This is a genomic window from Dyella ginsengisoli (assembly GCF_044904665.1).
In the GTDB taxonomy this organism is placed as follows: Bacteria; Pseudomonadota; Gammaproteobacteria; order Xanthomonadales; family Rhodanobacteraceae; genus Dyella_A; species Dyella_A ginsengisoli.
In genome coordinates this window covers 394,881-508,231 of sequence record NZ_JADIKM010000002.1, presented here as the reverse complement: position 1 = coordinate 508,231, position 113,351 = coordinate 394,881, and the positions used below count along the sequence as shown (strand labels likewise).

Sequence of the window (113,351 nt, the reverse complement as noted above, 5' to 3'; positions counted from 1 at the left end):
GGCGCGCCGGCCTGCTGCTGATGGAGGCGGAGATGCTGGGCACCTTCGCCGCCGACCTGGCGAACACCGCGCATCCGGTCTCGCCGCGCTTTCGCCAGATGCTCGACTACGCCGCGCGCAAATCCGCTGGCGATTACGCCAACGCCGATCGCGTGCTGGATGCCGCCACGCTGAAGATGCGTCGCCTGTTTTCGCAGGTGGACGTGCTGGTGCTGCCGACCACGCCGCAGGGCGCGTTCCCGCTCGACGGCCCGGCTCCCGACTCCATCGCCGATCTCACCAGCTTTGCCAGCCTCGCCGGCTGTCCGGCGGTGAGCATTCCGATGGGCACGTTGCCGAACGGCTTGCCGATAGGGATGCAGCTGGTGGGCGCGCGCGGTTCGGACCTGCGCCTGCTGGAGCTGGCCAGCGTGGTTGCCGCCACGCTCGATGCAGAGCCGGCGTATCCGGCGATCGCCTGAGCCGGTCATGATGTGTGAGGCCGCGTGGCAGCAGCTGCCGCTACCCGGCGCGCAGCTGGCGATCATCGAGCGCTGGCTCGCGCCGGCCGAGGCCGATGCGCTGCTGGATCGCCTGCTTGCTTCCATCCCGTGGGAGAACCACCGCATCCGCATGTTCGGTCGCGAAGTCGCATCGCCGCGGCTGAGTTGCTGGATCGGCGATCCGGGCGCCAGCTATGTCTACTCGCGCACGCGCTTCGAGCCGCACCCGTGGCCGGATGCGCTGCTCGACCTGCGTGCCCGGGTGGAGCAGGCCTGCGGCGCGCGCTTCAACAGCGTGCTGGCCAATCTCTACCGCGATGGCCGCGACGCGATGGGCTGGCACAGCGACGACGAACCGGAGCTGGGTGCGCGTCCGGTGATCGCCTCGGTGAGCCTGGGGGCGGAGCGGCGATTCCTTTTCCGTCCCCGGCAGCGCGATGACGGCGGCAATCGCGCGGCATCGGAACTGTGCCTGATGCACGGGAGCCTGCTGCGCATGGCCGGCGACACCCAGCAGCTTTATCAGCACGCGCTGCCGCGCACGACGCGGGTGGCGGCGCCGCGCATCAACCTCACCTTCCGGCACATTTCATAGAGCCGTCCGGCGGTTCGCGCCGCGAGCAGCATCGCTGGCAATGCAGGCCCAGCATGTCGGGGCTGAAGCCCCTCCCACAGGCGCGCGAAATCCCGTGTCTCCGTGGCAGCGTCTTCAGCTGTGCGTTGGTTTGAGGCTGGCCGGTCGTAGGAGCCATGGTGCCAAGGAAGCTCGGGTCTCCTGTGGGAGGGGCTTCAGCCCCGACGCGCGGGCCGGCATCGGACGCCGGCAGCGCCGTTGCCCCGATCACGGGCGGGCGGCGATAATCCACTCTTTCCCCAGGCCACCACCCATGACTGCGAAGACCGTACTCAACGACACCCATCGCGCGCTCGGCGCCCGCATGGTCGACTTCGGTGGCTGGGACATGCCGATCAGCTACGGCTCGCAGATCGAGGAGCATCACGCCGTGCGCCGCGACGCCGGCATGTTCGACGTCTCCCACATGACGGTGATCGACCTGCACGGCCCGCGCACGCGCGACTTCCTGCGCCACCTGCTGGCCAACAGCGTGGACAAGCTCAAGGTGAGCGGCAAGGCGCTGTACTCGTGCATGCTCAACGAGCGCGGCGGCGTGATCGACGACCTGATCGTCTATTTCTTCGACGACGCGCATTACCGCCTGGTGGTGAATGCCGCCACCCGCGCCAAGGATCTGGCGTGGATCGAGGCGCAGGCCAAGGCCTTCGACGTCGCGGTGAAGGAGCGCCCCGAGTTTGCGATGATCGCGGTGCAGGGACCGAACGCGCGCGCCAAGGTCATCGCGCTGCTGCATGAGGGCGATCGTCCGCGCATCGAGAAGCTGGGCAAGTTCGCCGCGGCAGCGGCGCAGGGGCCGCACGGCATGCCGCTGTTCGTCGCCCGCACCGGCTACACGGGCGAGGACGGCTTCGAGATCCTCGTGCCGGAGGAGCACGCGGCGGCGCTGTGGAACGCGCTGGCCGAGGCGGGCGTGAAGCCCTGCGGGCTCGGTGCCCGCGACACGCTGCGACTGGAGGCCGGCATGAACCTCTACGGCCAGGACATGGACGAGGACGTCTCGCCATGGGAAGCGAACCTGGGCTGGACCATCGCGCTGGACGAGGGCCGCGATTTCATCGGTCGCGCCGCGCTGGAGCAGCAGAAGGCCGAGGGCGTGAAGCGCGTGATGGTCGGTCTGGTGCTCGACGAGAAGGGCGTGCTGCGCCACGGCCAGAAGGTGCTCACCGCGCAGGGCGAGGGCGAGATCCTGTCGGGCAGTTTCTCGCCGACGCTGGAGAAGGCGATCGCCTTCGCCCGCATCCCGGCCGGCGATCCGGGCGCGATCCGCGTCGACATCCGCGGCCGCGAGCTGCCGGTGCGGCAGGTGAAGTATCCGTTCGTGCGCGACGGCAAGCCCTGCGAGGGCATCTGATGGCGTGCCGCCGGCGCATCGTCGGCAGCATCGGTGGACGCGCTAGAATCCGCGACGCCACCTCTTTCTCCCACTTCAACGACTGGACCCGATCATGAGCGAGATTCCCGGCGATCTGAAATTTCTCAAGTCCCACGAGTGGGCACGCGTCGAAGACGACGGCCTGATCCGCGTGGGCATCTCCGACCACGCACAGGCCGCACTCGGCGACCTGGTGTACGTGGAGCTGCCGGAAGTCGGCGCCAGCGTGCAGGCCGGTCACGGCGTGGCGGTGGTGGAGTCGGTGAAGGCCGCGTCCGACATCTATTCGCCGGTGTCCGGCGAGATCGTCGCGGTCAACGAAGCGCTCGCCGACAAGCCCGAGACGATCAACGAGGATGCGTTCGGCGACGGCTGGATCTTCGTGGTCCGTGCCAGCGATCGCGCCGAGCTGGACGAACTGCTCGATGCCGATGCCTACGCCGAACAGATCGAAAACGAAGATCACTGAGCGTCTTCGCTGCAGGTGATTTGCGACGGCCGCGCGAGCGGCCGTCGTCGTTTTTGTCCGGCTCGCGATGATGCGTCGGTGGCGTGCCGGTCACCCTCGATCGAGTCGGTCGCGCCCGTCGGGGTGCTCGCCGGGAAAAATATTTTTGTTCCCGGGTGTCTCCCGGTCGTCTCCCATTCATGCATTTTTTCAGCGGCTTGCGCGCCAATGGCGCGGACTTTCTGCGACGCAGGATCAGGTCTGCATGTCCATCTGTTTTTCGCGATGAATGGCGCAAACCCTTGTGTGGCGCGGCTTTCAGGGTCATGGGTGTTTTCGACGCGTTTTTCGTACGGACGTCTGGACGTCCATTTGATCAAATGCCACACCCCTCGAATCCCTTGCGTGGCGAGGCTTCCGGGCCGCCGGCGTGGTGGAAATGAGGGTGTTGGAGAAGGTCGAAAATCAATTGACAGTTGAAATCTTCAGGAATAGCTTTCGCATCAGATTCCGGGGAACGGGTGTTATGGCAGCAGTGAAGTTCGTCAAGCCTTATGTCGACCACGGTGAGAAGGCCGGCGCGGTACGCAAGATCACCGTCTCGATTCCACTGCACGTACTGAGGCATCTGTCTGATCTGCGCACCCACCGCCAGGTAAACAATCTTCGGCACGCCACCAACAGCGATTTGCTGGTCGAGGCGTTCCTTCACGCTTTTACTGGGCAACCACTGCCAACTGATGAGGAGCTGAGACGAACCATGGCCACTGCCAAGAAAACCGCTGCAAAGAAACCGGCCGCCAAGAAGGCCGCCCCCAAGAAAGCCGCTGTGAAGAAGGTCGCTGCCAAGAAGCCGGTAGCGAAGAAGCCGGCCGCCAAGAAGGCTGCCGTGAAGAAGGTTGCCAAGAAGGCTGTCGCCAAGAAGCCGGCCGCTGCCAAGAAGGCTGCGGTCAAGAAGGTCGCTGTGAAGAAGGCTGCGCCGAAGAAGGCTGCTGCCAAGAAGGCTGCGCCGGCCAAGGTGGTCAAGGCCACCAAGACCGCCAAGGCCAAGAAGTAAGCACACCCCATAACAAGAAAGTTCTGCCGAATTTGTTTCCCCGCGGTGCCCAGCGCGGGGAAGCCCTTCGAAAGCGATTCGTCCCGGCCCTCGTGCCGGGACGCTTCGTTTCAGGGGGGCGAAAAGTCGCGCCACGCTCGCCACGGCACGCCGGCCTGCAACGTGTTTGCCGTCACACCGCAATGCAGTTACCTTCTGCACATCCGCGCCGCGACTGACCTGGGGAAGGCGTCGCTCCTGGATTTACGGGGGGAAAAAGCGCGGGTATCTGATGCCACTCAGCGAGAGATCATGGATACCCGAATCACACTCGAGGCGCGCCACGGCGCGCGCGGAGCCGTCCGGCCCGTCACGCTTGTCGCCATCGCGGTCATTGTCATGCTGGCCATTGCGTCATGGTTTCTGATTATCCAGCCGCATGAGGAGATGGTGCTGTCGGACGCCGGCGGTCACCCCTCGACCCCGGTGACGCCCGGCACGGTCGCCGCGCCGCCGCCGGCCAACGTGGAGGCCATGGGCACCGACCAGCTGCTGTCCGAAGCGCGCAAGGCGATGAACGACCAGCGCTACCTGGCGCCGGCCGGCAACAATGCCTTCGAGTTCTACCTCAAGGCGCTTGAGCGCGAGCCCGGCAATGCGGTGGCGACCGACGCCCTGCGCGAGACGTTCCCGTTCGCGGCCAGCTCGGCCGAACAGGCGATCAACGCGCGCAATTTCAACGAGGCACAGCGCGAGATCGACCTGCTGGCGAAAGCCGATCCGGCCAACTTCACGCTGACCATCCTGCGCTCCAAGCTCGACGCGCAGCGCAAGCTGCAGGACAAGGAGCAGCAGCAGGCGTCGGACCAGGAGCGGCAGCAGCAGCTCGCGGCGCAGAAGGCCGCTGAAGAGAAGGCGGCGGCGGACAAGGCGGCGGAGGCACAGCAGGCATCGACCACGGCGCCCAAGGGCACCACCGCCGGCTCGACGCGCAATGCGGCATCCAGCCAGGCAGCGGAGACCGCGGCCGCACCGGCCCCGGTGCAGGCGGCGCCGACCTCCACACCGGCCGTGCTGATCCGTAGCGTCAACCCGCGCTATCCCACGCAGGCGCAGCGCGCGCGCACCGAAGGCTATGTGGTGCTGAGTTTCACCGTGACGTCGGAGGGGCGTACCTCCAACATCAAGGTGACCGAGGCGCAACCGCGGCGGGTGTTCGATCGCGCCGCCATCGACGCCGTCGAGCGCTGGGAATTCAAGCCCGCCACCCGCAACGGCGAGCCGGTGGACAGCACGCTCACCAACCGGATCAACTTCACCCTCGGCCAGCCCTGACGCAGGTAGATCCGAAAACAAGAACGGCCAGCGGGATCGCTGGCCGTTTTTTTCACCTGGGAACCGCATGCCCACCCAGGCCGCGCATCCTGCCGGATCAGCGGTGGCGGCGATGCCTTGCGCGAATCTTCCGCGTCTTGCGCGCCGGCTTGACGATGCGCGGCGGCGGGCTCTCCAGCCCGGCCCAGTCCACGTGCGGCAGCGCCAGCAGGCGGTCGAACATCATCGGCATCAGGCCGGATGGCGTGGCGCCAGCCGAGTTCCACATGGTCACGATGCCGGTGTGGTACTTGGGCAGGAAGCCGATCATGGTGCGGTAACCCTCCACCGCGCCGGCGTGGAAGATCATCGTCTCGCCGCCGTAAGTGAACACGCGCCAGCCCAGACCGTAGTGGGCCGCGGTGATGCGCGCGCGGCGCCAGGGGGTGGAGTGCATTTCGATCGGCGTGGAGACGCCGGGCGCGTGCAGCACGGCGAGCAGTTCGGCGGGCAGCACGTCCGGTCGTCCGCCCATCTGGGCGATCAGCCACTGCTCCATGTCGCGCAGGCTGGCGTTGACGCCGGCCGCCGGCGCAACGCGGTAGTAGGCCTCGTTGGGTTCGAACGGTCGCCATTCGCCGTGGCCGATGGCCCGATGGGGGTGTGCCCAGCTCGGGCTTGCCTCCAGCGCGGCGCGGCCGTAGCTGGCCGTCTTCATGCCCAGCGGATAGAAGATGCGCTTGTCGACCAGGCGGTAGAAGAAGTCGCCGGTCTTGGCGTAGATCACGTCGCCGATCAGGCTGAAGGCGACGTTCTGGTAGCCGTAGCACTGCCCGGGAACACAGGACATGTCCACCTCGTCGAGCTTGCGCACCAGCTCCTCGTAGGGGACGTCGTCCTCGAGCATGTTGTCGTAGGTATTGCGCGGCAGGCCCACGCGCTGGCCGAGGATGTCGCCGACGGTCACCTTCTCCGCCGCCTGCATGTCCTTGAGCTTGAAGAACGGCAACACGTCGACCAGCCGCGTGTCCCAGCTCAGCTTGCCGTCGCGCACCAGCAGCGAGGTGAGGCCGGTGGCGAACGCCTTGGACAGCGATGCCAGCCGAAACACGGTCTCCGGCTTGATCGGCTCCTTGGTCGTCGCATTGGCGTAGCCAAGCGTGTACTCGAACGTCACCTTGTCGTTCACCACTACCGCGGTGGCCAGGCCGGCCACCGAGCGGCGGCGCGCGAGTTCGTCCAGCCAGTGGCGGTAGTCGGCCAGGGCCTCTTTCACCCGCGCGGGCGGCAACTGCGCCGAGGGTGTGTTCGACACCACCGTGGTCGGGGTGGCCTGGTGGGGCGAGGCCTGGCCGGGTGCGGCCGCGAAGACGAGGGCGCTGGCAAGCGCGAGGGACAGTGGACGGAACGGCATGCTGCTCTGGAATGCGCTCGGCGTGACGCGGCCGAAGAATGGGGGAGTACCGGCAGGCCGGTCATGCTTCTGATCAGCCGATTGTGGTCGACTTCGCCCGCGGCGACAACGAGGCGGACATGCTGTGGCACCGCAACGGCAGTCGCGCTCAGACCGCGTGCGGCGCCGCCGGTTCCGCCGGTGACGGGTCAGCCCGGCAGGCCCTGCAGCAGCGCGCTGGCCCGCTCGGCGATCATGATCGTGGGCGCATTGGTGTTGCCGGTGGGCAGGCTGGGCATCACCGAGGCATCGATCACCCGCAACCCCTCGACGCCGCGCACGCGCAGTTCGCTGTCCACCACCGCGCCGGCGTCCTGACCCATGCGGCAGGTGCCGACCGGGTGATAGATCGACTCGGCCTTGCGCCGGATGAAGGCCTCGAACTCGGCATCGCTGCGCAGTTCGCTCTCCGGAAACACCGGCTTGCCGCGATAGGCGTCGAACGCGCCCTGCGCCAGGATTTCGCGCGACAGCTTCGCCGCCTCGATCATCCGTGCCAGGTCGTGCCCTTCGCCATCGCCCAGGTAGTTGGCGTGGATGGCGATCGGTCGCGCCGGGTCGGGCGACTGCAACCGCAGGTGTCCGCGGCTGCGCGGATGCAGGTAGCACGCGTGCAGGGTGTAGCCGTCGCCGGGCAGGCGGTGCCGGCCGTGGTCGTCGAGCAGGGCGGGCACGAAGTGGAACTGCAGGTCGCAGCGCTCGTCCGTGGCCAGCCGGCTGCGCACGAAGCCGCCGGCCTCGGCGATGTTCGACGTGCCCGGTCCCTGCCGCCGGGTCACATAGCGCAGGCCTGCGCTGATTTCGTTGAGGTGGTCGTAGGTGATCTTCTGCGTGCTGCCGACCAGGGTGCAGATGTCCAGATGGTCCTGCAGGTTGGCGCCGACGCCAGGATGGTCCAGCGCGACGGCGATGCCCTGGGCGCGCAGCTGGTCGGCCGGGCCGATGCCCGAAAGCATCAGCAGCTGCGGCGAATTGATTGCGCCGGCGGCCAGCAGCACCTGGCCCGCGTCGATGCGCTCGCCGCCATGCCCGCGACGCAGTTGCACGCCGACCGCGCGGTGGCCCTCGATCAGCACGCGCTCGACCAGCACCCCGGTACGCACGTGCAGATTGGGTCGATCGCGTACCGGTCGCAGGAAGCCCGCCGCGGTGGAGCAGCGCGCGCCGTCGCGCTGGGTCACCTGGTACAGGCCGAAGCCCTGCTGCACGGCGCCGTTGAAATCCTCGTTGTGCGGGTAGCCGGCACTGGCCGCTGCGTCGATCAGCGTGTCCGACAGCACGTTGTGGTAACGCAGGTCGGAGACGCCCAGCGGGCCGCTCGCACCGTGGAAGGCGCTGGCGCCGCGGCTGTTGTCCTCGCTGCGCACGAACCAGGGCAGCACGTGATTCCAGCGCCAGCGCTCGTCGCCGCACACCTCCGCCCAGCGGTCGTAGTCGCCCGCCACGCCGCGGATGTAGCACATCGCGTTGATCGAGCTGGAGCCGCCCAGCGTCTTGCCGCGCGGCCACCACAGACGCCGGCCGAGCAGGTGCGGTTCCGGCTCGGTGTCGTAGTTCCAGTTCACGCTGCGCACCTTCACCAGCCGGGCCAGCCCGGCCGGCATGTGGATCAGCGGATTCCAGTCGCGCGGGCCGGCCTCCAGCAGCAGCACGCGCGTGTTCGGATTCGCGCTCAGCCGGTTGGCCAGCACGCAGCCGGCCGAACCGGCACCCACGATGACGTAGTCATAGTTCATCCCGATCCCCCGGGCACCGAAAGGCGCCTCCACACTGCATGCTAGTCTTTGCCGGACCCACGCTGGAACACCCCCGGTGACTTCATCCCCCAAGGCCGCCGCGAGCGAGCGGCGAGCCACCGCCCTGTCCGCCGCGGCGTTTTTTTTCGTGCTGACCTCGTACTACATCATGCGGCCGGTGCGTGATCAGTTGAGCGGAGCCGTCGGCTCGTCGCAGTTGCCGCTGTTCTACCTCGGCACGTTCGTCGCGATGGTGGTGCTGACCCCCGTGTTCGGCGCCATGGTGGCGAGGTTTCCCCGCCGCCGACTGCTCGGCTGGAGCTACTGCTTCTTCATCGCCTGCCTGATCGCCTTCGTGCCGGCCTTCCTGGCGCAGGCGCGGATCGGTGCGCGCGAGCTGGGCGTGGTGTTCTTCATCTGGGTCAGCGTGTTCAACCTTTTCGTGGTGTCGCTGTTCTGGAGCTTCATGGCCGACATCTTCGATAGCGTGCAGGCGCGTCGCTCGTTTCCGTTGATCGCACTGGGCGGCATGGCCGGCGCGGTGTTCGGTCCCGTGGTCACCAGCCTGCTGGTGGTATGGCTGGGCGTGGCGCCCTTGCTGGTGGTGTCGGCGCTGATGCTGGCGCTTGCGCTGGCCCTGTTGCTGCGCCTGTCTACCCACGATGCCGCGGGGCGTGCCTCGCGTGCCGAGGAGGCCATCGGCGGATCGCTGTGGGCGGGTGTGCGCGAGCTGTGGTCGCGGCCGTTCCTGCGCTACATGGCGATCCTGATGCTGCTGGGCGACGGCATCGGCACGCTGGCCTACGCGCTGGTGGCCGACTACGCGAAGTCGCATTTCGTGGACAGCGCGGCGCGCACGGCGTTCTACGCGCATCTGGATCTGGCGGTAAACGGGCTCGGTGCCCTGCTGCAGCTGACCGCGACGCGCTGGCTGCTAACGCGTTGGGGCGCCGGCTGGGGTCTGGTGCTGCCGGCGCTGGTGAACTTGGGGCTGCTGGTGGTGGTGATGATCGGCGGCCAGGGCAGCGTGGCGGTGCTCGGCGCGTCGCTGCCGCTGGTGGCGATGATGCTGGCGGTGACCCGCGGATTTGCCTACGGCATGACCAAGCCGGCGACGGACGCGCTATACACCCGGGTGCCGCGCGAGACGCGCTACAAGGGCAAGAACTTCGTCGAGACCACGGTGTGGCGCTTTGGGGATCTCGTGGTTACCAGCGGCGTTAGCGTGCTGGGCACCGCGGGGATCGGGGTCGGCGGCATGGCCTTCGTTGGGGTGCTGGTGTCGGCCGCCGCCACCTGGGTGGCGCGTCGCGCCGGCCTTTCGCCGGATCTGCTGCCGGAGTCGCCGGCTGTCGTGCCGGAAGAGCCGGCCGATTCGCAAGCGACGTGAGACCGCGCGGTCGCCTCAGCTGGTGATGTAGCGCTGCAGCTGCTCGATCTGCTCGGCCTGCTCGTCGATCACCGCCTTCACCAGGTCGCCGATCGAGATCACCCCCACCACGCTGTTGCCCTCGACCACGGGCAGGTGGCGGATGCGGCTGTGCGTGCACAGGCGCATGCATTCGAGCACCTCGGTGTCCGGCCCCACGGTGACCGGCGGCGCGCTCATGATCTCGCTGACCGTGGTGCCCGCCGAGGATCGCCCCTGCAGGATCACTTTGCGCGCGTAGTCGCGCTCCGAAACGATGCCCACCAGCTGTTCGCCGCGCATCACCAGCAGCGCGCCGACACGGCGTTCGGCCATCAGGCGGATGGCGTCCAGCACGGCGGCGTCGGGCGCCACCGCGTGCACCGTCCTGCCCTTGATCTCCAGCAGATGCTTGACCTGATTCATGAGCGGCCTCCGGCACGTGGACTTCGCGCGAGTCTAGCGCCGCGGCTCGCCAGGGAGTGTTTTCGCGCCGTGAATCGGTCGCGGCTCAGGAATCGCCGCGATGGCGCTCGGCGATGAAGTACAGCGGTCGCTGCTTGCTCTCGGCGTAGTTGCGTCCCAGGTACTCGCCGATCACGCCCAGCGCCAGCAGCTGCACGCCGCCGAGGAACAGGATCACCACCATCAGCGTGGGATAGCCGCGCACCGGGTCGCCCCACAGCAGCGCCTTGGCCAACACCCACAGGCCGTACGCGAACGCGAACATCGCCGCGCCCAGGCCCACCCACGTGGCCAGCCGCAGCGGCGCGTTGGAGAACGAGGTGATGCCCTCGATCGCCAGCTGGGTCAGTCGCCAGTAGTTCCATTTGGTGTCGCCGGCGAGGCGCGGGTCGCGCTGGTAGCTGATCGAGGTCTGCCGGTAGCCGATCCAGGCGAACAGTCCCTTCATGAAGCGCTGGCGCTCGCGCAGCTGGCCGAGGGCGTCGAGTGCGCGGCGCGAGAGTAGGCGGAAGTCGCCGGTGTCGCGCGGCAGCGGCGTGTCGGACAGCCGCTCCATCACGCGGTAGAACGCGGCCGCGGTGAGGCGCTTGAGCGCGCTTTCGCCGGCGCGTGCGCTGCGTGTGGCGTAGACCACGTCGTAGCCGGCCTGCCACGGCTCGATCAGCGCGGGGATCAGCTCGGGTGGATCCTGCAGGTCGGCGTCGATCACCACGGCCGCGCCCTTGCTGACCGCGTCGAGCCCCGCGGTGAGCGCCGCCTCCTTGCCGAAGTTGCGCGACAGCCGCAGGCCGCCCACGCGCGCGTCGCTGCAGTAACCGCTGATCCGTGCCCAGGTGTCGTCCTGGCTGCCGTCGTCCACGTACAGCACGTGGGTGTCCACGGTCAGGCCATCGACCACGGCCATCAGCCGAGCATGGAAGGCATCGAGTACGCGCGACTCGTTGTAGGCGGGAACGACGATGGTCAGCTGGGGCATGGCGTGTGATCGCACAGTGGACGGGGAGCTGCTGCAGAGGATGCCGGGCGTGGCTGACGGTGCGCTTTCAGCGACGTCCGGTGTTGGCCGGCGGGGTGTCGCTGTCGAGGTAGGGCGGCCCGCCGAGCCGCGCCATCTGGCGCTGGATCCAGTCGGCGCGGCGCATCACGTAGGCGCTGGGCCGGTCGGCGTGCAGCCGCCGCGGGCTGGGCAGCACGGCGGCCAGTCGCGCCGCCTGCGCGGGGCCGAGGCGGGCCGGTGCCACGTGGAAGTAGGCATCGCTGGCCGCGCCCACGCCGTAGATGCCGTCGCCGAGCTCGGCGATGTTCATGTACACCTCGAGGATGCGCCGCTTCGGCCAGGTGATTTCCAGCAGCACGGTGAAATACGCTTCCAGCCCCTTGCGCACGAAGCTGCGCCCGTTCCACAGGAACAGGTTCTTCGCCGTCTGCTGGCTGATCGTGCTGGCGCCACGCAGGCGCTTGCCCTCGTCGGCGGCATCGAGCGCGTCCTGGATCTGGTCGAAGTCAAAGCCGTGGTGGAACGGGAATTTCTGGTCTTCGCCGGCCACCATGGCCAGCGGCACCCACGGCGACACCTGCGACCACGGCACCCAGCGATGCCGCAGCTCGAAGTCCTTCTCGCCGTGCACCCAGGCGCCAAGCTGGCGCTCCATCATCACCGCCGAAGTCCACGGCGGCACGAAGCGCAGCACCAGCACGAACAGCCAGCTCAGTGCGATCCAGCTCAGGGCGAGCAGGCCGGTCCAGCGCAGCAGGCGGCGGGCGAGTTGGGGGCGTAGGTGCATGGCCAGACGGCGGGCGGCAGAATCTCAAGTATAGGGATGCGCGGCGCCACCGTTGTGCGGCGTGCTCGTCGCCCCCACATCGCGGGGCTGCCCTGATCGCGAGGTTGTCCGTGGAAACCACCCTGGTCGAAGATGTGTTGCATCGCTTCCTGCTCGAACGCGCCGGCGTGCGCGGCGTACTGGTGCGCCTGGGCGCGGCGTGGCGCGAGGTGGCCGGTCGCGCCGACTACCCGCCGCCGCTGCGTGACCTGCTCGGCCAGTCGCTGGCGGCCAGCGCACTGCTGACCGGCAACATCAAGCTCGACGGGGCGCTGTCGATCGAACTCAAGAGCGCCGGCGCGCTGCGCCTGCTGTTCACCGAATGCACCGACCGCGGCCGCCTGCGCGGGCTGGCGCGCTGGAGCGATCCGCTGCCCGCGCCGCTGGCGCTGTCCGAGCTGCCCGGCGCGGTGATGGCCATCACCATCGGCCAGGCCGAACGCGGCCAACGCTACCAGGGCCTGGTCGACCTGCAGCATGCGGAGCTGGCGCCGTCGCTGGAAAACTATTTCGCGCAGTCCGAGCAGTTGCCGGCGCGCATCCTGCTGGCGGCCGACGGCGAGCACGTGGTCGGCCTCATGCTGCAGCAGCTGCCCGGCGAAGGCGGCCACGATGCGGTGAAGGACGACGATGCGTGGACGCGCATCGAGCATCTCACCGCCACGCTCGGCGCGGCGGAAATGCTGGCCACCGCACCGGAGCAACTGCTGTTCCGGCTGTACCACGAGGAAGAGGTGCGGCTGTTCGAGCCCCGCCCGCTGGCGTTCGGCTGCAGCTGCACGCGCGAGCGCGTGTCGACGATGCTGCGCGCGCTGGGGCGCGAGGAAGTGGAGGCCGCGCTGGCCGCCCGTGACGGCGAGATCGAGGTAATCTGCGAGTTCTGCGCGCAGCGCTACACCTTCGATCCGATCGATGCCGAGCACCTGCTGCGCGACACCGGCAGCCCCGACGCGCCCACCACGGCGCAGTAACCGCTCGGCCCGGCGCGGCCCGCGTCGCCCGCCGCTCAGCCGATCGCCGGCAGCAGGTGGGTGGGAGCGTTCTGCCCCAGCCATTCGGCTGCCGGCCGCGCGGTGGAGAACAGGAAGCCCTGCGCGTAGCGAGTGCCGATGCGCAGCAGCGCCTGGCGCTGGTATTCCTCTTCGATGCCTTCGGCGATCACCTGCATGCGCAGCGAGTCGGCCAGCACCTGGATGCCGCGCACCACCGCCAGCCCCTGGTTGTTGTCCAGTTCGGCCAGGTCCGACGGCAGCTCGGTGATGAAGGAGCGGTCGATCTTCAGCGTCTGGATCGGGTACTGGTGCAGGTAGCTGAGCGAGGAGTAGCCGGTGCCGAAGTCGTCCAGCGAGATCAGGATGCCGCGCTGGCGCAGGTTCTCCAGCATGCGCTTCACCTGCGGCGGATTCTCCAGCAGGGCGCGCTCGGTCACCTCGATGCGGATGCCGTGCGCCGCCACGCCGTGGCGTTCCATCGCCGCCAGCAGGCGTTCGTCGAGGTCGGGCAGGCGGAAGTGGCGACCGGACACGTTGATGCTGATGAAGCCCTCGCCTCGGGTCAGCGCGGTGGTCTGTGCGAAGACCTGCTCGAAGATCTGCCAGTCGATGCTTTCCGAGCAGCCGCTTTCCTCGGCCACGATCAGGAAATCGCCCGGCGTCAGCACGCCGCGCTCGGGATGGTTCCAGCGCAGCAGCGCCTCGAAGCCGACGATGCGGCCGTCCTCGATCGCCACCACCGGCTGGTAGTACGGCACGAATTCGCTGCGCGACAGTGCGCGGCGCAGGTCGCCCTCCATCTCCAGCAGGGACAGCGCCTCGTGGCGCAGCCGGTCGTCGAACAGCGCGGCGCGATGGCGGCCGTCGTCCTTGGCGCTATACATCGCCGCGTCGGCGTCACGCAGCAGTTCTTCGGGCTGCTGGTAGTGCATGGAGGGCAGCGCGATGCCGATCGAGGCGGAGGTGAAGATCTCCTTGATGCCAAGCCGGAACGGCACCTGCAGCTCGGCAATGATGCGCTCGGCGATCTGCAGCGGCATGTCCGCGTCGTTGATGCCGTCGAGCAGCACGGCGAACTCGTCGCCGCCCAGACGCGCCACCAGGTCGCGCGTCTTCAGGCACGCGCGGATGCGCCCACCGACCTGGAACAGCAGATCGTCGCCGACCAGATGACCGACCGAGTCATTGATCACCTTGAAGCGGTCAAGGTCGATGAACAGCACTGCGAACAGCCGCTGCGGGTCCGCCTTGTACTGGTTCAGCGCATGGTCGAGGCGCTGCAGCAGCAGCGTGCGATTGGGCAGGCCGGTGAGCGAGTCGTGCAGGGTTTCGTACTTGAGCCGGCGCTCCACGCGCTCGCGTTCGGCGATCTGCTCGCGCAGGTCGCGGTTGGCCAGCGCCAGCGCGCGGGTGCGCTCGTCCACCCGGCGTTCAAGGCTGGCATAGGCCTGCTTTAGAGACTCGTTGGTGTGCTTGCGCTGCAGCGCGTTGGCGATGTGATAGCTGACGAAAGTGAGCAGCTCCTGGTCGCGCGCGGTATAGGTGTGCTCGGGCGTGTAGCTCTGCACGGCCAGCACGCCCATCACCCGCTCGTTCCACACCAGCGGCACGCCCAGCCAGCACACCGAGCGCGCCCCGAACTGGTGGATCTCGCCCAGCGCCACCAGCCGGTCCACCTCGGCCGGATCGGCCAGCAGCGGCTTGCCGTGACGCAGGACATATTCGGTGGCCCCACGGCCATGGCTGCGCGGCGGACGCACGCTGTCCACCTCGTCCACCGAGTAGGGGAAGGTGATCTGCTTGCCGTCGTCGTCGAGCAGCGCGATGTAGAAATTGCGGGCGTAGATCAGGCCGCTGATGATGCGGTGCACCGCGGCGTAGAAACCTTCGAGGCTCTCCGGCGCGCTGGCCATCTCGGCAATGCGGAACAGTGCTGCCTGGAGGCGTTCGCCGCGCTGGCGCTGCAGCACCTGCTGACGCAGCACGCGGTTGGCCTCGCGCAGCGCTGCCGTGCGGTCGGTGACGCGTCGCTCCAGTTCGGCGTGGGCGGCACGCCGCTCGAGCGCGGTCTGCACGTGCTGGGCGACGTAGCTCAGAAGTTCGCGATCGTTCTGGGTGTAGCGGGTGTCGTCGCGATAGCTCTGCATTACGATGCCGCCGACCACGCGTCCTTCGCGCAGCAGCGGCACCCCAAGCCAGTGCTCGCAGTTCGGGCCGATCGGCACCAGCCGTCCCTGCAGCAGCTGCGAGACTTCCTCGATCGAGCCCATGATCGGTTGGCCGGCCTTGAGCAGGTTCCAGGTCAGGCTGTACTCGATCTCCTTCAGCGGCACGCTCTCGTCGGGCGAGGGCGGCTCCGGGTCCATCGTGTCCACGTAGTAGGGGAAGCGCACGCTGTCGGAGGCTTCGTCGTAGAGCACGATGTAGAAGTTCTCGGCATACATCAGACTGCCGACGATGCCGTGCAGCGCGCGCATCATGTCGGGCATGTTGTGGTCGGCGCCGGCCTGTTCGGCAATGGCGTATAGCGCCCGCTGCAGACGCTCGGCGAGCGCTAGGCGCGAGATCGCCTCGTACAGCCGCGACGTCTCGGCGAGCTGGCGCAGGCGCGAGCTGACGATCCGCCCCAGCCACGCCAGCTCGGCCTCCACCGTGGCCGGCATCGGCGGGATCGGGCACTCCAGCGTGAGCGTACGCAAGCCCTGCGGATCGTCGGCCAGGTCGAGCTGGCGCAGGCCGGGATCGGGCGTCCAGACGTCCCCGTGCAGCCGCCAGCGCAGCCGCCCCGGGATGCCCAGGCTGGACAGCAGGCGCTCGCAGATATCCATCATGCTCGCCGCGTCCGCGGCGGCGAACAGCTGCTCGATGGCACCGCGCAGCGCGATGGGCCGGTTACCGCTTCGATCGGCTCCGGACGCGCTCTGGGTGGACGCAAAGCTCATCGAGGTGGGTGAACCCGGCATGAAGAAACAACGAGCGGCCTTTATAGCTTGCCCGCAGCGCTTTGTCGCCGGTTCGCGGCCCCGGGAACCGGCGCCGGGCGCGGGAGTCCAAGCAGATCGGCCGCCCGCAGGTTTTGTGCGCCAGAGCGGCTTTGCGGGCTGTTAGTAAATCGTAAAACGGGCTACAATTGCGCCACGTTCACTCCTTCGGATCGCCTCCTCGCCGCCATGCGCCGTCTGCTCGCCCTTGCCATCACCGCCCTTCTGCCGCTTTCCGCGGCGGCACAGGCGTGGACGGGCGATTCGCACGACATGGCTGCGCGCTTGCTGGCGCAGAAGCCCGACCAGATGGCCGAGGTGCAACCCGGCGTCGCCGTGCCGCTCTGGCGCGGTGCCGACGGTCGCATGCTGATGCTGCGGGCGGACGAGCGCCCCGCCGGCAGCTTGTCGGCCGATGCCCCGCTCACGTTCAGCGTGGTCGACGCGGGCAGCGTGCTGTCCAGCAAGGTGCAGTACCAGCTCGGCCCTTCGTTGCAGGCGCATGCGGGCGTGGTGGAGCACTCCTGGAGCAACGCCCCGTATCGCGTGCTCGGCAGCGAGGTGGGAGCCACCTACAACGCCGGGCGCTACAGCCTCGGCCTCAGCGTCGGTGCGGATACCGCCAACGGTGCGGCGCGACTGCCGCGCGTGCTCCCCGGCGCGTTGCCGGGCGTGAACGGGCTGTCCGCCTTCGGCAGCAGCACGCAGCTCAACGCGCGTGGTCGAGTGGCGCTGGACAGCCGCAGCGGGATCGATCTCGGAGCCAGCGTGGGGCGCATCCATCTGCTGCCGGGCAATCTGCTGGGCGTGGACATGCTCGACCAGAAAGCGCTGAGCTTCGGCGTGGACCGCGGTCCGTTGAGCGGCAGCCTGGTGGGGCGGGTGATGCAGCCGTCGGCCGGCCTTCCCGGCGCCTACAGTCCGGATCGCCGCTGGAGCAGCATCGATTTCGGCGTCACCTGGAAGCTGCCGTGGCAGGGTCAGCTGAGCGTTGGCGCGCAGAACCTGTGGTCGTCGGGTACACCGGCCAATACGCCTGCCGGTCCGGAACCGGACCAGTCGCGCACGCCGTACGTGCAGTACCACCAGGATCTTTGATTTCCCGCGTCGCGGCGCAAAGCATGCGACCCAACAAAAAAACGCCGTCGCCATCGCGACGGCGTTTTCGTTTGTGGCAGGGTCGGACTCAGTCGCCCTGGCGGCGGATCCGCACGTCGCCGCTGAAGCTCTCGATGCCGACGCGGGCGCTGCCGCTGCCCTGCTGCACGCTGAGCTCGCTGCCCGGACCGTGTTCCTTGCGCTCGGCCTTGCCGAAGGCGCTGCGCAGGTCGCCGCTGAAGCTGCTGGCGTGGATGGCGGCCGATACATCGGCGGGCAACGTCAGCTGCACGTCGCCGCTCATGCTGTTGATGTCCATGCGACCGTTGGAAACGAGGCCGCCGGCGACGTCCACGTCGCCGGACACCGTGCTCAGCGTGAAAGTGCGCCACGGTCCGCCGTTGGCCTGCACCTGGCCGGACACCGTTTCGAGCTTGGCCTGATCGCCCAGCGCGGGAGCGAGGATGTCGCCGCTGACGGTCTGCAGTTCCGCACGGTCGGCTCGTCCGGACTGTTCGATGCCTCCGCTCACGCTGTCCACCTGCAGCGAGGGCGTGCGGGCGTGGATGCGTATCTTGCCGCTGACCGAGTTGACCTCGATCGCGCCGCCGTCGGTGCCGTCGATGCTCAGCGGCGCGCTGACCACGTGCACTTCCAGCGACGCGCCGCGCGGCACCTGCACGTTGAGCATGGTGGAGCCCATGGCATTGTCGCTGCCCCAGTTGAACATGCCGCTCTTGCCCTGGGCCTGCACTTTGATCTCCAGGTCGCTGTCCGACCCGCTGATCGCCAGCGGGCGGGCTCCATCGCCCAGGCTGCCGCCAACGTGTACCTCGTTGCGGTCCCATGCGGTGACGGTGACCTCGCCCTTGATGTTGCTGATGCTCACATGGGCCTTCGGCGTGGCGGGATGCGAGAGATCCAGGGGCGTGTCGGCGCAGGCGACGCCGGCGTACAGAAGCGTGGCGAGCGGAAGGTAGCGCAGTGCGGTTTGCATGGTGTTCTCCATTGCGTCAGCCGGCGTCGTGGCCGAGCTGGCGCAGTCGTGATTCTTGCTGTTCGGTGCGGTCGAGCAGGCGTTGCAGCGCCGCCGAATTCGGGGATTGCTGGAGTGCCTGGCGCAGCTCGTACTGGGCGGCGGTGAGTTCGATCGCCGCGCCGGCCAGACGCGGATCGTCCGGCTTCCATGCCGGTACGGTGGCCAGATCGGCCGAGGCGGGCGCAGTCGCCGGAGCCAGCCGCGTCAGACCGACGGCAAGCACTGTGACGGCGGCCAGGCCCACGGCGAACAGCCAGGCCGTGCGCGACGATGCGGCCATGCGCGCGTGCGGGCCGGATGCCGGCACGGTGTTCTCAAGCGAGCGCTCGATGTCCGCCCACAGGTCTCGGCGCGGCGCGTGCGGTTGGCGCAGGTCGCGCAGCTGGCGGCGCCATTCGAAGTCGTTCATGCGGTTTCTCCCAGCAGCTTGCGCAGCAGCGCGCGGGCGCGGTGCAGTTGCGCCTTGGATGTACCGACGGCCATGTCCAGTTCCCGGCTGATGTCCTCGTGTTTCCAGCCTTCGATGTCGTGCAGTACCAGCACCGCCCGCGCGCGCGGCGGCAGCGTGGCGACGGCGCGTTCCAGCTCGTCGCGCTCGGCGGCGCAGAACGGCGTGTCGCCGGGTTCGGGCAGCGATTCGTCGTCGACGAAGCCGACCGGATCGGCGTGGCGCGAGCGGATGTCCATCAGTGCCACGTTCACCGCCAGCCGGTACAGCCAGGTGCCGAAGGCGCTCTCGTGGCGGAACTCGGCGAGCTTCTGCCAGGCCCGCACGAAGGCATCCTGGGTGAGGTCCTCGGCCCGCGCGTGGTCGTAGCCCGCCAGCCGCAGCACGGCTCCGTGGATGCGATCGACGTGGCGGCGATACAGCCGCTGGAACGCGGCGCGGTCACCCCTGGCGGCGGCGCGCACGTCCTCCGTGTCGGGAGCCGGTGCGGTCGACGCAGGCGTCATCGGGTATCCGGTGGCGAGGCAGGCGGTAGGCATCTTGCCAGCTCAGATGCGCCGCCGCGCGAAAAGGTTTGGAGCGGGCGTGCCGGCGGCGCCGCCGGCACGCCGAGGCGTCAGGCCGAGGCGACGTTGCGGGTCGGAGCGCCACGTGCGGCCAGCATCTCCACCACGCGCTGCTGCTCGCCGGCCAGCGCCGCGGGGAGGCGCGGCGAGAATTCTTCGAGGTAGGCGCCGATGGCGTCCAGCTCGTCCTGCCAGGCGGCCTCGTCGACGCGCAGCAGTTCGTCGAGATGGGCGGCCGGCAGGCTCAGGCCCTCCAGCCGCAGTTCTGCAGGCTGCGGCAGGATGCCCACCGGCGTGGTCGTGCCGCGGGCACGACCTTCGACGCGCTCGATCATCCATTCCAGCACGCGCAGGTTGTCGCCGAAGCCCGGCCACAGGAAGCGGCCGTCGGCACCCTTGCGGAACCAGTTGACGTGGAAGATCGCCGGCAGCTTCGCACCCGGCTGGTCAAACGACAGCCAGTGCGCGAAGTAGTCGCCGTAGTGGTAGCCGCAGAAGGGCTTCATCGCCATCGAGTCGCGGCGCAGCACGCCGACCGCGCCGGTGGCCGCGGCGGTGGTTTCCGAGCCCATCGCCGCGCCCATCAGTACGCCGTGGGTCCAGTCGCGCGCCTGCATTACCAGCGGCAGCAGCGACGGCCGGCGGCCACCGAACACGATGGCGCTGATCGGCACGCCCCGCGCATCTTCGGCTTTCTCCGACCAGGTGGGGCACTGCCGCGCGCTGACGGTGAAGCGCGCATTCGGATGCGCGGCCGGGCCGTTGCTCGGGTCGTACGAGCGCCCCTGCCAGTCGGTGACCGGTTCGCCGGGCAGGCCTTCCCACCATGGCTGGTTGTCGGCGGTGACGGCGACATTGGTGAAGATGGTGTCGCGGGCGATGCTGGCCAGCGCATTCGGGTTGCTGTTCGCGCTGGTGCCGGGGGCGACGCCGAAGAAGCCGGCTTCCGGGTTGATGGCGTAGAGGCGGCCGTCCTCGCCCGGACGCATCCAGCAGATGTCGTCGCCCACCGTCCACACCTTCCAGCCCTCACGGCGATAGCCTTCGGGCGGGATCAGCATGGCGAGGTTGGTCTTGCCGCAGGCGGACGGGAAGGCTGCGGCGATGTAGTGCGTGTCGCCGGCCGGGTTCTCGATGCCGACGATCAGCATGTGCTCGGCCAGCCAGCCCTCGCGACGCGCCTGGTGGCTGGCGATGCGCAGCGCGTGGCACTTCTTGCCGAGCAGGGCGTTGCCGCCGTAGCCCGAGCCGTACGACTTGATCGCCAGCTCGTCGGGGAAATGCATGATGAAGCGGCGCTCCGGATCCAGCTCGCCGGTGGAGTGCAGGCCCTTCACGAAGTGGCCTTCGCGCTCGATGCGCGCCTGCGCTGCGGCGCCCATGCGGGTCATCGTGCGCATGTTAATCACCACGTAGGGGCTGTCGGTGATCTCCACGCCGCAGCGCGACAGCGGCGAGTCGATCGGACCCATGCAGTAGGGCACCACGTACATGGTGCGACCTTCCATGCAGCCGTCGAACAGCGCATCCATCTTCGCGTGCGCCTCGGCCGGGTCCATCCAGTGATTGTTCGGGCCGGCATCGGCGGCATCGGGCGTGCAGACGAAGGTCAGATGTTCCACGCGCGCCACGTCGGAGGGGTTGGAACGGTGCAGGTAGCAGCCCGGATGGGTCTGCTGGTTCAGCTCGATCAGGTCGCCGCTGGCCAGCATCTGCTCGACGAGGGCGGCATATTCGGCATCGGAGCCATCACACCACTGAACCCGAGCCGGGCGCGTGCGCGCCGCCGTGTCGTCGACCCAGCTCTCCAATGCCTGCAGCGAACTTGCCATGTGCTCCTCACCGTGGTCTTGCCAGAAAAAGAAGCGCGCACGGTAGTTTGCGTGCACTGGCATTGCAAGGAAGGGTGCAGCAAAAACGGCGCCCGGAGGCGCCGTTTCGGCTGCGCGGAGCGCCTATCAGGCCGGAATCAATGTCGCGATCATGTGTTCGACGTAGGCGTCGAACTCCTCATGGCTGATCCGCGGCAGGCCCAGCGTGAAGTTCAGCTGCAGGAAGCCGACGTAGGCGGCGTAGGTGAGGCGGGCGCGGTTGATCGCCTCGGTCGGCGCCATGCCGGCCTCGCGATAGGCGGTGTGCAGGAACTCCATCCGGCGCTGCGACACGCGCGCCATCACCGGCACCACCTGCGGGTGATCCAGCGCCTTGAGCAGGGCGGCGTAGACGCGGTGCGGCTGCAGCTCGTGCGCCACCCGGCGGAACAGCTCGGGCAGGCGCACGCGCGGATCCGGAATCGCCTCGATCTGGCTGATAATCTCGCGCTCGGCGTAAAGCTCCCAGCGCTCCAGCGCTGCCTGCACCAGCGCCTCGCGCGTGCGGAAGTGCCAGTAGAAGCTGCCCTTGGTCACGCCGAGCTGGCGGGCCAGCGCCTCGACGGCGACCGCGTTGACGCCCTGTTCGGCGATCAGCTGCAGCGCAGCTTCTTCCCAGTCCTCGGCGCTGAGGCGGGTCCGTTCGGGTTTGGCGTTTGCATTCATCGGCGTATGGTAGCCGGCGGTCCCCTCATTGCAATGTGCAGCGCGCCACGCGCCACTTGGTGCGGCGCGAGTTGACGCCAGCTGCCGGGTCAACCCATACTCATGCGTATGGTCAATCGCCCACTCGACATCTCGCGTCTGCCTACCGCTGACGGCCTTGCGCTGTCGGTGGAGACGCGCCATGCGGCGGGAGACCCGGTGCTGCTGTTCGCGCACGGCTTCGGCCAGACGCGTGGCGCCTGGGCCGGCAGCGCGCAGGCGCTCGCGGAGATCGGCTGCCGCTGTGTCAGTTTCGACAGCCGCGGCCATGGCGAAAGCGACCGTCTGGCGAATGGCGACTACCACATGGATCAGTTCGCCACCGATCTGGCGCTCGTGGCGCGATCGCAGCCGCGGCTGCCGATACTCGTGGGCGCGTCGATGGGCGGCCTGCTCGGCCTGGTGGTGGCTGGCGAGATGCGTCCGTCGCCGTTTCGCGCGCTGGTGCTGGTCGACATCACGCCGCGCTGGGAGACGGCCGGAGTGGAGCGCATCCTCGCCTTCATGCAGGCGCATCCGGACGGCTTCGCTGATTACGCGCACGCCGCCGAGGCGATTGCGGCCTACCTGCCGCAGCGCCGCGAGCGCAAGACCGAGGACCAGCTGCGCCCGCTGCTGCGCGAGGGCGCCGATGGCCGCCTGCGCTGGCACTGGGATCCGGCCCTGCTGGCCGGCGTGGTCAGCGAAAGCGAGCGCTACCAGCCGCGCCTGATGGCGGCGGCGGCGAAGGTCGACGTACCAGTGCTGCTGCTGTCCGGTGGACGCAGCGATGTGGTGTCGCGCGACACGGTGAACGAATTCCTGCAGCTGGTGCCGCATGCGCGGCACGTCGAGCTGCCGGCGGCCACGCACATGCTGGCGGGCGATGCGAACGACGCGTTCACGCGCGAGATCGCAGCGTTTGTCGGCGAACTGGATCGCCATGACGCCCCCACCGGCGCCGTGGCGAATTGAACCCCAACTTAAACCTGCAACGAGGGTGTCGAGATGTCCGTGATACTGACCCTGCTGGCGGCGCTGATCGCCTCCGGCGCCTGCGCCTACCATCGCACCGGCCTGCGCACGTGGGCGATCGCCACCGGTGTCACCACCCTGGTAGTCGGCCTGCTGGCCGGCGCGCCCGTCACCATGGTGATCCTGCTGATCATCGAGGCGGCGATCGCCGTGCCGCTGCTGATGCCGGCGTTCCGGCGCCGCCAGATCAGCGCGCCGCTCCTGAAGATCTTCGCCAAGGTCACGCCCAAGCTTTCGGATACCGAACAGACTGCGCTGGAAGCGGGCACGGTCGGTTTCGAGGGTGAGCTGTTTTCCGGCAAGCCGGACTGGCACCAGTTGCTCAGCCAGCCCAAGCCCGAGCTGAGCGTGGAGGAGCAGGCCTTCCTCGACGGCCCGGTCGAGGAGCTGTGCAGCATGATCGACGACTGGCAGATCACCCACGAGCTGGCCGACCTGCCGCCGCCGGTGTGGGAGTTCATCAAGAAGAACAAATTCTTCGGCATGATCATTCCCAAGCAGTACGGCGGCCTGCAGTTCTCCGCGCTGGCGCATTCGGCGGTGCTGCAGAAGCTGGCGACGATGTCGGCCACGGTAGCCTCCACCGTGGCGGTGCCCAACTCGCTCGGCCCGGCCGAGCTGCTGCTGCATTACGGCAGCGAGGAGCAGAAGAACCACTACCTGCCGCGCTTGGCCGTCGGCGAGGAGATTCCGTGCTTCGCGCTGACCGGTCCGTATGCCGGCTCGGACGCCACCTCGCTCACCGACTACGGCATCGTCTGCAAGCAGGTGGTCGACGGGGTCGAGACGCTGGGCGTGAAGCTCACCTTCGACAAGCGCTACATCACGCTGGCGCCCGTCGCCACGGTCGTCGGCCTAGCCTTCCGCATGTACGACCCGGAGCACCTGCTCGGCGACAAGGAGGATCTCGGCATCACGCTCGCGCTGCTGCCGCGCTCCACGCCGGGGCTGGAAATCGGTCGTCGCCACTTCCCGCTGAACATCCCGTTCCAGAACGGCCCGGTGCACGGCAAGAACGTGTTCGCGCCGCTCACCACGCTGATCGGCGGCCCGCACATGGCCGGCCACGGCTGGCGCATGCTGGTGGAATGCCTGTCGGTCGGTCGCGCGATCTCGCTGCCGTCCAACGCCACCGGCGGCGTGCGCATGGCGGTGGCCGCCACTGGTGCCTACGCCCGCATGCGCAAGCAGTTCGGCCTGTCGATCGCCCGCTTCGAGGGTGTCGAGGAAGCGCTGGCGCGTATCGGTGGCCTGACCTACGCGACTGCCGCGCTGTCGCGTGCCACGGCTGCGGCGGTGGATCGTGGCGAGAAGCCGGCAGTGCCCTCGGCGATCGCCAAGTACCACGCCACCGAGTGGGGTCGCATCATTGCCGGCGACTGCATGGACGTGCACGGCGGCAAGGGCGTGCAGCTGGGTCCGAAGAACTACGCCGGTCGCGCCTGGCAGGGCGTGCCGATCGCGATCACGGTGGAAGGCGCGAACATCATGACGCGCAGCCTGATGATCTTCGGCCAGGGCGCGATCCGCTGCCACCCGTACGTGCTGAAGGAAATGCAGTCGCTGTCGATTCCCGACTACGGCGATCGCCTCAAGGCGTTCGACCGCGCGCTGTTCGGCCACATCGGCTTCGGCTTCTCCAATGCGGTGCGCGCCTTCACGCTGGGCATCACCGGTTCGGCCATCGGCGACGCCGCGGGCGATGCCTACACGCGCCGCTACTACCGCAAGCTCAACCGCTACTCGGCGGCGCTGGCGCTGTGCGCGGACGTGTTCATGGGCGTGCTTGGCGGCAAGCTGAAGTTCAAGGAAAAGCTCTCCGCGCGACTGGGCGACGTGCTCAGCTACCTCTACATCGCCAGCGCCATGCTCAAGCGCTACGAGGACACCGGCCGCCCCGAGGCGGATCGTCCGCTGCTGGCCTGGGCCTTCCACGAGTGCGTGTGGCGCATGCAGATGGCGCTGGACGGCGCGATCCGCAACTTCCCGGTGCGCCCGGTGGGCTGGCTGCTGCGCGTGCTGGTGTTTCCGTTCGGCCGTCGCGAAGTGCCGCCGTCCGATCGACTGGGCCGTCGCGTCGCGGCGCTGATCACGGCGCCGGGCGAGGCGCGCGATCGCCTCACCGAGTGGACGTATCTCACTCCCACGGCCAACAACACGGTGGGCCGCATGTGCGCGCTGCTGCCGGAGGTGATCGCGGCCGAGCCGGTGGAGCGCAAGTTCCAGAAGGCGCAGAAGTCCGGCCAGTTCGTCTCGCACGGGTACGACGCGCAGCTGCTGGAAGCGGTGAAGGCCGGCGCCATCACCGAGAGCGAGGCGGCGTTGCTCAAGCGCGTGCGCGATGCCAGCTTCGAGTTCATCTCGGTCGACGACTTCGATCCGAAGGAACTGCGCGCCGCCGTGGTGCGCGGCGAACCGGTCGCCAAGGGTCTGGCCGACGCGGCCTGAGCGTTGCCATCGCAGTGATCGAACAGCGGCCATCCGGCCGCTGTTCGTTTATCCGGAGATCGTCATGTCCTCCAACGTGCTTGCGCTGTACCGCCGGATCACCCGCTGGCCGCTCGGCCACTGGTTGTTTTCGCGGGCGGTGTGCCTGAAGGCGCCATATTTCGCCACCATCGCGCCGCGCTTCGTGGCGCTGGAGCCCGGCCGCTGCGAACTGCGCATCCGCGACCATCGGCGCGTGCACAATCACCTTGGCACCGTGCACGCGATCGCGCTGTGCAACATGGCCGAGCTGAGCGCAGGCGTGATGACAGACGTCACCGTGGCGCCCGGCATGCGCTGGATTCCCAAGGGCATGCAGGTGTCTTACCTGAAGAAGGCCGTGGGTACCCTGCATGCCGTGGCCAGCAGCATCGCACCGGCGCCGCAGGCTGCAAGCGGTTACGAGTGGCCGGTGGCCGTGCGCATCGTCGATGCGGGCGGCGAAGCGGTGTTCGAGGCCACCGTACAGATGTGGGTATCGCCGCGTACGCGCCCCTGAGGCTTCAGTGCGGCGCGTGCCCCAGCACGCAACGGTTCTTGCCGGCCGCCTTGGCCTGGTAGAGCGCGCGGTCGGCCACCTGGATCAGCTGCTCGTCGCTCTGGCTGTCGCCGGCACGCAGAGCGATGCCGATGCTCGCGCTCACGTTCGCCACGACATCGCCGTCGCGTCCGCGCAGCGGATAAGGCTGCGCCAGCAGGCTGCCGATCTGGCGGCAGCGGTCGAGCAGCATGCCGTCGTTGCCGATGTCCTCCAGGATCAGCGCGAACTCGTCGCCGCCAAGGCGGGCGACGGTGTCGTTCTGGCGCACCTCGGCGGCGAGGCGCGCAGCGATCGCCTGCAGCAGCGCGTCGCCGGTCGGATGGCCGCAGCTGTCGTTCACCGCCTTGAAGCCGTCGATGTCCAGCAGCGCCAGCGCGAAGCGCCTGTCGCTGGAGCGGGCGCCGCGCATCGCGGCGTTCAGCCGCTCGTGGAACAGCGCCCGGTTGGGCAGTCCGGTGAGCACGTCGTGAGTGGCCTGATGGCGCACCAGCGCCTCGGCGCGCTGGCGCTCGGCCACCTCGACCTGCAGCTGGCGGTTGCGCTCGGACAGCTCGGCCAGCGTCGCCTGCAGCTCCATCCGCGCGTTGTACAGCTCCAGGAACACGCGCACCTTCGACTGCAGGATCACGTCGTTGATCGGCTTGGCGATGTAGTCGACGGCGCCGGAGCGATAGCCTTTGAGCTTGTTGAGGTCGTCGGCATAGGCGGCGGTGACGAAGATGATCGGGGTGTCGCGCATCTCCTCCGTCTCGCCCAGCAGCGCCGCTACCTCGAAGCCGTCCATGTCGGGCATGTTCACGTCGAGCAGGATCAGTGCGAACTCGTGATCCAGGCACAGCGCCAGCGCCTCGTTGCCGTTGTGCGCCTCGTGCAGCTCGGCGCCGCAGTGGGCGAGCAGGCGGCGCATGGCCACCAGGTTGGCGTAGGTGTCGTCGACCACCAGGATTTTCGGCTGCATCGTGTTCACGCAAGGCAAAGGCGGTTGAGCAGCGCGGGGATCGCGTCCAGCGCCAGACAGTGATCGGCTCCGGCGCGATCCAGCGCCGCCTGCGGCATCCGCGCCGCCTCGGCCGTGGCCGGATCCTGCACGACCGCCGTGGCTCCGCGCTCGCGCATCCGGCGCAGTCCCTCGGCACCGTCGGCATTCGCTCCGGTGAGCACCACGCCGATCGCGTGTGGTCCGTAGACCTCGGCGGCGCAGTCGAACAGCACGTCGATCGAAGGGCGGGCGAAGCTCACCGGCGGATCGACGCTGAGCGCGAAATGGCGATCGCGTTCCAGCAGTAGATGATAGCCGCCCGGCGCCACGTGCACCGTACCGCCGAGGATGGGCGCGCGCTCGCGCGCGGCGGTCACCGGCAGGCTGCAGTGCGTGCCCAGCAGCTGGGCGAACAAGGCAGCATCGCTGTCGGCGCCGATGTGGCAGCACACGATCACAGCCGCGGGCAGCCGCGCATCGAGTCCGGCCAGCAGCCGCTGCAGCGCGCTGAAGCCGCCGGCGGAGCCGCCGATCACGATGGCCTGCACGGCGCTCATGCGCCGGTGGTCGACCCGCCGCGCGCGCGGCGATACAGCCGCAGCGCCGGATCCACCGGCATGAAGTCCGCCGCGACGGGCGCGAAGTCCAGGTTCTCGCGCATGCCCAGGCAGAGGAAGCCGTCGCGTACCAGGCTGTCGCGGAACAGGCCCAGCGTGCGGTTCTGCAGCGCATTGGAAAAATAGATCAGCACGTTGCGGCACAGCACCAGGTGCGCCTCGCAGAACACCCCGTCGGCCACCAGGTTGTGCTGGGCGAAGGTGACGTTGCGGCGCAGCCGGTCGTCGAGCTTGATGAACTGGTAGCGCGCGCTGGTGTAGTCGGTGAGCGAGTGCAGGCCGCCGGCGGCCTGGTAGTTGCGCGACCACTGCGGCGCTTCGCTGGCCGCATAGATGCCCTCGCGCGCGTGCTCCAGCGCCTGCTCGTTGAAGTCGGTGGCGTAGATCTGGCAGCGGTCGTACAGGCCGGCTTCCTCCAGCAGGATCGCCAGCGAGTACACCTCCTGCCCGTGCGCGCAGCCGGCCTGCCAGATGTTGATGCGCGGGTAGGAAGCGAGCACCGGCAGTACGCGGTCGCGCAGCGCGCGGAACACCGGCGGGTCGCGGAACATGTCCGACACCGGCACCGACAGGCCCTGCAGCACCTGCGGCAGGAAGTCCGGCTCATGCAGCAGCCGGCCGGTGAGCGCGCTCACCGTGTCGGTACGGTGGTCGCGCACCAGCTGGCGCACGCGGCGCGCCAGCGAGGCCGGCGCGTAGCCGGCGAAGTCGTAGCCGTAGCGCTCGCGCAGGGCCTGCACGAACAGGCTCAGTTCGATGCGTTCGATGTCGTCGGCGGGGGCAGGGGTGTCGGCCATGGGGTCAGTCGTGCAGCCAGACGTGCAGCATCGAGGCGAGTCGGTCGATGTCGATGGGTTTGGAGAGGTAGTCGCTGGCGCCGGCGTCCAGGCATTTCTCGCGATCGCCGCGCATCGCCTTGGCGGTGAGCGCGATGATCGGCAGGTTCGAGAACGCCTGCTGGGCGCGAATCGCGCGCATGGTGTCGTAGCCGTCCATGCCCGGCATCATGATGTCCATCAGCACCAGCTCCAGCGCCGGGTCGTCTTCCAGCGCCTTGAGCGCCTTGTAGCCGTCCTGCGCCATCGTCACCGCCAGGCCCCAGCCGCGCAGCACCTTGGACAGCGCGAACAGGTTGCGCATGTCGTCGTCCACCAGCAGCACCTTGCGGCCCTTCAGTTCGCCACCCCTGTCCGACTCGCGCAGGGTGCGCCTGGGCGCGTGGCGGATCGAGTGCAGGAACAGGCTCACTTCGTCGAGCAGCCGCTCGGGCGAGCGCACACCCTTGACCACGATGGCGTCGGTGTACTGGCGCAGCTTGAGGTTCTCCTCGCGGCTGAGGTCGCGTCCGGAATAGATCACCACCGGCGGCACGCCGCCCTCGGAGCCGGCCAGCTGCTCGAGCAGTTCCAGTCCGGACATGCCGGGCAGGCCCAGGTCCAGCACGATGCAGTCGAAGCGGGTGTCGCGGGTGAGGGCGAATGCCTCCTCCGCCGAGCCGGCTTCGGCGATCTGCACGTTGTCGCCGCGCAGCATGCTGCGCACGGCGGCGCGCGAGGAGGCGTCGTCGTCCACGATCAGCAGCTGGCGCGTGGCGCCTTCGGCAAAGTGCAGCAGGCGGTCGAACGCGGCGGTGATCGCCTCGCGGCTCACCGGCTTGGTGAGAAAGCCCACCGCGCCCAGCTCGCGCCCGCGCGAGGCCTCGTCGGTGGCCGAGATGAAGTGCACCGGGATCTGCCGCGTGGCCTCGTCGGCCTTCAGTCGCTCGATCACGCTCCAGCCGTCCATGCCGGGCAGGCTGACGTCGAGCAGGATGCCGGTGGGGCGATGCTGGCGCGCCAGCTGCAGGCCCGATTCGCCGTCGCCGGCGGCCAGCACGCGGTGGCCCTTGCGTCGGATCATCTCGGCCAGGATGCGCGCGAACGAGGCGTCGTCCTCGATCACCAGGATCACGGTGTCGCCCGCGACGATCGCATCGCGGTCGTCCGGGATGCTTCTGGGCAGCAGCCCGGGGCTGGCCGCCGTCGATGCCTCGCGCGGCGTGGCGACGGGTCGCGCCGAGGCGTCGTGGTCGACCGTCGCTCCGGTGGTCGTCGGTGCATGGATCGCCTCGGGCAGCCACAGCGTGAAGGTGCTGCCGTCGCCGGCCACGCTGGCGAGGGTGAGGTCGCCGCCCAGCAGCTCGGCCATGCGCCGCGAGATCGCCAGGCCCAGGCCGGTGCCGCCGTATTGCCGGCTGGTGCCGGCGTCCACCTGCTCGAACGCGGCGAACACGCGGTGCAGCTTGTCCGCGGGAATGCCGATGCCGCTGTCGCGCACGGCAATGGCGATCGCCGACTGGCCGCGCAGCGCCTCGGGCACCGCGCCCGGATCGGCCGGCCGTCCGATCGCCACGCTCACGCCGCCCCTGGCGGTGAACTTGAACGCATTGCTGAGCAGGTTGTTGATCACCTGTTCCAGCCGCGCGCCGTCGGTGTGGATCGCCGGCGGCAGGTCGGGCGCCAGCGTGATGTCGAACGACAGCCCGCGCTGCTGCGCCACGTGGTTGAAGGTGCGCTTGAGGATCTGCTCCAGCTTGGTCAGCGGCAGCGCGTCGACCATCAGCTCCATCTTGCCGGCCTCGATCTTGGACAGGTCGAGGATGTCGTTGATCAGCCGCAGCAGGTTGGAGCCGGCGTCGTGGATGATGCGTGCCGATTCGACCTGCTCCTCGTCGAGGTTGCCGCTCTCGTTGTCGGCCAGGCTGCGCGACAGGATCAACAGGCTGTTCAGCGGCGTGCGCAGCTCGTGCGACATGTTGGCGAGGAAGTCGCTCTTGTACTGGCTGGCGCGCGCCAGCTCGTCGGCCTTCAGCTCGGTGTCGCGCTGCAGGTCCTCCAGCACTTCGCGCTGGCGGTTGAGGTGTTCGGTTTTCTCGCGCAGCTCCTCGTTGCTGGCCTGCAGCTCCTCGGCCTGCACGCGCAGCTCCTCCTCCGAGGCAGTGAGCCGCTGCGACTGCTCCTCCAGCTCCACGGTCTTGGCCTGCAGCGCCTCGTTGGTATCGCGCAGGGTCTGCTGCTGGCGGCGCAGCGCCTCTTCGGAGGCGCGCAGCTCGTCGGCCTGCTCCTGCGTCTGCTCCAGCAGGTCCTGCGTGCTGATGGCGCGGTTGAGGTTTTCCAGCGTGAGCGCCACCAGCGGCAGCGCCTCGTCCAGCAGCTGGGTCTGCAGCGCATCGAGCGGCGCGAAGCTGGCCAGCTCCAGTACGCCGACCAGGGTGTGGTGCGCCATCACCGGGCGGATCACCACGTGGCGGGGCGATGCCGCGCCGGTGGCCGAATCGATCTGCACGTAGTCGTCCGGCACCTGGTCCACCACGATCGCGCGCCGCTCCAGCGCGCACTGGCCGGCCAGCCCCTCGCCCGGCACGAAGCGGTCGCTGGGCCGCGCGGCCAGGCGCAGGCCGTAGCTGCCGAGCAGGTCGAGCCGCTGGCGGCCCTCGTCGAAGGCGTAGAACATCGCCACGCCCGCGCCCATCAGCGGCGCCAGCTCGCTGGTGACCTGCGCGCCGAAAGCGCGATGGTCATTCACTTCCTGCAGCCGCTGCGACAGCTCGGCCAGCTGCGTCTTGAGCCGGGTCTGCGCGGCGGTGTCGATCGCCATCTGCTTGAACACGTGCAGCGCGTTGGCGATCTGGCCGATCTCGTCGCGACGGTCCACCTGCCGCACTTCGATGGTGTGGTCGTGGTTGGCCAGTCGCGTCATCAGGTCGGTCATGCGGCGCAGCGGGCGGGTCACCATGCGCGCGGTGATGCTGAGCGTGGCCAGGCCCAGCAAGAGGCTCAGCAAAGCCGAGCCGATCTCGATGACCCGGGTGGTCGTCAACACGTTCTGCAGGGCCTGCTCGCGCTGCGCCAGCAGCTGCCGTTCGGTGTCGGCCATCTGGTCGATCAGGTCGGTCAGCTCGTCCATCCGGATCGTGCGGTGGCTCATGTAGTCGTCCTGCGCCTGCACGCGCGCCAGCGCACGCTCGGACGGATCGCGGGACTTCAGCTTGTCGAGCGGATGCAGCACCCAGGTGTCGATCTGGCTCTGCCAGCTCTGCATCAGGGTCTGCAGACGGTCCAGACGGCCCTGCTGCAGCGCGTTGTCGGCGGTCAGCCGGCGCAGGTCGGCGAGGCTTTGGGTGGCATCCCGGTTGCCGTCGAGGTGCATTTGCAGTTCGACGGGCGCGCCGTTGATCAGGTAGCCGCGGGCGCCGATCTGACTCGCCTGCAGGTCCTGCCGGGTTTCGTCGAGCTTGAGCATCACGGCGTAGCTGTGCGCGGCCCACGCCCGCGTGGTCTCCTGCCGGCGCAGCGAATAGAGCCCGGCCAGGTTGGCGATCAAGAACAGGGCCAGCATCAGCGAGATGGCGAGCAGCATCTTGCGCTGGATCGGCTGGTGGGCCAGCCACGAGTAGCGGCGGGTTTGCGCGGGTGCGGTCATGACGGTCCGGGAGGTCGCCGGGCGCCGTGAGGGGAGCCCTGCCGTCGCCCGTCCGGACGATCCGGCGGGTCGGTGGCGATGCCCAGAGTAGCGGTGGCCCGCCTGCCGCGGTAGGCGGGGCGGCCGGCGGCGGCGCGCTGCGCCGCCGCCGGCGATCAGAGCTCGACCGAGGCCGCGTGCTCGCGCGTGGCGGAGAAGCGCACCTGCGGCGAACGCTCCTGCGCCAGCTGCAGGTTGACCCGCGTCGGCGCGATGTAGACCAGCTCGCCGGCGGCATCGAGCGCCAGGTTCATCGCGTTCTTCTCGCGGAACTCGGCCAGCTTCTTCTCATCGTCGCAGTGCACCCAGCGCGCGGTGGCCACGCTCACCGGCTCGAACGTCGCGTCGACGTTGTATTCGTCCTTCAGCCGGTAGGCCACCACGTCGAACTGCAGCACGCCGACCGCGCCCAGGATCAGGTCGTTGGACATCAGCGGGCGGAAGAACTGCGTGGCGCCTTCCTCGGACAGCTGCGCCAGGCCCTTCTGCAGCGCCTTCATCTTCAGCGGATCGCGCAGCCGCGCGCGGCGGAACAGCTCCGGCGCAAAGTTGGGGATGCCGGTGAAGCTCACCGGCTCGCCCTCGGTGAAGGTGTCGCCGATGGTGATGGTGCCGTGGTTGTGCAGCCCGATCACGTCACCGGGGTAGGCGGTTTCCACGATCTCGCGGTCGGAGGCCATGAAGGTCAGCGCGTTGGCGATGCGCACTTCCTTGCCGGTGCGCGTCTGCAGCATCTTCATGCCGGCGGTGTAGGTGCCCGAGCACACGCGCATGAACGCCACGCGGTCGCGATGCGCCGGGTCCATGTTCGCCTGGATCTTGAACACGAAACCGGTGAGCTTCTCTTCCTCCGGGTCGATGGTGCGCGTGAGCGTGCCGCGCGGGCGCGGCGAGGGCGCGTGCTCCACGAAGAAATCCAGCAGCAGCTGCACGCCGAAGTTGTTCACCGCCGAGCCGAAGAACACCGGCGTCAGCTTGCCCGCCAGGTAGTCGCCCAGATCGAACGACGGCGCGGCGCCCTGCACCAGCTCCAGCTCCTCGCGCAGCTCGGCCAGCGCCTCGACGCCCACGGCTGCTTCCAGGCCCGGCGCATCGAGGCCCTTGAAGATGGTCGAGTCCTGCCGGGTGAAGTTCTTGCCCGGCTCGAACACGTGCACTTCGTCCAGCACCAGGTGGTACACGCCCTTCAGGCGCTTGCCCATGCCGATCGGCCAGGTCACCGGGGCGCAGGCGATGCCCAGCACCGACTCCACCTCGTCCATCAGCTCGATCGGCGAGCGGCCTTCGCGGTCGAGCTTGTTGATGAAGGTCATGATCGGCGTGTCGCGCAGGCGGCACACCTCCATCAGCTTGATCGTGCGCTCCTCCACGCCCTTGGCGCAGTCGATCACCATCAGCGCCGAGTCCACCGCGGTGAGCACGCGGTAGGTGTCTTCGGAGAAGTCCGCGTGGCCCGGGGTGTCGAGCAGGTTGACGATCTTGCCCTCGTACGGGAACTGCATCACCGACGAGGTCACCGAGATGCCGCGCTCCTTCTCCAGCGCCATCCAGTCGGAGGTGGCGTGGCGCGCCGCCTTGCGCCCCTTCACCGAGCCGGCCATCTGGATCGCGCCGCCGAACAGCAGCAGCTTCTCGGTCAGCGTGGTCTTGCCCGCGTCAGGGTGGCTGACGATGGCGAAGGTACGGCGGCGGCGGGTTTCGTCGAGGTGCGTGGACATGGGGAGCGGGTCGGCTTGAGCGCGAACCGGTAATTGTAGCTTGGATGGGTAGTTGGGCCCCATGCCGCCACCTCTCCCTCAGCGCGCTGAGCTCCCTCTCCCCTGGCAGCGCCGGGGGAGAGGGCTGGGGTGAGGGGGCGCTCTTATGCAGTTTGCTGTGTGTGCGCAGAGCGAAGAGCGGAAGAGCCTTCGTGCCCCTTCGGCCCCCGAGTCACTTTCTCTTTGCGTGGCCAAAGAGAAAGTAACCAAAGAGAAAGGCCACCCCGCTTGGCGCTTGCCGGGCATCCATGCCCGGCAAGTCCGTGAGCCGGGGCCGGGCTTTTCGACAGCACATCCCTGTGCTTGCGAAAAGGAATCGGCATCCTGCCGATTCCCCCTTCGGGGCCTGTCGACCCCGCCTCACCGCCGCACAGGGGCCCCGGGTAGAGCGGCGCGCTATCCTGGCGCGCACCTGGTGCGCCCGGATGGCGCGCTCGCGGAAAAATCAATTGCCAGAGCTCATGTTGGGACCGCCATTTTTCCGGGTGTGTGAATGGCAGTTCGGTAGGGCCTGTCACTCAGCGACTACGTAATTCACCGGAAACCGGGTCTCGTGCTCGGGGAAAAGATCACAAAGGAAGAAAATGCGTCGGTACTTATCGAAGAATTCCCGGTTTTTGTCGGCCAGAAGTTGGGCGAACTGCTCCGGCCGAACGGGTGGGCCAACGTAATCATCCGGGGGATTTGCCGCCATTTTTCGTCCGCGCTCCAATCGAGCTTCTGGCGTCTCTTGTGTTGCTTGGTATTGATCCCAGACATGCTGGAAAAACCACTGCGCTGGGCGATAGACGAACGTATCTGGCGATGTGGCACGCATGTCGTCCACCGCCAGCCGTGCGCTTCGTGTGCGTAGCAGCGTCTCGTAAAGCGCAAGGTAGGCACTCATCAATTCAGACGGTAAGACAGAGCGAATTGGTCCGATGAGCCCGTGAAGTGGCGCACGATCCGTGGGGCCAAGCGTGTTGGTAATGGCGCTGCCATTACATGCGGCAACAACTACAAGCAGGTTCATGCCCGTTGCGACATTAAGCGCCGTCAGTGGCTCTTTAATGTCGGCCCACGTAGCGAACGATTTATCCGCAAATTCCAAGCCATCGTTGTTTCCGTGGCATTCAATGTGGAGTACCGGAATATCTCCCGCAGCCGATGCCGCGGCAGCCAACTCGGAAAGTAATGCGAGAAGCTGTCCGCGGCTCTCCAGACGGTGGTACAGGACTTCCGGTGCAGGCGCGAACAACCGCGCACGCAGACAAACGTCCTGATGCAGCTCACGTGCAGTGTTTCTTTCGCCCGTGGGAATTGAATCGACAACGAGAATTTGATTGAAACGCATAATGCTTGCCTGTGGCCTCAATCACTCTTTACAGTCGTGCGGTGTCTGTTAGTGTCGCAAATGGCCGATAAAACGATCCCCAAACAGCTTGAAAGGCCAGGAAATCGTTTCCGGGCTGCCGATTAATTTCGACCGATAGTGAACGTGCTACCGCTTATTTCGTCAGCTGCATCAACACCCGGTGCCAGAACTCCAGCCCCGCGCCCACTTCAGAGGCGGGCAGCTTTTCGTTGAGGCCGTGGGCGAAGGTGTCGTCGGGTTTGGTGAAGGCGGCATCGACGCCGTAGCTGGGTACGCCGGCGTTGCGGAAGTACATGCTGTCGGAGGCGCCGGCGGACATGCCGGGGGCGATCTCCACGCCCGGGAAGCGCGCGTGCACGGTGTCGGTGACGGCGGCGATCACGTCCGGGCGCAGCGGTGAGGCGGGGCTTTCCACGGGCGGGGGCGGCAGCACGGTGATGCTGGCGCTGGGGTCGTCGATCACCTTGGTTAGGGTGTCACGCACGCTGGCCACCGAGGTGCCGGGGAAGATGCGGCAGTTGACGTTGACGCTGGCGCTCTGCGGCAGGGCGTTGAGCGCGTGGCCGCCGTCGAGCATGGTCGCCACGCAGGTGGTGCGGATCTGCCCGACGTAGGCCGGATCGGCGGAGATGGTGGCGGCTGCGGCAGCGTCGTCCGGATGGGCGGCGTAACGCGTCATCGCTTCGCCCAGCGGGCCGGGCGTGTGGGCGCCGGTGGCGTGCAGCGAGGCGCGGGTGATGTCGTTGATCATCGGCGGGAAGGCGTAGCCGCCCACGCGGTCGATCACCTTGGCCAGGCGGTAGATGGCGTTGTCCGCGGTCGGTTCGCTGGAGTGGCCGCCGGGCGAGGTGAGGGTGATGCGGAAGTCCGCATAGGTCTTTTCGGCGGCCTGGATCTGGTAGACCACCGGCTTGCCGCTGGCCGGGTCCAGCGTGCCGCCGCCGGCGTCGGCGTTGAGCAGGAATTCGGCGTCGTGGTAGCGCTTGGCCAGCTCGCGGGTGGTGGCCATGTCGGTTTCTTCGTCGCCCGACAGCAGCAGCACGATGTCGCGGCTCGGCGTGAAGCCTTCACGCTTGAGGCGGATCAGGGTCTCCACCAGCACTACCGCGGCGGTCTTCATGTCCGCCGTGCCGCGGCCGTAGAGGTAGCCGTTTTCCTGGATCAGGGTGAACGGATCGCGCGTCCAGTCGGCACGTTTCGCGGCCACCACGTCCATATGGCCGGACAGGTAGATCGGCTTGCCGTGCCCGGTGCCGCGGTAGCGGACGGCCATGGCGGCGGTCTCGCCGACCGGGATGATCTGGATGTCGTCTGCGGCGAAGCCGCCTTCCTTGAACTTGTCGGCGAAGTAGGCCGCCAGGGCAGGCACCTGGTGGTTGCCCTTCACGGTGGGCACGCTGATCGCGTGGCGCAGCATGGCCATCGCCTCGCCCAGTTCACGGGTCTGCATCGGCACGTGCGGCGGCGCGGCCGTCGCGGTGGTGGTCGTCAGGCCGAGCGCGAGCACAGCGGCCAGGGGCCGCAAGGCGAATGCTGCTTTCATCCGGTAGTTCTCCCCGAGGTGCGTGATTGCACATTCCGGAGTATGCGCGGGCGCGCGGGCGCTTGCACCGGATGGCCACGGCCCGGGCGCTGCCCGGGCCGTGGCATGGTTCAGAGCTTGTAGTTCACCCCGAACATCACGGTGCGTCCCCAGGTGTCGTACTCCAGCGGACGCGCCACCTGCACGCCGTCGGGCAGGCCGGCGATCTGCTGGGTGGTATCGGGCGTGTTGGTGAGGTTGTTCACCTGCAGCAGGATCGACAGGCCGTTCCAGCGCCCTTCGTCGAAGGCATAGCCGAGCTGCAGGTCGGTCTGCTTGTTGGCCAGCACCTTGGTGTAGCCGAGCTGGTCGAACAGCGCCACCGCCTCGCCGGTGAACGAGGAGCGATAGCGCTCGGCGATGCGCGCGGAGAAGCCGTGCTTCTCGTAGTACAGCGCCAGGTTCGCCACCTTGTGCGACAGCCCGGGCAGGGTGCGCGGCCCACCGGGGATGGACGAGATCGAGCTCTTGGGAATGTAGCTGTTGGTCAGCGAGTAGTTCGCCTGTATTCCGAAGCCGTCCAGCGCATCCATCAGCAGGCCGCCTTCCAGCGCGCCGGACAGCTCCAGGCCCTGCATCTTGCCGCCGGTGCCGTTCTCGGGCCGGGTGAACGAGCCGATATTGCTGGTGGGCGTGAGCGTGGGGTTGTCGTTGGTGTAGTGGGAGAAGTCGTAGTCGAGCGTGGTTTGCCTGTAGATGTAGTTCAGCAGGTTCTTGTTGAACACGGCCACGGCGACGTAACTGGACGTGCCGAAGTAGTTTTCCCACGAGAGGTCGGTGCCCACCGCGATGTACGGCTTGAGCTTGGGGTTGCCGCCGCTGCCCGACCACAGCACCTGGCCGGCGGCCGGTCCGTTCGTCACTTCGGACACGCCGGCGGAGGTGGCGACCTTCTCGTCGTCGATGCGCCCGCGCGCCATGGTCTTGGCCAGGCCGAAGCGCAGGTACTGGCGATCGGTGAGCTGGGCCACCAGGTTCAGGCTGGGCAGCACCTCGTTGTACTTCGCGCCGTCGGCGATGCGGCCCACCAGGGTGTCGCCGTTGGTCTGCAGCGCCTGCGACGACTGGTCGGTGCGCACGAACTGCACGCCCACGTTGCCGCGCAGTGGCACGTCGCCCAGATGGCTGTCGATGGTGAACTTGGCGTAGGCCACCGGCACCTTCTCGCGCACGGTGTAGTTGCGGTTGTAGTCGGCCAGGCCGTTGCGGGCAGTGAGGTAGAACTGGCTGGAGAGGGCGTCGAGCACGTCGTAATAGACGATGCCGGGAATGCCGCCGTAGCCGAGCGAGGTGGGCGAGCCGAGCAGGCTGGCGCCGATCGGCGTGCCGAAGTCGTGGTTGTAGGTGCCGTTGGCCGAGCCGTTGCCGTTGAGCCAGGCGAAATAGACGTCCGCGGACTTCACCTTGGTGCGCTCGGAGTAGTCCGCGCCGAGCGTGAAGTCGGAGAAGATCCAGCCGGCCGGATGCGTCGCCTCCAGCCGGACCGCCTTGATCGTGTCCTTCTGGCGGTCGAACTCCTCGCGGCCGTTGTAGCCGTAGTTGTCCGGGTCGGTGAACACCACGTTGGCCGGGTTGGACAGATCCACGCCGGGGCGGAAGTCGGGATAGCCGTTGCCCACCGGCGTGTTGAAGTCGACGCTGGTGGTGCCGCCGTTGGGCAGGCCGGTGAACAGGTAGGCGTCGCGCAGCTTCTTCTTCGCGGTGGAGTAGGACAGGTCGGCCGTGCCCTGCCAGCCGTTGCCGAAGTCGTACTGGTTGTTCCAGCCCACCGAGAACAGCTTGTCGTGCTCGCGGTTGAACTCGTTCTGCATGATCGGCTTGATGCCGTCGATGGTGCCGGAGGTGACCAGCGGATACGGCTGGTACGGCGTGACGCCGACGTTGCTGTAGGAGATGCCGTCCCACGGGCTGCTCGACCACTGCAGGCCGTTGGTGAACTGGCGCTGGTTGAAGGTGGAGAAGTACATGTCCAGCGTGGAGTGGTAGTGCTCGCCGGGCGCCCACTCGACCACCGCCATCAGGCCGTTGCGCTTCTGCCGCTCGGACTTGGCGCGCAGCTGCATGCCTTCCTGCGAGATCACGCCGTCGGGCATGCCCGGCGTGTGCGGGGCGCCCCAGTTCTGCTCGGCGCTGCCCGGACCGTTGTCCACGCTCCACCACCACGCCTGGTACTGCTTTTCCTGGATCGGCGAATCGAGCTGGGCGAAGCCCACGGCGACGCCGAGGGTGTGGTTAAAGAACTGGTCGATGTACGAGAAGCTGGCGCGGTGCCCCATGTCGCCCACACCGGAGCCGGGGTTGAGCTTGCCGTTGCTGGTGTGCTCGCCGCGCAGGTTGAGCACGACGGCGCGATGGGGCAGGTCAAGCGGGCGGATCGTGTGCAGGTCGACCGTGCCGGACAGGCCCTGGCCGATCAGGCTGGCGTCCGGCGTCTTGTAGACCGCTGCGCTGCTGATCAGCTCGGAGGGGTACTGGTCGTACTCCACGCCGCGGTTCTCGCCGATGGTGGCCTGCTCGCGCCCGTTGAGCGTGGTGCCGGCAAAGTCCGGCGACAGGCCGCGGATCGAGATCACGTTGGCGCGGCCGTCCAGCCGCTGCGTGGCCAGGCCGGGCAGGCGGGCCAGGCTCTCGGCGATGCTGGCGTCGGGCAACTTGCCGATGTCCTCGGCCGAGATCGCCTCGATGATGTCATCGGAGTTCTGCTTGGCCTTGATCGAACTCTCGATGCTGCCGCGGATGCCGGTGACCACCACCGTCTGCAGCGTGGTGGCGGCGGGCTTGGCGGATTTCTTCGCGGGCGTCGACGGATTCGCGGTGGTGCTCTGGTCGGCCTGTTGTGCGGTGGGCGTCGATGGCGTGTCCTGCGCCTGCACCACGCCGGCCGCGAGCAATCCGAGCAGCGCCGCCTGGCAAGCCTGTGCGAGTCGTCGCCGGCGAGGTTGTGGGCGCATTGCATCTGCGGTGTCGGGTGAGTGGCCGATGTGCATGTGAATCTCCCTGTCAGTCGACGAACGGATGGTTGCGGCGATCCCTGCATCACCGGTGGGCGCGGAGCATCGGCGAGCGCACGCAGCGTTGTCACCATGCGATGCACCAAGTGATGCGCGCGGCCACTTGCGCGCCTCGCATGAAGTTGCGGCAGGCACAAAAAAAGCCCGGGGATCGCTCCCCGGGCTTTCTCGGACACCGGCCGTGAAGCCAGTGTGCTTGCGCAAGCGAAGGCTTACTTCGCTTCCTTCTCCATCAGCTTGTCGACCAGGTTGGCCGGCACTTCCTCGTAGTGATCGAAGATCATCGTGAAGGTGCCGCGGCCGGAGGTGGCCGAACGCAGGAAGTTGATGTAGCCGAACATCTCCGCCAGCGGCACGAAGCCCTGCACGAAGGCCTGCGGACCCTTCTGGCCCTGGTCGCTGACCGAGCCACGACGACGGTTGATGTCGCCGATGATGTCGCCGAGGTAATCGGCCTCGGTCACCACTTCCAGGCTCATGATCGGCTCGAGCAGCTTGGGCTTGGACATGCGCTGCGCTTCGCGGAAGCACTGACGACCGGCGATTTCGAACGCCAGCGCCGACGAGTCGACGTCGTGGTACTTGCCGTCCACCAGGCGCGCCTTGAAGTCGAGCACTTCGTAGCCGGCCACCTGGCCCTGGCGCGACTCGACCTCGATCGCGTGCTGCACCGCCGGGATGTACTCGCGCGGCACGCGGCCGCCGACGATCTCGTCGGAAAACACCACGCCCGAACCCGGCTCGCCCGGCTCGAACACCATCTTCACTTCGGCGAACTGGCCCGAACCGCCGGACTGCTTCTTGTGGGTGTAGGTGTGCTCGACGGTCTGGCCGAAGGCTTCGCGGAAGCTGACCTTGGGCTTGCCCATGTTCGCGTCCACGCCCAGCTCGGTGCGCATGCGGTCGATGGTGATTTCCAGGTGCAGTTCGCCCATGCCCTTGAGCACGGTCTGCCCGGTTTCCTTGTCCACTTCCAGCTTCAGCGACGGGTCGGCCTTCACCATCTTGTAGAGCGCGGTGGACATCTTGTCGATGTCGTTGCGGCTCTTCGGCTCCACCGACACGCTGATCACCGGGTCGGGGAAGCGCATGCGCTCCAGCAGCACCGGATGGGCCGGATCGGTGAGCGAGTCACCGGTCTCGGTTTCCTTCATCGAGACGAAGGCGCAGATGTCGCCGGCGCGGACCTCGTCGATTTCCTTGGTGGCGTTGGCCTGCACTTCCACGATACGGCCCACGCGCTCCTTCTTGCCGCGGGTCACGTTCTGCAGGGTATCGCCCTTCTTGATCACGCCCGAGTAGATGCGGGTGAAGGTGAGCGTGCCGAACTGGTCGTTGATCACCTTGAAGGCCAGCGCGCGCACCGGCGCGTCGTCGGACACTTCCTGCTCGCCGATGATGTGGCCGTCTTCGTCCACCATCGAGATGCCGCCGTTCTCACCCGGGTACGGCATGTAGTCGATCACGCCGTCCAGCAGCTGCTGCACACCCTTGTTGCGGTACGAGGAGCCGCAGAACACCGGCACCAGCTTGCCCGCGACGCAGCCCTTGCGGATGCACTCCTTGAGCTTCTCCAGCGAGGGGATGTCGCCGTTGGACAGGTAGGCGTCCATGGCGTCGTCGTCCATCTCCACCGCCGTCTCGATGCTCTGCTCGCGCAGCGAGGCCAGGTTGGCCACCCACTCGCGGTCACCGGCGGCCTGGAAGGCCTTGACCTTCGGATGATCGGCGATCTGGTCCAGCGGGATGGTTTCCCAGGTGCTGTCCTTGTCGTCGCTGTTCCAGATGTAGCCCACGCCGGCGATCAGGTCGGCCATGCCGATGAACTCGTCGTGGCTGCCCAGCGGAATCTGGCACAGCACGGCGTTGGCGCCCAGGCGGTTGCGGATGCCGTCCACGCAGTGTTTGAAGTTCGCGCCGATGCGGTCCATCTTGTTGACGTAGCACATGCGCGGCACGTTGTACTGGTCGGCCAGGCGCCAGTTGGTCTCGGTCTGCGGCTCCACGCCGGCCACGCCGTCGAACACCACCACGGCGCCGTCCAGCACGCGCAGCGAGCGGTTCACCTCGATGGTGAAGTCCACGTGCCCGGGGGTGTCGATCACGTTGATCTGGTGGCCCTTCCACTCGGTCGACACGGCGGCCGACTGGATGGTGATGCCGCGCTTGCGCTCCTGCTCCAGATAGTCGGTCGTGGTCGAACCCTTGCCGTCCTTGGTGTCATGGACGTCGACGATCTGGTGCTTCTTGCCGGTGTAGTACAGGACGCGCTCGGTGGTCGTCGTCTTGCCGGCGTCGATGTGCGCAATGATGCCGATATTGCGATAGAGCTTGAGGGGTTTCTGTCGGGCCACTGTCGGAGTTCCGTAGGTGCGTTTTAAGGGAAGCGTGAGCAGGACAGCGCTCGTGCTGCCCCATGGAATGTCGTGCGCTTGCGGTTTGCGGTGCCTGCACCGCTCCCGTCTGGTCAGGGCGCAGGTGCGTCAAACCGCCGATTATAGCCGGCTTTCTTGGCAAATCAGAGCCCTGCGTTCAGGCGGGCGGTCCAGGCGGGTGACCGGTCAGGCGCGGAAAGGCCTTCGCCCGGTGGCGGAGCGGCGCTCCGCGGTCCGCCGGCTGCCGATTGTTTGGTGCTTGTGATGGCGCAGCTGCCGTGGTCCGAGCGCGATTGTCCGGCAGGCCGCCTTGGGAAACCCCGTTCAGCCAGCCATCCCGGGACGGCCTTGCCCGCCCAGCAGGTCCTCATAAAAGGCGCCGAACGGCTCGGTGGGATGGGCGATCTGGATTTCCAGGATCCACCGCCCGTCGGCGGGGTGGGCGTCGAATGCATCGAGCGTGCCGCCCTTGTGCACCGCGTGCGGGTAATCGCCGATGCGGTGGCCCCGGGTGGCGTGGTTGAAGCGCCAGCCCATCGCCGCGGCGCGCTCGCCGGCAAAGGCATACAGCGCCTCGCCGTTCAGGCCGCGCTGGCGCCAGGCGTCCGCGACCTCGTGGAACAGCGCGCGGGCAGCCTCGGCACAGGCCTGCCGCTCGGGCGAGTGGCCGACCACGAAGGTGTCGCCCACATCGCCCTCGTGGCGGCTGAACACCAGGCCCAGGTCGATGAAGTAGCTGTCGTTCTGGCCCAGCCGCACCGTCGGGTCCGAGCGCTGGCGCCAGGTCTTGGTGGTGTTGGCGCCGATGCGGATCAGCGTGGGATGCCAGATGCGCTCCACGCCGTGGTCGGCGAACACCTCGGCCGCCATCGCCTTGGCCTCCTCCTCGCTGATGCCCGGACGCATGCGCTCACGGATGTCGTGCAGCACGGCCCAGCTGCGCGTGCGCGCCTGCTGCAGCAGGACGGCGTCGAACTTGCGGCCGACGGCTTCGCGAGGTTCGGCAACCATGCGGGTTCGGCAGCTCAGTGGGCGGCCAGCGGCGCGGCGTCGGCCGCTGGCGCGACGACCGGCGCCGCGCCCAGCCGGCGCAGCCAGCGATAGTGCGAGGCGATACCGGCGAAGAACGTGCGGTGCGCGTGGTACGGCACACCGAACTCGCGGCAGGTCGCTTCCACCACTTTCGCCACGGCCGGGTAGTGCACATGGCTGATGCGCACAAACAGGTGGTGCTCCACCTGGAAGTTGAGCCCGCCGATCAGCCAGCTGAGCACGCGGTTGTCGCGCGCAAAATCCACCGTGGTCTGCAGCTGGTGGATCGCCCAGGGCGTCTCCATGCGGCCGCTGGCGTCGTCGGGCTGCGGAAAGTCCGCTTCCTCCACCACGTGCGCCAGCTGGAACACGATCGCCAGCAGGAACCCCGCCACCGCCGATACCGCCGCGTAGAACAGCACCACCGTGCCCAGCGGATGCAACGCCAGCGGCAGGCCGAACGCCAGCGTGAAGAAAACGAGCTTGCCCAGCACGAACAGGACGAGATCCCAGCCGCGCGGACGATCGAACGGCCGCTCGCCGATGCGGCCGGTGATCATGTCGCGGAAGTCGCCGTACAGGTGCCAGCGGATCGCCGTCACCGTGTAGAGCACCCACAGGTAGATGTGCTGGAAACGGTGCCACGGCCGCCGCGGCTGCTCGGGCGAGAGCCGGCCGAGCACGCCCAGGTCGATGTCGCTGTCGTGCTGGGCGATGTTGACGTAGGTGTGGTGGTAGCGCGCGTGCTTCCACTGCCAGATGTACGAGCTGCCGCCGACCAGATCGAGCGTGAACGCCATGATCTTGTTGACCCAGCGATGCCGCGAATACGCCTGGTGTCCACCGTCGTGCATGATGTTGAAACCGATGCCGGCCATCGCCGTGCCCAGCAGCAGGGTCAGCGGCAGCGCCTGCCACCACGCCTGCACGAAGAACACCAGCGCGACATACGAGGCGGCGAACACCGCCAGGATGATCGCGGTTTTCGCGTACATCGCCGCGCTGTCGCGCTGCGCGCAGCCGCGCTCCCGGAAGTCGGCCTCCACCCGCCGGCGCAGCTCGCGCTGGAACGTGTTGTCGCCGTTGAAGGCGAGTCGCTCGCCAGGGTGCGGCGCGGAGCGAAGGGCCTCGTCCCGAGGTTGGATGGAGCCGTGGGACATGCGCAGCCTTTGAGGTGGAATACCGTCGTGATGGTAGCCGCTCGCCTGACGGCGGCGTGTGAGCGGACCGCGATTTATGCGTTACCGACGAGCAGCAGCGCCAGCCCCAGCGCCGCCGGCGCGGCCTGGATCCACAGCACCTTGCGGGTGGCGGTGAGCCCGCCATACACGCCGGCCACCAGCACGCAACCGAGGAAGAACGCCTTCACGTGCAGCCCCTCGCTGCCGCCCAGCCAAAGCCCCCACGCCAGCCCTGCCGCGAGGAAGCCGTTGTACAGCCCCTGGTTCGCGGCCAGTACCTTCGACTGCTCGGCGAACTCCGGCGTGAGGCCGAACGCGCGCCGCCCCGACGGCCGGTTCCACAGGAACATTTCCAGCACGAGGAACCACCCGTGCAGCAGGGCAATGATGGCGATGACGATGGAGGCGGCGGTGGTCATAAGTCGGGCGGTCGAGGCGGGAGATCAGGTCGCGCTGCCGGTGCGGCGGAAGGTCACCACCAGCACGTCGCGGTGGGCCGGCTGCGCCGGGTCGAGCGGGGTCACCGGGGTGACGCCGTGGAACACGCGGGCGTCGTCCACCAGGGCGGCGTCCAGCGGATCGACCAGGGTGAAGCTGCCCAGCTCGGTGCCGTCGGCGGTGTGGATGGTGGTGGTGCCGCTCTCGATGTTCTGGCGGTCCACCATCAGCACCAGCACGTAGTCCACGCCGTCGCGGTGCACGCCCTCGGGCGTGGGTTCGCCCGCTTCGCCGGGCTTCGCCTCGATGCGGAACTGGTGCACCTCGATGTGCCAGCCGCCCGCATGCGCGGCCAGCGTGCCAAACAGCGCGTGGCAGAAGGCGAGGATGCGACGCAGGGTGGCGCCGTCGGCGATCGCCGGCTCGATCGGCTCGAACCAGCGCTGGATGTCGCCCTGCAGCGGGTTGTACGCCAGGCTCTGGAAGTGCGGCTGGTGCGGCGCGCGCACCAGCTGGCCGTCGTCGCCCACGGCGAAGGTCGCGTGCCGGCGGCGGCGGTGGCGGCCCTGCGCGGCGAGGTAGGTATCCGGCGCCAGGTCGTTCCAGCTGGCGGCGAAGGCCGGCCAGTCGGCGAGCGCGGTCGGCGCTTCGAGCAGGTCGCCCATCACGCGGGCGGTGAGAAAGGCGAAGCCGTCGCGCTGCAGGCGATCGTCCAGCGCGGAAAAGTCGGGGAGGGGAGGCATGCGCAAAGCGTAGCAGTTGGCTTTGGGAATGCTCTGACCAAATGGACGCAGACGGCAGCGGTCCGGTCTGTCCACTGGCCTCAGGGCGGCGGAGCACGCGTGGAGGGCGCATGGCTGCGCCCGGCATCGTGGAGCGAGAGAGGCCGGCCCGCCGTCTGTCGAGCCTGCCCACCGCACGCGGGGAGCGACCGCGGATGGTCAGGGCCTTGAGGATCGGAGAAGTCCGGTGGACCAACAGACCCGGCGTCCACCGGTTGCATGAGCTGGCGGAAGAACGATGCCGAGAGCCCGTGATGCAGCGCCGTGCAGTTTCAACAGGCCGCCCGCCCAGCGCCGCACGACACACCCTGTCGACCGGCTGCCCCGCATCCCGCCTGCGCCCGGTTGATCAGCGCATCCCCGACGCGGGCGGACGCCGGTCAGGCGGGAAAGGCCTCGTCAAGCCACTGCGGCACCGGAAGATCCTTCGCGCGCAGGAAGGCCGGGTTGAACAGCTTGGCCTGGTAGCGCGTGCCCGCGTCGCACAACACGGTGACGATGGTGTGGCCCGGGCCCAGCGACCGCGCCAGCCGGATCGCCCCGGCCACGTTGACGCCGCTGGAGCCGCCCACGCACCAGCCTTCCTCGTGCAGCAGCCGGTGCGTCAGCGGCACCGATTCGTCGTCCGGGATCGACCACGCCAGGTCGATCGGCGCGCCGTCGAAATTGGCGGTGATGCGCGAGGAGCCGATGCCCTCGCTGATCGAGTTGCCGCTGGCGACCAGCTCGCCGGTGTTGACGTAGCTGGCCAGCGCCGAGCCGGCCGGATCGGCCAGCGCGATGGTGACGCTGCCCTTGCGCGCCTTCAGCGCCCGACCTACGCCAGCGAGCGTGCCGCCTGTGCCGCAGGCGCAGACGAAGCCGTCCACTGCGCCGCCGGTTTCTTCCCAGATCTGCGGGCCGGTGGTGGCTTCGTGCCAGTCGCGGTTGGCGGTGTTGTCGAACTGGTCGGCAAACCAGGCGCTGCCCGGATCGGCGGCGTTCATCTGGGCGGCCAGCGCGCGCGCCTGGTGCGCGTAATGGCCGGGATCCTTGTACGGCACCGCGGGCACCAGCCTCACCTCGGCGCCGGTCACGCGCAGCGCGTCGATCTTCTCGCGGCTCTGCGTGGCCGGCATCACGATGATCGTGCGGTAGCCGCGGCTGGCGCCGAGCAGGGCCAGGCCGATGCCGGTGTTGCCGGCGGTGCCTTCCACGATGGTGCCGCCCGGGCGCAGCGCGCCGCGCTGTTCCGCGTCGAGCAGCAGGCCCAGGGCCGTGCGGTCCTTCACCGAGCCGCCGGGGTTCATGAATTCGGCGCGGGCGAGGATCTCGCAGCCGGTGGCTTCGGAGGCGAAGCGCAGGCGCAGCAGCGGGGTCTGGCCGACGGCGGCGGCGAAATCGGGGCGTGTCGTCATGGGCTCGTTGCGTGGCTGAGGGCGGGCCAGCATAGCGGCCGCGCCATGGTTTCAGGTGCATCCATTGCCACATGAATATTTCGCATATGGGCGTATAGACGTCTAGACGTCTGTTGACACGGTCGGGAAGTCGCCCTTACAGTCCACCTCACTCATCGAGACCGGCTGAGGGACAGGCCCTTTGAAGCCGGGGCAACCTGCAGGAGCGATCCTGCAACGGTGCCAACTCCTGCGGAGCGCCACTGGCGCAACCGGTAGATGGGGTGTCGCTTCAGGCGCGTTACTCGGCGTCCGCAGCGGGCCACTCCCTCGACTCTCCGCAGGTGCGATGCCACAGGAGAGTCCGATGTCCGCCCAGCTTGCCCAGCTCCCCACCGCTTCCGCCCAGCCGCAACTGGCTGTCGTCGCGCCGTCGCCGCGCACCGCGCTCACCGCGCAGCGCTGCAGCCGCCGCGTCAGCATCGAACCCACCTACGGCGGCGGGCGCTGCGGCGTGGAGGTGAGCTACCTGTGGTGCGGCGCGCCGGATGCGCCGACCGTGGTGGTGCAGGGCGGCATCTCGGCCAGTCGCGACGTGATCGCCGCCGAGGGCGCGGCCCAGCCGGGCTGGTGGCAGGCTCTGGTGGGCGAGGGCAAGGCGATCGACCTCAACCAGTACCGCGTGCTGGCGATCGACTGGCTGAGCCCGGCCGAGCTGGGCGACGCCACCGCCATCTCCAGTGCCGACCAGGCCAACGCGATCAGCGCCTTGATCGACGCGCTGGGCATCGGCCGCATCGCAGCCTTCGTCGGTTCGTCCTACGGCGCCATGGTGGGCCTGGCCTTCGCCAAGGCGCATCCGTGGCAGCTGGACCGGCTGGTGCTGCTGGCCGGCGCGCATCGCGCGCACCCCATCTCCACCGCCCTGCGCAGCGTGCAGCGCGGCATCGTGCGGTTGGGCCAGTCCAGCGGGCAGCTGGACGAGGCGCTGAGCCTGGCGCGCCAGCTGGCCATGACCACCTACCGCGGCAGCGAGGAATTCGCCCGCCGCTTCTCCTCCGCTCCGGAGTTTCGCGAGGATCGCTTCCACTTCCCGGTGGAGGACTACCTCGACCAGGCCGGCCGCCGCTTCGTCGAGCGCTTCGATGCCGAGCGCTTCCTGGCGCTGTCCGAGTCGATCGACCTGCACGACGTGCAGCCCGAGTCGGTGCCCACGCCGGCCACGCTGATCGGCTTTCCCTCCGACCGGCTGGTGCCGCTGGCCGACCTGTGCGAGCTGCAGCGCCGACTCGCCGGGCCGGCCACGCTGGAAGTGGTCGAGTCGCCCTACGGCCATGACGGCTTCCTCAAGGAAACCGACCAGCTCGCCCCCCTGCTGCGCCAGGCGCTGTGTTGCTGAACGCCTCGTCTCTCACGTTTACCGAATCGGATACGCCATGACCACCTCGGCCCCCAGCACCCGCGCCGTCCGCGCCGGCATCGAGTCGGACACCCAGCACGGCGCCGTTGTGCCGCCGCTGCACCTGTCGACCAACTACAGCTTCACGGGGCTCGGCGGCAAGCGCGCCTACGACTACTCGCGCAGCGGCAATCCCACCCGCGACCTGCTCGGCGAGGCGCTGGCCGACCTCGAGCATGGCGCCGGTGCGGTGGTCACCTCCAGCGGCATGTCCGCCGTGGCGCTGGCGCTGGAGCTGGTGCCGGCCGGCGCCACCGTGCTCGCCGCGCACGACTGCTACGGCGGCACCTGGCGGCTGCTCGACGCGTGGGCGAAGAAGGGCCGCTTCAGCGTGAGCTTCGCCGACCTCACCGATCCCGCCGCACTGGCCGCCGGCCTGGCGAAGAAGCCCGCGCTGGTGTGGGTGGAGACGCCCTCGAACCCGCTGCTGCGCATCACCGACATCCGCCACGTGGCGCACGCCGCGCACGCGGTCGGCGCGCTGGTGGTGGTGGACAACACCTTCCTCTCGCCGGCGCTGCAGCAGCCGCTGGCGCTGGGCGCGGACCTTGTGGTGCATTCCACCACCAAGTACATCAATGGCCACAGCGACGTGGTCGGCGGCGCCGTGGTCGCGCGCACGCCGGAGCTGGCCGAGCAGATCAAGTGGTGGGGCAACTGCAACGGCCTCACCGGCGGCGCGTTCGACAGCTACCTCACCCTGCGCGGCCTGCGCACGCTGGGCGTGCGCCTGCGCCAGCACGAGGAGAACGCCGCGCGCGTGGCCGAACACCTGGCCCGCCACGGCGCCGTGCGCAAGGTCTACTACCCGGGCCTGGCCGAGCATCCCGGCCACGCGCTGGCCGGGCGCCAGCAGCAGGGCTTCGGCGCCATGCTCAGTTTCGAGCTGGAGGGCGAGGTGGAAGAGATCGCCGCCTTCGTCGACGGGCTGGAATATTTCTCGCTGGCCGAATCCCTCGGCGGCGTGGAGAGCCTGATCGCCCACCCCGCCTCGATGACCCACGCCTCGATGGCGCCGGAAGCGCGCCGCACCGCCGGCATCGCCGACACCCTGCTGCGCCTGTCGGTCGGCATCGAGGATGGCGACGACCTGCTGCGCGACCTCGACGCCGCGCTGCACCGTGCCGCCGCCGTCGGCGCCTCCAAACGCAAGGTGCGCGCATGAGTGCGGTGCTGGCGGACAAACCGCTCGGCGCGCCGCGATCGCCCAAGGCGCCCACCGAGGCGCCGGCCATCGCCATCGTGCTGCTCGGCACCGGCGTGGTCGGTGGCGCCCTGCTCAAGCTGCTGTGCACGCCGGCTGCGGCGCGCATCCGGCTGGTCGGCGCGGCCAATTCCAAACGCCAGCAGACCGACCCGGCGCAGCTCGCCAGTCGCGGGTTGCGCGAGCAGCTCAAGAGCCAGGGCGATCCGCGCGACAACGCCACGCTGCTGGCCGCGCTGGACGCCAGCGGCGTGGTGACGAAGGTGATCGTCGACGCCACCGCCAATGCCTCGCTGGCCGCGCGCCATGCCGAATGGCTGGAGCGCGGCTATCACGTCGTCACCGCCAACAAGGCGCTGGCCGGCGGCGAGCTCACCGGCTGGCGCGCGCTGCAGGCGGCCACCGCTGGCGCGGCGCGCTACGGCGATTCGGCCACGGTGGGCGCCGGCCTGCCGGTGCTTTCCACCCTGCGCCGCCTGCGCGGCTGCGGCGACGCGCTGCTTACGCTCGAAGGCGTGTTCTCCGGCTCGCTGTCCTACCTGTTCAACCAGTACGACGGCAGCGTGCCGTTCTCCACCCTGCTCGGCGAGGCGCGACGGCTCGGCTATACCGAGCCCGATCCGCGTTCGGATCTCTCCGGCGACGACGTGGCCCGCAAGCTGCTGATCCTCGCCCGCAACGCCGGCTTCTCGCTCAACACCGACGAGGTGGAGGTGGAGAGCCTGGTCCCCGAAGCGCTGCGCCCGCTGTCCACCGAGGCCTTCCTCGATCGCCTGGTCGAGCTCGACGCGCCGCTCGCCGCCCGCGCCGCCGAAGCGCGTGGGCGCGGCCACGTGCTGCGCTACCTCGCCCGCCTCAACCAGCGTGGCCACGCCCGCGTGGGCCTGGTGGAAGTGCCGGCCACGCACCCGGCCGCGCGCCTGTACGGCACCGACAACCAGTTCGCGCTCACCACCACCCGCTACAACACCCAGCCGCTGGTGATCCAGGGTCCGGGCGCGGGACCGGAAGTCACCGCGCAGGCGCTGCTGGGCGACGTGCTGGCGCTGGGCGGGATCTGAACACGTCCCGCGGACTCACTCGCCCGCGCCAAGGGTCGCCTCGCGGGCCGCGGGCTGGGGGCGCAGCGCAGTGGCGCCGGCCAGCGCCGCCGCCGCCGCAAAGCAGGCGCCCGCCACGAAGGCCAGGTGATAGCCGCCGTTGAGCGCGGCCAGCGCAGGTCCGCCGGACGCCTGCAGGGTGCCTGTCCGGGCGGCGGCGAGGCTGGCCAGCACCGCCAGCCCCAGCGCGCCACCCATCATGAAAGCGGTGTTGACCACGCCCGACGCCAGTCCCGACTGATCCGGCGCGACATCGCCCATGGCAGCCAGCAGCACCGGATTGAAGGCGATCCCGGCGCCCAGGCCCAGCAGCGTCATCGCCGGCAGCACGTCGACGACGAAGCGCCCGTCCAGCGGCGCACGCGCGAACAACGCCAGCCCCGCCGCCGCGATCGCCAGTCCCGCGGTGAGCGGCAGCCGGATGCCGAAACGCATCACCAAACGCGCCGACAGGCCCACCGAACAGGCCGCCATCACCAGGTTTGCGGGAAGGAAGGCCAGTCCCACGCGGAACGGGTCGTAGCCGAGCACCTGCTGCATGTACAGCGCGGACAGGAAGAACCAGGCGAACATCGCCGCGCACCACAGCACACCGATCAGGCTGGCCACGCTGAGATTGCGATGGCGGAACAGGCCCAGCGGGATCAGTGGCGTGCGGACCCGCATCTCCACGGTAATGAAGATGGCCAGCATCGCCAGCGCCGCCGCCAGCACGCCCAGCGTGTGCGGCGACGTCCAGCCGGCCTCGTTGCCGTTGACGGTGGCGTAGGTCGCCAGGGTCAGCGCGAGCGTCACGGTGATCGCGCCCGCCAGGTCCAGTCGGCCTTCGTACGGCTTGCGCGTGCCGGGCACCAGTCGCAGCGTGGCCAGTGCCACTGCCACGCCGATCGGCAGGTTCACCAGGAAGATCCAGTGCCAGCTCAACGCACTGGTGAGCAGGCCGCCCAGCAGTACGCCGATGCTGCCGCCGCCGGCGCAGACGAAGCCGTAGATACCCATCGCCCGGGCGCGATCGCCGGCCTCGGTGAACAGGTCCATGATCAGCGACAACGCCACGGCCGAGACCACTGCACCGCCCAGACCCTGCGCCGCACGCGCCGCTACCAGCAAGCCACGTGACGTCGCCAGCCCGCACACGAGCGAGGCCAGCGTGAAGGCGGCGATGCCGATCAGGAACACGCGGCGGTGTCCGAGCAGATCGCCCAGTCGACCCGCCAGCAGCAGGAAGCCGCCGTAGGTGAGCATGTAGGCATTGACCACCCACGCCAGCGCGGTCTCGGAGAAGCCGAGGTCGGCCTTGATCGAGGGCAGCGCGACATTCACGATCGTGGTGTCCAGCACGATCATCAGCACGCCCATGCACAGCACATAGAAGGCCAGCCAGTCGTGGCGGGCAGGGGCGTTGGCCGTCATCGGAAGACTCCTCGCATCGTTTTCTGCCGGAAAAGCAGGACGGGGGATCCTGCGATCCGCATCGTGGCCGGCATCGCTGCCATCAATCGGCGGCCTGGATCGCCTCGACCTGGATCCGCAGCGTCACGTCCATGTTGAAGCCGTAATCCTTGCCGGCGGACATGCCGAAAGCGTCGCGCTTGAACATTGCCAGCGCGTCCGCACCGCAGACCTCGCGCTTGAACACCGGATGCGGCATGCACTTGAAGCTGCGGATGGCGAGCGTGAGCGGGTGGCTGACGCCATGCAGTGTCAGCGTTCCCTCCACGCGCGTCGGCGCGCCTTGGCGAAAGCCGGCGAGATGCCCGGAGTAACGGGCCTGCGGCCATTGCCTGGTATCGAACAGTTCGGGCCCCTGGGCCATCGCGTTGAGCTTGTCCTGCCCGAAGTCCGCGCTCGCCATGTCGACCGTCACGTCGACGGTGCCGCTCTGCGCGGCACGGTCGAGGGTCACCGTGCCGCGACTGGAGTTGAACTTCCCGCGCCAGACCGACAGCCCGCCCATGTGGTCGGCCTCGAAGCTGGGGTAGGTGTGGTCCGGGTCGATCCGGTAGGTGACCGGTGCCGCGGCGGCGCTGGTGCAGGCAAAGGCGGTGAGCACGCCGAAGGCCAGGGCAAGCGTGGCGGCAGGGCGAAGGCGGGCGGGCTGGCGCATATCGGGTGGTCCTCGGGTGGATGGTGCAAAGACGACGGATCGCGCGCCGCGGTTTCGACAATCGCCAAAAACGAAAACGCGCGGACCAGCCGCGCGTTTTCGTTGAAGCTACCCGGGTGAGCCGGACTCAGCGATGTCCGGTGGCGCGCTCCACCTCGTCCTCGTCCGGCGGAATCTGCAGGTCGTCCGGATGCCGGTTGGCCTCCATCCGCTCCGCCTCGATCGACGGCGTGCGCCAGCCGGACTTCACGCCCCACAGGAAGAACACCAGGCCGATCACTGCCACCAATGCCAGATCCCAACCGTAGGGGATGTAGCCGAGGCCACCGAACTTGGCGCTGCCCATCTTCGACACCGCGGCCAGCGTGATCAGGTAAGCCACCAGCCACCACGCGCCCCTCAGGTGCGAGGCGAAATCCTTCCAGCCGTGCTTGGCCTGGTAATAGAAGTACACCGGCAGCGCCACCACCATCAGCAGGATGATCTCGCCGGTCAGCGGCCACTTCGCCCAGTACAGCAGCTCGGCCGACATGATGAAGGCGATCGCGGCGATGATCGGCAGCCCGGCCAGCCGGAACGGGCGATGCAGCTCCGGCGCGGTGCGGCGCAGGGTCATCACGCTGACCGGGCCGGTGAGGTAGGAAATGATCGTTGCCACCGAGATCACCGCGGCGAGCGAATCCCAGCCGCGGAAGAAGAACAGGAACAGGAACGACACCACCAGGTTCAGCCACATCGCCGGGCGCGGCACGCCCGACTTCGGATCGATCCGGCCGAAGATCGCCGGCAGCGTGCCGTTGCGCTCCATGCCGTAGATCATGCGGGCGGTGGTGGCGGTGTAGGTCATGCCGGTGCCGCTGGGGCTGACGAAGGCATCGGCGTACAGCAGGATCGCCAGCCAGTTCAGGTTGACCAGCACCGCCAGTTCGGCGAACGGCGAGCTGAAGTTGATGCCCTTCCAGCCGGCCTGGGCCAGCAGGTCCGGCGGCACGGCGCCGAGGTAGGCGATCTGCAGCAGCACGTAGACCACGGTGGCCAGCGCGATGGCGCCGATGATCGCGAACGGGATGCTGCGCCCCGGGTTGCGCGCTTCGCCGGCCAGGTTCACCGGGCTCTGGAAGCCATTGAAGCTGAACACGATGCCGGCCGTGGCCACGGCGGTGAGGATCGCCGCGAAGTCGTTCGCGTGGCTGCCGCCGCTGGCGCCCACCGACAGGTTCTCGCTGTGGAAGCCGCTGGCGATCAGTGCGATGCCGGTGGCGGCCGGGATGATCAGCTTGACGATGGTGATCAGGCTGTTGGAGCGGGCGAACAGCTTCACGCTCCAGAAGTTGAGCAGGAAGTACACGATCACCAGCACTGCCGCGAAGCCCAGGCCCAGGTGGCTGAGTTCGCCGTGCTTGCCTGGCGCGGCGTGGTAGAGATCCTGCGCCCACTGCCACTTCCAGCCGGCCATGTACTGCACCGAGGCCTCGGCCTCCACCGGGATCACCGAGACGATCGCGATCCAGTTCGCCCACGCCGCGATGAAGCCCACCAGCGAGCCGTGCGAGTAATGACCGTAGCGCACCATGCCGCCGGACTCGGGGAACATCGCGCCCAGCTCGGCGTAGGTCAGCGCGATCGACAGGATGATCACCGCGCCCAGCACCCACGCCCAGATCGCGCCCGGGCCGGCCAGCTTGGCGGCGTTCCACGCGCCAAACAGCCAGCCCGAGCCGATGATCGAGCCCAGGCCGGTGAACATCAGGGCGAAAGGTCCGACATCACGTCGGAGCGAGTTCTGGTTTGCCATCGAGGAACCCCTGCGCGGCGGAATCGCCGCGGTTCAAAACCACGATAGTGGCAAAGTGGGCCGGGGCTGTCACGCCGCGCCCGCAACGGCGAGCACGCGCGCCCGCCGTCGTTCCGTCCGCGGCGCGATCACGGATCGAGCGAGACCACGCAGTCGATGCCTGCCCGGGCCATCTTCGCGTAGGGGCAGATGCGCTCGGTGTTGCGCACGAGTTCCTCGGCAATCGCCCGGTCGACGCCCGGCAGGCGGATGCGGATGTCCGCGACGAGCATGAACAGGCCATCGACCGGGTCGCGGCCGAAACTGACCCGGGCAACGATCTCGGCGTCGGGGATCGCCACGTTCGCTCGCGCCGCGAGCAGGCTCAATGCGCCGTGGAAGCAGGCGGCGTAGCCGGCGGCGAACAACTGCTCTGGATTGGTGCCGCCGCCCGGGCCGCCCATCTGCTCGGGCAGACGCAATCGCACGTCGAGGGCGCCGTCGTCGGAGCGGGCCACCCCGGAGGCGCGGCCATGCCGGGATTCGCCGCCGTCGACGCGCACGGTCGCCGTGTAGAGCGGAAGGAAATCCGCCCCGAGATGCTTGTCGAGCAGGGAGAGCGGAGGGGGTCGCAGATCGGTCATGACGGGCACGGCTCCTTGACGGGCCGGATCGGCCTCAGGCGAGAACGCCCTCTTCGGCAAGTATCGCCGCCTGCACGCCCGGATCGGCCTCCATGCGACGGGCGAAGCGCATCAGGTGATCAAGGCCGTACAGTCCCATGTCCAGTCCGACGGCCCAGCGCAGGATCACCAGCAGATACGGATCGGCGACCGAGCGTCTCCCGACCAGCCAGTCGCGGCCGGCCAGCCGGGTGTCGAGTCGCTCCAGACAGGTGCGCAGGTATCGTCGCGCACCGTACACCGGCACTCCCGCCGGGATTTCTTCTTCAAGAAAGCATGAGGCCCGCAGCAGCGGCAGGAACGCCTTGTGCACGTCGGAGTTGAGAAACCCCAGCCAGCGCATCACCTCGGCGCGCCCGCGCGGCGACCCGTCGCCGAGCAGCCCCGTTTCGGGCTGGACCTCGGCGAGATAGCCGAGAATCGCCACGTTCTCGGTAAGCGTGAAGTCGCCGTGTTCCAGCATCGGCACGGTACCAGTGGCATTGCGCGCCCGGTATGCCGGCGACTTCAGGCTGTCGTGGCTCATCCTTACCGTTTCGTACGGCGCACCGATCCATTCGAGCACGATATGCGCGGCCAGCGAGCTGGCGCCCGGCAGGAAGTAGAGCTTCACGCCGCCGCCCCGTGGTTGCCGAACGCGGAGCGGGCGAACCAGGCGTGGAAATCCTGCTTGCCCAGCCGTGCGCCGTCGCCGGGCAGCAGCGTGCCCGGCTCCAGCACGGCGCCGAAGTAAGGGGCCTGCGGGTCCGCTACCACCTTGCGGGTATCCCCGATGGCGGCGAGGAAGCGTTGCACCCATGCCGCCATCGGCGCCCGCTCGGGACCGCCGATTTCCACCGTGCCGTTGACCGCGGCACCGAGCGCAGCATCGACCACCGCATCGGCGACATCGTCCGAGGCGATCGGCTGCATCAACCCGCTCGAAATACGCAGCTCCTTGCCCTGGCCGGCATCGCCGGCGATGCCGTTGAGGAACTCGAAGAACTGGGTGGAGTGGACGATGGTGTACGGGATGCCGGCCGCGCGGATCAGTGCTTCCTGGGCCATCTTGGCGCGGATGTAGCCGCTCGCCGCAAATGCGGGACGCCCGGTGCCCACCACCGACAGCGCCACGTGATGCTTGACGCCGGCTTTCTGTTCCGCGCCGGCTAGGTGGCGGGCCGATGCCTCGAAGAATGCGAGCACCGCCTTGTCCTCGAACGAGGGCGAGTTGGCGACGTCCACCACCACGTCGGTGCCAGCCATCGCCGCGTCCAGGCCTTCGCCGGTCACGGCGTTGACACCCGAGGACGGCGCTGCGGCCACCACGTCGTGGCCGCGCTTGCGCAGGCGCTCGACGACCTTGTTGCCGATGAGCCCGGTACCACCGATGACGACGATTTTCATGGGAAGCCTCCGTTCTGCATGGGCGCCAGGGGCGCGTGACGATTCGATCCTAGGCATGGCGGCTGGCGGCCGGTAGGCACGTCGGCGGGCTCGCCGTGTTGCGCTGGACGCACCAATCGTCGCGCCGCGGGCGAGCCGGCCAGGTCAGCCGCGGCCAGCCGCAGACGTTTGCCGTGGTTCGCGCGAGATTGCCGGCGGCACGGGAGCGAGCCCGGTCGCACACTCCAGATCCAGCGCGCGCACGGCGGTGGTCATGTAGTCGATGAACACACGGATGCGCGCCGGCAGCTGCAGTCGGCTCAGATAGCACAGGTAGTGCCCGCGATCGTTCGGCGCATATTGCGCCAGGCAGGCCACCAGCCGGCCGGCGCGCAGGTGTTCGCTGACCTGGTAACCGGGCATCTGCGCGATGCCGTGGCCGTCGAGCACGGCCTGCAGCACCAGCTCGTCGTCGTTGAACGTACAGGTGGACGACGGCTGAAACTTCTGCACCCGACCGTCGACCTTGAACTCCCATTCGGAGATCCGGCCCGATGCCGTGCGGAAATTCACGCACGAGTGCTCGGGCAGGTCCTCCACTTGTCGCGGCAATCCCCGCGCCTGCCGGTATGCGGGCGAGGCGCAGACCAGCATCGGCATCGGTATCAGCTGCTTGGCGATCACCTGGCTGTCGCCCAGATGCCCGTCGCGAAAGGCCACGTCGATCCGGTCCGCGCTGAAGTCGGTGGGGCGATCGTCGAGCATCAAGTCGACGGCGATCTCCGGATAACGGGCGCGAAAACCGTTGAGCAGCGGCGCCACGATGCGACGTCCGAATCCTCCCATGGCGCTGATCCGCAGTTGCCCGCGCGGCGGCCCCTCGCGCAGGTCGCGCATGTCCTCCAGCGCCTGCACGATGCGCTCCACGCCCGGATGGCAGTTGCGGTAGAACAGTTCGCCCTCGCGGGTCAGGGTGGTGTGCCGGGTAGTGCGCAGGAACAGCCGCGTGCCCAGCTGGGACTCGAGCTTCTGCACGCTGCGGCTGACCGCCGAGCGGCCGACGCCGAGGCGGTCGCCGGCGCGGGCGAAACTGCCTTCGGTCGCCACGGCGATGAACGCCACGACACCGGCATAGCTGGCGGAAAAGGTCGCAGCGAGGGCGTCGCTGTTCGCGCAGTGGGATCGGTCTTGCGAATCGGGGGTCATCGGTCGTGTCCGGGGAGGTCAAGGCTCTGCGCTCGCCGGCGCGAGGCGCATTCCGCGCCGGCCAGGGCCGGTCCGTACCTCACAGACGTTTCAGTGGCGACATCTGTGACGCCGCCGGCGAATTGTTTCCTGTGCAGCAACACCAGGAGCCCGCCGCCGGACCTACCGCACCCGGCACCACGAACCTAGGCTGAGCCGGTCACGCCATCGAGCGCGAGCAGCTACCTCAGCCGATCTGAGGGACGACCAGACGCCCACCGAGGATTCAGACCATGACCCAGCGTATCGACTACCAGCAGCAAGCCCCCGAGCTGTTCAAGAAGCTCGTCGCCATCAGCATGCAGGCCGCCCAGGGCGGCATCGAGGCGGCCATCGGCCACCTCGTCGAGATCCGCGCCTCGCAGATCAACGGCTGCGCCTTCTGCGTGGACATGCACATCAAGCAGGCGATGATTCACGGCGAGCGTCCGCTGCGCATCCACCACCTCACGGTGTGGCGCGAATCCCCGCTGTTCTCCGAGCGCGAGCGCGCGGCGCTGGCGTGGACCGAGGTGCTGACGCAACTGTCGCCGCACGGCGTGCCGGACGACATCTATGCGCTGGTCCGTGAGCAGTTCACCGAAAAGGAGCTCACCGAGCTCACCTATGCGGTGATGGCGATCAACGCCTGGAACCGCATCAATGTCGCCTTCACCAGCGTCCCCGGTACCGCCGACAAGGCCTACGGGCTGGACAAGGCCGGCCTGGCCTGATCCCCCGATCGGCGCGGCGTTGTCGCGCCGATCGCGTTCTCCACGCCCGCCGTCACCGGCACGGCCCCTTCATGAGGACACTTCCATGCGCAGCTTCAAGACCTTCGGACTGCTGTTGCTGCTCGCCACCGGCGCGGCGGCGGCCCATCAGACCGAGCACGCCATTGCCGTCCCGGGTGCGCCGACGGCCAAGGTGGCGGAGCTGATGACCAAGGCACTCAAGGACTATCCCGGCAAGGAGGGCGAGATGATCCTGGTCACCTACCCACCCGGCTCGGTCGATCCGGTCCACCGCCACTATGCCCACGCCTTCGTCTACGTGCTCGAGGGCCACATCACGATGGCCCTGAACAACGCCAAGCCGGTCACGCTGGGGCCGGGCCAGACCTTCTACGAAGGCCCGGAGGACGTGCATACCGTCGGCCGCAACGCCAGCAAGACCGAGCCGGCCCGGTTCGTGGTGTTCCTGCTGAAGGAGCAGGACAAGCCGGTGCTGATTCCGGAGCATTGAGCATTCGTCGCGCCGCTTCGGGGCGCCGGGTTCCTGGGAGGGGTGGCCGTACGGTGCGGTGTCGACCGTATTCCCGCGCCTTGGCGTCGTCGGGTGGCAATCGGCGTAGGCTGACGACGTTAGGTCGATATCACGGTCCATCCGATGGACGTCGCCACCGCCACTTTCCGCGATCTGCGGCCGAGGCTGCAGGGCATCGCCTACCGCCTGCTCGGTTCCGTTTCGGAATCCGAGGACATCGTGCAGGACGTGTGGTTGCGCTGCCACGCTGCGCCACAAGGATGCTCTGCGCATCGAGCGGGTGATGATCAACGGCCAGCATGCCGTGCTGCGCTATATCGATGGCGAGCTGGAGTCTGCCCAGTCCTATGAAAGCGACGGCGACCGCATCACCCGCGTGCACGTGCAACGCAATCCCGAGAAGCTGGCCCGGCTGGTGGCGGCCATTGCGCAGCGCCGACTGCAGCCGGCGGCCTGAGACGTCGAGGGCGCGTGTACGTCGCCCGGCGGGTGCCGGCTGATCCGCGCATCCCGGAACCAGCGCATCATCCATGCGAGATGGCTTGGCGCGTGCGCCCTGCGCGGATACGGCAGGGTCTTCCGGAAGGAATTATTTCGGGGGCGCTCCCGGACATGCCGATCGGCGCTCTTTCCCACGCAGGGGGAGGCCATGCACGAGAAATACGGCGCGGGCACCGACGGCTGCGGGAAGCCGAGGGCTGGCATCAGTGAAAGGAGGGCGTGATTCCTGTCAGCACTCGATCACGTTCACCGCGAGGCCGCCGCGCGACGTCTCCTTGTACTTGTCCTTCATGTCGCGGCCGGTGGCGCGCATGGTGGCGATCACCTTGTCCAACGACACGCGGTGCTTGCCGTCGCTCTTGAGCGCCATACGGCTGGCGTTGATCGCCTTCACCGAGCCCATCGCGTTGCGCTCGATGCAGGGAATCTGCACCAGGCCGCCGATCGGGTCGCAGGTGAGGCCCAGGTTGTGCTCCATGCCGATCTCGGCGGCGTTCTCCACCTGCCAGATGCTGCCGCCCAGTGCGGCGGTGAGCCCGCCGGCGGCCATCGAGCAGGCCACGCCCACCTCGCCCTGGCAGCCGACCTCGGCGCCGGAGATCGAGGCGTTCTCCTTGTAGAGGATGCCGATCGCGCCCGCGGTGAGCAGGAAGTCGACCACGCCGTTCTCGTCGAAGCGCGGGCAGAAGCGGTGGAAGTACTGCAGCACCGCCGGCACGATGCCAGCCGCGCCGTTGGTGGGCGCGGTCACCACGCGGCCGCCGGCGGCGTTCTCCTCGTTCACCGCCAGCGCGTAGAGATTCACCCAGTCGAGGATCGTGAGCGGGTCCTTCAGTGCGGCCTCGGGCTGGCGGCGCAGATCCTCGGCCATCGCCGGCGCGCGGCGCGCCACCTTCAACCCGCCCGGCAGGACGCCGGGCGAACGCAGGCCGCGCGCCACGCAGTCCTGCATCGCCTGCCAGATGGTCAGCAGGCCGGCGCGCGTTTCCGCTTCCGGCCGCCACACGCTCTCGTTGGCCAGCATCAGCTGGGCGATGGTGAGTCCGTGCTGCTCGCACAGCTTCAAGAGCTGGTCGCCGCTGGAAAACGCGTAGGGCTGCTCGGTGGTGTCGGCCACGATGCGGTCCTCGGCCGCCTCGTCGTGATTCACCACGAAGCCGCCGCCCACCGAGTAGTAGTCGCGCGTGGCCAACTCGTTGCCGTTGGCGTCGTAGGCGGAAAAGCGCATGCCGTTGGTGTGGAACGGCAGCTTCTGGCGCTTGTTGAACACCAGGTCGGCCTTCTCGTCGAACACGATGGTGTGGCGACCGAGCAGCACGATGCGGTGCTCCTTGCGGATGCGCGCGAGCGTGGCAGGAATGCTGTCCGGGTCCACCGTGTCCGGGTGCGCGCCTTCCAGGCCCAGCAACACCGCCTTGTCGGTGCCGTGGCCGCGGCCGGTCATCGCCAGCGAGCCGAACAGCTCCGCGCGCACGCGCGCCACCCGGTCCAGCACACCCTTCTCGTCCAGCCAGCGCTCGCAGAAACGCGCCGCCGCGCGCATCGGCCCCACCGTGTGCGACGAGGACGGCCCGATGCCGATCTTGAAGAGGTCGAAGACGCTGACGGCCATGGATACGCTGCGGGGGAGTGGGGAAGGCCCGCTATTCTAGGCGCTCCCGCCAGCCCGGCGTCTGTACGCCCGCGTGTGTTGATGAGCCACCTGATCCTCTACCAGCGCGATTACTGCCACCTGTGCGACGCCGCCCTCGCCGTGATGGCCGAGGCGCGCGCGCCGGATTTCGACAGCGAATGGGTGGACGACAGCGCCGAACTGGAAGCGCGCTACGGCACGCGCGTGCCGGTGCTTCGGGATACGCGGGATGGGCGGGAGCTGGACTGGCCGTTCGATGCGGCGGCGGTGCGGGTATTTCTTGACGCGCCAGACAGCCTTGCGGGGAGTGAATAACGCCACCCCTCGTCCAGTCTCGGAGATGTCGGACTCGACTTCGGCCAGCGCGTGACCTACTTCGCCGTCAGATTCAGATGCGCCGTCACCGCCACCTCATCGGCGATCACCGACGTATCCGCGTAATCCCCGCCGCCCACGCCGAAATCCAGCCGCTTCACGGTGCCCTTCACGTCGAGCGTGGCGTTCTTGCCGTTCGGCTTGAAGTCCACGGTGAGGCTGACCGGCTTGGTGACGCCGTGCAGGGTGAGGTTGCCGTCGGCGATGACGGTGGTGCCGCTCTGGTGGAAGGCGGTGGTGACGAAGTGGGCCTTGGGGAATTGGGCAACGTTGAAGAAGTCGCTGCCGGGCAGGGCGGTATCGCGGTCGTTGTCTCCGGTCTTAGCGCTGGCAAGGTCGACGATGACGTCGAACTTCGACGCGTCGAGATGCGCCGGGTCGTAGGCGATGGCGGCGTCGAACTTCTCGAAGTGGCCGTCGAAGCCCGAGCCTTGGAAGTTGCCGTGGAAAGCCAGCGTGCTGCCGGACGGCTGCACGGTGTAGTCGGCGGCGCTGGCGAGGCCCGGCAGGGCCAGCGCGCACAGGAGCAGGGCAAATCGCGTCATGGTCGATCTCCTTTAAAGGAAAGCATCAGTCGCGCGGGCGGCCGAACGGCAGCATCCGGCGCAGCACGTTGTCGTTGTCGAACACGTGGTGCTTGATGGCCGCGCCCACGTGCGCCACCAGCACCAGCAGCAGCGCCCAGAACAAGAGCTCGTGCGCCTCGTGCGCGACCTTGGCCAGCTCCTCGTTCTTGGCGGCGATGGCCGGGAGGTTGAACAGCTTGAAGTACTGCAGCGGGAAGCCGCGCAGCGAGTTGAACCACCAGCCGGTGAGCGGCAGCGCCACGATCATCAGGTACAGCACGCCGTGCACGGCATGCGCGGCGAGCTGCTGCCAGCGCGGGCCGGGCTCGTCCCTGGGGCGGCGGTCGAACGCGCGCCACAGCAGGCGCAGCGCGAACAGCGCCAGCACGGTGAGGCCGATCGACTTGTGCCACGCGTACACGCTGATCTTGCTCATCGACGGCGTCATGTCGGTCATCAGCAGACCCCACACGCCGTTGACCAGGATGGCCAGCGCCATGATCCAGTGAAAGAACTTGGCGACGCTGCCCCACTGGCGGTCGGTGCTGCGAAGGCTCATGGCTTGTCCTGCGATGTGGGTGCGGATGTGGATGCGGGCGCGGCCCCGGCGTCGCGGATGGCCTCGATCTCCAGCTGCACCAGCACCTGGTCGCCGATGGAGTTGGCGAAGGCGGTGATGCCGAACTCGCGGCGGTCCAGCGCGGCGGTGGCGGAGAAGCCGGCGACGGTATGCAGGCCGTAGACCGTGCGGGCGAGGCGGTTGAACTGGAACGGCACGTCCACGGCCTTGCTCACGCCGCGCAGGGTGAGCTGGCCGTGGATCACGCCGTGGCTGTCGTCGGTGCGTTCCACCGACGTACTGGCGAAGTGCGCGTAGCGGTGGCCGGCGGCATCGAGCAGGGCGGGCTTGAGCACCGCCTTGTTCCAGTCGGCGTCGCCCATGTCCAGGCTGTTGAGGTCGATATCCAGCTCGGTGGCCGAGTTCTCCCAGTGATCCGGATCGAAGCGCAGCCAGCCCCTGGCGATGTGCAGGCGGCCCCACGGGCGCGAGTAGCCGTCGTGGGTGATGTTGAAAAGCACCTGGCTATGCACCGTGTCGAAACGGTAGCTGTCGGTGGCGGCCCGCGCGGGCGCCGCGCCGGTGAGCGCGAGGGTGGCGAGAACGATCAATACGGGCAGTCGCAGCGTCATTCGACGAGTCTGGACGAAGACGAATGACCGTGCCAGCGCAGCCGGTGGAACAGATTGTCCCATCGGCGAACCCCTGGCGGGCACGTCCACGGTTGCGTCCTCCGGCAGGGCGCGCCGGCGCTGTAGGAATCTGCGACAGATCGGCGGCGCGCGATTTTTGGCATGATCCACAGCTCGCAGCGGGCGAATCGCCCGCGATGCGGGCCGGAATCGGCAGCGCATGCTGGCAGGGGATGGCTCATGGTGTCGTGGGTGCTTGGACTGATGTTGGCCTTCGCCACGCCCGTGGCGAGCGGCAGCGCCGCGCCCGTCGCGGCATCGGCCAGCGCGGCCGCTCCGCTGGCCACCCCGCAGTTTCGCCGCTACGGCCTGGCCGACGGACTGCCCGGCGCGATGGTCTATGCGGTGGTGCAGGATCACCAGGGCGCGATGTGGTTCGGCACCACCGGCGGCATCGGCCGCTACGACGGCGTGGACTTCACCGTGTTTCGCCACGACGTGGCCGACCCGCATTCGCTGCCGAACAACCAGATCTACACGCTGTTCGTCGATCGCGCCGGGCGGCTCTGGGCCGGCGGCGTGTCCGGCGGACTCAGCCGCTACGAGCCGGCCAGCGGTGGCTTCGCCCAGTGGCAGCACGACGACGCCAACCCCGCCAGCCTGGCGCATGACGAGGTGTGGTCGATCGCGCAGACGCCCGATGGCCAGCTGTGGGTGGCCACGCAGGACGGGCTCGATCGGCTGCGCCGGGACGGCCGCGGTTTCGAGCACGTGATCGACACCACGCTGCCGCCGGACCTGTCGCCGCGCGGCATGGGGCCCACGCGCGCGCTGCTGGCCGAGAACAACGGCCGGCTGTGGATCGGCAGCGAGCGCGGCATCTATCTGCGCAGCCCCGACGGCGCGCTGCGGCGGGTGCCGGTCGACCCTTCGTTCAAGGGCGACCTCAGCAAGATCTGGCGCATCGAGGGCGGTGGCGACGAGGTGCGTGTGTCCACCAGCAACGGTGTGCTGCGCATCGGTGCCGACGGTGTGGCGCGTCCGGCGTGGCTTGCCGGCGTGCGTTCCATGAGCAGCGTGCGCGACGCGCGCGGGCGGCTGTGGGTGGGCACGCAGCAGGGCGCGTGGCTGGACAACGGCGACGGCAGCGGGCGCATGTTCACCGGCCACTCGCTGTTGCCGGGCGGGCTGCCGGCCGACTCGATCTGGCAGATCACGCGCGACCGCGAGGGCGGCCTGTGGTTTGCCGTGGCCGACGGCGGCGCCGCCTACCTCGGCCCGGGCTGGGACGGCTTCAGCCGCATGACCCACGTGCCGGACGACCCCACCAGCCTAGCCACCACCGCGGCCGAAGTGGTGGTGGCCAGCCGCGACAACCGGCTGTGGGTGGGCGAGGTCGGCGGCATCGACAAGCTCGATCCGGCCACCGGCGAGGTCGAGCACGTGGTGGCGCGCATGCCTGAGTCGGTGATCTCGATGGTGGAAGACCCGCAGCACCGGTTGTGGGCGGCCGGGCAAGGGGCGCTGTACGTGGTGGAGGGCGGTCGCGTGCAGCCGCTGGACACCGCGCCGGTGGGGCTCACCCGCCCCACCCGGCTGGTCTACTCGGACGACGGGCACGTCTACGTGGCGGCGTGGGGCGAGGGCATCTTCGCGATCGACACGCAGAGCCGCCAGGTGCAGCCGGTGCCGATGCCGGACGTGGCGGCCGCGCGCAACGTCTCGGTGTTCGCCACGCGCGACGGCGACCCCTGGTACGCCAGTGCGGCGGGCCTGATGCGGCTGGATCGCACGAGCCACCGCATGATGTTCGTCGAGGGCGTGCCGCAGCGCTTCATCATGGCCGTCGCGTTCGATCGCAGCGGTTTCTGGGTGGCGTGGGAGAACGGGCTGGAGCATTACCGCTACGCCGACGGCCGCGCGGTGAGCGACCGCGTGGTGACGGTGCCGCCCGAGTGGCAGAGTCGCGACATCCTCGGCATGCGCACCGATCGCGAGGATCGGCTGTGGCTGTTCGCCACGCAGGGGTTGTGGCGCTTCGACCCGGCCTCCGGCGCGTTCACCCGGTTCGGGCCGCAGGACGGCCTGCTCGACGGCGAGTTCAACAACGACCGCACGGCGATGCTCGCCAACGGCATGATCTACGGTGCGACCAAGGGCGGTGTGGTCGGCTTCAGTCCCGAGCGGCTGGCGGCGCAATCGCGCAAGGCGGTGGCGCCGACGGTATTCCTGAGCGCGCTCAGCGTGCGCCGGCACGGCGCCGTGCGCGCGCTGCCGGTGGTCGAAGGCGGCGCGCTGTCGCTGGGCTGGCGCGACCGCGATTTGCGCGTGGTGGCGCGGGCGGCATCGTTCATCAATCCGGCGGGGAATCGTTTCCGCTTCCGGCTCGACGGCTTCGATAGCGATTGGGTAGACGTGGGCCCTCACGGCGAGCGCGAATTTGCCGGACTGGGCGCGGGCGACTACACGCTGCGGGTGATGGCCGCCGCGCCGGGCGGCGCATGGGGCACGCTGGCGGCGCCGCTGGCGATCCACGTCGATGCGCCGCCGTGGAACCGCTGGTGGGCATGGCTGGCCTATGCCGTGGTGGCGGCCGCGCTGGCCGCGACGCTGTCGCTGGCATGGCGCCGCCGCGTGGCGCAGCGCCACCGCATCCAGTTGGCCGAGCAGCAGCGCCATCTGGCCGAGCAGGCCAACGCGGCCAAGACGCAGTTCCTGGCCACGCTCAGCCACGAGATCCGCACGCCGATGACCGGCGTGATCGGCATGGCCGAGCTGCTGCTCACGACGCCGCTGCGGCCGGACCAGAGCGACTACGCGCACGCCATGCAGCGCTCCGGCTCGATGCTGCTGAAACTGCTCAACGACGCGCTCGACCTGGCCCGCATCGAGGCCGGGCGCTTCATGCTGGAGCCCGCGCCGTTCGATCCGCGCCAGCTGCTGGACGACGTGACCCGACTGGTCGCCGGGCAGGCGCGCAGCAAGGGCATCGCCTTTTCGCTGGAGCTGGCGCCCGACCTGCCGACGTCGCTGCTCGGCGACGCGCTGCGCATCGAACAGATCCTGCTCAACCTGGTGACCAACGCGGTGAAGTTCACCGAGCGCGGCAAGGTCACGCTGGGCGCGCAGCGCAGCACCGACGGCGTGATGTTCAGCGTGGCCGACACCGGCCCGGGCATTCCCGAAGCGAGCCAGTCGCGATTGTTCCAGCGCTTCGAGCAGGAGGCCGGCCCGCAGCGCCGGGCCGGCAGCGGGCTGGGGCTGGCGATCTGCCGCGAACTGGTGACCCTGATGGGCGGCTCGATCGAACTGGAATCGCGGCTCGCCCAGGGCAGCACCTTCCGCGTGCGGCTGCCGCTGCGCGAGCTGTCTGCCGCCGTACCGAGCGCGGCGCCACCGGCGATGAGCCTGCGCGTGCTGCACGTGTTGCTGGTGGAGGACGACGTCACCGTGGCGGCGGTGATCCGCGGCCTGCTGGAGCGCCAGGGCCACGCGGTCACCTACGTCACCAACGGCCTCGGCGCACTGGTGGAGCTGGGCGCCGGCCCGTTCGACCTGCTGCTGCTGGACCTGGACCTGCCCGGCGTGGACGGCTTCCAGCTGGCGCGGATGATCCGCCAGCGCGAAGGCGAGGGCGAACGCCTGCCGATCGTGGCGATCACCGCGCGCTCCGGCGGCGACGAGGAGCAGCGCAGCCGCGAGGCCGGCATGGATCACTTCCTGCGCAAGCCGCTGTCGGGCGAGCAACTGGCCCGCGCGATGGACGTGGCGATCGCCGCGGCCGCGCTGCCGGTCTGAGCCACGACCTTCCGGACAAGCCGCCGCGTCGCGGATTTGGCATGATCGGACCTGCCATGGCTCGGATGGCGCAAGGGGATCGCATGTTTCCATCGCTGGTAATGGCCATCGGCCTGCTGGCCGCTGCGGGGCCGGGCGCTCCGGCCGCGGCCGCGTCGCCGCCCGCCGCCGCGGTGATGCCGGCGCCGGGTGGCGCGCTGCCGACGCCGCAGTTCCGCCGCTACGGCACCGCCGAGGGCCTGCCCAGCAGCAGCGTGTACGCGGTGGTGCAGGACCCGGCCGGCGCCATGTGGTTCGGTACCAAGGGCGGTCTGGCGCGCTACGACGGCGTGCAGTTCCAGGTGTTTCACCACGTCGCCGGCGATCCCGCGTCGCTGCCGCACAACACGGTGGGCGGCCTGCTGGTGGATCGCCAGGGCCGGTTGTGGACCAGCGGCCTGGAAGCGGGCTTGAACCGCTACGACCCGGCCAGTGGCGGCTTCGAGCACTGGGCGCACGATCCGGCCGATCCGGCCAGCCTGGCGATCGACAAGGTGTGGACGATGGCGCAGACCGCCGACGGCACGCTGTGGGTGGGCACCGAGGAGGGCCTGGACCGCATGCGCGCGGACGGTCGCCACTTCGACCACGTGCCCAGCCCGCCGCGCGACGACGGCGAGGCCGACCATTTCGGCGCGGTGGCTGCGCTGTTTGTCGACCGCCACGACCGGCTGTGGATCGGCAGCGCGCACGGGGTGTTCCGGCGCGATCCGGACGGCCGCATCCGGCGCATCCGCGGCGTCGATCCGACGCTGCTGATCGACGCCTGGTCGATCGACGGCAACGCCGGCGACGACGAGATCCGCATTGCCGCCACTCACGGCCTGTTCCTGGTGGGCGATGACGACGTGGCACGCCCGTTCGACACGCCCGGCCTGCCCGACACCAACATCATGACCAGCGCGCGCGACCGGGCGGGGCGGCTGTGGATCGGCACGCAGAAGGGCCTGTACCTGCAGGAGCACCCGCACGACCCGCTGATCGCTGTGATCGACAAGCCGGTGATGTACGGCAACCTGCCCGGCAGCTGGGTGTGGAAGATCACGGTCGATCGCGAGGGCGGGCTGTGGTTCGCGCTGTTCGACGGCGGCGTGGCTTACCTCGCGCCCGGCTGGCACGGCATGAGCCGCTACACGCACGTCCCCGACGACCCCGACAGCCTGCGCGACTCGATGGCCACCGCGATGGCGCGTGCGCGCGACGGCACGCTGTGGGTGGGCGAGCGCGGCGGCCGGGTGGACAAGCTCGAACCGTCCACCGGGCGCGTGCAGCACGTGCTGTCGGACCTGCGCGGCGACGTGCAGGGCATGACCGAGGACACCGACCACAACCTGTGGATTGCCACCAAGGGCGCGCTGTACCGGTACCGCGACGGCCGGCTCGATCGCGTCGATCCGCAGCGACAGATCCTGCTCACGCCACTGGAGGTGGAGGCCGGACCGGAACGCCAGCTCTATGTGCGCACCTTCAACCAGGGCCTGTTCCGCATCGATCCGCAGACGCTGGCGGTGATGCCCGTGCCGATCGAGGGCGGCAACGAGCGCGCACGCTGGGGCAGCCAGATGACGCTGCGCTTCGGCGTGTTCTGGTACGCCAGCGACGGCGGCCTGTATCGGCTCGATCCCGGCCACGGATATTTCGAGCCGGTGCCCGGCGTGGCCAACGACCGCTCCGTCGACGCCTTCGACAGCTCGCCCGACGGCTTCTGGCTGGCGCGCTCCGACGGGCTGGAGCATTACCGCCTCGCGCCCGACGGCCTCACGCTCGATCGCCGCGTGCGCGCCGACCAGGGCTGGCCCTCGATCAACGTGGTCGACCTGCGCATCGACGCGCACAAGCGCGTGTGGATCTTCGGCAGCGACGGGCTGTGGCGTTTCGATCCGGACACCGGTCGCTTCCGTGCGATGGGCCTGCAGGACGGCCTGGCCAACGGCGAATTCTTCCGCGGCTACAGCCGTCTGGAAGACGGCACCATCTACGCGCCCACCTTCGGCGGCGTGGTGGGCTTCAACCCCGACCGCATCACCGAGCAGGACAGCACGCCGTCGCTGGCGATCACCGGCGTGCGCGTGCGCCGCCACGGCAAGCTGCACGAGCTGCCGCCGGACGGCACGCTCACCATCGACTGGCGCGACCGCGAGGTGAGCGTGGTGGCGCGGCTGTTTTCCTACATCGATCCGGCGGCCAACCGCTACCGTTTCCGCATGGTCGGGCTGGACCCGGGCTGGGTCGACGTCGACCATCGCGGCGAGCGCGAATTTGCCGGCCTCGCGGCGGGCGACTACCGGCTGGAAGTGATGGGCACGGGAGCCAACAGCCGCTGGATCACGCTGGGCCAACCGCTACGCATCCACGTCGACGCGCCGCCGTGGGCACGCTGGTGGGCGTGGCTGGCCTACGCCATCACGGCCGGGCTGCTGGCGATGTTCGTGCTGGCGCTGTGGCAGCGCCGGTTGGCCCAGCGGCATCGCCTGGATCTCTCCGAGCAGCAGCGCCAGTTGGCGGAAGCGGCCAGCGCCGCCAAGACGCGCTTCCTCGCCACGCTCAGCCACGAGATCCGCACGCCGATGACCGGCGTGATCGGCATGGCCGAGCTGCTGCTCACCACGCCGCTGCGGCCGGACCAGAACGACTACGCACACGCCATGCAGCGCTCCGGCGCGATGCTGCTGAAGCTGCTCAACGACGCGCTCGACCTGGCCCGCATCGAGGCCGGCCGCTTCGAACTGGAGCCCGCGCCGTTCGACCCGCGCGAGCTGCTGCAGGACGTGACCCGGCTCACCCTGGCGCAGGCGCACGGCAAGCGCATCGGTTTCACGCTGGAGCCCACGCCGGAGCTGCCACCGCGGCTGCTTGGCGACGTCACGCGGATCAAGCAGATCCTGCTCAACCTCACCGGCAACGCGGTGAAATTCACCGAGCGCGGGCAGGTGACGCTGGGGGCGCGGCGCACGGCCGACGGTGTGGTGTTCAGCGTGAGCGACACCGGCCCGGGCATTCCCGAAGCGAGCCAGTCGCGGCTGTTCCAGCGCTTCGAGCAGGAAGACGGCCCGCAGCGCCGCGCCGGCAGCGGGCTGGGTCTGGCGATCTGCCGTGAGCTGGTGACCCTGATGGGCGGCTCGATCGAGCTGGAATCGCGGCTCGCCCACGGCAGCACCTTCCGCGTGCGCCTGCCGTTGCCGGAAGTGGCCGACGGCACCGCCGTGACGTCGGCGCCCGCGCCGGCGCCCCAGCGCGGCCAGGTGCCCTCGTGCCGCGTGCTGCTGGTGGAGGACGATGCGATCGTGGCGGCGGTGCTGCGTGGCCTGCTCGACGCGCAGGGCCACCGCGCCACCTACGTCGCGCACGGCCTCGGCGCGCTGGCCGAACTGAGCAACGCGCACTTCGACGTGATGCTGCTCGATCTGGATCTGCCCGGCGTGGACGGCTTCCAGGTGGCGCGGATGATCCGCCAGCGCGAAGGCCCGGGCGAACGCCTGCCCATCGTGGCGATCACCGCCCGCTCCGGCGGCGACGAAGAGGCGCAGGCGCGCGCCGCGGGCATGGACGGCTTCGTGCGCAAGCCGATCTCCGGCGCGCAGCTGGCAGACGCGATCGAGGGTGCGCTGGTGCAGGCGCCGCGCGAGGAGGACACCGCCGAAGAGGCGGGTTGAGCGCGTGCGAAACGATGTCCGTCCGGGGGGCGCGACCGGTCAGACCGCCTGTCTGCGTGGCCGGATCTTTCGCGGGTGCCGATGCATTGACCGGTGGCGCTGCGGACGCCGGCTCACATGTCGAACTTGTTCACCTCGAAACCGAGCCGGGCGTACTCGCGCCAGCGCGCGCGCGAGCCGTCCCGCTCGGCCGGGTCGGCGGCCACCACCTCCAGCACGCGGTCGAAGCGACCCGGCGCGCATCCTTCGCGCAGGTTGATCACCAGCGGGCGGTCGGCCGTGTCGATGCCCGGCGGCACGATCAGCACCGCGGTGTCGGCGTCGTCATCGTCGCCGGCCAGCTGGTGCGGGATGAAGGCGTCCTCGTCGAACGCCCACAGCAACTCGTCCACCGCCTCGGCCTGCTCGAAGTCGCGCACCAGGATCAGCGTCGGCTGCTGCGACGCGAACGCACGCTTGGCCAGCTCGCATACCAGCAGCAGCGGCTGCTCGCGGAAGCGCGGCTTGTCGATCAGGTAGAAGTCGGCGCGGGGCATAGGGGCGAGGAGTGAGTAACTAGGAGTGAGAAGTGAGAGAAGAGCAGCGTGCGGCGAGCATGGGGCTTTGGGTCCGCAGCCTCGCTGCGTGGCGCGACGAAAGGGAGTGAGGCGTGGGACTGGCGTGCTGCTCTACGCCGTTCTCTCACTCCTCACTCCTCTCCACTCACTTCTCGCTGCGGTCCAGCAGCCACTGCGCCAGCAGCGGCACCGGGCGGCCGGTGGCCAGGCCTTTGCGGCCCTCGTCCCACGCGGTGCCGGCGATGTCCAGGTGCGCCCAGCGCTGGCCTTCGGTGAAGCGCGAGAGGAAGCAACCGGCGGTGATCGCGCCGGCGCTCTTGCCGCCGATGTTGGCCACGTCGGCGAAGCCCGATTCGAGCTGGGTCTGGTAGTCGTCCCACAGCGGCAGGCGCCAGGCGCGGTCGAGCGTGGCCTCGCCGGCGGCGAGCAGTTCGGCGGCGAGGTCGTCGTGCTTGCTCATCAGGCCGGTGGCGTGCTTGCCCAGCGCGATCACGCACGCACCGGTGAGCGTGGCGGCGTCGATGAGGGTGTGCGGCTTGTAGGTCTGGGCGGTCCAGGTCAGCGCGTCGCACAGGATCAATCGACCCTCGGCGTCGGTGTTGAGCACCTCGATGGTCAGGCCCGACAGACTGGTGAGCACGTCGCTGGGGCGGTAGCTCTCGCCGTCGGGCATGTTTTCCACCGCCGGCACCACGCACACCAGGTTGGTCTTGACGCCCATCTTCACGGCGGCGACGAACGCGCCCAGTACGCTGGCGGCGCCACCCATGTCGAACTTCATCTCCTCCATGCCCGCACCGGGCTTGAGGCTGATGCCGCCGGAGTCGAAGGTGACGCCCTTGCCGACGAAGGCATACGGCGCGTCACCCTCGATGCCGCCCTTGTATTCCAGCGCGATCAGTCGCGGCTTGTTGACCGAGCCACGGCCCACGGCGAGCAGCGAGCCGAAGCCGAGCTTTTCCATTTCCTCATGGTCGAGCACGCGGCAGCTCACCGCGTCGCCGCTGGCGGCGGCAAAGGCCTGCGCCTGGCTTGCGATGTAGACGGGGTTGCAGATGTTCGGCGGCAGGTTGGCCAGCTCGCGGGCGAAGCGCACGCCCTCGGCGATGGCGATGCCCTGGTCCAGGCCGGGCTGCGCATCGGCGCCGCCGGCAAAGGCCACGCTGGCCAGCTCCGGCTGCGCGCTCTTCTCGCGCGGCTTGAAGGTGGCGGTGTAGCGATAGCTGGCGTGGTCGGCGGCCAGCACGGCGGTGCGCACGCGCCAGGCGGCGTCGCGGCCGGGCACGTCGATCTCGGTCAGGTAGGACACCGCGCCGTCGATCGGCAGCTTGCCCAGGGCGCGCGCCGCGTCGGCGTTGACGCGCTGGTAGCGGGCGGCATCGAAACCCTTCTGCTGGCCCAGCCCCATCACCAGCACGCGCCGGGCGCCGATGCCTGCCGGGGCGAACAGCATGTGGGCACTGCCGCCCTTGCCGGTGATGTCGCCGCTTTCCACCTGGCGCTTGATCGCCCCCTCGGCCGCGCTGTCGATGCGCGCCGCCGCGCTGGAGAGCACGCCGCCTTCGTACACGCCCACCACCACGCAGGGGGTGTCGACGGTTTCGGGAGCGGCGGAGGCGAGACTGAACTGAAGCGTCATGGAAGGGTCCTGCGGTAGGCGCCGGCGCGGCCGGACAGGCTAGACTTGCGGTTTGCCAGCGCCCTCGCGGGCGCGGCGCAAGCCCCTGATTCTATCGCATGCTGAGCATCCTCGACCGTTACTTCCTGCGCGAGCTGGGCCAGACCATGGCGGCCACCGCGATCGTGCTGGTGACGGTGCTCGCCGGCAGCAGCTTTGCCCACGTGCTGCAGCAGGTGGCCAACGGCAGCTTTCCGGCCAGCGTGATGTTCCAGGTGCTGGGGCTGAATATGCTCGACGGTCTCTCCAACCTGCTGCCGCTGTCCGGCTACGTCGGTGCGCTGTGGGCGATGGGGCGGATGTATCGCGAGAGCGAGATGCACGTGCTGGCCTCCTCCGGCATGGGGGCACGCGGGCTGTTGCGGCCGGTGGCGATGCTCGCGGTGGTGATCGCCCTGGCGGTGGGGCTGGTGTCGCTGTGGCTGGGGCCGTGGGCTTCGCGTTCGTCGGCGGCGCTGATCGACGCGGCGAATCGCTCGGTCATTGCAGCCGGCCTCGATGCCGGCCGCTTCACCGAGTTGCCGGGCAAGGACGGCGTGATCTTCGTCGACACGCTCAGCCGCGACGGCAGCCAGCTCGGCAAGACCTTCATCGCCACCGAGCGCAAGGGCAGCGACGGCGTCAGCCGCCTGCGCCTGATCACCGGTGCCAGTGGCCAGCTCTACCAGGAGAGCGACGGCAACGGCCGCTTCCTCGGCCTCAAGGACGGCTGGCAGTACGAGCTGCCGCTGGGCACGGACAACTGGCGGCGCATCCGCTACGAGCGCAACGACGCGTCGCTCTCGAATGTGCAGGGTGACAGTGACAGCAACCCGATCCACGGCGTGGCCACGCGTGTTCTGGCGCGCACCGAGTCCAATGAGGCGCGCGCGGAGCTGGCGTGGCGCATCGGTTCGCCGGTGATGGCGCTGGTGCTGATGATGCTGTCGCTGCCGCTGGCGAAGCAGAATCCGCGCGAGGCGCGCTACGGCCGCCTGCTGCTGGCAGTGCTCGCGTTTTTTCTCTACCAGAATCTGATGGCGCTGTGTAACGGCCAGATCAGCAAGGGCCACTGGCAAAGCTCGATTCCGATGTGGGTGGTCAGCACGCTGGCCTTCGCGATCGGCGCCTGGCTGTTCCGCAACCAGTACCAGCCGCGCCGCGTGCGCGCGGCGCGGACGCCGCAGGTGAGCGCATGATCCGCCTGCGGGTGCGCCGGGTGGACTGGCTGATCGGCACCACCGTGCTGGCCTCGTTGCTCACCGTGTGGCTGATGATCGCCGGGCTGGATGCACTGCTGCAGTTCCTGCGCCAGCTTGGTCATGTCGGCAAGAATGGCTTCACCCTCGCCGACGCCGCGCTGTACGTGCTGGTGACCTTCCCGCGCCGGCTCTACGAGAACTTCGGCTACGCCACGGTGATCGGCGGCCTGCTCGGGCTGGGCAGCCTGGCCGGCAGCGGCGAGCTCACCGCACTGCGCGCCGCGGGCATGTCGCAGCTACGCATCGCGGCGTCGGCGGCCGGCGTGGTGGCGCTGCTCATCGTGGGCGTGGTGATCCTCGGCGAGACGGCCGCGCCGTGGGGCGACCAGAAAGCGCAGGCGATGCAGCTGCGCCAGCGCGGCGGCGCGATCGGCCTGGCCGGCTCCACCGGCCTGTGGGCGCGCGACGGCCAGCGCATCATCAACGCCAAGGCCAGCCTGCTGAAGGAAGTGAACGGGCACAACCAGGTGGAGCTGGCCGACGTGCGCGTGTTCACCTTCACCGACGACGGCCAACTCACCCGTCTCGACTGGGCGCAAAGCGCGCAGCACGATGGCCGCCACTGGACGCTATCGCATGTGCGCAGCACCACGCTGGATGACAAGGGCACGCACACCACGCAGGTGGCCAGCATGCCGTGGAATGCGCAGCTCAACCCGCGCGTGCTGGAGCAGTCGCTGGTGCAGCCGCAATACCTGCCGATGCGCGACCTGCGTCGCAACATGAATTACCTGGAGGCGAACGGGCAAAGCCCGGGCGTCTACGCGGTGGCGTTCTGGACGCGCGCGCTGTATCCGCTCAACGTGCTGGTGCTGGTGCTGTGCGCGATGCCGTTCGCGTTCGGCAGCCTGCGCTCTGGCGGGCTGGGCAAGCGCATCTTCATTGGCATCCTGATCGCGATCGCCTGGTACTTCCTGCAGCAAGCCATGATCAACTTCGGCACCGTCTACGGCGTGCCGCCGTTGCTGGCCAACCTGCTGCCGGCCACCGTGCTGGCGATCGCCGCCTGGTTCTATTTCCGCCGGCATCGCTGACCGGGGCGATCAGTGCGCGAGGGTGTCCTCGCGGCCGAGTGCGGCGCGGCGTTGCTTCCACGTTTCGTGCGTCTGCGGCTTCACGAACAGCGCGGCCAGTTCCGGGTGCTCGGCCTTGGCGCGCGATTCGATGCGGCCGATGCACGCTTCGATCTGCGGCGTGTCGAGCGCGTCCTCGAACTCCGCACTGAGCGCGGCGACCACGCGGTCGGGCCCCATCTGCACCGTCATCACGCCGTTGGCCGAGCGCACGCCCGCGTCGGCAGCGGCGATGCGCATCAGCGACTGGCCCACGCCGGGCCGGGCCGGCTCGCCGATCAGCAGGCCTTTGGTCTCGCGCGCCAGCAGCAGTGCCGAGCAGGCCAGCAGCGCGGCAATGCCCAGCGAGGCGATGCCGTCGAACACCGGCATCTGCAGCCAGTGCGCCACCGCCAGCCCGGCGCTGGCGATCAGCAGGCCGGCCAGCGCCGCAGTGTCTTCCAGCAGCACGGTGAACACGCTGGGATCCTTGCTCTGCCGGAACGCCTCGAAGTAGCCGCGCCGGCCCTTGCGCTGGCGGAACTCGCGCAGCGCCACCCACCACGAGCCGCCCTCGAACAGCGCCGAGACCCCCAGCACGATCAGGCTGGGCAGCGGATGCTCCACCTGCACCGGATGGCGGATGTGCGCGATGCCCTCGTACAGCGACACGCCGGCGCCCATCGCCAGCACCAGCAGCGCCACGATGAAGCTCCAGAAGTACAGCTCGCGGCCGTAGCCGAACGGATGGCTGTCGTCGGCTGGCTGGCGGGCGCGGTGCAGGCCGTACAGGAGCAGCAGCTCGTTCACCGTGTCGACCAGCGAATGCACACCCTCGCTGAGCATCGCCGAGCTGCCGGAGACGGCGGCGGCGATGAACTTCGCCACCGCGATGGCGAGATTGCCGAACAGCGCGGCAATCACCACCTTGTGCGACGACGCGGCGCTGCGGGCCGGGCGACTGGCCATGGGCGATCCTCGTGACAAAAAGGCCACCATGCTGGCCGCGGCGTCGACGGCCCGTGGACGCCGCGCATCTCGCGTGCGTCGATCCGGCGCAACGCGGGCGGCTTGCGGCGCGTCGCCGGCCGTGACCATGATGGCCGGGCGCGGCAACTCGTCGCGCGCCCCGATGCCGAGGACATGCCATGCAGACGCCGTTGATCGGTCGCTCGTTTTCCTTCATCGAAAAGATCGGCCTGCTGGCGATCCTGCTGGCGACGCTGTTCGCCGGATTCAGCGAGGTGCGGCAGATGGTCGTGGCAGGCCACGCCGGCGTCAGCGACCTGCTGCTGCTCTTCATGTACCTGGAGCTGGTCTCGATGGTCGAGGTGTACTGGACGGCCGGCAAGCTGCCCGTGCGCATGCCGCTGTACATCGCGATGGTGGCGCTGGCGCGGCACATGCTGGTGGACCAGCAGCTGCCCGCACTCGACCTGCTCGGCACGGCGGTGGCGATCCTGCTGCTGGCGGTGGCCGTGGTGGTGGTGCGCTACGGTCACCTGAAGCTGCCGTACCGCGACGCGATCGATTCGCGCCACCTCAGCTGAGCGTGCCGGCCGGCTTGTCCGGCCGCAGCGCGGCGGTCATGCTGCGCGCTCCCTTTTCGGCATGAGGAGTGCGTCAGTGGCATGGGTGGATCTGCGCAGTGACACAGTGACCCGACCGACCGCGGCGATGCGCGCGGCGATGGTCGAGGCGGCGGTGGGCGACGATGTCTACGGCGAGGACCCGACGGTCAACGCGCTGCAGCAGCGGCTCGCCGACGATCTGGGTTTCGAGGCCGGCCTGTTCGTGCCCACCGGCACCCAGTCCAACCTGATCGGCCTGATGGCGCACTGCGAGCGCGGCGACGAGTACATCGTGGGCGCCGACGCGCACACCTATCGCTGGGAAGGTGGCGGCGCCGCCGTGCTCGGTTCGATCCAGCCGCAGCCGATTGCGCAGGACGCCGACGGCACGCTGCCGCTGGACAGGGTGGCCGCCGCCATCAAGCCGATCGACCCGCACTTCCCGCGCAGCAAGATCCTCGCGCTGGAAAACACCTGGTGGGGTCGCGCGCTGCCGCTGGACTATCTCGCTGCGGCGCGCGTGTTCACCCGCGAGCGCGGCCTTGGCCTGCACCTGGACGGCGCGCGGCTGTTCAACGCGGCGGTCGCCTGCAAGGTGCCGGCGCGCGAGATCACCCGGCATTTCGACAGCGTGTCGGTGTGCCTGTCCAAGGGCCTCGGCGCGCCGGTGGGTTCGGTGCTGGTCGGCTCGGCCGCACTGATCGACAAGGCGCGGCGCTGGCGCAAGGTGGCCGGCGGCGGCTGGCGCCAGGCCGGCCTGCTCGCCGCGGCCTGCACGTACGCGCTGGATCATCACGTCGAGCGCCTTGCCGACGATCACGCCCGCGCCGCGCGTCTGGCCGAGGGGCTGGCGGCAATCCCGAACGTGAAGCTGCTCGGCCAGCACACCAACATGGTCTACGTCGACGTGCCGGTGGAGCGACTGCGCGATCTGGACGTCCATCTGCGCGCGCGAGAGATCCGCATCGGCATCGGCTACACCCCCACGCTGCGCCTGGTGACCCACCTGGATGTGGACGACGAGGGCGTGGCGCGCACGGTGGCGGCGTTCGAGGCGTTCTTCGCGCGCGGCTGAGCGCCGGGGTCAATCACGCAGCGCGATCAGAAGATCGACAGCCCGGTCTTGCTGGTGAAGCGCTCCAGCGCCAGGCTGCCGGCCAGCGAGTTGCCCTTGGCGTTGAGCGCCGGCGACCACACCGCGATCGCCAGCTTGCCGGGGATCACCGCCACGATGCCGCCGCCGACGCCGCTCTTGGCCGGCATGCCCACGTGGTAGGCGAAGTCGCCGGCGGCGTCGTAGGTGCCGCAGGTGAGCATCAGCGCGTTGATCCGTTTGGCCAGGTCCGGCGACAGCAGCGCCTTGCCCGACCACGGGCAGCGGCCCTGGTTGGCCAGGAACAGGAAGCCGCGGGCGAGATCCACGCAGCTCATCGCCAGCGAGCACTGGTAGAAGTAGAAATCCAGCACCGCGTCGATCGGCTGGGCGAGGTTGTCGAAGCTGCGGATGAAGTTGGCCAGCGCCGCGTTGCGGTAGCCGTGCGCCTGCTCCGACGCGGCCACCTCGGGGTCGTCGCGCAGGTCGGGATTGGCGGCGCAGCCCCGCACCGTGGCCAGCAGGTCGGCACGCGCGTCGGCGTGGCTGCCCAGCACCACGTCGGCCACCACCAGTGCGCCGGCGTTGATGAAGGGATTGCGCGGCACGCCGTGTTCGACTTCCAGCTGTACCAGCGAGTTGAACGCGCTGCCGGACGGCTCGCGGCCCACCCGCTCCCACAGCCGCTCGCCGACCGCCTGCAGGGCGAGGGTGAGCGTGTAGACCTTGGAGATGCTCTGGATCGAGAACGGCTCATCGGCGTCGCCGGTGCGGTACAGCTGGCCGTCCAGCGTGACCACCGCCATGCCGAACTTCCCGCGCGGCACGCTGGCGAGGCGCGGGATGTAGTTGGCCACCTCGCCCTGCGCCAGCAGCGGGCGCAGCTCCGCGCGGATCTCGTCGAGGATGCGCTGGTAATCCGGCGTGCTCATGCGCGTCGCGTCATGGCATGCGTACGACGCGGCATCACGCCTTGCGCTGGTCGAACTGGCGAATGAAGTCGCGCACCTGCGGGTAGACCGTCTCGCGCCAGCGCCGGCCGCTGAAGATGCCGTAGTGGCCCGCGCCCTCGATCACCCGATGCGCGCGCGCCTTGGCCGGGATGCCGGTGCACAGGTCGTGCGCGGCCTCGGTCTGGCCCAAGCCGGAGATGTCGTCCAGCTCGCCTTCCACGGTGAGCAGGGCAGTGCGCTTGATCGCCGACGGATCGACGCGCTCGCCCGCCACGTCCCACACGCCGCGCGGCAGCAGGAACTGCTGGAACACCTTGGCGATGGTGTCGAGGTAGAACTGCGCGGGCATGTCGAGCACGGCGTTGTATTCGTCGTAGAACTTGCGGTGCGACTCGGCGTCGTCGAGGTCGCCGCGCACCAGGTCCTGGTAGAAATCCCAGTGCGAGTTGAGGTGGCGACTGGGGTTCATGGCGATGAAGCCTGCGTGCTGCAGGAAGCCCGGATACACCTCGCGGCCCGCGCCCGGGTAGTTGCTCGGCACGGTGTGGATCACGTTGCCCTTGAACCACGACAGCGGCTGGCGCGTAGCCAGGTTGTTGACGCTGGTGGGGCTGCGGCGCGGGTCGATCGGGCCGCCCATCATGGTCATGCTGCGCGGCGTGGTCTCGCCGCGCGAGGCCATCAGCGAGATCGCGGCGAGCACCGGCACGGTCGGCTGGCACACCGAGATCACGTGCAGCGATTCGGCACCGATGTGGCGGATGAACTCCTGCACGTAGGCGACGTAGTCATCCAGCCCGAACGTGCCCTGGTCCACCGGCACCATGCGCGCGTCGACCCAATCGGTGATGTACACCTTGTGGTCGCGCAGCAGGGTGCGCACGGTGTCGCGCAGCAGCGTGGAGTGGTGGCCGGACAGCGGCGCCACCACCAGCACCACCGGGTCGTTCTTCATCTTCTCGATGGTGTCCGGGTCGTCGCTGAAGCGCTTGAAGCGCTTGAGCTGGCAGAACGGCCTGGACAGCGCCACGCGCTCGACGATGGCGATCTCGTGGTCGTGCGCCACCGCCTGGTGCAGGTTGAACTCGGGCTTCTCGTAATCCTTGCCCAGCCGGTGCATCAGCTCGTAGCCGGCGGCCCAGCGCTCCACGCCCGGCCACTGCGCCAGCGGGCTGGCGGGGTCGTTGAGCATCTTGGCGCCGGCTTCGGCGAAATGGCTGAGCGGACCGAGGAAGGCGCGCTGCCACTCGTGGATCTGATAAAGCATGGGGATGACCGGGGAATCGTAAAGGCCTGATTCTAGAACCAGTCGGTCGAATTTGTGTTGCGGTGCCGCAAGTGCCTGCGGCAGCTCAGGGTGAAGGCGGCGCCGGGCCGCGCCGACACACCAGCAGCAGTTCGTCCACGCCAGCGGTGTCGCCCAGGCCGTCGCGCCAGGCCAGCGGCTTCTGGAAGCGCAGCCCCAGCGGCATGAACACCCGGTTGTACCACCACATCGCTCGCTCGCGCTGGTGGGTGAGGAACCACTGGCCCAGGTCGAGCAGGCGCGAAGATTCGGGTTTCATGCCGTAGACCGCGCTGCGCTCGATGCGCCAGCCGTACGCGGCCAGCATCGCGGCAATCTGCGCCGGCTCGTAGCGGCGGTAGTGGCCGACAAAGTCGTCGAACGCGGTCCAGGCCGCCGGGTCCAGCGGCACCGAGAGCAGCAGCGTGGCGTCGGCGGTGGCCACGCGGGCCAATTCGGCTAGCGCACCCAGGTCGTCCACCACGTGTTCGAGGATGTCCAGCGCGCACACCAGGTCGAACCGCGCATCGGGAAACGGCAGCGCGCCGATCATTGCGTGGGTGGTGCGCGCGCCCTGGCGGCGCAGGCCGCGCAGGGCGGCGTGGCTCATGTCGACGAAACAGGTGTCCGTCAGCGGCAGGCGCGGGCGCAGGCCCGGCGCCACTTCCAGCCGGCGTTGCGCATCACGCGCCAGCGCACCGAACAGCGGCCAGGTGTTGAAGCGCTCCGGTGCGATCAGCCGCGCGTCCGACCACAGCGCCTCGTAGAAGCGTCGATTGGTGTGCAGCACTTCCGCTTCGCTGCGGGTCGGGGCGTGGGTGTCGGTCATGCACGGCAGTGTGCCGGCGAACGCAAGGGATGTCTGTGAACGGGTCAGCCGAGGCGGCGGACCTCGGTACCGGCGGCCAGGTCGTGCAGTGCACGTCGGCGCGGATCGAACAGGGCCACGGCAAACCACGCCGCCCAGGCGATCAACGCCGCCCACAGCGCGCCGCGCAGGCCCAGCAACGGCGCCAGCGCGAGCAGCGCCAGCGGCGCGCTGGCCACGACCACGCGGATCAACGCCTGCCGCAGCGTGGGCCGCGTGCCGTCGCGCGCGGTCACGCGCAGGTGCCACGGACGCATGCCCAGCGTCTGGCCGCCGCGCAGCCACGAGCCCGCGAAATACGCCGATACCACTACCGCCTGCAGCGGTCGGTACCACCAGGCGATCGTCGTCTGCGCGCCGGTACTGATCAGCTGCCCGCCGGTGGCGAGCTGGCACAACAGGCCCACCACCATCACGATCGCCACCACCGCGAGCAGGTCGTAGATCAGCGCGAGCAGGCGACGCCACAGTGGGCAGGGCAGGGAGGTGGTGGCGTCGGTCATGGCTTCGCTTGCGTCGCGCGCGCGCCGTGCCCAGCATGGCGCGCATGAAAGAGGAAAACCCCGCCAGTATCGCCCAAGCCGACCAGCGCAGCATCGCCGCCTTCATCGAACGGGTGTGGTCGGAGGACGGTTTGTCCGACCGCACGCTGGAGGCGTATCGCCGAGATCTGGAGGGTCTCGCACGCTGGTTGTCGACGCGCGGGCGCACGCTGGAAAACGCGCGCCGCGAGGATCTGTCGGCCTATCACGGCGCCGCCCCGGTGGCGGTGCGCTCGCTGGCGCGGCGGCAGTCCTCGTTTCGCCGCTACTACGGATTCCTCGCCCGCAACTCGGCGGATTTCGACGATCCCACCCGCCTGATCGAGCGGCCGAAGATGCCGCGCAGCCTGCCCAAGGCGCTGGCCGAGCGCGAGATCGAGTCGCTGCTCGACGCGCCGGACGTGACCACCACGCTGGGCCTGCGCGACCGCGCCATGCTGGAGCTGATGTACGCCTCGGGCCTGCGCGTGTCCGAGCTGGTCGAGCTGCCGCTGTCGGGCCTGAACCTGCGCCAGGGCGTGCTGCGCGTCACCGGCAAGGGCGGCAAGGACCGCCTGGTGCCGGTGGGCGAGCTGGCGCTGGAGCGCATCGAGGCGTATCTGAAGACGGCGCGCCCGGCGCTGGCGCGTGGTCGCCAGCCGGCGGCGCTGTTTCTCAGCCAGCGCGGCGAGGGCATGACCCGGCAGATGTTCTGGACGCTGGTGAAGCGCTACGCGATCAAGGTGGGCATCACGCCCAAGCGCATCTCGCCGCACGTGCTCAGGCACTCCTTCGCCACCCACCTGCTCAACCACGGCGCCGACCTGCGCGCGTTGCAGATGCTGCTGGGCCACAGCGCGCTGAGCACCACGCAGATCTACACGCTGGTGGCGAAGGAGGGCCTCAAGCGGCTGCACGCGCAGCACCATCCGCGCGGCTGAGGCGGCGCTGCGGCGCGATGTCGCGTCGGCATAGTGCGCGCGCCGTCGCCGATCGGGTTCAGGTGCCTGTGCGAGAATCCGGCGTTCTGCGGCGCTGTCCGTGCCGCGCATGCACGAGGTCGATGACGATGTGGAAGAAGCTGGCGCTGGCGTTCTGCCTGGGTGCAAGCGCGATGGCCGCGCAGGCCGCCGATACTGCCGTGACGCCCGCGGTCGAGAAGACCGTGCGCGCGGCGATTGCCTCGTTCGGCCCCGGCGTGCACATCGAGTCGATCGCCGCCGCGCCGATTCCCGGCTTCTACCGGGTGATCGCCTCCGGCCAGATGGTCTACGTGAGCGCCGACGGCAAGTACATGCTGAACGGTGATCTGGTGGACATCGCCAGCCGGCACAGCCTCAATGACGACGCCTGGGCCGGCTTCCGCAAGGCCCAGCTGGCCACCGTGCCGGCCGCGCAGCGCATCGTCTACGCGCCGGCGCATCCCAAGACCACGCTCACCGTGTTCACCGACGTCAACTGCGGTTTCTGCCGCAAGCTGCACGAGCACATCGACGACTTCATGAAGGCCGGCATCGCCGTCGAATACCTCGCCTGGCCGCGCGAGGGCGTGACCACCACGGCGGGCCGTCCCACCCCGACCTATACCGAGATGGTGTCGGTGTGGTGCGCCGCCGATCGCAAGAGCGCCTTCACCGCCGCCAAGCAGGGCACTGCCCCCAAGGCGGCCACCTGCAACAACCCGGTCAAGGCGCAGTACGAGCTGGGCGAGCGCCTGGGCGTGAACGGCACGCCTGCGATCTTCACCCCCGATGGCCGCCAGCTGGGCGGCTACGTCACCGCCGCCGACGTGCTGGACGACCTGCGCAAGCACCCGCTCGGCGGCAGCTGACCGCCCGGTACGGCATCGGGGGAGTCCGATGCCGTGGTGCAGCATCGGGTAGAATGGCCGTTTTCCCGTACAGCGCCATTCCCCTCGCATGATCGCTTTCGACGGGCAAACCGCCCTTTCGCCGTTTCGCCTCGACCGCCTCAACGCCCGCCTCGATGCCCTGCATCGCGGTGCGCGCATCCAGGCGGCGTGGTTCGTCTATTTCCTCGACGCCGAGCGCGCCCCCGAAGGCGCCGCGCGCCAGCGCCTGCTGGACGTGCTGGAGGCGAAGGACGCCGCCCCCGAACACGCCAGCCTGTGGGTGGTGCCGCGACTGGGCACGATCTCGCCTTGGTCGAGCAAGGCCACCGACATCCTGCACGGCGCCGGCTTCGACGTACGCCGGGTGGAGCGCGGGCTGGCCTGGCTGGCCGTGGGGCTGCCCGAAGCGGGTGCGCCCGACCATGACGCGGTGATGGGCGTGCTGTGCGACGCGATGACCCAGTCGGTGCTGACCGATCTGGATCAGGCGCAGGGGCTGTTCCTCGCCGGCACGCCGGGCGATCTGGTGCACGTGGCGCTTGGCAACGATGCGCGGGCCGCGCTGGCCGATGCCAATGCCCGGCTGGGCCTGGCGCTGGCCGAGGACGAGATCGAGTATCTGGCCGACCGCTATGCCGAGCTCGGCCGCGACCCGACCGACGCCGAGCTCTTCATGTTCGCCCAGGCCAACTCCGAGCACTGCCGGCACAAGGTGTTCAACGCCAGCTGGACGGTGGACGGCGAGGCGCAGGACGCCACGCTGTTCGGCATGATCAAGCACACCCACCAGCGCTCGCCCGCGCACACGCTGTCGGCCTACAAGGACAACGCGGCGGTGATCGAGGGTTCGGCCGGCAAGCGCTTCTTTGCCGATGCCGACGGCGTGTGGCAGGCGCACGACGAGCGCGTCGACTACGCGATCAAGGTGGAGACGCACAACCACCCCACCGCCATCGCGCCGTGGCCCGGTGCGGCCACCGGCGCCGGCGGCGAGATCCGCGACGAGGGTGCCACCGGCCGCGGCGCCAAGCCCAAGGCCGGCCTCACCGGTTTCTCGGTGTCGGACCTGCGCATTCCCGGCCATCCGCAGCCGTGGGAAGTGGAGCGTCCGCTGCCGCCGCGCATGGCCAGCGCGTTCGAGATCATGCGCGACGGCCCGCTGGGCGCCGCCGCGTTCAACAACGAATTCGGCCGGCCATGCCTGGGCGGCTACTTCCGCAGCTACGAGCACGAGACCGGCGAAGCGGGCGTGCGGCGCGGCTACGACAAGCCGATCATGCTGGCCGGCGGCCTCGCCAATATCCGTTCCAGCGACGTGCAGAAGCGCGAGCTCAAGCCCGGTCACAAGGTGATCGTGCTGGGCGGTCCGGCGATGCTGATCGGCCTGGGCGGCGGCGCCGCCTCGTCGGTCGCCTCCGGCGCATCGAGCGCCGAGCTGGATTTCGCCTCGGTGCAGCGCGACAACGCGGAGATGGAGCGGCGCTGCCAGCAGGTGATCGACAGCTGCTGGGCGCGCGGCGACAACAATCCCATCGTCAGCATCCACGACGTGGGCGCCGGCGGCCTGTCCAACGCGATTCCCGAGCTGCTCAACGACGCCGGGGTGGGCGGCGAGATCGACCTCTCGACGATCCCCTGCGACGACCCCTCGCTGTCGCCGATGCAGGTGTGGAGCAACGAGTCGCAGGAGCGCTACGTGCTCGCCATCGCGGCGGACGATCTGCCCGAGTTCGAGGCCTACTGCGTGCGCGAGCGCTGCCCGTACGCGGTGGTCGGCACGGCCACCGAAAAGCGTCAGCTGGTGCTGGTCGATCCGCGCCGCGAGCTCACCGTGATCGACCTGCCGATGGACGTGCTGTTCGGCAAGCCGCCGCGCATGCATCGCGACGCCCGGCGCATCAAGCCGCGCATCGATCTGGTGCCGGACCTGTCCGGCATCGGCATGGACGAGGCGGTGCTGCGCGTGCTGCGCCTGCCCACGGTGGGTTCGAAGAACTTCCTCATCACCATCGGCGACCGCACCGTGGGCGGCCTCAACCACCGCGACCCGATGGTCGGCCCGTGGCAGGTGCCGGTGGCCGACTGCGCCGTCACCATCACCGACTTCGACGGCTACACCGGCGAAGCCATGGCGATGGCCGAGCGCGCCCCGGTGGCCCTGCTCAACAGCGCCGACGCCGCGCGACTGGCGGTGGGCGAGGCGATCACCAACCTGGCCGCCGCGCCGATCGATCACCTGGGCGAGATCCGCCTGTCCGCCAACTGGATGGCCGCGGTGAACCACCCGGGCGAGGATGCCGCGCTGTTCGATGCGGTGAAGGCGGTGGGCATGGAACTGTGCCCGGCGCTGGACATCTCCATTCCGGTCGGCAAGGACTCGCTGTCGATGCAGACGGTGTGGACCGACAACGGCCAGCGCCAGTCCACCGTGGCGCCGGTGTCGCTGGTGATCACCGGTTTCGCCCGCGTCAGCGACGTGCGCCGCACGCTCACCCCGCAGCTCAAGCTCGATCGCGGCCCGTCCGACCTGTGGCTGATCGACCTCGGCGGCGGCCGCGACCGCCTCGGCGGTTCGGCACTGACCCAGGTGTTCAACCGCGCCGGCGGCGTGCCGCCGGACCTGGAGGACGTCAAGCGCCTCAAGGGGTTGTTCGAGCTGGTGCAGGAGGCCAACCGCGCCGGCCTGCTGCTGGCCTACCACGACCGCTCCGACGGTGGCGTCATCACCACGCTGCTGGAGATGGCCTTTGCCGGTCACTGTGGCCTGGAGATCCATCTGGATGGCTGGGCCGAGGCCACGCTGCGCGCGCTGTTCAACGAGGAACTGGGCGCCGTGCTGCAGGTGGCCGAGGCCAACCGCGAGGCGTTCGAGGCGCTCCTGGTCAAGCACGGCCTCGCCGGCATGAGCCACCGCATCGGCCGGCCGAAGGAAAAGCTCGGCATCAAGCTGTATCTCGGCAACGAGGCGATGTTCAAGTGGCAGTGGGTCACGCTGTTCAAGGCGTGGAACGAGACCAGCCACGCCATGCAGCGCCTGCGCGACAACCCGCTCAGCGCCGACGCCGAGCTGGAGTGGCGGCTGGACGACGCCGACCCGGGCATCACGCCGAAGCTCACCTTCGACCTCGCCAAGGATGTCGCCGCGCCGTTCATCGCCAGCGCTGCGCCGCGTCCTCGGGTGGCGATCCTGCGCGAGCAGGGCGTCAACGGCCAGGTGGAGATGGCCGCGGCGTTCACGCGTGCCGGCTTCGAGGCGGTCGACGTGCACATGTCCGACCTGGCTTCGGGCCGCATCAGGCTGGCCGACTTCCGCGGCTTTGCCGCGTGCGGCGGCTTCTCCTACGGCGACGTGCTGGGCGCCGGCCGCGGCTGGGCCACCTCGATCCTCTACAACGAGCAGCTGCGCGCACAGTTCGCGGCGTTCTTCGCCGATCCGACGAAGTTCGCGCTGGGCGTGTGCAACGGCTGCCAGATGCTGAGCCAGCTCAAGGACATCATCCCCGGCGCGCAGCACTGGCCGAAGTTCCTGCGCAACGCCTCGGAGCAGTACGAGGCGCGCGTGGCGACGCTGGAAATCCTCGATTCGCCCAGCCTGTTCTTCAAGGGCATGACCGGCTCGCGCATCCCGGTGGCGGTGGCGCATGGCGAAGGCCGCGTGCACTTCCCCAACGTGTGCAGCCCGTCCAAGGCGCAGGCGGCCGTGCGCTTCGTCGACAACCGCGGCAAGCCGACCGAGAACTACCCGCTGAACCCGAACGGCTCGCCCGGCGGCCTGGCCGGCTTCACCGCGGCGGACGGTCGCGTGACGATCCTGATGCCGCATCCCGAGCGCGTGTTCCGCAGCGTGCAGATGAGCTGGCATCCGGAGCAGTGGGGCGAGGATTCGCCTTGGATGCGCATGTTCCGCAACGCGCGGGCATGGTGCGGCTGAGCGCGTCCGGCGGGCTGACCGCCGCCCGGCGCGGCGGCTGAGGCGCACGCGACGTGCGCTGGCGCCGGCAGATCGGTTTCGCGTTGTGGCTGGTGGCGCTGGCGCTGCTGCCGTGGTGGCTGGGCCTGCCGCTGCTGCTGGGCATCGCCGCCGCGCTGCTGGTCGGCGCCGAGCGACTGCAGCCGTTCGCCTCGACGCTGCGGCTCACGCTGCGCTGGGGCCTGCCCGGCGTGGTGCTGGCACTCAAGCGCTGGCTGGGCGGCGATGCGCTGGCGTGGACGATTGCCGCGGTGGCCGCGCTGGTGGGTTTCACCCTGCTGGCCGGACTCGAGTCGTGGCTGGATCGCGCGCGACGTCGCGAGGCTGCGCAGGCGGAGGCCGAGGCTCCCCGCACCGCTGAATGGCCGGACCTGGCGCTGGCGCCGCTGCGCGTCGGCGGCATCGTGGAGCTGGTGCCGGTGCAGTGGCACGCGCTGGACGAGGCGGCGAATGATTCGCTGGACGACGGCCGCGGCGGTCGCGTGCGCTACCGGCGCGAACCGGGCTTCGCCGGCTATGTGTTCGACGACGGCTCGCGCGTCGAAGCCCCGCCGGGGCGATTGTGCGTGAGTCCGCGCGGGCGCTGGCTGGCGCTGGAGGCGCAGCCCGGCGTGCTGCTGTGGGACCGCGATCTGCAGCAACGCCATCGCCTGCGCCGGCGCCGGCTGTGCGGCTGGCACGACGAATCCCCGTGGCTGCAGGGCAGCGACGCCGGCATGCCGCTGCCGCTGCGCGACGCGCTGGGTCGCGAACGCCCGCGCTGAGGCGTTTTCGATTCGTCCGGCCGCGCGCATACTTGCGCTGTGATCATCTCCCCCGATTTCTCTCCCACGCGCCCGGCGGCTGTGCCGGACGTCAGCGTCATCGTGGTCTCGGCCGACAGCGGCCCAGGGCTGCACGAGTGCGTGCGCCGCGCGCTGGCCTGTCCCGCCGTGCGTGAAGTGCTGCTGATCGACAACGGCTCGCGCGACGGCGTGCCCGAAGCAGTCGCCCGCGCGCACGAACAGGATCTGCGGCTCACCGTGATCTTCAACCACGCCAACCTCGGCTTCGGTCCGGCGGTGAATCGCGCGGCCAAGCGCTCCAGCGGCTCGCGCCTGCTGGTGCTCAATCCGGATTGCCTGCTCGAACCCGATACCGTGGCGCGCCTGCTCGCCGCGTTCGACGCGCAGCCGCGCACCGGCCTGGTCGGCGCCGTGGTGTGCGACGCGCACGGCGTGCCGGACCCCGCCTCGCTCCGCCGCGATCCGCTGCTGGCGCGCACGCTCACCACCCTGTTCAAGCGCCCCGGCGAGGGCATCCACGTCGAGGGGCCGATGCCGGACCACACGGTCGAGGCCGAGGCGGTATCCGGCGCGCTGATGCTGCTGTCGCGCCGCGTGTTCGATTACCTCGACGGCTTCGACGAGCGCTACTTCCTGCACTGCGAGGATCTGGACCTGTGCCGCCGCGTGCGCGACGCCGGCTATCGCGTAATGCTGGCCGGCGACGTGCGCGTGCTGCACGGCAAGGGCGGCTCCAGCCGGCATCGGCCGGTGTTCGTCAGCTGGCACAAGCACCGCGGCATGTGGCGCTGGTTTCGCAGCTTCGATCCCGATGCGCGCAAGCCGCACCTCGCGGCGATCGTCTGGCTGGGCATCTGGGCGCATTTCGCGCTCAAGCTGCCGGGGCAGCTGGCGCGCCGGTCCAGCGCGCGCTCGGCGGCCGAGGGCGCCGCCGCATGAGCGCAACGCAAGGGCGCGGCGCGGCGCTGGCCACCGTCGCGCTGATCGTGGTGACGGCGGTGTGGGGTTCCACCTTCTTCCTGATCAAGGACGTGGTGCAGCGCGTGGCGGTGGCGGACTTCCTCGCCGTGCGCTTCGTGCTGGCCGCGGCGGCCATGGTGCTGATGTTCGCCCGTCCGCTGATGCGCCTGCCGCGCCGGCAGTGGCTGCAGGCGCTGGCGCTGGGCGTGGTGTACGGCGTGGCGCAGCTGCTGCAGACCACCGGGCAGATCTACGCCTCGGCCAGCGTCAGCGGCTTCGTCACCGGCATGTATGTGGTGTTCACCCCGCTGCTCGGCACCGTGCTGCTGCGCCAGCGCATGCCGTCGGTCACCTGGATCGCCGTGCTGCTGGCCACCGGTGGCCTGGCGCTGCTGTCGCTGCAGGGTTTCAGCGTGAATCGCGGCGTGGTGCTGGTGCTGATTTCCGCACTGCTTTATGGCCTGCATATCGTGGGATTGGGTCAGTGGTCGCGCCCGGGCGATGCCTTCGCGCTGTCCACCGTGCAGATGCTGGCGATCGCCGTGGTGTGCCTGCTGGCGACGCTGCCGCACGGGCCGAAGCTGCCGCCGGATCGCGACGTGTGGTTCGCGCTGATCTACATGGCGCTGGCCGCCGGCGCCGGCGCCATGCTGGTGCAGACCTGGGCGCAGGCGCACATGCCGGCCACGCGCGCGGCGATCGTGATGACGCTGGAGCCGGTGTTTGCCGCCGGCTTCGCCGTGGCCTTCGGCGGTGAGTCGCTGACCTGGCGCATGCTTGCTGGCGGCGCGCTGGTGCTGGCGGCGATGTACCTGGTGGAGCTGGCGCCGCGTCGCAACGCGCGCGCCGCGGCCGAGATGCCGGCCGAGGCGATCCATCACGAGGTGTAGTTCAGCCGCCCTGCGTGGTAACCCCGCGCACCTCCACGATCATGCCCGCCGCGCGCAGCGCTTCTGCGAGGGCCAAGGGTTCGACGCCTGCCGCGCGCAAGGTCTTCAGCTTGAATCGGACCGGCGCTGTGGATTCCAGCATCATCTCGAACAGCATCGCGCTCTCCAGCACACCGCATCCGGCCTCTCGGAGCACCTGCTCGACATCGCCTATGACGCTCCCGGTCGGCGTCTGGATGGACAGGTAGCTCATCGTCAGACTCCGTCGCCTCAGATCGCGGCGTCGAGTACGCCCAGCACCGCGTCTTCCGCCACGCCGCTGACGATCTGCGCGCGCCCGATGCCGCGCCACAGGATCAGCCGCAACGTGCCGGCGGTGTTCTTCTTGTCCAGTCGCATCAGCGCGAGCAGTTGCTGCGGGTCCATGCCGGGCGGCACGTCGGTGGGCAGGCCCAGGGTGTCGAGCAGGCGCTGCAGGCGCAGGGTGTCGTCCAGCGTGCCCATGCCCAGCTGCTGCGAGAGCTGCGCGGCCAGCACCATGCCCACGGCCACCGCTTCGCCGTGCAGCAGCGTGGCGTAGCGGCCGGCGGTCTCCAGCGCGTGGCCGAAGGTGTGGCCGAGGTTGAGCAGGGCGCGCTCGCCCTGTTCGGTTTCGTCGCGGGCGACCACGCCGGCCTTGTAGGCAACCTTGCGCGCGATCGCTTCGGCGACGGCGGCCGGATCGCGCTTGGCCAGCGCATCGGCACGCGTTTCCAGCCAGGCAAAAAATTCCGCATCGCCGATCGCCGCGCCCTTCACCACCTCGGCCAGCCCGGCACGGAATTCGCGCTCGGGCAGGGTGGCCAGCGTGCCGATGTCGGCGAACACGCCGCGGGGCTGGTGGAACGCCCCGACCAGGTTCTTGCCGGCGGGCAGGTTCACGCCGGTCTTGCCGCCGACCGAGGAGTCGACCATCGCCAGCAGCGTGGTGGGCAGCTGGATGAAGTCGATGCCACGCATCCAGCACGCCGCGGTGAAGCCGGCCAGGTCGCCGACCACGCCACCGCCCAGCGCGATGATGCAGGCGTCGCGGGTGGCGCCGAGCTTCGCCAGCGCGGCCAGCGCGCGCTCGACATTGGCGAAGGTCTTGTGCGCCTCGCCGTCGTCGAGCAGGAAGCTGTCCCACTGCAGGCCGTCGAGGCCCTTGGCCACGCGATCGAGATACAGCGGCGCCACCGTGGTGTTGCTGATCACCAGCACGTGGCGTCCGCGGATCGCCTGGCGCCAGCGCGCGTGATCGTCCAGCAGGCCGCTGCCGATGTGCACGGCGTAGCTGCGTGCGCCGAGGGGGACGTCGATGGTGTGCGTGGCGGGGGCGTTCATGCGGCCTGCGTGCGGTTCCAGTGGGTGTCGATCAGCGCGATGCAGCGCTCGGTGGCGGCGGCGACGTTTTCGTGCTCGCCGCTGACGGTGAGGTCGGCGATCTCGCGATACAGCGGTGCGCGCGTTTCGCGCATGGCATCGAGCTTGCCGCGGCGATCCTCGCCGGCGAGCAGCGGGCGCTTGGTGTCGCGCGCGAGGCGTTCGAGCTGCTGCTCGATGGTGGCCTGCAGCCACACCACGTAACCGCGCTCGGCGAGATGGCGGCGGTTGGCGGGATCGAGTACCGCTCCGCCGCCGGTGGCCAGCAGCACGCCGTCGCGCCGGCTGCACTCGTCCAGCAGCTGACTCTCGCGCTGACGAAACCCGGCCTCGCCCTCGATCTCGAACACGGTGCTCACCGGCACGCCGCAGTGGCGCTCGATCTCCTGGTCGAGATCGACGAACGGCAGGCCATAATGCGCGGCGAGGCGCCGACCGATCGAGGTCTTGCCGGCGCCGGTGGGGCCGACGATGAACAGGTTGCACGACGGATTCATGCACAAATGCTAGCAGGGCGCACCACGCAGCCGAGCGGGACCATCACGCCATGAGCGAACGCGTCCTGCTGGCCGGTTGCGGCGACCTGGGCGAGCGGGTAGCGCGGCGGCTGCTCGCGCGCGGGGATGCGGTGTTCGCCCTGCGCCGCCATCCGCCGGCCCACTCCATCGACGGCATCACCTGGCTGGCCGGCGACATGACGCAGGCGGACCGGCTGCCGCCGATGCCACCGGACATCACGCAGCTGGTACATCTGCCCACACCCGGCGCACGCGACGAGGCCGCCTATCGCGCCGTGTTCGTCGATGGCCTGCGCCACGTGATGGCGGCACTCGAGCCGGCATCGCTGAAGCAGGTGCTGTTCGTGTCGTCCAGTGCGGTCTACAGCGAAAACGGCGGCGGCGGGGTGGACGAGGACACGCCGCCCGATCCACCCGGTTTCAATGGCGCCGTGCTGCTGGAGGCCGAGCGTTGGCTCGCCGCGCAGCCGGTCGCCGGCATCGCGCTGCGGCTGGCCGGCCTCTACGGACCGGGCCGGCTGCAGCTGATTGATCGCCTGCGCGCCGGCCTGGCACGGGTGCCGCGCACGCAGACGCACTGGGCCAACCGCATCCACGTCGAGGATGCCGCCGCGGCGATCGCGCACCTGCTCGCGCTGGACGATCCGCAACCGGTCTACCTCGGCGTGGACGATATGCCGCTGCCGATCGACGTGCTGTATGACCATCTCGCGGCTCTGGCCGGCGCCCCGCCGCCGGCCGATGGCCCGGGACCGGCGGGTATCGGCAGCAAGCGGCTGCGCAACGCGCGCCTGCGCGCCAGCGGCTGGGTGCCGCAGTGGCCGGACGCGCGCGAGGGCTACGCGGCGCTGATGCATCCGACCGATCGCTCCGGCTGAGCGGTTCGATCGATCTGTGGGGTGTCGTCCGCCGCGCATCATCGATCGCCACGGCCGCCACCATCGGCGGTTCGTCCCGCAAGTCTTCATCGAGCAAGGAGCGTGTCATGGCAGCAGCGGTTGCAGCGGCACTGGTCAGCACCACCAACGATATTCCCGGCTACCGCATCGTGCGCCCGATGGGCGTGGTGCGCGGCATCACCGTGCGTTCGCGCAGCATCGTGGGCAACCTCGGCGCGGCGTTGCAGACGCTGGTCGGCGGCAACATCACGATCTACACCGAACTGTGCGAGAAGGCCCGCGGCGAGGCGTTCGACCTGATGCTGCGGCATGCGGCGGCGATGGGCGCCAACGCCGTGGTGGGCATGCGCTACGACGCCAACGAGGTGGCCGAAGGCGTGACTGAAGTGCTCGCCTACGGCACCGCCGTGCAGGTGGAGCCGGGCGCCTGAGCCATGCCGCGCTGCGGCGTGCCGCGACGCGGCGAGGGGCACACACTCGGCGGGACAGGGGGCGTGCCGCACCGCTCGTGGCGGCGTTGCAGAGGGTCATGCCATGTCTGTCGCCAAGGTCATCGAAATCAGCGCCTCCTCCAGCAAGGGCATCGAGGATGCCGTGCAGCACGGGCTCACCAAGACCTCCGAGTCGGTGAAGCACATCAAGGGCGCCTGGCTCAACGAGATCAAGGTGGTCACCGATGCCAAGGGCAAGGTGACCGAGTGGCGCGTGAACATGCGCGTCAATTTCGTCGTGGAGTGAGCGTCGCCGGGCGCGCGCCGCCCCACTCGGCCGCACGCTGGCTTCAGCTGTGGTTGAGTCCGGTGACGTGGCGCTCGGTGTCGTATTCCACCCAGCTGTCGGCCAGCTGTGGCAGCGTGGCCAGCGCGTGGCGGCTGAGTCGCTCGAAGTGCGCGAGAAAGCGCTCCATCGCCTTGGCGTCCATCGCCAGTGGCGCGTGGCGGGCGATCAGAGCTTCTTCCTGCTCGCTGCGCCAGCGGCGCACCACGTCCCAGTTCGGTGCCTGCAGCACGATCAGCGCGTCGAGCTTGCGCCACAGCGGCTGGTAGGTGCGCAGCTGCTTGTTGACCCAGCGACGCCAGGCGCCGTCGGGATCTTCCTTGCGTTCGAGCTCGTTCACCGGCGAGTTGAGGGCCGCGGCGTTCTGTGGACGGATGCCCAGGGCCCAGCCCTCCAGGATGACCAGCTTCGGCGGGCGCGTCACCCGCGGCCAGCGCGACGGGGGCAGCCGCGTGTCGCGCCCCTTGTCGAAGCGCGGGTAGGGCACCGGCAGCTTCTCCGACGCCTTGGGCAGGGCGGCCAGCACCGAGAGCAGCAGCTCGATCTCGTGGGTGCCCGGCACGCCGCGCGTGCGCAGCAGCGGGTGGATCTCCTTGGCCAGCATCTCGCGCTCGGCGCGCGAGTAGTAGAAGTCGTCCAGCGACAGCACCTCGGTGGGGATGCCGCGTGACTCGGCCTGTGACTTGATGACGCGGGCGAGCGTGCTTTTGCCGCTGCCCTGCAGGCCGGAGAGGCCCATCAGATAGGGTCGCCGCGCGCGCGCGATGCGACCGGCGTAGTGGTCGAGCAGATGCACGGCCAGGGCCAGATTCTGCGTGCTAGGATCGTTGTTCATCCGCGCCATGATGACGCGCACCGGCCACGATTCAAGACCTTATGCTCAATCGCGAGATTCTGGACACCTTCGTGCAGCTGCTCGACGAGGCCAAGGCAGGGGGAGACCGCGAGCCGACGGCGATGAACCTGGCCACCGCCGACGCGGCCGGCCGCATCAGTTCGCGCATCGTGCTGCTCAAGGGCGTGGACGAACGCGGATTCCGCTTCTTCACCAATTACCAGAGCGACAAGGGCGAGCAGCTGGAGGCACATCCGCAGGTGGCGCTCAACTTCCACTGGAAGGGCGTGCGCGACGGCATCCAGGTGCGCGTGGAGGGCCTGGCGCGCAAGTTGGTCGCCGAGGAGTCGGACGCCTATTTCACCACGCGCCCGCGCGGCAGCCAGATCGGCGCCTGGGCCTCGCTGCAGTCGCAGAACCTGCCCGACCGCGACACCTTCGATCAGCGCGTGGCCCGCTACGAGCAGGAGTTCGAGGGCCGCGACGTGCCGCGCCCGCCGCACTGGGGCGGGTTCGTGGTGGAGCCGGACATGGTCGAGTTCTGGTACGGCGCCGAGTTCCGCCTGCACGAGCGCGTGCGCTGGAGCCGCCACGGCCAGACCTGGACGCAGCGGATGCTGTACCCCTGACGCGTCGATCAAGCCCATGCGCCGCCACTCCGCCGACCACGTTGCGCAAGCTGCTTTCACCGTACACACGCGTGGGCGCGGCTTCAGCGAGATCACCGACGAGGTGGCCAACGCAGTCGCCGCCAGCGGCGTGCAGACCGGGCTGGCGAATGTTTTCACCGCGCACACCAGCTGCTCGCTGCTGATCAGCGAGAACGCCGATCCCACCGTGCGTGCCGACCTGGAGCGCTGGTTCGCGCGCGCGGTGCCCGATGGCGATCCACTGTTCCGGCACGATGCCGAAGGCCCGGATGACATGCCGGCGCACGTGCGCAGCATTCTCACCGGAGTGAGCCTCACTGTGCCGGTGCACGCCGGGCGTCTCGCGCTGGGCACGTGGCAGGGACTGTACCTGTGGGAGCACCGCACCGACGCGCACCAGCGCAAGGTCACGGTGACGGTGATCGGCGGCGGTTGAACGCCCCGTTACCATGGGCGGTCCTTATTCCCCGCGATCGCCCGCCATGACCGACGCCTTTCCCCAGCGCATCGTCTGCCTCACCGAAGAACCTACCGAGCTGCTCTACGCACTGGGCGAGGAGCATCGCATCGTGGGCATCTCCGGCTTCACCGTGCGACCGCCGCGGGCGCGCAAGGAGAAGCCCAAGGTATCGGCCTTCACCAGCGCGAAGATCGGCGAGATCCTCGCGCTTGAGCCCGATCTGGCGATCGGCTTCTCCGACATCCAGGCCGACATCGCGCGCGAGCTGATCAAGGCCGGCGTGGAGGTGTGGATCTCCAACCATCGCAGTGTGGAGGGCATCCTCGCCTATATCCGCCGGCTCGGTGCGATGGTCGGCGCGCACGAGAGGGCCGAGGCCTATGCGCAGCGCGCCGAGGCCCATCTCGCCGCCGTGCGCGCCGCGGCCGCCGCGCTGCCACGACGGCCGAAGGTGTACTTCGAGGAATGGGACGAGCCGCTGATCACCGGCATCCGCTGGGTGGCCGAGCTGGTCAACCTCGCCGGCGGCGACGACATCTTCCCCGAGCTGGCACGCGAGCCGCTGGCGAAGCAGCGCATCCTCGCCGACGGCGCCCCGGTGATCGCGCGCGCGCCGGACATCATCCTCGGCTCGTGGTGCGGCAAGCGCTTCCGGCCGGAGAAGGTGGCCGCGCGGCCCGGCTGGGACACGATTCCCGCCGTGCGCGACGGCGAGCTGCACGAGATCAAGTCGCCGATCATCCTGCAGCCCGGTCCCGCGGCGCTGTTCGACGGGCTCGATGCGATCCACCGGGTGATCGAACGCTGGGCGCTGCGCGGCTGAACCCTCGCGGGCGGACGGATTTCATCCGCGCGCACCGTCCTTGGGGCGATCCGGTTTCATGCCGGTGTCCGATCCTGCAGTCGCCACGGGTTTGAATCGCCGCGCAGCCATCCTTGTGCCGAGGACGTTTCGTGTCTCGGCGCTTCGTCAGGGCGCGCTCCGGGAGTCCGCGGTGGATTGACTCTTAAATGAGAATGCTTATCATCAGATGCGTAACCCATTGTGGAGAAAGCACTCATGAATCGTCCTCTGGTGATGACGAACGCCGATGCCACGGCCCGGCCGGCCGGTACCCTGGCGCTCAAGCCGGTGTCACTGCCGGTGCGCACGCTTTCCAGTGACGAGTTGCTCGCCGGCGGGCGCGAGCTGGTGATACGCCATCAGGGCGGCGAGTACTTCCTGCGCCTTACCCGCAACGACAAGCTCATTCTCACCAAGTGATCCGGCCGCGGCATCGCCGCCGCCGTTCGCTGTTCATGGCCTATCGCCAGCGTCGTCACCGACGATCAGCCGGGCCTCCTGCGGAGGTATTGCATGACCCGATGGCTGATGGCGCGCCGATGGCGCCGGTCGCCTGCCGATGGCGCAGATCGGCGTTGGCTGGCGGTCGACCCGGAACGATTTTCCGCCGGCTTGGTCTCGCTCGGCCCGGTGCTGTGCCTGTGGGCGGATGGCTGGGGCAGCACGCCTGCCGCCGCGCCCGATCTCCACGCGCTCGCCCGTCCCTCATGCCTGTGCCACACCTGCGCGGTCACCCCAGACGGCCCGCGCGAATCGATCAGCCTCTGCGATGACGCCGGCATCGCCCGCGTGCGCCTGCATCTGCTGCCGGACACCGACTACCTCGCCTGGGACGCGCTGGTGGCGGACGCGCGCGACCTGCCCGCGCCCGATGCGACGCCTGCCGGGCGGGTGGATCGCGCGCGGCGGTTGCGCTTTGTCACGCAGCGGCTTGGGCCGTGTGAACTGTTGTGCGTGCGCGCGGCCGGTGCCGCCAGCGCGCTCAGCTGGCGCACCGCGCAGCAGCTGGCTCAGGCCGAGGGCGTGCGACTGAGCGCGTAACGGATCGGACGCCCGCGCCCTGTCCGCCTGTCCGTGCCGGTGTCCGCGGACACTGTCCACAGCGGCGGCACGCGCAGAACAAACCCAGCGATGGCGCGCCCTGGCGCGGTTTGCGATAGCTGGCACGGCGCTTGCTGAAGTGTCTTCGTGGCTGCACCTGTCCGCAGCCGTGGGGACCGCAATGATTCGTGACACCTCCGCCCAAGACCGGATGGTCGAGGTCAAACCCAACCGCAAGCGTCGTGCGCTGTTGCTCGGTGCGGGCGTCGGCGTGATCGCCGTGCTGGCGTTCGCGATGCCCGGCGTGCTGCGACTGTTCTCCGCCGACGCCTCGGTAAGCGCTTCGCGACTGGCGTTTGCCACCGTGGGTCGCGGCCCCTTCGTGCGCGACATCGCTGCCGAGGGCAAGGTGGTCGCGGCGGTGAGCCCCACGCTGTACGCCACCTCCGGCGGCGCGGTGACGTTGAAGGTGCACGCCGGCGACACGGTGAAGCAGGGCCAGGTGCTGGCTACCATCGTCAGCCCAGAGCTCACCAACAAGCTGGCGCAGGAGCAGTCCAACGCCGACGCGATGGAAGTCGAATACAAGCGCGCGCAGATCGACGCGCAGAAGAAGCGCGCCGAACTGCAGCAGGCGTTCGACAACGCGCAGATCGACGCGCAGGCCGCGCGCCGCACGCTGGAGCGCAACACCGCCGCGTTTGCCAAGGGGGCGGTGGCCAAGAGCGACGTCGACACCGCCAACGACACCCTGCAGAAAGCCGAGATCGCCGAGCGCCACGCCAAGGCCAACCTCGGTATGGACAACGACAGCCTCAGCTTCGACATCGAGGCCAAGAAACTCGCCCACGATCGCCAGGTGCTGCTGGTGCAGGATCTGCAGCGCCAGGTCGACGACCTCAACGTGAAGTCGCCGGTGGACGGCCAGGTCGGTCAGCTGTTCATCGCCGAGCGCGCCACCGTGGCGAAGGACGCCCAGCTGCTCAGCGTGATCGACCTCAGCGCGCTGCAGGTGGAAATGCAGGTGCCGGAAAGCTTCGCCCGCGATCTGGGCATCGGCATGCCGGGCGAGATCAGCGGCAACGGCACCACGTGGCACGGCAAGGTCAGCGCGATCTCGCCCGAAGTGGTCAACGGCGAAGTGGCCGCGCGGCTCGCCTTCGATGGCGCCACGCCCAAGCAGTTGCGCCAGAGCCAGCGCCTGTCGGTGCGCGTGCTGCTGGACAAGCGCGACAACGTGCTCACCGTGCAGCGCGGCTCGTTCGTGGACGAATCGGGCGGCAACTACGCCTACGTCGTACGTGACGGCATCGCCACCAAGACGCCGATCCGCGTCGGCGCCAGCAGCATCGACAAGGTGGAGATCCTTGATGGCCTGAAGGAAGGCGACAAGATCGTGATCTCCGGTACCGACAGCTTCAAGAGCGCGCCGCGCGTCGCCATCAGCAGTTGAAGAACACGAGGGACGGGGAGCCTGCGCTTGAAACGTGCAGCCATCGCAACGGTGCCGTGACCTTTGCACGGCCTCATCGGACGGTGCTCTCCCCACATCGATGCTCCCCGTCCCCCGTCCCTTTGCACACCGTTCCACCACCACCGAGGAAGGAAACCCCATGCTCAAGATGACCCACCTGTCCAAGGTCTACCGCACCGAAGTGGTGGAGACCTACGCCCTGCGCGATTTCAACATCGACGTGAAGGAAGGCGAGTTCGTCGCCGTCACCGGCCCGTCCGGCTCGGGCAAGACCACCTTCCTGACCATCGCGGGCCTGCTGGAGACCTTCACCGGCGGCACCTATCACCTGGACAACATCGAGGTGAGCCAGCTCGACGACAACGCGCGCTCGAAGATCCGCAACGAGAAGATCGGCTTCATCTTCCAGGCGTTCAACCTGATCCCCGACCTCAACGTGTTCGACAACGTCGAGGTGCCGCTGCGCTACCGCGGCATGAAGTCGGCCGAGCGCAAGGAACGCATCATGGGCGCGCTGGAGCGCGTGGGCCTCGCCTCGCGCGCCAAGCACTACCCGGCCGAACTCTCCGGCGGCCAGCAGCAGCGCGTGGCGATCGCCCGCGCGCTGGCTGGCTCGCCGCGCCTGCTGCTGGCGGACGAACCGACCGGCAACCTGGATACCCAGATGGCCCGTGGCGTGATGGAGCTCCTGGAGGAGATCCACCGCGAAGGCGCCACCATCGTGATGGTGACGCACGATCCAGAGCTCGCCGCACGCGCCCAGCGCAACGTGCACATCATCGATGGCCAGGTGGTCGACCTGGCGGAAGACCCGCGCTTCCATGCGCACGCCGCCCGCGCCATCGACGCCTGACGCCTGAAAGCCCTCTCCCCCGGCGCAGCCGGGGGCGAGGGTGGGGTGAGGGGGGCGCTCTGCTCTTGGTCCCAGGCCGTGGAAGCCGGGCAAAGCGCCCCTCACCCCAGCCCTCTCCGATGACGGGAAAGCCGTCAGCAGAGAGGGAGCCAAAGCGGCGCGCGGTGGGCACAACCACCCCGCGATACCGACGCTTCAAGGCTCTCTTCCCCGGGCACACGTGGGGAGAGGGCGCCGCATCACGCCGTCGCCATCCAACTCGGGATTCGCACCATGTTTGCCTACTACTTCCAGCTCGGCCTGCGCAGCCTGCGTCGCAACCCGATGCTCACGGCGCTGATGATCATGGCCATCGGCTTTGGCGTGGCCGCATCGATGACGACCTACGCAGTGTTCCGCGCCACCTCCAACAACCCGATTCCGCAGAAATCCTCGCAGCTGTTCGCGGTGCAGATCGCCAACTGGAAGCCGTCGGACCTGGACAAGGGCGAACCGCCGAATGCGCTCAGCTACACCGACGCCAACAACCTCTCGCGCGCCCACAAGGCGCTGCGCGAAACCGCGCTGTATCCGGTAGCGCCGTCGGTGATTCCGGCCGATGCCAGCAAGCTGCCGTTCAATGCCAACGCCTATGCGGCGTATGGCGACGTGTTCGCGATGTTCGACATCCCGTTCCTCTACGGCAGCGGCTGGAGTCACAACCAGGACGAGGCGCGCGGCGCCGTGGTGGTCATCAGCAAGGCGCTCAACGACAAGCTGTTCGGCGGTATCAACAGCATCGGGCGCGAGGTCAACCTTGATGGACACAACTATCGCGTCACCGGCGTGATGGACAGCTGGAATCCGCAGCCGCTGTTCTTCGATCCGGTCAATACCCAGGGCTTCGGCGATCCGGTCGACCTGTTCATGCCGTTCACCCGCGCGGTGGATCTGCAGATCGGCACGGCCGGCAACAACAACTGCAACGCGCCGGCGGGCAACGGCTGGGACGGCTGGCTGCGCTCGGAGTGCATCTGGATCGCCTACTGGGCCGAGCTGCCCACCGCCGCCGACGTGGATACCTACCGCAGCTTTCTCAACGGCTATGCCGCCGAGCAGCAGCGTGCCGGCCGCTTCAGCTGGGCACCCAACGTGAAGCTGCGCAACGTCACCGAGTGGCTGGACTTCCAGCACGTGGTGCCGCCGGAAAGCAAGATCTCGCTGCTGGTGTCGCTGGGCTTCCTGCTGATCTGCCTGGTCAACACGGTGGGCCTGCTGCTGGCCAAATTCATGCGCCGCGCACCGGAGATCGGCGTGCGCCGCGCGCTGGGTGCCTCGCGCGGCACGGTGTACGCGCAGTTCCTGATCGAGGCCGGCGCGGTGGGCCTGGCCGGGGGGCTGCTCGGCCTGCTGCTCACGGCGCTGGGCGTTTTCGGCGTGGGCCTGGTGTTCGACAAGCAGATTGCCCGGCTGGCCACCGTGGACCTGTCGCTGGTGGCGCTGACCGTGCTGGTGGCGATCGCGGCCACCGTGCTGGCCGCCTTCTATCCCACGTGGCGCGCCGCCCAGGTGCAGCCGGCGTGGCAGCTCAAGTCGAACTGATCCGGAGCCGACGATGAACCTGCAGATCCAACCCATCCTCGCCGCGCTCAAGCGGCACAAGGCCGGCACGCTGCTGATCGCGATGCAGATCGCGCTCACCCTGGCCATCGTGTGCAACGCCACCTTCATCATCCGCGAGCGACTGGCGCGCGTGGCGCGTCCTACCGGCATGGTGGAAACCAACCTGCTGGCGATCCAGAACCGCTTTGTCGGCAACGAGACCAAGAGCAGCGAGCCGCTGGTGAAGGCCGATCTCGCCGCGCTGCGCCAGATGCCCGGCGTGGTAGACGCCACCGCCATCAACTCGTACCCGCTGCGCGGCGGCGGCTGGTCGATGGGCGTGCAGCTCGATCCCGATGCGAAGAAGCCGATCACCGCCAGCACGCTGTATTTCGCCGACGACCACGCGCTCGCCACGATGGGCCTGAAGCTCGTCGCCGGGCGCAACTTCCGCTCCGACGAAATCAGCTGGAAGGATGCCAAGGAAGTCGAGGCGCCGGCGCAGATCATCGCCAGCAAGGCGCTGGCCGACAAGGTCTTCCCGGACGGCTCGGCGCTGGGCAAGAACGTCTACATCATGGGCACGCCCAAGCCCAGCACCATCATCGGCATCGTCGAGCGCCTGCAGACGCCGTGGAACGGCACCTTTGCCGACAGCTTCATGGAGCACTCCGTGCTGCTGCCGCTGCAGCTCACCGGCTCGTTCGGCAGCTACCTGATCCGCACCGAGCCCGGTCGCCTCGACGCCATGACGAAGTCGGTTCCCGCACTGCTGTTCAAGACCAACCGCATGCGCGTGCTGCGCGATGAGACCGGTGTGCGCACCTTCGCCCAGGTGCGCGAGAACGCCTACAAGACCGATCGCGGCATGGCCCTGCTGATGAGCGTGGTATGCGTGGTGCTGCTGGCGATCACCGCGGCGGGCATCGTGGGCCTCACCAGCTTCTGGGTCGGCCAGCGCCGCAAGCAGATCGGCGTTCGCCGCGCGCTGGGCGCCACCCGCAACGACATCCTCAGCTACTTCCTCACCGAGAATCTGCTGATCGGCGTGGCCGGTGTGGTGGTGGGCACGGCCATGGCGATAGGTCTGAACCTGTGGATGGTTACCCACTTCGAGATGCATCGCCTCTCCATGGTCTATGTCGCCGTCGGCGTCGTCGCGCTGCTGCTGATCGGCCAGGGCGCCGTGCTCGCTCCTGCGCTGCGCGCCTCGCGCGTGCCGCCGGTGGAGGCCACCCGCAGCGTGTAACCGGACGTTTGCCCGCCTGACCCGATTCCGTCCGTACCCTCACTCCCGCCAAGGACACATCACGCGATGTTCGGCTACTACATCGACCTTGCATGGCACAGCCTGCGGCGCAACCCGATGCTCACCGCGTTGATGGTCATGGCGATCGGCTTCGGCGTGGCCGCATCGATGATCACCTACTCGGTGTTCCGCGCGGTGTCGGGCAACCCCATTCCCGACAAGTCGGCGCGGCTGTTCACGCCGCAGGTCGATGCCTGGGGCCCACAGCAAAACCTGAAGGGCGGCGAGCCGGCGGAGGCCCTTGGCTTCATCGATGCCATGGCGCTGATGCATGCGCACCGGGCGAAGCGCCAGACGCTGCTGTACCCGGTGCAACTCTCGGTGATACCGGGTGGCAATCGCGATCTGCCCTTGAACGCCAACGGCTATGCGGTTACCAGCGATTTCTTTGCCATGTTTGAGGTGCCGTTCCGCTACGGCAGCGGCTGGAGCGAACAGGACGACGCCGCGCGCGCCGCTGATGTCGTCATCAGTGACGTGCTCGATCAAAAGCTGTTCGGCGGTGCCGACAGTGTGGGGCGCACGCTCAACCTTGGCGGTCACGATTACCGTATCGTGGGCGTTGCCAGGCACTGGAACCCGCGCCCACGCTTCTACGACCTGTTCAGCACCAGCGGCTTTGCCGACGAACCGGACATCTACATGGTGTTCAACCGCGCGCTGGATTTGCAGATGCGCACCGGCGGCCGCAACAGTTGCCGCGGTTCGCTCAGCTTCACCACTTGGCAGGAGTACCTGCAGAGCAACTGCGTGTGGATCACGCCGTGGGTGGAGCTGGACAGCCCGGCCGAGATCGCCGGCTATCGTCGCTTCCTCACCAACTATGCCACCGAGCAACAGCACGCGGGCCGCTTCAACTGGGTGCCGAACGTGCGATTGCGCGACGTGATGCAGTGGATGGACTACGAACAGGTGGTGCCGCCGGAGAGTCGCATCTCGCTGGCAGTGGCGCTGGGTTTCTTCCTGATTTGCCTGGTCAACACCATCGGCCTGCTGCTGGCGAAATTCATGCGGCGTGCCGGCGAGATCGGCGTGCGCCGCGCCCTGGGCGCGACGCGCGGCGAGATCTATGCGCAATACCTGGTCGAGGCCGGCACGGTGGGCCTGGCCGGCGGCCTGGTGGGGTTGCTGCTCACGGCGGCGGGCGTAGGGGGCGTGGGCGTGTTGTTCCGGCCGGAAATCGCGAAGCTGGCCAGGCTCGATCCGTCGCTGGTGGCACTCACGTTTGCCGTGGCCATCGCCGCCACCGTGATGGCGGCGTTCTACCCGGCGTGGCGTGCGGCGCACGTGCAGCCGGCCTGGCAATTGAAATCGAACTGAGGAGCAAGCCATGAATATTCAAATCAGGCCCATCCTCGTCGCGCTGCGCCGGCACAAGGCAGGCACCCTGCTGATCGCGCTGCAGATCGCGCTGACACTCGCCATCGTGTGCAATGCGTTTTTCATCATCCACCAGCGACTGGCCAATTTGTCTCAGGCCAGCGGCGTGGACGAAGCAAACGTGTTTGTCATCGCCAACATGTGGGCCGACATGAATCGCTCGACAGAGCAGGTCGATGCGCAAGTACGCGCCGATCTGACCGCGCTCCGGCAATTGCCCGCCGTGCTCGACGCCGCGCCCGCCAGCGGTTACCCGCTGCGGGGCGGCGGCTGGGACAATTTCGTCACCATGACGCCCGATCAGGTCAAGCCGACCACGGATGCGGCGGTATACACCGGCGACGAGCATTTCATCGACACGCTGGGCCTGAAGCTGGTCGCGGGGCGCAACTTCCGTCCCGACGAGGTGATGGTGATGGGCACCCAGCAGGCGATCACCCCGTCGACGGCGATCGTAAGCAAGGCGCTGGCCGATCGCCTGTTCCCCGATGGCAATGCGCTGGGCAAGAGCTTCTATGCGATGGGCACCACCCCCAGCACCATCATCGGCATCGTCGATCCGTTGCATCGGCAAGGCGTGGATTCGTCGAGTAACAGCTACGCCGGGCAGGCGCTGATTTGGCCGTTACGGGCGGATGATTCGAAAGGTATTTACTACATCGTGCGCGCCAAACCTGGCCAGCTTGCCGCTGCGATGCGCGAGGCGCCCAAGGCGCTGTACGTGCAAAGCCGCATGCGCATCATTGATCCGAAGGACGGCATCCAGGACTACGCCACCATCCGCCAGAAGGTTTTCGATAGCGACCGCGGCATGGCCGTGCTCATGGGCATCATCTGCGTGGTGCTGCTGGCGGTCACTGCGGCGGGCATCGTGGGCCTCACCAGCTTCTGGGTGGGCCAGCGCCGCAAGCAGATCGGCGTGCGCCGCGCGCTGGGCGCACGGCAGCGCGACATCCTCGCGTACTTCCTCACCGAGAACTTCCTCATCAGCGCGGCAGGCGTGGCGCTCGGGACCGTGCTCGCGATCATCTTCAACCTGTGGACGGTGACCCGTTTCGCCATGGATCCCATGTCGATGGCCTACGTGGGCGTCGGCGTCGTCGCGCTGCTGCTGCTGGGACAGGCCGCCGTGCTCGCCCCGGCGCTGCGCGCCTCGCGCGTGCCGCCGGTGGAGGCGACACGCAGCGTGTGACACCGGACCAAACAAGATCTTCAGCCGCCACGCCATTTCCTCGTCACTAGGGCACTTCACGCAATGTTCGGCTACTACATCGATCTGGCTTGGCGCAGTTTGCGCCGCAGCCCCGGGCTGACAGCGCTAATGGTGCTGGCGGTCGGTTTCGGTGTGGGTGCGTGCATGACTACCTGGTCGGTGTTCCGGGCAGCGTCCGGCGATCCGATCCCGTGGAAATCGTCGCACCTGTTCGTGCCACAGCTGGAGATATGGGGCGCATCCGGGCGCAGCGCCAACGGCGAGCCGCCCGATGCGCTCAGCTACGTCGACGCGCTGGCCCTAATGCGTGATCACCGCGCGGTGAAGCAGTCGGCCATTTACGGCATTGGGCCGGCGGTGTTCCCGGAGCGGGCGGGGCAGCATCCGTCGACCGTGGGCGGATACGCGGTGTACGGCGATTTTTTTTCCATGGTCGACGCACCCTTCCTGTTCGGACAGGGATGGAGCACGCAAGAGGATGCAGCCGCTGCATCGGTGGTGGTGATCGGTCGCGCGCTCAACGACCGCGCCTTCGGCGGTGCCGATAGCGTGGGCCAGACGTTGAATGTGGCCGGGCGTGACTATCGCGTGGTCGGCGTGCTCGATGACTGGAACCCGCAACCGGTGTTCTATGACGTGTTCGGCACCGACGGCTACAGCCGCGAGGGGCCGGCGGTGTTCATGCCATTCACGCGAGCCATCGCCGCCAACCTGGTCAATGGCCGCACCGCCTGCGACCAGGATCCCACCCGCCCGGGCTTCGCCGGCCTGCAGCAGTCCAGTTGCGTGTGGATCACCTTTCTCGCCCAGTTGGACACGCCTGCACAGGTCGCCGCGTATCGCCGCTATCTGGACGACTACGCTGCCGAGCAGCGCCGTGCTGGACGTTTCCAGGGCGAGCCCAATAACCGCCTGCGCGATCTTCCCGCGTTCCTCGAAGCGGAGCGCGTCGTACCGGGCGACACGCGGGTGTCATTCCTGGTGGCGCTGGGCCTGCTGATCGTGTGCCTGGTCAATACGGTAGGTCTGCTGCTGGCGAAGTTCCTGCGCCGCAGCGGCGAGATCGGTGTGCGCCGTGCGCTGGGCGCAGCGCGTGGGGCGATCTACGCGCAGTTCCTCACGGAGGCCGGCGTGATCGGCCTCGTCGGCGGCGCGCTGGGGCTCGCGCTGACGGGTCTTGGCGTACTGGCGATCGGCGCCGTGCTGCCACCACGGCTAGCCGCGTTGGCGCAGATCGACCTCCGGCTGCTGTTCTCCACGCTCACCTTGGCGGTGCTGTGCACCATGCTGGCCGCGCTGTATCCCACCTATCGCGCGGCGCAGGTACAGCCTGCGTGGCAGCTCAAGTCGGATTGACCGCCATGACCCTGCACCCGCTCATCCGCGCGCTGCGACGGCACAAGGCCGGCGTACTGCTGATCGTGCTGCAGATCGCGTTGACGCTGGCGATCGTGTGCAACGCGGTGTTCATCATCGGCCAGCGGATCGAGCGGCTGAACCGGCCGACCGGTGTGCAGGAGGAAGGCTTGGTACGTATCTCACAAACCTGGCTGGATGCGCCCGATACGGAGGACGACGCGGCCACGGAGCGACTGGACGCGATGCAGCGTGCCGACCTCGATGTACTGCGCCGGCTGCCCGACGTGATCGATGTCGCTGCCAGCGAAAGCCTGCCGTTGCAGGGATCGATGTGGAGCGCGGGGCTGCGCACCGCGCCCGAGCAGAAGCAGCCCGCCGGCCAGGCCGCGCTCTACTACGGCGACGAGCGCCTGCTGCCCACGCTTGGCCTGAAGCTGGTTGCGGGCCGCAACTTCACCGCTGCCGAAATCGACCATCACACCATTCGCAGTCCGCGCGCCGCATCGGTCGTGATCGTGACGCAATCGGTGGCCGACGCGCTGTTCCCTCGCGGCGATGCGTTGGGCAAGACGATCTACTTGGATGTGCGGCCGGCCACCATCGTAGGCATCGTCGAGCGCTTGCAGACACCCACCGTTGCGGCGTGGGGGAATAGCTGGGCGTACGACTCCGTGCTGGTGCCCGTGCGGCTGGACGGCCCCACCGCGAGCTACGCGCTACGCGTGCGACCGAGCCGTGAGCAAGCCGTCATGCGTGCCGCGCGCGAGGCGCTGTTCGCGCTCGATCCGATGCGCGAGATGCCCGATACCTGGGGCGCGCAAAGCATGCGCGAGATTCGTGGCAAGGCTTATCGGGGCGATCGCGGCACGGTGATGCTGCTGGCGACGGTCTGCCTGATCCTGCTCGGTGTCACCGCCGCCGGCATCGTCGGACTCACCAGTTTCTGGGTAGGTCAGCGTCAGCGGCAGATCGGCATCCGCCGCGCGCTCGGTGCACGCCGGATCGACATCCTGCGCTACTTCCAGGCGGAGAACCTCCTGATGGCCAGTGTTGGCGTGGTGCTTGGGGCGTTGTTCGCGCTCGGGTTGAACCTCTGGCTGATGCTGCACGTGGCGGCGCCGCGAATCCCGATGATCTATGTGCTCAGCGGTGCGGCGGCACTGCTCCTGATCGGGCAGGCCGCGGTGTTCGTGCCGGCCCGCCGCGCCTCACGATTGCCACCGATCGCGGCCACGAGGTCGGCATGACGATCCCGATGAAAAAGCCCACTCGTAGGAGCCCGCTCACGGGCGATGCAATTGGCTTTGCTGTGGCTACAGCGCGAAAGGCATCGCCCGCGGGCGGGCTCCTACCGGAAATTTGACGATGCGTGCGGAGTGACGACGATGTTCCAGTACTACCTCGACCTGGCCCTGCGCAGCCTCAGGCGCAACAAGGCGCTCACCGCGTTGATGGTGTTTGCCGTGGCGCTGGGCATCGGCGCCAGCATGACTACGCTGACCGTGTTCCACGTGCTCTCGGGCGATCCGATTCCCGGCTCAAGCGGCACGCTGTTCTATCCGCAGCTCGATCCCCAGGACAAGGACGGCTACGAGCCGGGCAAGGAGCCGCCCGCGCAGGTTACCTGGATCGACGGCATGAACCTGCTCAAGGCGCACCGCGGCACGCGCCAGGCGCTGATGGCCGGCGGCGCGGTGCCGGTGCAGCCGGCGCAGTCGGGCATGGACCCGTTCTTCAGCGACGCGCGCTACACCACGGCGGATTTCTTCGCGATGTTCAAGGCGCCGTTTCTCTACGGCCACGGCTGGAATGCGGCGGACGACGATGCCAAGGCGCGCGTGGTGGTGATCACCCGCGAGCTCAACGACAAGCTGTTCGGCGGCAAGGACAGCACCGGCCAGACGCTGCGCATCAAGGACACCGGCTTCCGCGTGGTGGGCGTGCTCGACAGCTGGCGGCCGAACCCGCACTTCTACGACCTCAACATGGGCGGCTATCGCGCGCTGGAAGACGTGTTCCTGCCGCTCACCACCTTCCGCGACCTGCGGCTGGACCGCAACGGCTCGATGGACTGCTGGGGCCGCGGCGGCGGCGACGACGAGCATCTGGAAACCGCCACCTGCGTGTGGCTGCAGTTCTGGGTGCAGCTCGATGGCGCCTCGCAGGTGGCGGCTTACAAGGATTACCTCACCCACTACTCGCAGGAGCAGCAGTCGCTGGGCCGCTTCCAGCGTCCGCCCAACGTGAGGCTGCGCAGCCTGATGGAGTGGCTGGACTTCAACAAGGTGGTGCCGAGCGACGTGCGGCTGCAGGTGTATCTCGCGTTCGGCTTCCTCCTGGTGTGCCTGGTGAACACCGTGGGGTTGATGCTGGCCAAGTTCATGCGCCGCGCCGGCGAGCTGGGCGTGCGCCGCGCGCTGGGCGCGTCGCGCCGCAACGTGTTCGCGCAGCTGCTGGTCGAGTCCGGGGTGATCGGCCTGGCCGGCGGCATCGGCGGGCTCGGTCTCGCACTGCTCGGCCTGTGGGCGGTGCGGCATCAGCCGTCCGACTACGCCAAGCTCGCCCAGCTCGATCCGGCGATGCTGCTCACCACCTTCGCGCTCGCCGTGGGTGCCAGCCTGCTGGCCGGCCTGCTGCCCGCCTGGCGCGCCTGCCAGGTCACGCCCGCCCTGCAACTGAAAAGCAACTGAGACCGGAGCATTCGATGGAAATCCTGCCCATCCTCGCCACCCTGCGCCGGCACAAGATCACCGCCGCGCTGCTGATCCTGCAGATCGCGCTCACCTGCGCCATCGTGTGCAACGCGGTGTTCCTGATCACCCAGCGCCTGCAGCGCATGGACATGCCAAGTGGCATCGCCGAGCGCGAGCTGCTGCACCTGGAGCTGGCCGACATCGGTCGAGCGACCGATGAGAAAGCCCGCACCGCCGAAGACCTCGCCGCGCTGCGCCAGGTGCCGGGCGTCACCGACGTGGCCTCGGTCAACCAGGTGCCGTTTGGCAACTCGTCCAACAACAGCGGCATCAAGCTCGACCCGCAGCAGAAGTTGCCCACGCTGAACATGACCACCTACTTCGGCGAGAACCTGATCCAGACCTTCGGCCTGCAACTGGTAGCCGGACGCCTGCTGCAGCCGGAGGACTATCGCGACTTCGATGCCGTGGTGCGCGCCGCGCAGGCCGGCGATCTCAAGCAGCTGCCCAGCACCATCGTGATCACCCAGGCGCTGGCCGAACGGCTGTGGCCGGGCCAGAACCCGCTCGGCAAGCAGATTTACCTGGGCAGCGAGGTGCCGTTGCAGGTGGTCGGCGTGGTCAAGGGGCTGGTGCGTCCGTCGATCTGGGACGACTCGATGGCGCAGTACTCGGGCATGCTGCCCGTGCGCGTTTTCAACAGCCAGTTCGCCATCCGCACCGCCCCCGGCGATCGCGAGCGCGTGCTGCAGGCGGCCATCGCGGCGCTGAAGAAAACCGACCCGCACCGCGTGGTGATCAACAAGCACCTGATGAGCGACATGCGCCGCGACTTCTTCCGCGAGGACCGCGCCATGGCCACGCTGCTTGCCGGCGTGTGCGTGGCGCTGCTGGTGGTGACCGCGCTGGGCATCGTGGGGTTGGGCAGCTTCTGGGTGGCGCAGCGGCGCCGACAGATCGGCGTGCGCCGTGCGCTGGGCGCCACGCGCGGCAACATCCTGCACTACTTCCAGACCGAGAACTTCCTGCTCGCCACGCTGGGCATCGCGCTGGGCATGGCGCTGGCCTACGGCATCAACCTGTTCCTGATGCATCACTACGAGCTGCCCCGCCTGCCGGCGATCTACCTGCCGGTCGGCGCCATCGCGCTGTGGCTGATCGGCCAGGCCGCCGTGCTCGGCCCGGCGCTGCGCGCCGCGGCCGTGCCGCCGGTGGTGGCGACGCGGTCGGTATGAGCATCACGACGCCACACCGCCGGGGCAGGAGCCTGCCCGCGGGCGATGCTTCTGCTCCTGGATGCGCATTCACAGCAAGGAGCATCGCCCGCGAGCGGGTTCCTACCGGACGATCGATGACGATCGAGGACGGGGAGTAACACCATGTTCGGCTATTACATCGACCTGGCCCTGCGCAGCCTCAAGCGCAACAAGATACTCACCGCGCTGATGGTGCTGGCGATCGCTGTGGGCATCGGCGCAAGCATGACCACGTTGACGGTGATGCATCTGCTGTCTGGCGACCCGCTGCCCGGGCGCAGCGGGGAAATCTTCTATCCGCAGGTCGATCCTTCGCCGACGCCGGATGCGCAGCACCGGCCGTGGGACGTGATGGACTATCGCTCGGCGATGGACCTGTGGAGCGCGCATCGCGCCGACCGACAAGTGCTCATCGCCAATGCCACCCTCAAGTTGCGTGCGCCCGACGTGAACCAGCCGCCGCTGATGGCGCCGACGCTCCAGACCACCAGCGACTTCTTCCCGATGTTCGGCGTGCCGTTCCGGCAGGGGCATGGCTGGAGCGCAGACGACGATGCGAAGCACACCCGCGTGGCGGTGATCTCGGACGATCTCAACCGCAAGCTGTTTGGAGGCGCCGACAGCGTGGGCCGCATCCTGCGGCTGAAGGACACCGATGTGCGCATCATCGGCGTGCTGGCACCGTGGCGGCCGTCGCCGGTGTTCTATGATGTGCGCGGTGGCCGCTTCTCCAACGGCGATACCGCCAGCTTCTACAGCCGACCCGAGGACGTGTTCGTGCCGTTCGGCACCGGCCAGGACATCGCGCCCAATGATTCGCAGCCCTTCACCTGCTGGGGGAACTGGGACCTCGGCAGCAAGCCGCTGCAGAACGCGCCCTGCGTGTGGGTGTCGCTCTGGGTGCAACTGGACAGCGCGGCGAAACAGCGCGACTACCGCAGCTTCCTGGCCGGTTATGCCGCCGAACAGCAGCGGCTCGGGCGCATCGGCAACGCCGACGGCGCCCGGATGATGAGCCTGATGCAGTGGCTGGACTTCAACCACGTGGTGCCCAGCGACGTGCGCCTGCAGACCTGGCTGGCCTTTGCCTTTCTCTCGATCTGCCTGTTCAACATGGTGGGATTGCTGCTGGCGAAATTCCTGCGTCGCAGTGGCGAGATCGGCGTACGCCGTGCGCTGGGCGCCACGCGCCGCGCGGTCTTCGCGCAGTGCCTGGTGGAGGCGGGTCTGATCGGGCTGATCGGCGGCGTTGGCGGCTGGCTGCTGTCGCTGCTCGGCCTGTGGCTGGTGCGCCGGCAACCGGTGGAGTACGCCGACCTGGTGCATCTGGATGCGGCGATGTTCCTCACCACCTTCGCGCTGTCGGTGGCGGTGAGCCTGCTCGCCGGTGCGCTGCCGGCCCTGCGCGCCAGCCGCGTCGCCCCCGCGCTGCAACTGAAGACGCTGTGAGGACGAAGACCATGCAGATCCAGCCCATCCTCGCCGCGCTGCGCAAGCATCGCCTCGCCACCGTGCTGATCATGATGGAGATCGCGCTGGCCTGTGCCGTGCTGTGCAACGCCTGTTTCATGATCGCCCACCGGATCCAGCTCTCGCGGGTGGACAGCGGCGTCGACGAAAGCGCCCTGGCCGTGCTGCAGGTAAGTGGGTTCGAGGCCGGCCAGTCGGGCGACCTCAATGCGCGCATGGTGGCGGGCCTGCGCGCCATCACCGGCATGCAGTCGGTAAGCGTGGTGAGCGGCGTGCCGTTCGGCAGCCAGTCCATCAACGCCGGCGTCAAGCTGGACCGGGCCGGCAAGCATTTTGGTGGCGTGCTCGGCTTCTACAACGACGGCCCCGGCAGCTTCGAGGCGCTGGGCCTGACGCTGGTCGAAGGCCGCGCGCCCACGCCCGACGACTTCCAGCCGCTGGCCACCTTCGTGCCCAGCGATGCGCAGGTGATCGTGAGCCGCACCCTGGCCGAACACCTTTGGCCCGGCCAGAAAGCGCTGGGCAAGGAGTTCTGGATCGACAAGTACCACTTCCGCGTGATGGGCGTGGTGGCGCACATGGCGCGTACCGGCGCGGGCGAGGGAGGCACGGGCACCATCGAGTGGTCCGTGTTCGTCCCTGCGCTACCCGGGCCGAACCTGGCGGGCACCTATCTGCTGCGCGCCGATCCCCATGACCTGCCGCGCGTGCTGCGCGACGCCAAGGCGGCCGTGGCGACCATCGCCCCCGACGTGGTGCTCGACCATGACGCCAGCCAGACCATCAGCGACCTGCGTCAGCGCTATTTCCGAGCTGATCGCACGATGGCCGGGATGATGGTCGGGGTGATTGCCGCGCTGCTGCTGGTTACCGCGCTCGGCATCATCGGCTTGGCCAGTTTCTGGGTGCAGCAGCGCCGCCGGCAGATCGGCGTGCGTCGCGCGCTGGGTGCCACCCGCAGCGACATCCTGCATTACTTCCAGACCGAGAACTTCCTCATCGTCACCGGCGGCATCGCGCTGGGCATGGCGCTGGCGTTCGGCCTCAACCTCGCCTTGATGCGGATCTACGAACTGCCGCGACTGCCGCTGCTCTACTTGCCGGCCGGCGCGTTGGCCCTGTGGCTGCTTGGCCAACTGGCGGTGCTGGGCCCCGCGCTGCGCGCTGCGGCCGTGCCGCCAGTGGTGGCGACGCGGTCGGTGTAAGCGCAACACACATGCAGGA

At 68.8% G+C, this 113,351-nt stretch carries 99 protein-coding genes and 1 riboswitch (1 of these 100 only partly in view); of the genes, 52 read left to right on the top strand and 47 right to left on the bottom strand.

The genetic code is table 11. The annotated features are described in order from the left end of the window. The 6 genes from ISP17_RS09200 to ISP17_RS09175 form a co-directional block, all read left to right on the top strand. Nucleotides 1-461 carry the end of an amidase gene (locus ISP17_RS09200; RefSeq protein WP_404632329.1) on the top strand. It extends 937 nt beyond the left edge of the window, so only the last 461 of its 1,398 coding nucleotides appear in the window; its start codon lies off the left edge, out of view; its stop codon occupies nt 459-461. A 7-nt stretch (nt 462-468) separates the two neighbouring features. Continuing rightward, nucleotides 469-1,077: an alpha-ketoglutarate-dependent dioxygenase AlkB family protein gene (locus ISP17_RS09195; RefSeq protein WP_404632327.1), complete on the top strand. Its 609-nt coding sequence runs from the start codon at nt 469-471 to the stop codon at nt 1,075-1,077. Nucleotides 1,078-1,369: 292 nt separating this feature from the next. Continuing rightward, nucleotides 1,370-2,470: a glycine cleavage system aminomethyltransferase GcvT gene (gene gcvT, locus ISP17_RS09190; protein WP_404632325.1), complete on the top strand. Its 1,101-nt coding sequence runs from the start codon at nt 1,370-1,372 to the stop codon at nt 2,468-2,470. Nucleotides 2,471-2,564: 94 nt separating this feature from the next. Continuing rightward, nucleotides 2,565-2,960, top strand: coding sequence for a glycine cleavage system protein GcvH (gene gcvH / locus ISP17_RS09185; RefSeq protein ID WP_404632323.1), 396 nt, complete (start codon nt 2,565-2,567; stop codon nt 2,958-2,960). Nucleotides 2,961-3,384: 424 nt separating this feature from the next. After that, nucleotides 3,385-3,996 (top strand): met regulon transcriptional regulator MetJ, encoded by a 612-nt coding sequence (gene metJ / locus ISP17_RS09180; protein WP_404632321.1) that lies wholly within the window; start codon nt 3,385-3,387, stop codon nt 3,994-3,996. Nucleotides 3,997-4,287: 291 nt separating this feature from the next. Then, a complete protein-coding gene (locus ISP17_RS09175) occupies nt 4,288-5,310 on the top strand; it encodes an energy transducer TonB (RefSeq protein ID WP_404632319.1) in 1,023 nt (340 codons plus the stop codon). Between the two features lie 97 nt (nt 5,311-5,407). Here the strand turns inward: ISP17_RS09175 and ISP17_RS09170 are convergent, their stop codons facing one another. Both ISP17_RS09170 and ISP17_RS09165 read right to left on the bottom strand, forming a co-directional pair. Continuing rightward, nucleotides 5,408-6,703, bottom strand: coding sequence for a serine hydrolase domain-containing protein (locus tag ISP17_RS09170; protein WP_404632317.1), 1,296 nt, complete (start codon nt 6,701-6,703; stop codon nt 5,408-5,410). A gap of 188 nt (nt 6,704-6,891) precedes the next feature. Continuing rightward, nucleotides 6,892-8,478, bottom strand: a complete 1,587-nt coding sequence (locus tag ISP17_RS09165; protein ID WP_404632315.1) for a GMC family oxidoreductase — start codon at nt 8,476-8,478, stop codon at nt 6,892-6,894. Nucleotides 8,479-8,554: 76 nt separating this feature from the next. On the opposite strand from ISP17_RS09165, the gene ISP17_RS09160 reads away from it, so the two are divergent. Beyond that, entirely contained in the window at nt 8,555-9,868 is a 1,314-nt protein-coding gene (locus tag ISP17_RS09160) for an NTP/NDP exchange transporter (protein ID WP_404632313.1), read from the top strand. Nucleotides 9,869-9,883: 15 nt separating this feature from the next. Here the strand turns inward: ISP17_RS09160 and ISP17_RS09155 are convergent, their stop codons facing one another. The 3 genes from ISP17_RS09155 to mtgA all read right to left on the bottom strand — a co-directional run bounded on the left by ISP17_RS09155 (nt 9,884) and on the right by mtgA (nt 12,135). Next, nucleotides 9,884-10,312 (bottom strand): CBS domain-containing protein, encoded by a 429-nt coding sequence (locus ISP17_RS09155; protein WP_404632311.1) that lies wholly within the window; start codon nt 10,310-10,312, stop codon nt 9,884-9,886. Nucleotides 10,313-10,397: 85 nt separating this feature from the next. Further along, complete coding sequence (locus ISP17_RS09150; protein WP_404632309.1) at nt 10,398-11,327, bottom strand: glycosyltransferase family 2 protein; 930 nt, start codon at nt 11,325-11,327, stop codon at nt 10,398-10,400. A 67-nt stretch (nt 11,328-11,394) separates the two neighbouring features. Then, on the bottom strand, nt 11,395-12,135 hold the full coding sequence (mtgA, locus tag ISP17_RS09145; protein ID WP_404632308.1) for a monofunctional biosynthetic peptidoglycan transglycosylase: 741 nt from the start codon (nt 12,133-12,135) through the stop codon (nt 11,395-11,397). A gap of 110 nt (nt 12,136-12,245) precedes the next feature. On the opposite strand from mtgA, the gene hslO reads away from it, so the two are divergent. Next, a complete protein-coding gene (gene hslO / locus ISP17_RS09140; RefSeq protein WP_404632307.1) occupies nt 12,246-13,145 on the top strand; it encodes an Hsp33 family molecular chaperone HslO in 900 nt (299 codons plus the stop codon). A 35-nt stretch (nt 13,146-13,180) separates the two neighbouring features. On the opposite strand, the gene ISP17_RS09135 is transcribed toward hslO, so the two are convergent. Next, complete coding sequence (locus ISP17_RS09135) at nt 13,181-16,108, bottom strand: bifunctional diguanylate cyclase/phosphodiesterase (RefSeq protein ID WP_404632305.1); 2,928 nt, start codon at nt 16,106-16,108, stop codon at nt 13,181-13,183. 228 nt (nt 16,109-16,336) lie between these two features. Between ISP17_RS09135 and ISP17_RS09130 the strand changes: the two genes are divergently transcribed. Next, complete coding sequence (locus tag ISP17_RS09130; RefSeq protein ID WP_404632303.1) at nt 16,337-17,245, top strand: hypothetical protein; 909 nt, start codon at nt 16,337-16,339, stop codon at nt 17,243-17,245. 88 nt (nt 17,246-17,333) lie between these two features. On the opposite strand, the gene ISP17_RS09125 is transcribed toward ISP17_RS09130, so the two are convergent. From ISP17_RS09125 to ISP17_RS09105, 5 genes are all read right to left on the bottom strand, one after another. Continuing rightward, a complete protein-coding gene (locus ISP17_RS09125) occupies nt 17,334-18,242 on the bottom strand; it encodes a DUF4097 family beta strand repeat-containing protein (RefSeq protein WP_404632301.1) in 909 nt (302 codons plus the stop codon). A gap of 16 nt (nt 18,243-18,258) precedes the next feature. Continuing rightward, nucleotides 18,259-18,693, bottom strand: a complete 435-nt coding sequence (locus ISP17_RS09120; protein WP_404632299.1) for a hypothetical protein — start codon at nt 18,691-18,693, stop codon at nt 18,259-18,261. Beyond that, a complete protein-coding gene (locus tag ISP17_RS09115) occupies nt 18,690-19,238 on the bottom strand; it encodes an RNA polymerase sigma factor (RefSeq protein ID WP_404632297.1) in 549 nt (182 codons plus the stop codon). The genes ISP17_RS09120 and ISP17_RS09115 overlap by 4 nt, the downstream gene beginning before the upstream one ends. 110 nt (nt 19,239-19,348) lie before the next feature. Continuing rightward, a complete protein-coding gene (locus tag ISP17_RS09110) occupies nt 19,349-21,130 on the bottom strand; it encodes a phosphoenolpyruvate carboxykinase (GTP) (RefSeq protein ID WP_404632295.1) in 1,782 nt (593 codons plus the stop codon). Nucleotides 21,131-21,256: 126 nt separating this feature from the next. Further along, nucleotides 21,257-21,835 carry a TetR/AcrR family transcriptional regulator gene (locus ISP17_RS09105; RefSeq protein WP_404632293.1) on the bottom strand — a complete coding sequence of 193 codons (579 nt, stop codon included), beginning with the start codon at nt 21,833-21,835 and terminating at the stop codon, nt 21,257-21,259. A gap of 102 nt (nt 21,836-21,937) precedes the next feature. Between ISP17_RS09105 and ISP17_RS09100 the strand changes: the two genes are divergently transcribed. The 3 genes from ISP17_RS09100 (at nt 21,938) to ISP17_RS09090 (ending at nt 25,874) form a co-directional block, all read left to right on the top strand. Next, entirely contained in the window at nt 21,938-22,828 is an 891-nt protein-coding gene (locus ISP17_RS09100) for an alpha/beta fold hydrolase (RefSeq protein ID WP_404632291.1), read from the top strand. Nucleotides 22,829-22,861: 33 nt separating this feature from the next. Further along, nucleotides 22,862-25,336: an acyl-CoA dehydrogenase gene (locus tag ISP17_RS09095; protein WP_404632289.1), complete on the top strand. Its 2,475-nt coding sequence runs from the start codon at nt 22,862-22,864 to the stop codon at nt 25,334-25,336. 64 nt (nt 25,337-25,400) lie between these two features. Then, the gene (locus ISP17_RS09090; protein ID WP_404632287.1) at nt 25,401-25,874 is read left to right on the top strand and encodes a hotdog fold domain-containing protein; all 474 of its coding nucleotides are present in this window, start codon (nt 25,401-25,403) and stop codon (nt 25,872-25,874) included. Between the two features lie 4 nt (nt 25,875-25,878). Here the strand turns inward: ISP17_RS09090 and ISP17_RS09085 are convergent, their stop codons facing one another. The 14 genes from ISP17_RS09085 to ISP17_RS09020 form a co-directional block, all read right to left on the bottom strand. Next, nucleotides 25,879-26,874: a diguanylate cyclase domain-containing protein gene (locus ISP17_RS09085; RefSeq protein WP_404632285.1), complete on the bottom strand. Its 996-nt coding sequence runs from the start codon at nt 26,872-26,874 to the stop codon at nt 25,879-25,881. A gap of 5 nt (nt 26,875-26,879) precedes the next feature. Further along, nucleotides 26,880-27,452: a chemotaxis protein CheB gene (locus ISP17_RS09080; protein ID WP_404632283.1), complete on the bottom strand. Its 573-nt coding sequence runs from the start codon at nt 27,450-27,452 to the stop codon at nt 26,880-26,882. Beyond that, nucleotides 27,449-28,309, bottom strand: a complete 861-nt coding sequence (locus ISP17_RS09075; protein WP_404632281.1) for a CheR family methyltransferase — start codon at nt 28,307-28,309, stop codon at nt 27,449-27,451. The genes ISP17_RS09080 and ISP17_RS09075 overlap by 4 nt, the downstream gene beginning before the upstream one ends. Before the next feature lie 4 nt (nt 28,310-28,313). Continuing rightward, a complete protein-coding gene (locus ISP17_RS09070) occupies nt 28,314-31,973 on the bottom strand; it encodes a response regulator (protein WP_404632279.1) in 3,660 nt (1,219 codons plus the stop codon). Between the two features lie 155 nt (nt 31,974-32,128). Beyond that, the gene (locus ISP17_RS09065) at nt 32,129-33,730 is read right to left on the bottom strand and encodes a peptide chain release factor 3 (RefSeq protein WP_404632277.1); all 1,602 of its coding nucleotides are present in this window, start codon (nt 33,728-33,730) and stop codon (nt 32,129-32,131) included. A 553-nt stretch (nt 33,731-34,283) separates the two neighbouring features. Continuing rightward, nucleotides 34,284-35,102 carry a hypothetical protein gene (locus ISP17_RS09060; protein ID WP_404632275.1) on the bottom strand — a complete coding sequence of 273 codons (819 nt, stop codon included), beginning with the start codon at nt 35,100-35,102 and terminating at the stop codon, nt 34,284-34,286. Between the two features lie 154 nt (nt 35,103-35,256). Beyond that, on the bottom strand, nt 35,257-36,666 hold the full coding sequence (locus tag ISP17_RS09055; protein WP_404632273.1) for a M20/M25/M40 family metallo-hydrolase: 1,410 nt from the start codon (nt 36,664-36,666) through the stop codon (nt 35,257-35,259). A gap of 110 nt (nt 36,667-36,776) precedes the next feature. Next, a complete protein-coding gene (locus ISP17_RS09050; RefSeq protein ID WP_404632271.1) occupies nt 36,777-39,656 on the bottom strand; it encodes a TonB-dependent receptor in 2,880 nt (959 codons plus the stop codon). A gap of 272 nt (nt 39,657-39,928) precedes the next feature. Next, entirely contained in the window at nt 39,929-42,070 is a 2,142-nt protein-coding gene (gene fusA, locus ISP17_RS09045; protein WP_404632269.1) for an elongation factor G, read from the bottom strand. Between the two features lie 345 nt (nt 42,071-42,415). Then, on the bottom strand, nt 42,416-43,102 hold the full coding sequence (locus ISP17_RS09040) for a M24 family metallopeptidase (RefSeq protein ID WP_404632267.1): 687 nt from the start codon (nt 43,100-43,102) through the stop codon (nt 42,416-42,418). 14 nt (nt 43,103-43,116) lie between these two features. Further along, nucleotides 43,117-44,283: a fatty acid desaturase family protein gene (locus ISP17_RS09035; RefSeq protein WP_404632265.1), complete on the bottom strand. Its 1,167-nt coding sequence runs from the start codon at nt 44,281-44,283 to the stop codon at nt 43,117-43,119. Between the two features lie 74 nt (nt 44,284-44,357). Next, nucleotides 44,358-44,723, bottom strand: coding sequence for a DUF1304 domain-containing protein (locus tag ISP17_RS09030; protein ID WP_404632263.1), 366 nt, complete (start codon nt 44,721-44,723; stop codon nt 44,358-44,360). A 24-nt stretch (nt 44,724-44,747) separates the two neighbouring features. Then, nucleotides 44,748-45,485: a 2OG-Fe dioxygenase family protein gene (locus tag ISP17_RS09025; RefSeq protein WP_404632261.1), complete on the bottom strand. Its 738-nt coding sequence runs from the start codon at nt 45,483-45,485 to the stop codon at nt 44,748-44,750. A 419-nt stretch (nt 45,486-45,904) separates the two neighbouring features. Then, a complete protein-coding gene (locus ISP17_RS09020) occupies nt 45,905-46,921 on the bottom strand; it encodes a cysteine synthase A (protein ID WP_404632259.1) in 1,017 nt (338 codons plus the stop codon). Nucleotides 46,922-47,070: 149 nt separating this feature from the next. Next, nucleotides 47,071-47,186, top strand: a riboswitch (SAM riboswitch). Between the two features lie 81 nt (nt 47,187-47,267). Here ISP17_RS09020 and metX point away from each other — a divergent pair. Genes metX through ISP17_RS09005 form a run of 3 tightly spaced genes read left to right on the top strand, consistent with a single transcriptional unit; the run spans nt 47,268 to nt 50,624 of the window. Then, on the top strand, nt 47,268-48,299 hold the full coding sequence (gene metX / locus ISP17_RS09015) for a homoserine O-succinyltransferase MetX (RefSeq protein WP_404632257.1): 1,032 nt from the start codon (nt 47,268-47,270) through the stop codon (nt 48,297-48,299). A 37-nt stretch (nt 48,300-48,336) separates the two neighbouring features. Next, nucleotides 48,337-49,524 (top strand): cystathionine gamma-synthase, encoded by a 1,188-nt coding sequence (gene metB, locus ISP17_RS09010; protein ID WP_404632255.1) that lies wholly within the window; start codon nt 48,337-48,339, stop codon nt 49,522-49,524. Continuing rightward, nucleotides 49,521-50,624: a homoserine dehydrogenase family protein gene (locus ISP17_RS09005; RefSeq protein ID WP_404632253.1), complete on the top strand. Its 1,104-nt coding sequence runs from the start codon at nt 49,521-49,523 to the stop codon at nt 50,622-50,624. Before metB ends, ISP17_RS09005 begins: the two co-directional genes overlap by 4 nt. Nucleotides 50,625-50,639: 15 nt before the next feature. Here ISP17_RS09005 and ISP17_RS09000 read toward each other — a convergent pair whose 3' ends face one another. The 7 genes from ISP17_RS09000 to ISP17_RS08970 form a co-directional block, all read right to left on the bottom strand. Beyond that, entirely contained in the window at nt 50,640-52,076 is a 1,437-nt protein-coding gene (locus tag ISP17_RS09000; RefSeq protein ID WP_404632251.1) for a DHA2 family efflux MFS transporter permease subunit, read from the bottom strand. Between the two features lie 82 nt (nt 52,077-52,158). Beyond that, on the bottom strand, nt 52,159-52,770 hold the full coding sequence (locus tag ISP17_RS08995; RefSeq protein WP_404632249.1) for a YceI family protein: 612 nt from the start codon (nt 52,768-52,770) through the stop codon (nt 52,159-52,161). A gap of 127 nt (nt 52,771-52,897) precedes the next feature. Then, the gene (locus ISP17_RS08990; protein ID WP_404632247.1) at nt 52,898-54,565 is read right to left on the bottom strand and encodes an APC family permease; all 1,668 of its coding nucleotides are present in this window, start codon (nt 54,563-54,565) and stop codon (nt 52,898-52,900) included. 128 nt (nt 54,566-54,693) lie between these two features. Then, complete coding sequence (locus ISP17_RS08985) at nt 54,694-55,188, bottom strand: Ohr family peroxiredoxin (protein ID WP_404632245.1); 495 nt, start codon at nt 55,186-55,188, stop codon at nt 54,694-54,696. Between the two features lie 34 nt (nt 55,189-55,222). Continuing rightward, nucleotides 55,223-55,840 (bottom strand): glutathione S-transferase family protein, encoded by a 618-nt coding sequence (locus tag ISP17_RS08980; protein WP_404632243.1) that lies wholly within the window; start codon nt 55,838-55,840, stop codon nt 55,223-55,225. Continuing rightward, the gene (locus tag ISP17_RS08975) at nt 55,837-56,613 is read right to left on the bottom strand and encodes an SDR family oxidoreductase (protein WP_404632241.1); all 777 of its coding nucleotides are present in this window, start codon (nt 56,611-56,613) and stop codon (nt 55,837-55,839) included. The genes ISP17_RS08980 and ISP17_RS08975 overlap by 4 nt, the downstream gene beginning before the upstream one ends. A 144-nt stretch (nt 56,614-56,757) precedes the next feature. Then, on the bottom strand, nt 56,758-57,798 hold the full coding sequence (locus ISP17_RS08970) for a LysR family transcriptional regulator (protein ID WP_404632239.1): 1,041 nt from the start codon (nt 57,796-57,798) through the stop codon (nt 56,758-56,760). Between the two features lie 272 nt (nt 57,799-58,070). On the opposite strand from ISP17_RS08970, the gene ISP17_RS08965 reads away from it, so the two are divergent. The 4 genes from ISP17_RS08965 (at nt 58,071) to ISP17_RS08950 (ending at nt 59,539) form a co-directional block, all read left to right on the top strand. Then, the gene (locus tag ISP17_RS08965; RefSeq protein WP_404632237.1) at nt 58,071-58,550 is read left to right on the top strand and encodes a carboxymuconolactone decarboxylase family protein; all 480 of its coding nucleotides are present in this window, start codon (nt 58,071-58,073) and stop codon (nt 58,548-58,550) included. Between the two features lie 85 nt (nt 58,551-58,635). Further along, nucleotides 58,636-59,061 (top strand): cupin domain-containing protein, encoded by a 426-nt coding sequence (locus ISP17_RS08960; RefSeq protein ID WP_404632235.1) that lies wholly within the window; start codon nt 58,636-58,638, stop codon nt 59,059-59,061. A 144-nt stretch (nt 59,062-59,205) separates the two neighbouring features. Next, nucleotides 59,206-59,433: a sigma factor gene (locus ISP17_RS08955; protein ID WP_404632233.1), complete on the top strand. Its 228-nt coding sequence runs from the start codon at nt 59,206-59,208 to the stop codon at nt 59,431-59,433. Continuing rightward, a complete protein-coding gene (locus ISP17_RS08950; protein ID WP_404632695.1) occupies nt 59,366-59,539 on the top strand; it encodes a hypothetical protein in 174 nt (57 codons plus the stop codon). The genes ISP17_RS08955 and ISP17_RS08950 overlap by 68 nt, the downstream gene beginning before the upstream one ends. Before the next feature lie 273 nt (nt 59,540-59,812). On the opposite strand, the gene ISP17_RS08945 is transcribed toward ISP17_RS08950, so the two are convergent. Beyond that, nucleotides 59,813-61,195 carry an L-serine ammonia-lyase gene (locus tag ISP17_RS08945; protein ID WP_404632231.1) on the bottom strand — a complete coding sequence of 461 codons (1,383 nt, stop codon included), beginning with the start codon at nt 61,193-61,195 and terminating at the stop codon, nt 59,813-59,815. 81 nt (nt 61,196-61,276) lie between these two features. Here ISP17_RS08945 and ISP17_RS08940 point away from each other — a divergent pair, with 81 nt between their 5' ends. After that, nucleotides 61,277-61,531, top strand: coding sequence for a glutaredoxin family protein (locus ISP17_RS08940; RefSeq protein ID WP_404632229.1), 255 nt, complete (start codon nt 61,277-61,279; stop codon nt 61,529-61,531). A 56-nt stretch (nt 61,532-61,587) separates the two neighbouring features. Here ISP17_RS08940 and ISP17_RS08935 read toward each other — a convergent pair whose 3' ends face one another. From ISP17_RS08935 to ISP17_RS08925, 3 genes are read right to left on the bottom strand one after another with little or no spacing between them, the layout of a single operon-like run. Continuing rightward, nucleotides 61,588-62,136: a YceI family protein gene (locus tag ISP17_RS08935; RefSeq protein WP_404632227.1), complete on the bottom strand. Its 549-nt coding sequence runs from the start codon at nt 62,134-62,136 to the stop codon at nt 61,588-61,590. Between the two features lie 25 nt (nt 62,137-62,161). After that, entirely contained in the window at nt 62,162-62,716 is a 555-nt protein-coding gene (locus tag ISP17_RS08930; protein WP_404632225.1) for a cytochrome b, read from the bottom strand. Further along, a complete protein-coding gene (locus ISP17_RS08925; protein ID WP_404632223.1) occupies nt 62,713-63,348 on the bottom strand; it encodes a YceI family protein in 636 nt (211 codons plus the stop codon). The genes ISP17_RS08930 and ISP17_RS08925 overlap by 4 nt, the downstream gene beginning before the upstream one ends. A 264-nt stretch (nt 63,349-63,612) precedes the next feature. Between ISP17_RS08925 and ISP17_RS08920 the strand changes: the two genes are divergently transcribed. Together ISP17_RS08920 and ISP17_RS08915 are read left to right on the top strand one after the other, a co-directional pair. Beyond that, nucleotides 63,613-67,146, top strand: a complete 3,534-nt coding sequence (locus ISP17_RS08920; protein ID WP_404632221.1) for a hybrid sensor histidine kinase/response regulator — start codon at nt 63,613-63,615, stop codon at nt 67,144-67,146. An 83-nt stretch (nt 67,147-67,229) separates the two neighbouring features. Then, nucleotides 67,230-70,838, top strand: coding sequence for a hybrid sensor histidine kinase/response regulator (locus ISP17_RS08915; RefSeq protein WP_404632219.1), 3,609 nt, complete (start codon nt 67,230-67,232; stop codon nt 70,836-70,838). Nucleotides 70,839-70,951: 113 nt separating this feature from the next. Here ISP17_RS08915 and ISP17_RS08910 read toward each other — a convergent pair whose 3' ends face one another. Beyond that, on the bottom strand, nt 70,952-71,374 hold the full coding sequence (locus ISP17_RS08910; RefSeq protein ID WP_404632217.1) for a DNA polymerase III subunit chi: 423 nt from the start codon (nt 71,372-71,374) through the stop codon (nt 70,952-70,954). Nucleotides 71,375-71,540: 166 nt separating this feature from the next. Further along, a complete protein-coding gene (locus ISP17_RS08905) occupies nt 71,541-73,034 on the bottom strand; it encodes a leucyl aminopeptidase (RefSeq protein WP_404632215.1) in 1,494 nt (497 codons plus the stop codon). 98 nt (nt 73,035-73,132) lie between these two features. Between ISP17_RS08905 and lptF the strand changes: the two genes are divergently transcribed. Both lptF and lptG read left to right on the top strand, forming a co-directional pair. After that, on the top strand, nt 73,133-74,251 hold the full coding sequence (gene lptF / locus ISP17_RS08900) for an LPS export ABC transporter permease LptF (RefSeq protein ID WP_404632213.1): 1,119 nt from the start codon (nt 73,133-73,135) through the stop codon (nt 74,249-74,251). Continuing rightward, a complete protein-coding gene (gene lptG, locus ISP17_RS08895; RefSeq protein ID WP_404632211.1) occupies nt 74,248-75,348 on the top strand; it encodes an LPS export ABC transporter permease LptG in 1,101 nt (366 codons plus the stop codon). The genes lptF and lptG overlap by 4 nt, the downstream gene beginning before the upstream one ends. A gap of 9 nt (nt 75,349-75,357) precedes the next feature. On the opposite strand, the gene ISP17_RS08890 is transcribed toward lptG, so the two are convergent. Then, the gene (locus ISP17_RS08890) at nt 75,358-76,335 is read right to left on the bottom strand and encodes a cation diffusion facilitator family transporter (RefSeq protein WP_404632209.1); all 978 of its coding nucleotides are present in this window, start codon (nt 76,333-76,335) and stop codon (nt 75,358-75,360) included. 179 nt (nt 76,336-76,514) lie between these two features. Between ISP17_RS08890 and ISP17_RS08885 the strand changes: the two genes are divergently transcribed. Continuing rightward, entirely contained in the window at nt 76,515-76,916 is a 402-nt protein-coding gene (locus ISP17_RS08885; protein ID WP_404632207.1) for a phosphate-starvation-inducible PsiE family protein, read from the top strand. A gap of 76 nt (nt 76,917-76,992) precedes the next feature. Further along, nucleotides 76,993-78,012: a low-specificity L-threonine aldolase gene (gene ltaE, locus ISP17_RS08880; RefSeq protein ID WP_404632205.1), complete on the top strand. Its 1,020-nt coding sequence runs from the start codon at nt 76,993-76,995 to the stop codon at nt 78,010-78,012. Nucleotides 78,013-78,038: 26 nt separating this feature from the next. On the opposite strand, the gene ISP17_RS08875 is transcribed toward ltaE, so the two are convergent. The 4 genes from ISP17_RS08875 to ISP17_RS08860 all read right to left on the bottom strand — a co-directional run bounded on the left by ISP17_RS08875 (nt 78,039) and on the right by ISP17_RS08860 (nt 81,639). Further along, nucleotides 78,039-78,962 carry a glutaminase gene (locus tag ISP17_RS08875; RefSeq protein ID WP_404632203.1) on the bottom strand — a complete coding sequence of 308 codons (924 nt, stop codon included), beginning with the start codon at nt 78,960-78,962 and terminating at the stop codon, nt 78,039-78,041. 34 nt (nt 78,963-78,996) lie between these two features. After that, nucleotides 78,997-80,250: a polyhydroxyalkanoate depolymerase gene (locus ISP17_RS08870; RefSeq protein WP_404632201.1), complete on the bottom strand. Its 1,254-nt coding sequence runs from the start codon at nt 80,248-80,250 to the stop codon at nt 78,997-78,999. 85 nt (nt 80,251-80,335) lie between these two features. Continuing rightward, nucleotides 80,336-81,097, bottom strand: coding sequence for a class I SAM-dependent methyltransferase (locus ISP17_RS08865; protein WP_404632199.1), 762 nt, complete (start codon nt 81,095-81,097; stop codon nt 80,336-80,338). Between the two features lie 44 nt (nt 81,098-81,141). Then, the gene (locus ISP17_RS08860) at nt 81,142-81,639 is read right to left on the bottom strand and encodes an RDD family protein (RefSeq protein WP_404632197.1); all 498 of its coding nucleotides are present in this window, start codon (nt 81,637-81,639) and stop codon (nt 81,142-81,144) included. Nucleotides 81,640-81,683: 44 nt separating this feature from the next. On the opposite strand from ISP17_RS08860, the gene xerD reads away from it, so the two are divergent. The 6 genes from xerD (at nt 81,684) to ISP17_RS08830 (ending at nt 90,114) form a co-directional block, all read left to right on the top strand. Beyond that, the gene (gene xerD, locus ISP17_RS08855) at nt 81,684-82,598 is read left to right on the top strand and encodes a site-specific tyrosine recombinase XerD (RefSeq protein WP_404632195.1); all 915 of its coding nucleotides are present in this window, start codon (nt 81,684-81,686) and stop codon (nt 82,596-82,598) included. A gap of 128 nt (nt 82,599-82,726) precedes the next feature. Then, nucleotides 82,727-83,488: a DsbC family protein gene (locus ISP17_RS08850; RefSeq protein WP_404632683.1), complete on the top strand. Its 762-nt coding sequence runs from the start codon at nt 82,727-82,729 to the stop codon at nt 83,486-83,488. 88 nt (nt 83,489-83,576) lie between these two features. Continuing rightward, on the top strand, nt 83,577-87,440 hold the full coding sequence (purL, locus tag ISP17_RS08845; RefSeq protein WP_404632193.1) for a phosphoribosylformylglycinamidine synthase: 3,864 nt from the start codon (nt 83,577-83,579) through the stop codon (nt 87,438-87,440). 53 nt (nt 87,441-87,493) lie between these two features. Beyond that, nucleotides 87,494-88,243, top strand: a complete 750-nt coding sequence (locus ISP17_RS08840) for a hypothetical protein (protein ID WP_404632191.1) — start codon at nt 87,494-87,496, stop codon at nt 88,241-88,243. 39 nt (nt 88,244-88,282) lie between these two features. Beyond that, nucleotides 88,283-89,203, top strand: a complete 921-nt coding sequence (locus ISP17_RS08835; protein WP_404632189.1) for a glycosyltransferase family 2 protein — start codon at nt 88,283-88,285, stop codon at nt 89,201-89,203. After that, the gene (locus tag ISP17_RS08830) at nt 89,200-90,114 is read left to right on the top strand and encodes a DMT family transporter (protein ID WP_404632187.1); all 915 of its coding nucleotides are present in this window, start codon (nt 89,200-89,202) and stop codon (nt 90,112-90,114) included. The genes ISP17_RS08835 and ISP17_RS08830 overlap by 4 nt, the downstream gene beginning before the upstream one ends. Nucleotide 90,115: 1 nt before the next feature. Here ISP17_RS08830 and ISP17_RS08825 read toward each other — a convergent pair whose 3' ends face one another. From ISP17_RS08825 to ISP17_RS08815, 3 genes are read right to left on the bottom strand one after another with little or no spacing between them, the layout of a single operon-like run. Then, on the bottom strand, nt 90,116-90,367 hold the full coding sequence (locus ISP17_RS08825) for a hypothetical protein (RefSeq protein WP_404632185.1): 252 nt from the start codon (nt 90,365-90,367) through the stop codon (nt 90,116-90,118). A 17-nt stretch (nt 90,368-90,384) separates the two neighbouring features. Continuing rightward, nucleotides 90,385-91,476, bottom strand: a complete 1,092-nt coding sequence (gene aroB, locus ISP17_RS08820; protein ID WP_404632183.1) for a 3-dehydroquinate synthase — start codon at nt 91,474-91,476, stop codon at nt 90,385-90,387. Continuing rightward, complete coding sequence (locus tag ISP17_RS08815; RefSeq protein WP_404632181.1) at nt 91,473-92,012, bottom strand: shikimate kinase; 540 nt, start codon at nt 92,010-92,012, stop codon at nt 91,473-91,475. Before ISP17_RS08815 ends, aroB begins: the two co-directional genes overlap by 4 nt. Nucleotides 92,013-92,062: 50 nt before the next feature. Between ISP17_RS08815 and ISP17_RS08810 the strand changes: the two genes are divergently transcribed. The 3 genes from ISP17_RS08810 (at nt 92,063) to ISP17_RS08800 (ending at nt 93,670) form a co-directional block, all read left to right on the top strand. Further along, complete coding sequence (locus ISP17_RS08810) at nt 92,063-92,911, top strand: NAD-dependent epimerase/dehydratase family protein (RefSeq protein WP_404632179.1); 849 nt, start codon at nt 92,063-92,065, stop codon at nt 92,909-92,911. A 107-nt stretch (nt 92,912-93,018) separates the two neighbouring features. Beyond that, nucleotides 93,019-93,363, top strand: coding sequence for a YbjQ family protein (locus tag ISP17_RS08805; protein ID WP_404632177.1), 345 nt, complete (start codon nt 93,019-93,021; stop codon nt 93,361-93,363). Nucleotides 93,364-93,466: 103 nt separating this feature from the next. Continuing rightward, a complete protein-coding gene (locus ISP17_RS08800; protein WP_404632175.1) occupies nt 93,467-93,670 on the top strand; it encodes a dodecin family protein in 204 nt (67 codons plus the stop codon). Between the two features lie 43 nt (nt 93,671-93,713). Here ISP17_RS08800 and ISP17_RS08795 read toward each other — a convergent pair whose 3' ends face one another. Next, nucleotides 93,714-94,544, bottom strand: coding sequence for a kinase (locus tag ISP17_RS08795; protein ID WP_404632173.1), 831 nt, complete (start codon nt 94,542-94,544; stop codon nt 93,714-93,716). Nucleotides 94,545-94,585: 41 nt separating this feature from the next. Here ISP17_RS08795 and pdxH point away from each other — a divergent pair, with 41 nt between their 5' ends. From pdxH to ISP17_RS08710, 17 genes are all read left to right on the top strand, one after another. Further along, nucleotides 94,586-95,173, top strand: a complete 588-nt coding sequence (pdxH, locus tag ISP17_RS08790; protein ID WP_404632171.1) for a pyridoxamine 5'-phosphate oxidase — start codon at nt 94,586-94,588, stop codon at nt 95,171-95,173. 16 nt (nt 95,174-95,189) lie between these two features. Beyond that, complete coding sequence (locus ISP17_RS08785) at nt 95,190-95,630, top strand: secondary thiamine-phosphate synthase enzyme YjbQ (protein ID WP_404632169.1); 441 nt, start codon at nt 95,190-95,192, stop codon at nt 95,628-95,630. A 46-nt stretch (nt 95,631-95,676) separates the two neighbouring features. Beyond that, nucleotides 95,677-96,477, top strand: coding sequence for an ABC transporter substrate-binding protein (locus ISP17_RS08780; protein ID WP_404632167.1), 801 nt, complete (start codon nt 95,677-95,679; stop codon nt 96,475-96,477). 237 nt (nt 96,478-96,714) lie between these two features. Further along, a complete protein-coding gene (gene hemP, locus ISP17_RS08775; protein ID WP_404632165.1) occupies nt 96,715-96,918 on the top strand; it encodes a hemin uptake protein HemP in 204 nt (67 codons plus the stop codon). 93 nt (nt 96,919-97,011) lie between these two features. Next, on the top strand, nt 97,012-97,539 hold the full coding sequence (locus ISP17_RS08770) for a hypothetical protein (RefSeq protein WP_404632163.1): 528 nt from the start codon (nt 97,012-97,014) through the stop codon (nt 97,537-97,539). A 181-nt stretch (nt 97,540-97,720) separates the two neighbouring features. After that, nucleotides 97,721-98,992: an efflux RND transporter periplasmic adaptor subunit gene (locus ISP17_RS08765; protein ID WP_404632161.1), complete on the top strand. Its 1,272-nt coding sequence runs from the start codon at nt 97,721-97,723 to the stop codon at nt 98,990-98,992. Between the two features lie 160 nt (nt 98,993-99,152). Then, the gene (locus tag ISP17_RS08760; protein ID WP_404632159.1) at nt 99,153-99,866 is read left to right on the top strand and encodes an ABC transporter ATP-binding protein; all 714 of its coding nucleotides are present in this window, start codon (nt 99,153-99,155) and stop codon (nt 99,864-99,866) included. 273 nt (nt 99,867-100,139) lie between these two features. Then, nucleotides 100,140-101,447: an ABC transporter permease gene (locus tag ISP17_RS08755; protein ID WP_404632157.1), complete on the top strand. Its 1,308-nt coding sequence runs from the start codon at nt 100,140-100,142 to the stop codon at nt 101,445-101,447. Between the two features lie 13 nt (nt 101,448-101,460). Then, on the top strand, nt 101,461-102,696 hold the full coding sequence (locus ISP17_RS08750) for an ABC transporter permease (protein WP_404632155.1): 1,236 nt from the start codon (nt 101,461-101,463) through the stop codon (nt 102,694-102,696). 66 nt (nt 102,697-102,762) lie between these two features. Further along, a complete protein-coding gene (locus tag ISP17_RS08745; protein WP_404632153.1) occupies nt 102,763-104,076 on the top strand; it encodes an ABC transporter permease in 1,314 nt (437 codons plus the stop codon). A 10-nt stretch (nt 104,077-104,086) separates the two neighbouring features. Next, entirely contained in the window at nt 104,087-105,328 is a 1,242-nt protein-coding gene (locus ISP17_RS08740; RefSeq protein WP_404632151.1) for an ABC transporter permease, read from the top strand. 63 nt (nt 105,329-105,391) lie between these two features. Continuing rightward, entirely contained in the window at nt 105,392-106,705 is a 1,314-nt protein-coding gene (locus ISP17_RS08735) for an ABC transporter permease (RefSeq protein ID WP_404632149.1), read from the top strand. Nucleotides 106,706-106,710: 5 nt separating this feature from the next. Continuing rightward, nucleotides 106,711-107,955 carry an ABC transporter permease gene (locus tag ISP17_RS08730; RefSeq protein ID WP_404632147.1) on the top strand — a complete coding sequence of 415 codons (1,245 nt, stop codon included), beginning with the start codon at nt 106,711-106,713 and terminating at the stop codon, nt 107,953-107,955. Nucleotides 107,956-108,093: 138 nt separating this feature from the next. Next, complete coding sequence (locus ISP17_RS08725) at nt 108,094-109,398, top strand: ABC transporter permease (RefSeq protein WP_404632145.1); 1,305 nt, start codon at nt 108,094-108,096, stop codon at nt 109,396-109,398. A gap of 14 nt (nt 109,399-109,412) precedes the next feature. Beyond that, on the top strand, nt 109,413-110,636 hold the full coding sequence (locus tag ISP17_RS08720) for an ABC transporter permease (RefSeq protein ID WP_404632143.1): 1,224 nt from the start codon (nt 109,413-109,415) through the stop codon (nt 110,634-110,636). A gap of 144 nt (nt 110,637-110,780) precedes the next feature. After that, the gene (locus ISP17_RS08715; protein WP_404632141.1) at nt 110,781-112,106 is read left to right on the top strand and encodes an ABC transporter permease; all 1,326 of its coding nucleotides are present in this window, start codon (nt 110,781-110,783) and stop codon (nt 112,104-112,106) included. A gap of 11 nt (nt 112,107-112,117) precedes the next feature. Further along, entirely contained in the window at nt 112,118-113,332 is a 1,215-nt protein-coding gene (locus ISP17_RS08710) for an ABC transporter permease (protein WP_404632139.1), read from the top strand. Nucleotides 113,333-113,351: the final 19 nt, after the last annotated feature.

What these genes read in the sequence shown, in the direction of transcription:
- ISP17_RS09195 (WP_404632327.1), top strand. Translation starts at nt 469, where the DNA reads ATGATGTGTGAGGCCGCGTGGCAGCAGCTGCCGCTACCCGGCGCGCAG.
- gcvT (WP_404632325.1), top strand. Translation starts at nt 1,370, where the DNA reads ATGACTGCGAAGACCGTACTCAACGACACCCATCGCGCGCTCGGCGCC.
- gcvH (WP_404632323.1), top strand. Translation starts at nt 2,565, where the DNA reads ATGAGCGAGATTCCCGGCGATCTGAAATTTCTCAAGTCCCACGAGTGG.
- ISP17_RS09175 (WP_404632319.1), top strand. Translation starts at nt 4,288, where the DNA reads ATGGATACCCGAATCACACTCGAGGCGCGCCACGGCGCGCGCGGAGCC.
- ISP17_RS09170 (WP_404632317.1), bottom strand. Translation starts at nt 6,703, where the DNA reads ATGCCGTTCCGTCCACTGTCCCTCGCGCTTGCCAGCGCCCTCGTCTTC.
- ISP17_RS09165 (WP_404632315.1), bottom strand. Translation starts at nt 8,478, where the DNA reads ATGAACTATGACTACGTCATCGTGGGTGCCGGTTCGGCCGGCTGCGTG.
- ISP17_RS09155 (WP_404632311.1), bottom strand. Translation starts at nt 10,312, where the DNA reads ATGAATCAGGTCAAGCATCTGCTGGAGATCAAGGGCAGGACGGTGCAC.
- ISP17_RS09150 (WP_404632309.1), bottom strand. Translation starts at nt 11,327, where the DNA reads ATGCCCCAGCTGACCATCGTCGTTCCCGCCTACAACGAGTCGCGCGTA.
- mtgA (WP_404632308.1), bottom strand. Translation starts at nt 12,135, where the DNA reads ATGCACCTACGCCCCCAACTCGCCCGCCGCCTGCTGCGCTGGACCGGC.
- ISP17_RS09135 (WP_404632305.1), bottom strand. Translation starts at nt 16,108, where the DNA reads ATGAGCTTTGCGTCCACCCAGAGCGCGTCCGGAGCCGATCGAAGCGGT.
- ISP17_RS09130 (WP_404632303.1), top strand. Translation starts at nt 16,337, where the DNA reads ATGCGCCGTCTGCTCGCCCTTGCCATCACCGCCCTTCTGCCGCTTTCC.
- ISP17_RS09125 (WP_404632301.1), bottom strand. Translation starts at nt 18,242, where the DNA reads ATGCAAACCGCACTGCGCTACCTTCCGCTCGCCACGCTTCTGTACGCC.
- ISP17_RS09120 (WP_404632299.1), bottom strand. Translation starts at nt 18,693, where the DNA reads ATGAACGACTTCGAATGGCGCCGCCAGCTGCGCGACCTGCGCCAACCG.
- ISP17_RS09115 (WP_404632297.1), bottom strand. Translation starts at nt 19,238, where the DNA reads ATGACGCCTGCGTCGACCGCACCGGCTCCCGACACGGAGGACGTGCGC.
- ISP17_RS09110 (WP_404632295.1), bottom strand. Translation starts at nt 21,130, where the DNA reads ATGGCAAGTTCGCTGCAGGCATTGGAGAGCTGGGTCGACGACACGGCG.
- ISP17_RS09105 (WP_404632293.1), bottom strand. Translation starts at nt 21,835, where the DNA reads ATGAATGCAAACGCCAAACCCGAACGGACCCGCCTCAGCGCCGAGGAC.
- ISP17_RS09100 (WP_404632291.1), top strand. Translation starts at nt 21,938, where the DNA reads ATGCGTATGGTCAATCGCCCACTCGACATCTCGCGTCTGCCTACCGCT.
- ISP17_RS09095 (WP_404632289.1), top strand. Translation starts at nt 22,862, where the DNA reads ATGTCCGTGATACTGACCCTGCTGGCGGCGCTGATCGCCTCCGGCGCC.
- ISP17_RS09090 (WP_404632287.1), top strand. Translation starts at nt 25,401, where the DNA reads ATGTCCTCCAACGTGCTTGCGCTGTACCGCCGGATCACCCGCTGGCCG.
- ISP17_RS09085 (WP_404632285.1), bottom strand. Translation starts at nt 26,874, where the DNA reads ATGCAGCCGAAAATCCTGGTGGTCGACGACACCTACGCCAACCTGGTG.
- ISP17_RS09080 (WP_404632283.1), bottom strand. Translation starts at nt 27,452, where the DNA reads ATGAGCGCCGTGCAGGCCATCGTGATCGGCGGCTCCGCCGGCGGCTTC.
- ISP17_RS09075 (WP_404632281.1), bottom strand. Translation starts at nt 28,309, where the DNA reads ATGGCCGACACCCCTGCCCCCGCCGACGACATCGAACGCATCGAACTG.
- ISP17_RS09070 (WP_404632279.1), bottom strand. Translation starts at nt 31,973, where the DNA reads ATGACCGCACCCGCGCAAACCCGCCGCTACTCGTGGCTGGCCCACCAG.
- ISP17_RS09065 (WP_404632277.1), bottom strand. Translation starts at nt 33,730, where the DNA reads ATGTCCACGCACCTCGACGAAACCCGCCGCCGCCGTACCTTCGCCATC.
- ISP17_RS09060 (WP_404632275.1), bottom strand. Translation starts at nt 35,102, where the DNA reads ATGCGTTTCAATCAAATTCTCGTTGTCGATTCAATTCCCACGGGCGAA.
- ISP17_RS09055 (WP_404632273.1), bottom strand. Translation starts at nt 36,666, where the DNA reads ATGAAAGCAGCATTCGCCTTGCGGCCCCTGGCCGCTGTGCTCGCGCTC.
- ISP17_RS09050 (WP_404632271.1), bottom strand. Translation starts at nt 39,656, where the DNA reads ATGCGCCCACAACCTCGCCGGCGACGACTCGCACAGGCTTGCCAGGCG.
- ISP17_RS09040 (WP_404632267.1), bottom strand. Translation starts at nt 43,102, where the DNA reads ATGGTTGCCGAACCTCGCGAAGCCGTCGGCCGCAAGTTCGACGCCGTC.
- ISP17_RS09035 (WP_404632265.1), bottom strand. Translation starts at nt 44,283, where the DNA reads ATGTCCCACGGCTCCATCCAACCTCGGGACGAGGCCCTTCGCTCCGCG.
- ISP17_RS09030 (WP_404632263.1), bottom strand. Translation starts at nt 44,723, where the DNA reads ATGACCACCGCCGCCTCCATCGTCATCGCCATCATTGCCCTGCTGCAC.
- ISP17_RS09025 (WP_404632261.1), bottom strand. Translation starts at nt 45,485, where the DNA reads ATGCCTCCCCTCCCCGACTTTTCCGCGCTGGACGATCGCCTGCAGCGC.
- ISP17_RS09020 (WP_404632259.1), bottom strand. Translation starts at nt 46,921, where the DNA reads ATGACGACACGCCCCGATTTCGCCGCCGCCGTCGGCCAGACCCCGCTG.
- metX (WP_404632257.1), top strand. Translation starts at nt 47,268, where the DNA reads ATGTCCGCCCAGCTTGCCCAGCTCCCCACCGCTTCCGCCCAGCCGCAA.
- metB (WP_404632255.1), top strand. Translation starts at nt 48,337, where the DNA reads ATGACCACCTCGGCCCCCAGCACCCGCGCCGTCCGCGCCGGCATCGAG.
- ISP17_RS09005 (WP_404632253.1), top strand. Translation starts at nt 49,521, where the DNA reads ATGAGTGCGGTGCTGGCGGACAAACCGCTCGGCGCGCCGCGATCGCCC.
- ISP17_RS09000 (WP_404632251.1), bottom strand. Translation starts at nt 52,076, where the DNA reads ATGACGGCCAACGCCCCTGCCCGCCACGACTGGCTGGCCTTCTATGTG.
- ISP17_RS08995 (WP_404632249.1), bottom strand. Translation starts at nt 52,770, where the DNA reads ATGCGCCAGCCCGCCCGCCTTCGCCCTGCCGCCACGCTTGCCCTGGCC.
- ISP17_RS08990 (WP_404632247.1), bottom strand. Translation starts at nt 54,565, where the DNA reads ATGGCAAACCAGAACTCGCTCCGACGTGATGTCGGACCTTTCGCCCTG.
- ISP17_RS08985 (WP_404632245.1), bottom strand. Translation starts at nt 55,188, where the DNA reads ATGACCGATCTGCGACCCCCTCCGCTCTCCCTGCTCGACAAGCATCTC.
- ISP17_RS08975 (WP_404632241.1), bottom strand. Translation starts at nt 56,613, where the DNA reads ATGAAAATCGTCGTCATCGGTGGTACCGGGCTCATCGGCAACAAGGTC.
- ISP17_RS08970 (WP_404632239.1), bottom strand. Translation starts at nt 57,798, where the DNA reads ATGACCCCCGATTCGCAAGACCGATCCCACTGCGCGAACAGCGACGCC.
- ISP17_RS08965 (WP_404632237.1), top strand. Translation starts at nt 58,071, where the DNA reads ATGACCCAGCGTATCGACTACCAGCAGCAAGCCCCCGAGCTGTTCAAG.
- ISP17_RS08960 (WP_404632235.1), top strand. Translation starts at nt 58,636, where the DNA reads ATGCGCAGCTTCAAGACCTTCGGACTGCTGTTGCTGCTCGCCACCGGC.
- ISP17_RS08955 (WP_404632233.1), top strand. Translation starts at nt 59,206, where the DNA reads ATGGACGTCGCCACCGCCACTTTCCGCGATCTGCGGCCGAGGCTGCAG.
- ISP17_RS08950 (WP_404632695.1), top strand. Translation starts at nt 59,366, where the DNA reads ATGATCAACGGCCAGCATGCCGTGCTGCGCTATATCGATGGCGAGCTG.
- ISP17_RS08945 (WP_404632231.1), bottom strand. Translation starts at nt 61,195, where the DNA reads ATGGCCGTCAGCGTCTTCGACCTCTTCAAGATCGGCATCGGGCCGTCC.
- ISP17_RS08940 (WP_404632229.1), top strand. Translation starts at nt 61,277, where the DNA reads ATGAGCCACCTGATCCTCTACCAGCGCGATTACTGCCACCTGTGCGAC.
- ISP17_RS08935 (WP_404632227.1), bottom strand. Translation starts at nt 62,136, where the DNA reads ATGACGCGATTTGCCCTGCTCCTGTGCGCGCTGGCCCTGCCGGGCCTC.
- ISP17_RS08930 (WP_404632225.1), bottom strand. Translation starts at nt 62,716, where the DNA reads ATGAGCCTTCGCAGCACCGACCGCCAGTGGGGCAGCGTCGCCAAGTTC.
- ISP17_RS08925 (WP_404632223.1), bottom strand. Translation starts at nt 63,348, where the DNA reads ATGACGCTGCGACTGCCCGTATTGATCGTTCTCGCCACCCTCGCGCTC.
- ISP17_RS08920 (WP_404632221.1), top strand. Translation starts at nt 63,613, where the DNA reads ATGTTGGCCTTCGCCACGCCCGTGGCGAGCGGCAGCGCCGCGCCCGTC.
- ISP17_RS08915 (WP_404632219.1), top strand. Translation starts at nt 67,230, where the DNA reads ATGTTTCCATCGCTGGTAATGGCCATCGGCCTGCTGGCCGCTGCGGGG.
- ISP17_RS08910 (WP_404632217.1), bottom strand. Translation starts at nt 71,374, where the DNA reads ATGCCCCGCGCCGACTTCTACCTGATCGACAAGCCGCGCTTCCGCGAG.
- ISP17_RS08905 (WP_404632215.1), bottom strand. Translation starts at nt 73,034, where the DNA reads ATGACGCTTCAGTTCAGTCTCGCCTCCGCCGCTCCCGAAACCGTCGAC.
- lptF (WP_404632213.1), top strand. Translation starts at nt 73,133, where the DNA reads ATGCTGAGCATCCTCGACCGTTACTTCCTGCGCGAGCTGGGCCAGACC.
- lptG (WP_404632211.1), top strand. Translation starts at nt 74,248, where the DNA reads ATGATCCGCCTGCGGGTGCGCCGGGTGGACTGGCTGATCGGCACCACC.
- ISP17_RS08890 (WP_404632209.1), bottom strand. Translation starts at nt 76,335, where the DNA reads ATGGCCAGTCGCCCGGCCCGCAGCGCCGCGTCGTCGCACAAGGTGGTG.
- ISP17_RS08885 (WP_404632207.1), top strand. Translation starts at nt 76,515, where the DNA reads ATGCAGACGCCGTTGATCGGTCGCTCGTTTTCCTTCATCGAAAAGATC.
- ISP17_RS08875 (WP_404632203.1), bottom strand. Translation starts at nt 78,962, where the DNA reads ATGAGCACGCCGGATTACCAGCGCATCCTCGACGAGATCCGCGCGGAG.
- ISP17_RS08870 (WP_404632201.1), bottom strand. Translation starts at nt 80,250, where the DNA reads ATGCTTTATCAGATCCACGAGTGGCAGCGCGCCTTCCTCGGTCCGCTC.
- ISP17_RS08865 (WP_404632199.1), bottom strand. Translation starts at nt 81,097, where the DNA reads ATGACCGACACCCACGCCCCGACCCGCAGCGAAGCGGAAGTGCTGCAC.
- ISP17_RS08860 (WP_404632197.1), bottom strand. Translation starts at nt 81,639, where the DNA reads ATGACCGACGCCACCACCTCCCTGCCCTGCCCACTGTGGCGTCGCCTG.
- xerD (WP_404632195.1), top strand. Translation starts at nt 81,684, where the DNA reads ATGAAAGAGGAAAACCCCGCCAGTATCGCCCAAGCCGACCAGCGCAGC.
- ISP17_RS08850 (WP_404632683.1), top strand. Translation starts at nt 82,727, where the DNA reads ATGTGGAAGAAGCTGGCGCTGGCGTTCTGCCTGGGTGCAAGCGCGATG.
- purL (WP_404632193.1), top strand. Translation starts at nt 83,577, where the DNA reads ATGATCGCTTTCGACGGGCAAACCGCCCTTTCGCCGTTTCGCCTCGAC.
- ISP17_RS08830 (WP_404632187.1), top strand. Translation starts at nt 89,200, where the DNA reads ATGAGCGCAACGCAAGGGCGCGGCGCGGCGCTGGCCACCGTCGCGCTG.
- ISP17_RS08825 (WP_404632185.1), bottom strand. Translation starts at nt 90,367, where the DNA reads ATGAGCTACCTGTCCATCCAGACGCCGACCGGGAGCGTCATAGGCGAT.
- aroB (WP_404632183.1), bottom strand. Translation starts at nt 91,476, where the DNA reads ATGAACGCCCCCGCCACGCACACCATCGACGTCCCCCTCGGCGCACGC.
- ISP17_RS08815 (WP_404632181.1), bottom strand. Translation starts at nt 92,012, where the DNA reads ATGAATCCGTCGTGCAACCTGTTCATCGTCGGCCCCACCGGCGCCGGC.
- ISP17_RS08810 (WP_404632179.1), top strand. Translation starts at nt 92,063, where the DNA reads ATGAGCGAACGCGTCCTGCTGGCCGGTTGCGGCGACCTGGGCGAGCGG.
- ISP17_RS08805 (WP_404632177.1), top strand. Translation starts at nt 93,019, where the DNA reads ATGGCAGCAGCGGTTGCAGCGGCACTGGTCAGCACCACCAACGATATT.
- ISP17_RS08800 (WP_404632175.1), top strand. Translation starts at nt 93,467, where the DNA reads ATGTCTGTCGCCAAGGTCATCGAAATCAGCGCCTCCTCCAGCAAGGGC.
- ISP17_RS08795 (WP_404632173.1), bottom strand. Translation starts at nt 94,544, where the DNA reads ATGAACAACGATCCTAGCACGCAGAATCTGGCCCTGGCCGTGCATCTG.
- pdxH (WP_404632171.1), top strand. Translation starts at nt 94,586, where the DNA reads ATGCTCAATCGCGAGATTCTGGACACCTTCGTGCAGCTGCTCGACGAG.
- ISP17_RS08785 (WP_404632169.1), top strand. Translation starts at nt 95,190, where the DNA reads ATGCGCCGCCACTCCGCCGACCACGTTGCGCAAGCTGCTTTCACCGTA.
- ISP17_RS08780 (WP_404632167.1), top strand. Translation starts at nt 95,677, where the DNA reads ATGACCGACGCCTTTCCCCAGCGCATCGTCTGCCTCACCGAAGAACCT.
- hemP (WP_404632165.1), top strand. Translation starts at nt 96,715, where the DNA reads ATGAATCGTCCTCTGGTGATGACGAACGCCGATGCCACGGCCCGGCCG.
- ISP17_RS08770 (WP_404632163.1), top strand. Translation starts at nt 97,012, where the DNA reads ATGACCCGATGGCTGATGGCGCGCCGATGGCGCCGGTCGCCTGCCGAT.
- ISP17_RS08765 (WP_404632161.1), top strand. Translation starts at nt 97,721, where the DNA reads ATGATTCGTGACACCTCCGCCCAAGACCGGATGGTCGAGGTCAAACCC.
- ISP17_RS08760 (WP_404632159.1), top strand. Translation starts at nt 99,153, where the DNA reads ATGCTCAAGATGACCCACCTGTCCAAGGTCTACCGCACCGAAGTGGTG.
- ISP17_RS08755 (WP_404632157.1), top strand. Translation starts at nt 100,140, where the DNA reads ATGTTTGCCTACTACTTCCAGCTCGGCCTGCGCAGCCTGCGTCGCAAC.
- ISP17_RS08750 (WP_404632155.1), top strand. Translation starts at nt 101,461, where the DNA reads ATGAACCTGCAGATCCAACCCATCCTCGCCGCGCTCAAGCGGCACAAG.
- ISP17_RS08745 (WP_404632153.1), top strand. Translation starts at nt 102,763, where the DNA reads ATGTTCGGCTACTACATCGACCTTGCATGGCACAGCCTGCGGCGCAAC.
- ISP17_RS08740 (WP_404632151.1), top strand. Translation starts at nt 104,087, where the DNA reads ATGAATATTCAAATCAGGCCCATCCTCGTCGCGCTGCGCCGGCACAAG.
- ISP17_RS08735 (WP_404632149.1), top strand. Translation starts at nt 105,392, where the DNA reads ATGTTCGGCTACTACATCGATCTGGCTTGGCGCAGTTTGCGCCGCAGC.
- ISP17_RS08730 (WP_404632147.1), top strand. Translation starts at nt 106,711, where the DNA reads ATGACCCTGCACCCGCTCATCCGCGCGCTGCGACGGCACAAGGCCGGC.
- ISP17_RS08725 (WP_404632145.1), top strand. Translation starts at nt 108,094, where the DNA reads ATGTTCCAGTACTACCTCGACCTGGCCCTGCGCAGCCTCAGGCGCAAC.
- ISP17_RS08720 (WP_404632143.1), top strand. Translation starts at nt 109,413, where the DNA reads ATGGAAATCCTGCCCATCCTCGCCACCCTGCGCCGGCACAAGATCACC.
- ISP17_RS08715 (WP_404632141.1), top strand. Translation starts at nt 110,781, where the DNA reads ATGTTCGGCTATTACATCGACCTGGCCCTGCGCAGCCTCAAGCGCAAC.
- ISP17_RS08710 (WP_404632139.1), top strand. Translation starts at nt 112,118, where the DNA reads ATGCAGATCCAGCCCATCCTCGCCGCGCTGCGCAAGCATCGCCTCGCC.